This is a genomic window from Streptomyces sp. NPDC001868 (assembly GCF_040297125.1).
GTDB lineage: Bacteria > Actinomycetota > Actinomycetes > Streptomycetales > Streptomycetaceae > Streptomyces.
In genome coordinates, this window is the sequence record NZ_JBEOYO010000003.1 from 230080 (window position 1) to 345422 (window position 115343).

Annotated in this window: 107 protein-coding genes and 2 pseudogenes (2 of these 109 only partly in view); 27 read left to right on the plus strand and 82 right to left on the minus strand. The window is 70.3% G+C overall.

What is annotated here, in order from left to right; genetic code table 11:
- Window positions 1–112, minus strand: partial view of a class II aldolase/adducin family protein gene (locus ABT147_RS05765; RefSeq protein WP_351402900.1) — the 5' end (the start) only. The gene continues 683 nt to the left of window position 1, outside the view; 112 of the gene's 795 nt are visible here — the first part of the coding sequence; it begins with the start codon at window positions 110–112; the stop codon falls past the left edge of the window.
- Window positions 113–344: 232 nt separating this feature from the next.
- Between ABT147_RS05765 and ABT147_RS05770 the strand changes: the two genes are divergently transcribed.
- Window positions 345–812 carry a pyridoxamine 5'-phosphate oxidase family protein gene (locus tag ABT147_RS05770; RefSeq protein ID WP_502983038.1) on the plus strand — a complete coding sequence of 156 codons (468 nt, stop codon included), beginning with the start codon at window positions 345–347 and terminating at the stop codon, window positions 810–812.
- Between the two features lie 21 nt (window positions 813–833).
- On the opposite strand, the gene guaA is transcribed toward ABT147_RS05770, so the two are convergent.
- Complete coding sequence (gene guaA, locus ABT147_RS05775; RefSeq protein ID WP_351402903.1) at window positions 834–2414, minus strand: glutamine-hydrolyzing GMP synthase; 1581 nt, start codon at window positions 2412–2414, stop codon at window positions 834–836.
- A gap of 427 nt (window positions 2415–2841) precedes the next feature.
- Here guaA and ABT147_RS05780 point away from each other — a divergent pair, with 427 nt between their 5' ends.
- Together ABT147_RS05780 and ABT147_RS05785 are read left to right on the plus strand one after the other, a co-directional pair.
- The gene (locus ABT147_RS05780; protein ID WP_351402904.1) at window positions 2842–3129 is read left to right on the plus strand and encodes a chorismate mutase; all 288 of its coding nucleotides are present in this window, start codon (window positions 2842–2844) and stop codon (window positions 3127–3129) included.
- Window positions 3130–3469: 340 nt separating this feature from the next.
- Window positions 3470–3610, plus strand: coding sequence for a hypothetical protein (locus ABT147_RS05785; RefSeq protein ID WP_351402905.1), 141 nt, complete (start codon window positions 3470–3472; stop codon window positions 3608–3610).
- Between the two features lie 68 nt (window positions 3611–3678).
- Here the strand turns inward: ABT147_RS05785 and ABT147_RS05790 are convergent, their stop codons facing one another.
- From ABT147_RS05790 to ABT147_RS05810, 5 genes are all read right to left on the minus strand, one after another.
- The gene (locus ABT147_RS05790; protein ID WP_351402906.1) at window positions 3679–4416 is read right to left on the minus strand and encodes a hypothetical protein; all 738 of its coding nucleotides are present in this window, start codon (window positions 4414–4416) and stop codon (window positions 3679–3681) included.
- A gap of 283 nt (window positions 4417–4699) precedes the next feature.
- Window positions 4700–6490, minus strand: coding sequence for a GMC family oxidoreductase N-terminal domain-containing protein (locus tag ABT147_RS05795; protein WP_351402907.1), 1791 nt, complete (start codon window positions 6488–6490; stop codon window positions 4700–4702).
- Between the two features lie 104 nt (window positions 6491–6594).
- Window positions 6595–8250 (minus strand): succinic semialdehyde dehydrogenase, encoded by a 1656-nt coding sequence (locus ABT147_RS05800; RefSeq protein ID WP_351402908.1) that lies wholly within the window; start codon window positions 8248–8250, stop codon window positions 6595–6597.
- A gap of 222 nt (window positions 8251–8472) precedes the next feature.
- A complete protein-coding gene (locus tag ABT147_RS05805) occupies window positions 8473–10212 on the minus strand; it encodes a serine/threonine-protein kinase (protein ID WP_502983039.1) in 1740 nt (579 codons plus the stop codon).
- Between the two features lie 264 nt (window positions 10213–10476).
- Complete coding sequence (locus ABT147_RS05810) at window positions 10477–11868, minus strand: diacylglycerol/lipid kinase family protein (protein WP_351402910.1); 1392 nt, start codon at window positions 11866–11868, stop codon at window positions 10477–10479.
- 345 nt (window positions 11869–12213) lie between these two features.
- Between ABT147_RS05810 and ABT147_RS05815 the strand changes: the two genes are divergently transcribed.
- Together ABT147_RS05815 and ABT147_RS05820 are read left to right on the plus strand one after the other, a co-directional pair.
- Entirely contained in the window at window positions 12214–13161 is a 948-nt protein-coding gene (locus tag ABT147_RS05815; protein WP_351402912.1) for an alpha/beta fold hydrolase, read from the plus strand.
- A 5-nt stretch (window positions 13162–13166) separates the two neighbouring features.
- A complete protein-coding gene (locus ABT147_RS05820; protein ID WP_351402913.1) occupies window positions 13167–15359 on the plus strand; it encodes a glycosyltransferase family 4 protein in 2193 nt (730 codons plus the stop codon).
- A gap of 59 nt (window positions 15360–15418) precedes the next feature.
- On the opposite strand, the gene ABT147_RS05825 is transcribed toward ABT147_RS05820, so the two are convergent.
- From ABT147_RS05825 to ABT147_RS05850, 6 genes are all read right to left on the minus strand, one after another.
- Window positions 15419–17188 (minus strand): serine/threonine-protein kinase, encoded by a 1770-nt coding sequence (locus ABT147_RS05825; protein WP_351402914.1) that lies wholly within the window; start codon window positions 17186–17188, stop codon window positions 15419–15421.
- A gap of 92 nt (window positions 17189–17280) precedes the next feature.
- A complete protein-coding gene (locus ABT147_RS05830) occupies window positions 17281–19086 on the minus strand; it encodes a serine/threonine-protein kinase (RefSeq protein WP_351402915.1) in 1806 nt (601 codons plus the stop codon).
- Window positions 19087–19221: 135 nt separating this feature from the next.
- Window positions 19222–20883 (minus strand): serine/threonine-protein kinase, encoded by a 1662-nt coding sequence (locus tag ABT147_RS05835; protein WP_351403028.1) that lies wholly within the window; start codon window positions 20881–20883, stop codon window positions 19222–19224.
- A gap of 231 nt (window positions 20884–21114) precedes the next feature.
- A complete protein-coding gene (locus tag ABT147_RS05840; protein WP_351402916.1) occupies window positions 21115–23901 on the minus strand; it encodes a serine/threonine kinase C-terminal domain-containing protein in 2787 nt (928 codons plus the stop codon).
- A 388-nt stretch (window positions 23902–24289) separates the two neighbouring features.
- Entirely contained in the window at window positions 24290–26437 is a 2148-nt protein-coding gene (locus ABT147_RS05845; RefSeq protein ID WP_351402917.1) for a serine/threonine-protein kinase, read from the minus strand.
- Between the two features lie 305 nt (window positions 26438–26742).
- Window positions 26743–28449 carry a glycerol-3-phosphate dehydrogenase/oxidase gene (locus ABT147_RS05850; RefSeq protein ID WP_351402918.1) on the minus strand — a complete coding sequence of 569 codons (1707 nt, stop codon included), beginning with the start codon at window positions 28447–28449 and terminating at the stop codon, window positions 26743–26745.
- A gap of 284 nt (window positions 28450–28733) precedes the next feature.
- Here ABT147_RS05850 and ABT147_RS05855 point away from each other — a divergent pair, with 284 nt between their 5' ends.
- Entirely contained in the window at window positions 28734–29942 is a 1209-nt protein-coding gene (locus ABT147_RS05855) for a nucleotide sugar dehydrogenase (protein WP_351402919.1), read from the plus strand.
- Window positions 29943–30601: 659 nt separating this feature from the next.
- On the opposite strand, the gene ABT147_RS05860 is transcribed toward ABT147_RS05855, so the two are convergent.
- The 4 genes from ABT147_RS05860 to ABT147_RS05875 all read right to left on the minus strand — a co-directional run bounded on the left by ABT147_RS05860 (window position 30602) and on the right by ABT147_RS05875 (window position 34962).
- Window positions 30602–31726 (minus strand): GuaB3 family IMP dehydrogenase-related protein, encoded by a 1125-nt coding sequence (locus tag ABT147_RS05860; protein WP_046704802.1) that lies wholly within the window; start codon window positions 31724–31726, stop codon window positions 30602–30604.
- A gap of 117 nt (window positions 31727–31843) precedes the next feature.
- Window positions 31844–33349: an IMP dehydrogenase gene (guaB, locus tag ABT147_RS05865; RefSeq protein ID WP_351402920.1), complete on the minus strand. Its 1506-nt coding sequence runs from the start codon at window positions 33347–33349 to the stop codon at window positions 31844–31846.
- Window positions 33350–33506: 157 nt separating this feature from the next.
- The gene (locus ABT147_RS05870) at window positions 33507–34082 is read right to left on the minus strand and encodes a sigma-70 family RNA polymerase sigma factor (protein WP_005481141.1); all 576 of its coding nucleotides are present in this window, start codon (window positions 34080–34082) and stop codon (window positions 33507–33509) included.
- 268 nt (window positions 34083–34350) lie between these two features.
- On the minus strand, window positions 34351–34962 hold the full coding sequence (locus tag ABT147_RS05875; protein WP_003948568.1) for a response regulator transcription factor: 612 nt from the start codon (window positions 34960–34962) through the stop codon (window positions 34351–34353).
- 391 nt (window positions 34963–35353) lie between these two features.
- On the opposite strand from ABT147_RS05875, the gene ABT147_RS05880 reads away from it, so the two are divergent.
- Window positions 35354–35689: a WhiB family transcriptional regulator gene (locus tag ABT147_RS05880; protein WP_351402921.1), complete on the plus strand. Its 336-nt coding sequence runs from the start codon at window positions 35354–35356 to the stop codon at window positions 35687–35689.
- A 41-nt stretch (window positions 35690–35730) separates the two neighbouring features.
- Here the strand turns inward: ABT147_RS05880 and ABT147_RS05885 are convergent, their stop codons facing one another.
- Window positions 35731–36633, minus strand: a complete 903-nt coding sequence (locus ABT147_RS05885) for a LysR family transcriptional regulator (RefSeq protein WP_351403029.1) — start codon at window positions 36631–36633, stop codon at window positions 35731–35733.
- Window positions 36634–36714: 81 nt separating this feature from the next.
- Between ABT147_RS05885 and ABT147_RS05890 the strand changes: the two genes are divergently transcribed.
- From ABT147_RS05890 to ABT147_RS05900, 3 genes are all read left to right on the plus strand, one after another.
- On the plus strand, window positions 36715–37380 hold the full coding sequence (locus ABT147_RS05890; RefSeq protein ID WP_351402922.1) for an MOSC domain-containing protein: 666 nt from the start codon (window positions 36715–36717) through the stop codon (window positions 37378–37380).
- A 134-nt stretch (window positions 37381–37514) separates the two neighbouring features.
- Complete coding sequence (locus ABT147_RS05895; RefSeq protein ID WP_351402923.1) at window positions 37515–38288, plus strand: SDR family NAD(P)-dependent oxidoreductase; 774 nt, start codon at window positions 37515–37517, stop codon at window positions 38286–38288.
- Between the two features lie 106 nt (window positions 38289–38394).
- Window positions 38395–39102 carry an ester cyclase gene (locus ABT147_RS05900; RefSeq protein WP_351402924.1) on the plus strand — a complete coding sequence of 236 codons (708 nt, stop codon included), beginning with the start codon at window positions 38395–38397 and terminating at the stop codon, window positions 39100–39102.
- Window positions 39103–39171: 69 nt separating this feature from the next.
- Here the strand turns inward: ABT147_RS05900 and groL are convergent, their stop codons facing one another.
- From groL to ABT147_RS05920, 4 genes are all read right to left on the minus strand, one after another.
- A complete protein-coding gene (gene groL, locus ABT147_RS05905) occupies window positions 39172–40797 on the minus strand; it encodes a chaperonin GroEL (protein WP_351402925.1) in 1626 nt (541 codons plus the stop codon).
- A gap of 118 nt (window positions 40798–40915) precedes the next feature.
- Window positions 40916–41224 (minus strand): co-chaperone GroES, encoded by a 309-nt coding sequence (gene groES, locus ABT147_RS05910; RefSeq protein WP_003998759.1) that lies wholly within the window; start codon window positions 41222–41224, stop codon window positions 40916–40918.
- Between the two features lie 190 nt (window positions 41225–41414).
- Window positions 41415–42209 (minus strand): polysaccharide deacetylase family protein, encoded by a 795-nt coding sequence (locus ABT147_RS05915; RefSeq protein ID WP_351402926.1) that lies wholly within the window; start codon window positions 42207–42209, stop codon window positions 41415–41417.
- 125 nt (window positions 42210–42334) lie between these two features.
- On the minus strand, window positions 42335–43417 hold the full coding sequence (locus ABT147_RS05920; protein ID WP_502983030.1) for a polysaccharide deacetylase family protein: 1083 nt from the start codon (window positions 43415–43417) through the stop codon (window positions 42335–42337).
- A 110-nt stretch (window positions 43418–43527) separates the two neighbouring features.
- On the opposite strand from ABT147_RS05920, the gene ABT147_RS05925 reads away from it, so the two are divergent.
- Complete coding sequence (locus ABT147_RS05925; RefSeq protein WP_351402929.1) at window positions 43528–44724, plus strand: class I SAM-dependent methyltransferase; 1197 nt, start codon at window positions 43528–43530, stop codon at window positions 44722–44724.
- 218 nt (window positions 44725–44942) lie between these two features.
- On the opposite strand, the gene ABT147_RS05930 is transcribed toward ABT147_RS05925, so the two are convergent.
- The 5 genes from ABT147_RS05930 to ABT147_RS05950 form a co-directional block, all read right to left on the minus strand.
- Entirely contained in the window at window positions 44943–46241 is a 1299-nt protein-coding gene (locus ABT147_RS05930) for an RNA polymerase sigma factor (RefSeq protein WP_351402930.1), read from the minus strand.
- A gap of 43 nt (window positions 46242–46284) precedes the next feature.
- A complete protein-coding gene (locus tag ABT147_RS05935) occupies window positions 46285–46641 on the minus strand; it encodes a YciI family protein (protein ID WP_351403030.1) in 357 nt (118 codons plus the stop codon).
- A 138-nt stretch (window positions 46642–46779) separates the two neighbouring features.
- Window positions 46780–47793 carry an LCP family protein gene (locus ABT147_RS05940; RefSeq protein ID WP_351403031.1) on the minus strand — a complete coding sequence of 338 codons (1014 nt, stop codon included), beginning with the start codon at window positions 47791–47793 and terminating at the stop codon, window positions 46780–46782.
- Between the two features lie 148 nt (window positions 47794–47941).
- Window positions 47942–49288, minus strand: a complete 1347-nt coding sequence (locus ABT147_RS05945) for a glycoside hydrolase family 10 protein (protein ID WP_351402931.1) — start codon at window positions 49286–49288, stop codon at window positions 47942–47944.
- Between the two features lie 167 nt (window positions 49289–49455).
- Window positions 49456–50520, minus strand: a complete 1065-nt coding sequence (locus tag ABT147_RS05950; protein ID WP_351402932.1) for a LacI family DNA-binding transcriptional regulator — start codon at window positions 50518–50520, stop codon at window positions 49456–49458.
- 179 nt (window positions 50521–50699) lie between these two features.
- On the opposite strand from ABT147_RS05950, the gene ABT147_RS05955 reads away from it, so the two are divergent.
- From ABT147_RS05955 to ABT147_RS05970, 4 genes are read left to right on the plus strand one after another with little or no spacing between them, the layout of a single operon-like run.
- Window positions 50700–52064 carry an ABC transporter substrate-binding protein gene (locus tag ABT147_RS05955; RefSeq protein ID WP_351402933.1) on the plus strand — a complete coding sequence of 455 codons (1365 nt, stop codon included), beginning with the start codon at window positions 50700–50702 and terminating at the stop codon, window positions 52062–52064.
- A complete protein-coding gene (locus ABT147_RS05960) occupies window positions 52061–52978 on the plus strand; it encodes a carbohydrate ABC transporter permease (RefSeq protein ID WP_502983031.1) in 918 nt (305 codons plus the stop codon). The genes ABT147_RS05955 and ABT147_RS05960 overlap by 4 nt, the downstream gene beginning before the upstream one ends.
- A 9-nt stretch (window positions 52979–52987) precedes the next feature.
- Window positions 52988–53893, plus strand: a complete 906-nt coding sequence (locus ABT147_RS05965) for a carbohydrate ABC transporter permease (protein WP_351402934.1) — start codon at window positions 52988–52990, stop codon at window positions 53891–53893.
- A 58-nt stretch (window positions 53894–53951) separates the two neighbouring features.
- Window positions 53952–56255: a beta-xylosidase/alpha-l-arabinosidase gene (locus ABT147_RS05970; protein WP_351402935.1), complete on the plus strand. Its 2304-nt coding sequence runs from the start codon at window positions 53952–53954 to the stop codon at window positions 56253–56255.
- 11 nt (window positions 56256–56266) lie between these two features.
- Here ABT147_RS05970 and ABT147_RS05975 read toward each other — a convergent pair whose 3' ends face one another.
- A complete protein-coding gene (locus tag ABT147_RS05975) occupies window positions 56267–56458 on the minus strand; it encodes a DUF397 domain-containing protein (RefSeq protein WP_351402936.1) in 192 nt (63 codons plus the stop codon).
- Window positions 56455–57303 carry a Scr1 family TA system antitoxin-like transcriptional regulator gene (locus tag ABT147_RS05980; protein WP_351402937.1) on the minus strand — a complete coding sequence of 283 codons (849 nt, stop codon included), beginning with the start codon at window positions 57301–57303 and terminating at the stop codon, window positions 56455–56457. The genes ABT147_RS05975 and ABT147_RS05980 overlap by 4 nt, the downstream gene beginning before the upstream one ends.
- Window positions 57304–57420: 117 nt before the next feature.
- Here ABT147_RS05980 and ABT147_RS05985 point away from each other — a divergent pair, with 117 nt between their 5' ends.
- Window positions 57421–58167: a PH domain-containing protein gene (locus tag ABT147_RS05985; RefSeq protein ID WP_351402939.1), complete on the plus strand. Its 747-nt coding sequence runs from the start codon at window positions 57421–57423 to the stop codon at window positions 58165–58167.
- Here ABT147_RS05985 and ABT147_RS05990 read toward each other — a convergent pair.
- The 4 genes from ABT147_RS05990 to tsaB are packed head-to-tail and all read right to left on the minus strand — an operon-like array spanning window position 58124 to window position 60648.
- Entirely contained in the window at window positions 58124–58375 is a 252-nt protein-coding gene (locus ABT147_RS05990) for a hypothetical protein (protein ID WP_351402940.1), read from the minus strand. The two genes, ABT147_RS05985 and ABT147_RS05990, sit on opposite strands and share 44 nt — an antisense overlap.
- Window positions 58372–59481: a tRNA (adenosine(37)-N6)-threonylcarbamoyltransferase complex transferase subunit TsaD gene (tsaD, locus tag ABT147_RS05995; RefSeq protein ID WP_351402941.1), complete on the minus strand. Its 1110-nt coding sequence runs from the start codon at window positions 59479–59481 to the stop codon at window positions 58372–58374. The genes ABT147_RS05990 and tsaD overlap by 4 nt, the downstream gene beginning before the upstream one ends.
- Before the next feature lie 4 nt (window positions 59482–59485).
- Window positions 59486–59992 (minus strand): ribosomal protein S18-alanine N-acetyltransferase, encoded by a 507-nt coding sequence (gene rimI / locus ABT147_RS06000; RefSeq protein WP_351402942.1) that lies wholly within the window; start codon window positions 59990–59992, stop codon window positions 59486–59488.
- The gene (gene tsaB / locus ABT147_RS06005) at window positions 59989–60648 is read right to left on the minus strand and encodes a tRNA (adenosine(37)-N6)-threonylcarbamoyltransferase complex dimerization subunit type 1 TsaB (protein WP_351402943.1); all 660 of its coding nucleotides are present in this window, start codon (window positions 60646–60648) and stop codon (window positions 59989–59991) included. Before tsaB ends, rimI begins: the two co-directional genes overlap by 4 nt.
- 124 nt (window positions 60649–60772) lie before the next feature.
- Between tsaB and ABT147_RS06010 the strand changes: the two genes are divergently transcribed.
- Complete coding sequence (locus tag ABT147_RS06010) at window positions 60773–61333, plus strand: L,D-transpeptidase (RefSeq protein WP_351402944.1); 561 nt, start codon at window positions 60773–60775, stop codon at window positions 61331–61333.
- A gap of 543 nt (window positions 61334–61876) precedes the next feature.
- Here the strand turns inward: ABT147_RS06010 and tsaE are convergent.
- From tsaE to alr, 3 genes are all read right to left on the minus strand, one after another.
- On the minus strand, window positions 61877–62401 hold the full coding sequence (tsaE, locus tag ABT147_RS06015; RefSeq protein ID WP_351402946.1) for a tRNA (adenosine(37)-N6)-threonylcarbamoyltransferase complex ATPase subunit type 1 TsaE: 525 nt from the start codon (window positions 62399–62401) through the stop codon (window positions 61877–61879).
- Window positions 62367–63614 carry an alpha/beta fold hydrolase gene (locus ABT147_RS06020; RefSeq protein ID WP_351402947.1) on the minus strand — a complete coding sequence of 416 codons (1248 nt, stop codon included), beginning with the start codon at window positions 63612–63614 and terminating at the stop codon, window positions 62367–62369. Before ABT147_RS06020 ends, tsaE begins: the two co-directional genes overlap by 35 nt.
- A gap of 143 nt (window positions 63615–63757) precedes the next feature.
- The gene (gene alr, locus ABT147_RS06025; RefSeq protein ID WP_351402948.1) at window positions 63758–64936 is read right to left on the minus strand and encodes an alanine racemase; all 1179 of its coding nucleotides are present in this window, start codon (window positions 64934–64936) and stop codon (window positions 63758–63760) included.
- Between the two features lie 299 nt (window positions 64937–65235).
- Between alr and glmS the strand changes: the two genes are divergently transcribed.
- The 3 genes from glmS (at window position 65236) to ABT147_RS06040 (ending at window position 69405) form a co-directional block, all read left to right on the plus strand.
- On the plus strand, window positions 65236–67083 hold the full coding sequence (gene glmS, locus ABT147_RS06030; protein ID WP_351402949.1) for a glutamine--fructose-6-phosphate transaminase (isomerizing): 1848 nt from the start codon (window positions 65236–65238) through the stop codon (window positions 67081–67083).
- Between the two features lie 96 nt (window positions 67084–67179).
- On the plus strand, window positions 67180–67551 hold the full coding sequence (locus ABT147_RS06035) for a holo-ACP synthase (protein WP_351402950.1): 372 nt from the start codon (window positions 67180–67182) through the stop codon (window positions 67549–67551).
- A gap of 405 nt (window positions 67552–67956) precedes the next feature.
- Window positions 67957–69405 carry an NAD(P)H-hydrate dehydratase gene (locus ABT147_RS06040; RefSeq protein ID WP_351402951.1) on the plus strand — a complete coding sequence of 483 codons (1449 nt, stop codon included), beginning with the start codon at window positions 67957–67959 and terminating at the stop codon, window positions 69403–69405.
- Between the two features lie 50 nt (window positions 69406–69455).
- Here ABT147_RS06040 and ABT147_RS06045 read toward each other — a convergent pair whose 3' ends face one another.
- Window positions 69456–69617, minus strand: a complete 162-nt coding sequence (locus tag ABT147_RS06045; RefSeq protein ID WP_351402952.1) for a hypothetical protein — start codon at window positions 69615–69617, stop codon at window positions 69456–69458.
- Window positions 69618–69936: 319 nt separating this feature from the next.
- Here ABT147_RS06045 and coaA point away from each other — a divergent pair, with 319 nt between their 5' ends.
- Together coaA and ABT147_RS06055 are read left to right on the plus strand one after the other, a co-directional pair.
- The gene (gene coaA, locus ABT147_RS06050; protein ID WP_351402954.1) at window positions 69937–70926 is read left to right on the plus strand and encodes a type I pantothenate kinase; all 990 of its coding nucleotides are present in this window, start codon (window positions 69937–69939) and stop codon (window positions 70924–70926) included.
- Between the two features lie 31 nt (window positions 70927–70957).
- A complete protein-coding gene (locus tag ABT147_RS06055) occupies window positions 70958–71878 on the plus strand; it encodes a DUF389 domain-containing protein (RefSeq protein ID WP_351402955.1) in 921 nt (306 codons plus the stop codon).
- Between the two features lie 107 nt (window positions 71879–71985).
- Here the strand turns inward: ABT147_RS06055 and glmM are convergent, their stop codons facing one another.
- The 3 genes from glmM to rplM all read right to left on the minus strand — a co-directional run bounded on the left by glmM (window position 71986) and on the right by rplM (window position 74629).
- The gene (gene glmM / locus ABT147_RS06060; protein ID WP_351402956.1) at window positions 71986–73344 is read right to left on the minus strand and encodes a phosphoglucosamine mutase; all 1359 of its coding nucleotides are present in this window, start codon (window positions 73342–73344) and stop codon (window positions 71986–71988) included.
- 269 nt (window positions 73345–73613) lie between these two features.
- Entirely contained in the window at window positions 73614–74141 is a 528-nt protein-coding gene (gene rpsI / locus ABT147_RS06065) for a 30S ribosomal protein S9 (protein ID WP_351402957.1), read from the minus strand.
- Window positions 74142–74185: 44 nt separating this feature from the next.
- On the minus strand, window positions 74186–74629 hold the full coding sequence (rplM, locus tag ABT147_RS06070) for a 50S ribosomal protein L13 (protein WP_045559465.1): 444 nt from the start codon (window positions 74627–74629) through the stop codon (window positions 74186–74188).
- Between the two features lie 434 nt (window positions 74630–75063).
- Between rplM and ABT147_RS06075 the strand changes: the two genes are divergently transcribed.
- The gene (locus ABT147_RS06075) at window positions 75064–75951 is read left to right on the plus strand and encodes a hypothetical protein (RefSeq protein ID WP_351402959.1); all 888 of its coding nucleotides are present in this window, start codon (window positions 75064–75066) and stop codon (window positions 75949–75951) included.
- Window positions 75952–75978: 27 nt separating this feature from the next.
- Here the strand turns inward: ABT147_RS06075 and truA are convergent, their stop codons facing one another.
- From truA to ABT147_RS06240, 33 genes are all read right to left on the minus strand, one after another.
- The gene (truA, locus tag ABT147_RS06080; protein WP_351402960.1) at window positions 75979–76842 is read right to left on the minus strand and encodes a tRNA pseudouridine(38-40) synthase TruA; all 864 of its coding nucleotides are present in this window, start codon (window positions 76840–76842) and stop codon (window positions 75979–75981) included.
- A 148-nt stretch (window positions 76843–76990) separates the two neighbouring features.
- Window positions 76991–77488, minus strand: coding sequence for a 50S ribosomal protein L17 (gene rplQ / locus ABT147_RS06085; protein ID WP_351402961.1), 498 nt, complete (start codon window positions 77486–77488; stop codon window positions 76991–76993).
- A 196-nt stretch (window positions 77489–77684) separates the two neighbouring features.
- On the minus strand, window positions 77685–78707 hold the full coding sequence (locus ABT147_RS06090) for a DNA-directed RNA polymerase subunit alpha (protein WP_003966937.1): 1023 nt from the start codon (window positions 78705–78707) through the stop codon (window positions 77685–77687).
- A gap of 136 nt (window positions 78708–78843) precedes the next feature.
- Complete coding sequence (gene rpsK / locus ABT147_RS06095) at window positions 78844–79248, minus strand: 30S ribosomal protein S11 (RefSeq protein ID WP_003956432.1); 405 nt, start codon at window positions 79246–79248, stop codon at window positions 78844–78846.
- Window positions 79249–79318: 70 nt separating this feature from the next.
- Complete coding sequence (gene rpsM, locus ABT147_RS06100) at window positions 79319–79699, minus strand: 30S ribosomal protein S13 (protein WP_005481202.1); 381 nt, start codon at window positions 79697–79699, stop codon at window positions 79319–79321.
- Between the two features lie 192 nt (window positions 79700–79891).
- Window positions 79892–80005 carry a 50S ribosomal protein L36 gene (gene rpmJ, locus ABT147_RS06105; protein WP_003998809.1) on the minus strand — a complete coding sequence of 38 codons (114 nt, stop codon included), beginning with the start codon at window positions 80003–80005 and terminating at the stop codon, window positions 79892–79894.
- Window positions 80006–80034: 29 nt separating this feature from the next.
- Window positions 80035–80256 carry a translation initiation factor IF-1 gene (gene infA / locus ABT147_RS06110; RefSeq protein ID WP_003948620.1) on the minus strand — a complete coding sequence of 74 codons (222 nt, stop codon included), beginning with the start codon at window positions 80254–80256 and terminating at the stop codon, window positions 80035–80037.
- 270 nt (window positions 80257–80526) lie between these two features.
- Window positions 80527–81363, minus strand: coding sequence for a type I methionyl aminopeptidase (gene map, locus ABT147_RS06115; protein WP_351402962.1), 837 nt, complete (start codon window positions 81361–81363; stop codon window positions 80527–80529).
- 111 nt (window positions 81364–81474) lie between these two features.
- On the minus strand, window positions 81475–82137 hold the full coding sequence (locus ABT147_RS06120; RefSeq protein ID WP_351402963.1) for an adenylate kinase: 663 nt from the start codon (window positions 82135–82137) through the stop codon (window positions 81475–81477).
- A complete protein-coding gene (gene secY / locus ABT147_RS06125; protein ID WP_351402964.1) occupies window positions 82137–83450 on the minus strand; it encodes a preprotein translocase subunit SecY in 1314 nt (437 codons plus the stop codon). Before secY ends, ABT147_RS06120 begins: the two co-directional genes overlap by 1 nt.
- Before the next feature lie 242 nt (window positions 83451–83692).
- A complete protein-coding gene (rplO, locus tag ABT147_RS06130; protein WP_059079051.1) occupies window positions 83693–84148 on the minus strand; it encodes a 50S ribosomal protein L15 in 456 nt (151 codons plus the stop codon).
- Window positions 84149–84150: 2 nt separating this feature from the next.
- Complete coding sequence (gene rpmD, locus ABT147_RS06135; protein ID WP_006140898.1) at window positions 84151–84333, minus strand: 50S ribosomal protein L30; 183 nt, start codon at window positions 84331–84333, stop codon at window positions 84151–84153.
- 2 nt (window positions 84334–84335) lie between these two features.
- A complete protein-coding gene (gene rpsE / locus ABT147_RS06140; protein ID WP_003992370.1) occupies window positions 84336–84941 on the minus strand; it encodes a 30S ribosomal protein S5 in 606 nt (201 codons plus the stop codon).
- Window positions 84942–84980: 39 nt separating this feature from the next.
- A complete protein-coding gene (gene rplR, locus ABT147_RS06145; protein ID WP_005481210.1) occupies window positions 84981–85364 on the minus strand; it encodes a 50S ribosomal protein L18 in 384 nt (127 codons plus the stop codon).
- 3 nt (window positions 85365–85367) lie between these two features.
- Complete coding sequence (gene rplF / locus ABT147_RS06150) at window positions 85368–85907, minus strand: 50S ribosomal protein L6 (protein ID WP_351402965.1); 540 nt, start codon at window positions 85905–85907, stop codon at window positions 85368–85370.
- Window positions 85908–85931: 24 nt separating this feature from the next.
- Entirely contained in the window at window positions 85932–86330 is a 399-nt protein-coding gene (rpsH, locus tag ABT147_RS06155; RefSeq protein WP_013001411.1) for a 30S ribosomal protein S8, read from the minus strand.
- 213 nt (window positions 86331–86543) lie between these two features.
- A complete protein-coding gene (locus tag ABT147_RS06160; protein ID WP_003948630.1) occupies window positions 86544–86729 on the minus strand; it encodes a type Z 30S ribosomal protein S14 in 186 nt (61 codons plus the stop codon).
- 5 nt (window positions 86730–86734) lie between these two features.
- Window positions 86735–87292, minus strand: a complete 558-nt coding sequence (rplE, locus tag ABT147_RS06165; RefSeq protein ID WP_005481216.1) for a 50S ribosomal protein L5 — start codon at window positions 87290–87292, stop codon at window positions 86735–86737.
- Window positions 87292–87615, minus strand: a complete 324-nt coding sequence (rplX, locus tag ABT147_RS06170) for a 50S ribosomal protein L24 (protein ID WP_013001412.1) — start codon at window positions 87613–87615, stop codon at window positions 87292–87294. Before rplX ends, rplE begins: the two co-directional genes overlap by 1 nt.
- 2 nt (window positions 87616–87617) lie before the next feature.
- Window positions 87618–87986 carry a 50S ribosomal protein L14 gene (rplN, locus tag ABT147_RS06175; protein ID WP_003992364.1) on the minus strand — a complete coding sequence of 123 codons (369 nt, stop codon included), beginning with the start codon at window positions 87984–87986 and terminating at the stop codon, window positions 87618–87620.
- Window positions 87987–88085: 99 nt separating this feature from the next.
- Window positions 88086–88373 (minus strand): 30S ribosomal protein S17, encoded by a 288-nt coding sequence (gene rpsQ / locus ABT147_RS06180; protein ID WP_006130775.1) that lies wholly within the window; start codon window positions 88371–88373, stop codon window positions 88086–88088.
- Window positions 88373–88597 carry a 50S ribosomal protein L29 gene (gene rpmC, locus ABT147_RS06185; RefSeq protein WP_030831683.1) on the minus strand — a complete coding sequence of 75 codons (225 nt, stop codon included), beginning with the start codon at window positions 88595–88597 and terminating at the stop codon, window positions 88373–88375. The genes rpsQ and rpmC overlap by 1 nt, the downstream gene beginning before the upstream one ends.
- On the minus strand, window positions 88597–89016 hold the full coding sequence (gene rplP, locus ABT147_RS06190; protein WP_004927269.1) for a 50S ribosomal protein L16: 420 nt from the start codon (window positions 89014–89016) through the stop codon (window positions 88597–88599). Before rplP ends, rpmC begins: the two co-directional genes overlap by 1 nt.
- Window positions 89017–89021: 5 nt before the next feature.
- Window positions 89022–89855 carry a 30S ribosomal protein S3 gene (rpsC, locus tag ABT147_RS06195; RefSeq protein ID WP_013001414.1) on the minus strand — a complete coding sequence of 278 codons (834 nt, stop codon included), beginning with the start codon at window positions 89853–89855 and terminating at the stop codon, window positions 89022–89024.
- Complete coding sequence (rplV, locus tag ABT147_RS06200) at window positions 89855–90202, minus strand: 50S ribosomal protein L22 (RefSeq protein WP_152171197.1); 348 nt, start codon at window positions 90200–90202, stop codon at window positions 89855–89857. Before rplV ends, rpsC begins: the two co-directional genes overlap by 1 nt.
- Before the next feature lie 41 nt (window positions 90203–90243).
- The gene (rpsS, locus tag ABT147_RS06205) at window positions 90244–90525 is read right to left on the minus strand and encodes a 30S ribosomal protein S19 (RefSeq protein WP_013001415.1); all 282 of its coding nucleotides are present in this window, start codon (window positions 90523–90525) and stop codon (window positions 90244–90246) included.
- A 12-nt stretch (window positions 90526–90537) separates the two neighbouring features.
- Entirely contained in the window at window positions 90538–91374 is an 837-nt protein-coding gene (gene rplB, locus ABT147_RS06210) for a 50S ribosomal protein L2 (protein ID WP_033528344.1), read from the minus strand.
- Window positions 91375–91412: 38 nt separating this feature from the next.
- On the minus strand, window positions 91413–91832 hold the full coding sequence (rplW, locus tag ABT147_RS06215) for a 50S ribosomal protein L23 (protein ID WP_351402967.1): 420 nt from the start codon (window positions 91830–91832) through the stop codon (window positions 91413–91415).
- Complete coding sequence (gene rplD, locus ABT147_RS06220; RefSeq protein WP_152171194.1) at window positions 91832–92491, minus strand: 50S ribosomal protein L4; 660 nt, start codon at window positions 92489–92491, stop codon at window positions 91832–91834. Before rplD ends, rplW begins: the two co-directional genes overlap by 1 nt.
- Window positions 92492–92498: 7 nt before the next feature.
- The gene (gene rplC, locus ABT147_RS06225; protein WP_005481233.1) at window positions 92499–93143 is read right to left on the minus strand and encodes a 50S ribosomal protein L3; all 645 of its coding nucleotides are present in this window, start codon (window positions 93141–93143) and stop codon (window positions 92499–92501) included.
- A gap of 17 nt (window positions 93144–93160) precedes the next feature.
- Window positions 93161–93469 (minus strand): 30S ribosomal protein S10, encoded by a 309-nt coding sequence (rpsJ, locus tag ABT147_RS06230; RefSeq protein ID WP_003948644.1) that lies wholly within the window; start codon window positions 93467–93469, stop codon window positions 93161–93163.
- 409 nt (window positions 93470–93878) lie between these two features.
- Window positions 93879–94214 (minus strand): hypothetical protein, encoded by a 336-nt coding sequence (locus ABT147_RS06235; RefSeq protein WP_351402968.1) that lies wholly within the window; start codon window positions 94212–94214, stop codon window positions 93879–93881.
- A 41-nt stretch (window positions 94215–94255) separates the two neighbouring features.
- Window positions 94256–94972, minus strand: coding sequence for a YoaK family protein (locus ABT147_RS06240; RefSeq protein WP_351402969.1), 717 nt, complete (start codon window positions 94970–94972; stop codon window positions 94256–94258).
- 113 nt (window positions 94973–95085) lie between these two features.
- Between ABT147_RS06240 and ABT147_RS06245 the strand changes: the two genes are divergently transcribed.
- Together ABT147_RS06245 and ABT147_RS06250 are read left to right on the plus strand one after the other, a co-directional pair.
- Complete coding sequence (locus ABT147_RS06245; RefSeq protein WP_351402970.1) at window positions 95086–96780, plus strand: RNA ligase family protein; 1695 nt, start codon at window positions 95086–95088, stop codon at window positions 96778–96780.
- A gap of 28 nt (window positions 96781–96808) precedes the next feature.
- Window positions 96809–99844, plus strand: a complete 3036-nt coding sequence (locus ABT147_RS06250; protein WP_351402971.1) for an RNA repair domain-containing protein — start codon at window positions 96809–96811, stop codon at window positions 99842–99844.
- 21 nt (window positions 99845–99865) lie between these two features.
- Here ABT147_RS06250 and ABT147_RS06255 read toward each other — a convergent pair whose 3' ends face one another.
- Entirely contained in the window at window positions 99866–100693 is an 828-nt protein-coding gene (locus tag ABT147_RS06255; protein WP_351402972.1) for a hypothetical protein, read from the minus strand.
- A 221-nt stretch (window positions 100694–100914) separates the two neighbouring features.
- Here ABT147_RS06255 and ABT147_RS06260 point away from each other — a divergent pair.
- Window positions 100915–101219, plus strand: a pseudogene (locus tag ABT147_RS06260) (ATP-binding protein); the annotation flags it as partial.
- 3 nt (window positions 101220–101222) lie between these two features.
- A pseudogene (locus ABT147_RS06265) lies at window positions 101223–101607 on the plus strand (hypothetical protein); the annotation flags it as partial.
- Here ABT147_RS06265 and ABT147_RS06270 read toward each other — a convergent pair.
- The 8 genes from ABT147_RS06270 to ABT147_RS06305 form a co-directional block, all read right to left on the minus strand.
- Entirely contained in the window at window positions 101600–102652 is a 1053-nt protein-coding gene (locus ABT147_RS06270; RefSeq protein ID WP_351402973.1) for an endo-1,4-beta-xylanase, read from the minus strand. The pseudogene ABT147_RS06265 and the gene ABT147_RS06270 overlap by 8 nt on opposite strands.
- A 20-nt stretch (window positions 102653–102672) precedes the next feature.
- Window positions 102673–105957: a glycosyl hydrolase 115 family protein gene (locus ABT147_RS06275; protein ID WP_502983032.1), complete on the minus strand. Its 3285-nt coding sequence runs from the start codon at window positions 105955–105957 to the stop codon at window positions 102673–102675.
- A gap of 159 nt (window positions 105958–106116) precedes the next feature.
- Window positions 106117–107310: an elongation factor Tu gene (tuf, locus tag ABT147_RS06280; protein ID WP_033528329.1), complete on the minus strand. Its 1194-nt coding sequence runs from the start codon at window positions 107308–107310 to the stop codon at window positions 106117–106119.
- Between the two features lie 145 nt (window positions 107311–107455).
- Window positions 107456–109582, minus strand: a complete 2127-nt coding sequence (gene fusA / locus ABT147_RS06285) for an elongation factor G (protein ID WP_351402974.1) — start codon at window positions 109580–109582, stop codon at window positions 107456–107458.
- 39 nt (window positions 109583–109621) lie between these two features.
- The gene (gene rpsG, locus ABT147_RS06290) at window positions 109622–110092 is read right to left on the minus strand and encodes a 30S ribosomal protein S7 (protein WP_005481264.1); all 471 of its coding nucleotides are present in this window, start codon (window positions 110090–110092) and stop codon (window positions 109622–109624) included.
- A gap of 2 nt (window positions 110093–110094) precedes the next feature.
- A complete protein-coding gene (gene rpsL / locus ABT147_RS06295) occupies window positions 110095–110466 on the minus strand; it encodes a 30S ribosomal protein S12 (RefSeq protein ID WP_003948652.1) in 372 nt (123 codons plus the stop codon).
- Window positions 110467–110794: 328 nt separating this feature from the next.
- The gene (locus ABT147_RS06300; protein WP_351403034.1) at window positions 110795–111274 is read right to left on the minus strand and encodes a DUF1707 and DUF4190 domain-containing protein; all 480 of its coding nucleotides are present in this window, start codon (window positions 111272–111274) and stop codon (window positions 110795–110797) included.
- Between the two features lie 265 nt (window positions 111275–111539).
- On the minus strand, window positions 111540–115343 hold the 3' portion of the coding sequence (locus ABT147_RS06305; protein ID WP_013001437.1) for a DNA-directed RNA polymerase subunit beta'. It continues 96 nt past the right edge of the window; the window shows 3804 of its 3900 coding nt (coding positions 97–3900); its start codon lies off the right edge, out of view; the stop codon is at window positions 111540–111542.

Below are 115343 nucleotides of genomic sequence, written 5' to 3' on the forward strand. Positions count from 1 at the left end.
CCAGCCGTTCCTTGCGGTGCCGCCGCTCGTCCTGCGCCGACTCGTGCATCGGTGGCATGGCGAACCGGAGCTGGTCGGTGGGTAGGGGCAGGGGCGGTGTGGGCCCGTGCATGTGTCCTCCAGAGTGACTTCCTTTACGAAGCGGAAGTTACCGTCGGTCCCCGGCGCAGAACAGGTCCGTCCGGTGAAGAGAGTGCGCAACCGTTACGCAAGTCACGGAAGCGCGTCAGGTGGCACCGCGGTCGCCGGGGCGGAAACGGTGGTCGTACACCGCTCGGGGTAACCGGACAGTGGATGTCGGGTATCCGCGCGAGACTCGACGTATGCCGGAGAAACTTTCGCGGATGAACTGGGGCGCGTTCGTCGCCGCCGAACCCGAGCTCGCACAGACCGTCGAGACGCGCTTCGGCGCCTTCACCCATCACGTCCTGGCCACGCTCCGCCGGGACGGCTCCCCGCGGACGACCGGGCTGGAGGTCCGGTTCGTCGACGGGGAACTGTGGCTGGGGATGATGCCGGACTCGCTCAAGGCGCTCGATCTGCGCCGCGACCCCCGTTTCTCGCTGCAGGCCAACCCCGGCCCCGGTACGGAGATGGGCGGCGGTGACGTACGGGTGAGCGGGCGGGCGGTCGAGGTCGACGACCCCGCGGTCAAGGCGGCGTACGGCGAAGAGGTGGAACCGCCGGAGCCGTTCCACCTCTTCCGCACCGAGCTGACGGAGGTCGTACGGACCCACGTCGAGGACGACAAGTATCTGGTCGTCCAGGTCTGGAAGCCCGGAGAGCCGGTGCGGACCCTCAAGCGGACCTGAGGATCACCAGGGATCCAGGGGCTACTCCCACTCGATGGTGCCCGGGGGCTTCGACGTCACGTCGAGGACGACGCGGTTGACGTCGGCGACCTCGTTGGTGATCCGGGTGGAGATCTTCGCGAGGACGTCGTACGGCAGGCGCGACCAGTCGGCGGTCATGGCGTCCTCGCTGGACACCGGGCGCAGGACGATGGGGTGGCCGTAGGTGCGGCCGTCGCCCTGGACGCCGACGGACCGGACGTCCGCCAGCAGCACCACCGGGCACTGCCAGATGTCGCGGTCGAGGCCGGCGGCCGTCAGCTCCTCGCGGGCGATGGCGTCGGCCTCGCGGAGCAGGTCGAGCCGGTCCTTGGTGACCTCGCCGACGATCCGGATGCCGAGGCCGGGGCCGGGGAACGGCTGGCGCTGGACGATCTCCTCCGGGAGCCCCAGCTCCTGGCCGACCATCCGGACCTCGTCCTTGAAGAGCTTGCGGAGCGGCTCGATCAGCTTGAATTCGAGGTCTTCCGGCAGGCCGCCCACATTGTGGTGCGACTTGATGTTCGCGGTGCCGGTGCCGCCGCCGGACTCGACGACGTCCGGGTAAAGCGTGCCCTGGACCAGGAACGCGGCCTCGGGGCCCTCGTCGGCGATGATCTCCGCCTGGGCCTGCTCGAAGACGCGGATGAACTCGCGGCCGATGATCTTCCGCTTCTGCTCGGGGTCGGAGACCCCGGCGAGCGCCTTGAGGAACCGCTCCTCCGCGTCGACGACCTTGAGCTGTACGCCGGTCGCGGCGACGAAGTCCTTCTCGACCTGCTCGGTCTCGTTCTTGCGCATCAGACCGTGGTCGACGTACACGCAGGTCAGCTGGGAGCCGATGGCCTTCTGGACGAGGGCCGCGGCGACCGCGGAGTCCACGCCGCCGGAGAGGCCGCAGATCGCGCGCTTGTCGCCGACCAGCTCTCGGATGGCCTCGACCTGCTCCTCGATGACATTGCCCGTGGTCCAGCTCGGGGTGATGCCCGCCCCCCGGTAGAGGAAGTGCTCCAGGACCTGCTGGCCGTGCGTGGAGTGCATGACCTCCGGGTGGTACTGGACGCCGTAGAGCTTCTTCTCGTCGTTCTCGAAGGCGGCGACCGGTACGACGTCGGTGGAGGCCGTGACGGTGAAGCCCTCGGGGGCGGCGGAGCAGGCGTCGCCGTGGGACATCCAGACCGACTGCTCGTCGGGGGTGCCCTCGAAGAGGGTGCTGCCGGCCTTGGAGACATGGAGGGGCGTACGGCCGTACTCGCGCGCGCCGGTGTTGTCGACGGTGCCGCCGAGGGTGGTGGCCATCAGCTGGAAGCCGTAGCACATGCCGAAGACGGGGACGCCGGCCTCGAAGAGGGCGCGGTCGAGGCGGGGGGCGCCGTCGGCGTAGACCGAGGAGGGGCCGCCGGAGAGGATGATCGCCGCCGGGTTCTTGGCGAGCATCTCGGCGACCGGCATGGTGCTCGGGACGATCTCGCTGTAGACCCGGGCCTCGCGGACCCGACGGGCGATGAGCTGGGCGTACTGGGCGCCGAAGTCGACGACCAGGACGGTGTCGGGGGCGGCGGCAGCGGGGTTCGCTGATGACACGGGGTGCCTTCCGGCGGTTGGGCGGGGGTCTGTGTGGCCGAGTCTACCGGGGTGCCCTCCTGTGGCGTGGTCCCACTGGGAGCTCCGCCCCCAGACCCCCGAGGACCGTCGCCCACCCACCACCGGACTCGCTCGGAGGAGAAGACACCCGCCCGGAGGGACAGCTCGACCCCGCCGCGGGAAGCGGCCGGAAAGCGTTGCCGCACCCTCATGGCATACTGGCGCCCATGCTCACGCACCCGACCTTCCTGTTTACCTATGGCAACCGGCCCACCGGCTGCCATGGTCGTGCTGCTTGAGCAACTGACAAGCGACTTCCCAGGCGCCCCGGGCCGACAAGGTCCGGGGCGTCTGGCGTTTTCCGGGTCCTTCCGCTTCGGGGAGTCCTTCGGGGGGTCGATTCCGACTTCCGACGAGGAGCCCAGAGATGACCGTCACCTCCACCGAGAAGACCGGCGCCCGTACGTCCGAGGCGGCCGGTGTGATCACCGGTGCCCGGGAGCGCATCGACGCGCTGGACGACCGGATCATCGGCCTGATCCAGGAACGCGTGGCGGTCTCCGCCGTGATCCAGGAGGCACGCATCGAGTCCGGCGGCAGGCGCGTGAACCTCTCCCGCGAGATGGAGATCCTCGCCCACTACAGGGACGCCCTCGGCAAGCCCGGCACCGCGCTCGCCATGACCCTGCTGGAGCTGTGCCGGGGGCGCATCTGACCGGCGCACGCACGTACGCCTGCCTTCTCACCCGTACGGCGCGTGACCGTCGTCCGACACGCTTCGTTGGTGTCGGTGTCCGTGCCAGCCAGGTCCGGGCCCGAAAGAACCACGCGTGGCTCCGCTGGAGCGATGAGGCGTACGGATCGTGCCGTGCGCCGTGGGACCTCGCTCCAGGGTTGTGACCGGACGGCAGGGGACAGCAGCCCGGTCACTCAAGAGAACGGTCGGCTCCGGGGACGCCCGGGGCCGGCCGGCGGAATCTGTTCCAGGGTGGCCGAACCGGTTGCGGAGGCCGTTCGCCCCTCACGACACGGGAACAGACCTCCACCGACCACCCTTGTTCGACATCGACATCGACATCGACATCGACATCGACACCGGCATCGACATCGACTGTTCGACATCGACGCCGACATCGACCTCGACTCGACACCAGGCGCACTCCCCCGGCGCCACTTCGAGGCACCGGCCGCCCTGACGCCGGTGCCGACGCCGAAGGGCCCCGCGACTTCCGTCCCGCGGGGCCCTTCGTCATCTCGTGCGCGCTCAGCCGGCGACCTTCTCCACCTTCTTGACCTGGGCGTCCAGGATCTCGGCCGGCACCTCGGCCTTGTCCGCGTCGAGCATGTTCATCGAGGAGAACGCGATGAGCGTCGAGCCGCTGCGCACCACCGTGAAGGACATCGGGATCTTCGCGCCCTCGATGTCGCCCTTCAGCTTGTACGAGACGGCCTCGTCGCCCTGCTTCGGGGCGGTGAGGACCTCGACACCGGTGTACTTGTTGCCGACCTGCTCGTACCCGTCGCAGCTCTCGGTCGCCTTGCGCAGGTCGGCCATCACCTTCTCCGCGTCGCTCTGCTCGTGCGCGGCGAGGGCGAGGGCCATGACGGTGGCGGAGATGTCGCTCACCGAGGTGACCCTGCGTCCGGCACGGTCCTTCGCCTGCGGGTCGGAGGTGAAGTAGAACATGTTCGCGAGGGGCTGGCAGGCGGCCGGCTCCGCGGGAACGGGTACGGCGGGCATCTCGTCCGCCGGCATCTCGGAGATCTTGTACTTCTTCACGTCCCCCTGCGCGAGGGCCGCCTCCTTCAGCTGCGCCTCGGTCAGCGCGGGCTTGCCGGCCGCGTCCTGCTCGTCCTTCGCGTCCCCGGCGGCCGTGGCGCTGCCGGCCGCCGTCGGCTTCGCGTCCGCGTCCTCGTCGCCGCCCCCACCACACGCCGCGGTGAATCCCAGCGTGGCCACGACCGAGACGGCCACCGCCACCCGCGACATCGTCGACTTCATGTCCCCCACCCTCACAACTGTCACTTCACGTCTCACAGGAGCCCCAGGGGCCCCACCGAACATGTATTTGACAGCGCGGACCGCCCATCCGTTGTGCCACAGCGGCCACATTCGTAAGTGACTCACGTCACACGAAGAAACCGTTATCGCAAGGGCAACCCTTCGGCCCACTCGCCGGTCACACCTGGCACACGAGAGAAGGACCCGCGCTCGGAGGGGGGTGCGGGTCCTTCTCCGCTGTCATATCGCCTGTCACATCACCTGTCACTTCGCCGCCCGGCGGCTACCGCTTCGGCGGCACCGTCGGCACCGGGACCAGCGGCAGCCGCAGCGCGCCGAACGCGTCCGCCGGGACCGCCGGGTGCAGGGGCTCCACAGGGCTGAGGCGTTCGTAGGCCGCGCCCGAGGCCGGGCGGTGGTCGGGCTCGCCGTTGTTGGGCCAGTACGACATCGCGCGCTCGGCCTGGGCGGTGATCGTCAGGGACGGGTTCACGCCCAGGTTCGCGGAGACGGCCGAGCCGTCGACGACGGAGATACCGGGGTGGCCGTAGAGCCGGTGGTACGGGTCGATGACGCCGTCGGCCGCCGTGGCGCCGATGGGGCAGCCGCCGAGGAAGTGCGCGGTGAGCGGGGTGCCCATCAGTTCGCCCACGTTGCTGCCGGCGAAGCCGTTGATCTCGGCGGCGATCGTGGAGGCGGCCTTCGAAGCGACCTCGATCTGCTTGGGGTTGGGCGCGCCGTGGCCCTGACGTGCCGTCAACAGGCCCTTGCCCGGGCCCTTCTGCTTCAGGTGCGTCGACAGGGAGTTGTCCAGGGACTGCATCACCAGGCCGATGATGGTCCGCTCCGACCAGCGGCGGTTGGAGAGCGAACGGGCCACCAGCAAGGGGTGTTTGGCCGCGTGCGCCAGCCAGCCGAGGACGCGGGTGGTGCCCGACGCGGTGCCGCCCGCGTACGGGACCTGGAGGATCGACAGACCGCCCATCGCGTTGGAGCCCCTGCCGTAGCGGACGGGCTCGATGTGGGTGTTCTCGTCGGGGTGGATGGAGGAGGTGATCGCCACGCCCCGGGTGAAGTCGACCTCGGGCACGCCGTGGGCCTTGCGGTAGCGGCGGTTGTCGGTCTGGGCGCCGACCAGGGCCTCGGAGTTGGTACGGGTCAGCATGCCCAGCCGGTCCGAGATGTGCGGGAGTTGGCCGTTCGCCTTCATCCGGTGCAGCAGGGTCTGGGTGCCGTAGGTGCCGGCCGCGAGGACGACCCGGCGGGCCTTCAGCACCCGGGACCTGCCCTTCCTCCGCTCGTCCGTCGGGAGGGTGGTGACGGCGTAGCCGCCCCGCGAGTCCTCGGTGACGGCGACGACCGTGGTCATCGGGTGGACGACCGCGCCCGCCTTCTCGGCGAGGTGGAGGTAGTTCTCGTTGAGGGTGTTCTTCGCGCCGTGGCGGCAGCCGGTCATGCACTCGCCGCACTCGGTGCAGGCGTTGCGGGCGGGGCCCGCGCCGCCGAAGTACGGGTCGGCGACCTGGTCGCCTGGGGCGGCCTTCGCCTTGCCGTCGGCGTCCTCGCCGTCACCGAAGAAGACACCGACCGGGGCGAGGTGGAAGCTGTCGCCGACGCCCATCCGCTCGGCGGCGGCCTTCAGGTGCACGTCCGACGGGGTCATCGTCGGGTTGAGCCGTACGCCGAGCATGCGGCGGGCCTGGTCGTAGTACGGCTTCAGCTCCTCCTGCCAGTCGGTGATGTCCTTCCACTGCGGGTCCTCGAAGAACGGTTTCGGCGGTACGTAGAGGGTGTTGGCGTAGTTGAGGGAGCCGCCGCCCACGCCGGCTCCCGCCAGCACCATGACGTTGCCGAGCAGGTGGATGCGCTGGATGCCGTAGAGACCGAGTCCGGGCGCCCACAGGTAGTTCTTGAGGTCCCAGGAGTTCTTGGGGAGGGTTTCGCGGGTGAAGCGGCGGCCCGCCTCCAGGACGCCGACCCGGTAACCCTTCTCCGTGAGGCGGAGGGCGGTCACCGAGCCGCCGAAGCCCGATCCGACCACGATGACGTCGTAGTCGTATGCGTCTTGAGGCACGTTTGCTCCTCGTTGAGTGTCCGTGCGGGCCGTCTGTGGTTGCTCGCGCTCACGCGGCGGAGCCGCATATCGATACAGCCCCGCGCCCCTGAAAAACGGGGCGCTTACCTGAGCCGGAGTGCCTTCATCGCCCTCAGGCTCCTGCTCATGAACTGCGCGTACTTCTCGTCGTCCATGCCCAGGGACGGGGCCATGGGCAGCAGGCGCTGGTGGGCGACCGTCTGGGCCTCGGTGTACTTGAGGATGCCCTCGGAGCCGTGGCGACGGCCGAGGCCGGAGTCCTTCATGCCGCCCATCGGCGACTGGACTGAGCCGTAGGCGGAGGCGTAGCCCTCGTTGACGTTGACCGTGCCGGCGCGGACGCGGGAGGCGACCTCGCGGCCGCGGCGGCCGTCCTTGGTCCAGACGGAGGCGTTGAGGCCGTACGCGGTGGAGTTGGCCTCCGCTATGGCCTCGTCCTCGTCCTTGAAGCGGTAGATGGAGACGACCGGTCCGAAGGTCTCCTCCGTGCACACGGACATGGGTTCCGTGACGCCGTCGAGGATCGTGGGCTCGTAGAAGTAGGGGCCGATGTCGGGGCGGGCCACGCCGCCCGCGACGACCTTCGCGCCCTTCTCCACGGCCTCGTCGACGTGGCGGGTGACGGTCTCCAGCTGGCGTTCGCCGACGAGGGAGCCCATCTCGGCGCCGTACGCGAGGGACTTGCCGAGGCGCATGGCCTTCGTGCGGGCGGCGAAGCGCTCCAGGAAGGCGTCGGCGACGGACTCGTGGACGTACAGGCGCTCGATGGAGATGCAGAGTTGGCCGGCGGAGCTGAAGCAGGCGCGGACGGCGCCTGCGGCCGCCTTCTCTATGTCGGCGTCCTCCAGGACCAGCATCGCGTTCTTGCCGCCGAGTTCGAGGGAGACGCCGACGAGACGGGCGGCGGCGCCCTGGGCGACCTCGCGGCCGGTGCGGGTGGAGCCGGTGAAGGAGACGTAGTCGGCGTGCTTGACGACCTCGGGGCCGATGACGGGGCCCTCGCCGAGGACGACCTGGAACACCTCGGCGGGCAGCCCGGCCTCGATGAGCAGGTCACGGGCCCACAGGGCGGTCAGGCAGGTCTCCGTGTCGGGCTTCATCACGACCGCGTTGCCCGCGACGAAGGCGGGGATGGCGTCGCCGACGGAGAGTTCGAGCGGGTAGTTCCAGGGTGCGATCTGGCCGATCACCCCGCGCGGGTGGCGGAGTTCGGTGACCCTGGTGAGGGTCGGTACGGCGCCGGTGTGCCGCTTCGGCTTGAGGTAGAAGGGGGCCTTGCGGCCGTAGTGGCGGGCGGCGACCGCGACGGCCTGGACCTCCTCGTGGGCGTGCAGACGGGCCTTGCCGGTCTCCAGCTGGATGAGGTCGAGCACCTCGGCCTGGCGTTCGAGGACCAGGTCGTGGAAGCGGAGGAGGACGGCGGCGCGCTCACGCACGGGCCGCTGGGCCCAGACGGCCTGGGCGGCGCGGGCCCGCTCGTACGCCTTCTCCACGTCCTCGGGGGTGGACTCCGGCAGGTCGGCCAGCTTCTCGCCGGTGAACGGCGTGTGGTTGGCGGTCCGGCCGGAGCCGACGACGCCCTTGGTGAGCTGGGCGACCAGTTCGGGCGTGACCACGTCGGCGGCGGTACGGGCGCCCTGCGGGGCCGCCGCGAGGGGGTTGGTGCCGGTCGTCCGTGCCGTGCCGGTCGTTCCCGTGGTGGTCGTGCCGGTCTTTTCGGGGGCCTGCGAGTCCGTCATGACGCGCAGGGTATTCCGGACCGGACGACTTTGGGTACCCGGCGGTAACAGGGTTTCACCGGGCGCACACACCACGCCAGTGATCGCTGGCAACGAAGTCGCTGATCAGCGGGGCGGGGGGTGCGGTGCGGGCGCGAATGCGGCGTGGATCACGCCGTTCGAATCCGCGGGAGCCGGCTGCCCGCCGGGCTTCGACCGGTCCTCCGCTCCCGGTCTTCGTCTTCAGCCGGTCTTCGGCTCTCCGATCTCCAGCCGGTCCCGTGCGCCCTTGAACACCGCCGTGCCCTTCTTCTCGTCCGCCGTTCCCTTCGGCATGTCCACACGCAGTTCGTACATGCGGTCGTCGTCGGTGCGGATGATCAGTTCCATGACCCGGGTGGGCGTGCCGTCCAGGTAGTGGGTGGTGTCGGCGAGGACGGCCTCCTGGTCGTGGAAGCTCGTGGTGGTGTAGTTGGCCGTCGACTTCACGTCACCCGCCACGATGTCCGTGGAGTCCTTGGCCTGCTCCATGGGCGACGCGGGCGCCTCGTCCCACTGCGTCAGCCGTACCCGGACGACCTCCTCGCCTTCGTAGGTGACCGTGCGCGGCCGGTCGCCCTCGCCGTCCCGGGCGCGACGGCGTTCGTACGGGGCGGGCAGGGAGAGCACGGCGTCCATGGCCTTCTCCTCGTGGGGGATCCAGCGGGCGCCCGACGTGGGGCCGGGGTTGACGGGGTCGGAGACCGTCTCGGTGCTCTCCCCCTCCCGGGCGAGCGAGGTGCCGAGCCAGACTCCGCCGCCGGCGAGCAGGGCGCCGGTGAGGGAGGCGACGAGGAACAGCCGGCCTGTGCCACGGCCCGGGGTGCGGGGGGTGGGGGTGGCCGGGTTGAGGGTGGCCGGGTTCGGGGTGGCGGTGCTTGGGGTGGCTGGGCTGGGGGTGGCTGCGGCGGGTGGGGCTGTTGTGCTTCCGAGCCGTATCGTGCCGTCGTCGTCGTGGGGGGCCGGTAATTCGGCGGGGGCGTGGATCTGCGCCGCCTGGGCCACGGCCTGTCGGTTGGGCTCCGTCTCCTGGGCCTCGGCTCCCTGGGCCACGGCCCCTTGGATCTCGGCTCCCTGGGCCACGGCTCCCTGGACCTCGGCCACCGCCTCCAGCGCCGCCGTCACCTCCTCGGCATCCGGGCGGGCCGCCGGGTCCTTGGCGAGGAGACGGAGGATCAGCGGGCCGAGGGGACCGGCGTGTTCGGGCTTGGGCGGGTCCGCGGCGAGGATCGCGGCGAGGGTGGACTCCAAGGTCGTACGGCGGAAGGGGGACCAGCCCTCGACGGCGGTGTGGAGGAGGACGCCGAGGGACCACAGGTCGGAGGGCGGGCCCGCGGTACGGCCGGACATGCGTTCGGGGGCGATGAACTCGATCGAGCCGACGAACTCCCCGCTCACGGTGAGGGCTTCCTCGCCCTGGACATGGGCGATACCGAAGTCGGTGAGGACGACGCGGCCGTGCGCGCCGAGGAGGACGTTGGCCGGTTTGACGTCGCGGTGGACGATGCCGACGCTGTGCGCGGCGTGCAGCGCGCCGACGACGGCGAGGCCGATCCGGGCGGCCTCGGCGGGGGCGAGGGCGCCCCGCCGGAGCACCTCGTGGAGGGACTCGCCGCGGACCCGCTCCATGACGATCCAGGGGTGGCCGTCCTCGATCACGACGTCGTGGATGGTGACGGCGGACGGGTGGTCGACTCGGGCGGCGGCGCGGGCCTCACGGTAGAGGCGGTGGGCGGCGCGCTGCCGCTCCTCGCTCTCGGGGTCGTCCGCCCCGTCCGACCCGTCCACCCCTTTCAGCCCGTTGGGTCCGTTCAGGCCGTCGGGGTGCGGGGCTGGACCGTCGCCCGGGGTTCCCAGGTACTCCGGGCCGCCCGGCAGCCGGGGCTGTTTGACGGCGACCTCACGCTCGACGAGTTGGTCGACGGCCTTCCACACCGTGCCCATGCCGCCGGAGCCGATCCGCTCGGTGAGGCGGTAGCGACCACCCACCAACCGGCCGCCCACCAACCAGCCGCCCCTCCCGGCACCTGTACGGCCGTCACCTTCGCCACCCCGGTGTCCGTGACCCTCGCCACCCTGCCCACCGTCGCCCCCGGCGTCCCGGCGGCCCCGGCTCGCCGCGGCCCCGTTGTCGTACTGAGGTGCGTCGTGCGGGTGTTCGCCGTCGTCGCTCATGCCTCATCACTACCACCCGGTTGGACCGGACGGCTAACGCCGCCTGTCCCACAACCGCTGGGCCCAGCCGTACCGTTCGCGATGCTTGGGCAGCGCCGTACGGCCGACCGCGGCGGCGAGCTTGCGCAGCCGGCGCCAGTCCAGCGGCGGCTTGGGCTCGGGGACGCCGGGGCGGTCGCGGGGCACACGGACGCGCAGGGCCTTCGGCGAGACCCGGCAGTGGACGGGGGTGGGCAGGAGGAGCGCCTCGCCGTCGACACCGACCTCGATCTCCGGCCGGTCGGCCTCGACGACGATCTCGTCGGCGACGAGGAGGCTGAGGCCGGGGGCGTTCGGGCCGAGGACCATACCGGCGGCCTCGGCGGCACTGTCGACGCGGACGCCGACGACGCCCAGCACCCCGGCGTCCAGCCGTTCGCGGCGGCCGAGGCCGACGAGGTCGTCGCTGCGGTAGACGTTGTTGCTGACGAGCACGGCCTGGGGCGCGTCGATGACGGCGTCCCCGATGCGGGCGGTGAGCCGCGGGCCCCGCTGGTGCGTGAGCAGTTCGGGCAGCAGCTCCAGGGTGGTGCGGACCTTGTCGTCGCGGTAGGCGGGGCTCTGCACGACGGCGGCGTAGGCGCCGAAGGAGGCGTTGTTGACGAAGGGGTGGCCGCTGGCGTACCCGAGGTCGACGTGGAGCTCGACGCCCTTGTCGGTGAGGGCGTCGAGACAGGCGGCGGGGTTGTCGCGGTCGAGGCCGAGGTCCATGGCGAAGTGGTTGCGGGTCCCGGCGGAGATGACGAGGAGAGGGACGTCGTACGCCGCCGCGATGGCGGCGACCTGGGCCTGGGTGCCGTCGCCGCCCGCGACACCGAGCAGGTCGGCGCCGTTCCGGACGGCGTCCCGGGCCAGTACGGCGACGTCCTCGTGGTGCGTGGGGTCGAGCAGATGGACCGTGGCGCCGAGCCGCTCGGCCCGCTCCTTCAGCCGGAAGCGCTCGACCTTTCCGCCCCCGGACTTGGGGTTCATGATGAAGAAGGGGCGGGTGGGTGCGGGGACCCGGTGCTCGGGCACATGCACCTGATGGGACTTGGTGCTGCTGAGGGCGAACTTGCCGGACCACACGGCGACGCCCCACAGCGCGGCGGAGACGATCACGACCCACAGCAGGTTGACGACGGCGAACCACCAGATGACGCCGACCGGCGCGGCCACGGCCAGCACGCCCGCCGCGATCCGGACGGGTCCGCGGTGGATCAGCACCCACCACAGGGCGGCCACGGTGAGGCCGGCGCCCAGGACGACGCCGGCGACGAGCAGGAGGCTCGCCCCGCGCGCGTAGCCGAGCGGCAGCAGTATGGCGAGCGCGGCGCAGCCGAGTGCGGTCCTGGCCGCCCAGCGCTGTCTCGCGTGAGCCCGCACGTCCAGGTGTTCGATGCCCACGCTCGCTCGCCCTTCGCGCCGATCATGCACTTGACACGGCATGTTAGGGCCAAGAGGCCGGACAAAGCGATGGCTGCCGGGCACCGGCCGCGTCGTCCCCGGGCCGTCCATGCCGCCGGACGAAGGACATCGCACGGAGACAAACCTGAGCGAACACCTCCGAGTCGCGCATGTCACCCCAACTCCCCTACCCCGCTTGGCTTTTGTTCGAGCGGGCCGCCTATAGTCCGGTTGCTCACGTAAGCAGGCAGTGTGGGCGCTCCCCCTGCTGTGGACGTTTCGGTCGGATCCCGTGCCCGGGGACAACGGTCGCCTGCCGTCAGGTCATTCGAAGGGCAGGTAGCCGTGCGTCGGCTCTGGGGTTGTCTCGTTCTTTGCGCTGCCGCCGTCACGACCCTCCTCATCTCGGACGCCCGCGACAGCGCGGCGGCCGACCGCAACGAGGCCACCTACTCCTACGGTGCGCACACCCGGCAGACCCTCGACGCCTACTGGAACTCCGCCCGCGAGGAACCGGACGGAACGCAGCCGGGCATCGTGATCCTGCACGGCGGCCACTGGTCCGAGGACACCGGCTGGGCCACCTGGTCGCGCACCTTCGCGGACGCCGGGTACGCCGTCTTCGCCGTCGACTACCGGCTGAACTTCGACGCCCCCTGGCCGGCCCAGCGCACCGACGCCCTGTCCGCGCTGGACTGGATCCGCGACCACGCCGCCGAGTTCGACCTCGACACCAACCGGCTGGCGCTCCTGGGCTCCTCCACCGGCGGCCAGATAGCGACCGGCGTCGCGACCTACCGCTCCGGCACCTACCGCGTCGACGGCGTCGTGGCACTGTCCCCCGTGGTCTCCCCGTACCGCGCCTGGCAGGCCGGCAACGCCGCCGCCGCGACCGACGGGCAGCGCGAGCTCCGCGACAACGCCGTCATCCTGGCGCGCTGCTCACCGGCCACGACGGACACCGACGCCGACACGGACACCGCCCCCGGCACCAACACCGGGACCGTCCCCTCCGCGCAGCCCGATTGCCGGGAGACCTGGGACGACATGTCCGCCAACAGCCGTGCCTCCGGCGCCGACGACGCCCCCATGTACCTGCTCCACTCCAAGAACGACCCCGTCCCCGTCCGGCACTCGCGCGACCTCGAAGCCGCCGAGGAGACCGACCACAACATGCCCGCCAACGGGGTGACGGTGGACACGGTGCCCGGTTCCGCGCACGGCGGAGCACTGCTGGACGAGCCGGGGGTGGCCGACCAGGTCCTGGGCTGGATCGCTGAGAGGACTCGCTGAGCACCATGAAGATCACCTTCCTGCTCCACAACGCGTACGCCATCGGCGGGACCGTCCGCTCGACCCTGAACCTGGCCGGGGCCCTGGCCACCCGTCACGAGGTCGAGATCGTCTCCGTGTTACGCACCGCCGAGAGTCCTCTGCTCGGTGTGAGCGGCAAGGTCCGTCTTGTCCCGCTCGTCGACGAACGCCCCGACGCGGACACGTACGACGGCGGCCACGAGCTGATGTCCCGGCCCTCCGCCGTCGTCCCGCCCACCGAGGTCCTGGCCCACCGCTACACCGCGCTCACCGACGAACGCCTGCGCGCCTTCCTCGACACCACCGACGCCGACGTCGTCATCGCGACCCGCCCGGCACTGGTCGTCTTCCTCGCCGAGCACGGACCGCGCCACGCCGTACGCATCGGGCAGGAGCATCTGTCGTACGACAACCACGTGCCCGGCGTGCGCGAGGCGCAGAACGCGGCGATCGGGCGCCTGGACGCGTTCGTCACCGTCTCCGAGCCGGACGCCGCCGACCACCGCCGCCGGTTACCCGGACGGCGCACCCGGATCACGGACATCGCCAACGCCGCGCCCCGCCCGAAGGCCGAACGTTCCGATCTGCGCGCCCCGTTGGTGGTCGCCGCCGGACGCCTGTTCCCGGTCAAGCGCTACGACCTGCTCATCGAGGCCTTCGCCAAGGTCGTCGCGTTACACCCCGAGTGGCGACTGCGGATCTACGGCAAGGGCCCGGAGCGCGCGAACCTGCGCACCGCGATCGACACGCACGGCCTCAACGACCACGTCTTCCTCATGGGCCCGTACGCCACGCTGGAGACCGAGTGGGCGAAGGCCTCCGTCGCCGTGGTCAGCTCCGAGTGGGAGTCGTTCGGCATGACCATCCTGGAGGCCATGCACGCCGGCGTCCCCGTGGTCGCCACCGACTGCCCGCACGGCCCCGGCGAGATCATCACCGACGGCACCGACGGCCTCCTCGTCGCCCCGTCCGACCCGAACGCCCTCGCCACGGGTCTGCTCCGCCTCATCGACGACCCGGAGTTACGGCAGAGCCTCGGCACCGCCGGCCGCACCACCGTCCAGCGGTACGCGCCGCGCGCCATCGCCGCCGAGTACGAGCGGTTGATCGCCGAACTCCAGGAGGCGCGCACACCGGCGACGGTGAGGCTGCGGCGCCGATTACGGAGGGCGACGGGGGCGCTGCTGCCTCGCGCCACGCGGACCCCCACCCCGAAGCCGCCCGCCGGGACCACGGAATCCGCGCCTGCGAAGCCCTCGCCCGAGAACGCCAAGCCACGCCCCCTGCGCCCGAAGGCCGGCTGCCGGGTCGACGCGCACGGCGGCGTACGGATCTCGGTCGCCGCGTCAGGTGTGTCCGGCGTGTCCGGCCCATCAGAAGCGTCCGACACGTCCGGCGGGTCCGGCGGGGGCCTCTCGCTCGTCCTGCGCCGGCGCCACGGTGACGACGAGGTCCGCGTCCCGCTGGAGCGGGAGGCGCCGGGCGAGGCGAAGAGCCCGTGGACGGCCACGCTGGACCGTGGCGCCCTGGCCCTCGCGGAGGGCCGCTGGGATCTGCACGTCGAGCGGGCCGAGGACGGGTTACGGCGTCGACTGCGGGCCGGACTGGTCGAGCAGCGGGGCCTGTTGACCGCCGAGGTCCCGGACGGGACACCGGTCGCCTGGTGGATCCCGTACGCCACCAAGGACGGCTACCTCGCCCTGCGCACCTTCCGCCGCGCGGCCCACGCCGAGGTCACCGCGCTGCCCGTGGGCGACGGCTCGATCTCCGTGGAGGGCGTCCTGCACGGGGCCGAACTCGGGGAGGGCGCGACGCTGGTGGGCGTGGCCCGGGGCGAGGAGGTGGCGGACTTCGAGGCACCGGCGACGAGCACCGAGGGCGGGCGCGGCGAAGGGGGAGGCGGCGAAGGGGGACGCGGCGGCGAGGGCCACCGCTTCCACGCGCGACTGACGTCCCTGCCCGACCCCGCTGGGCCGGACAAGGTGATCTGGGACCTGTTCCTGCGCCCCGCTCCCGACGCCGAACCCGTCCGTCTAGGACGGCTGTTCGACGACATCGTGGACCGCAAGGACACCGACAAGTACCCGGCGGTCACCCTGGCCACGCCGAGCGGCGCCGCCCCGCAGGCCCGCTTCTTCTTCACGGTCACCAACGACCTGGCGGTCGCCCTCTCCTGAGACGACCGCCCCTGCCGATGTGGCTGCTCCTGCCAAGGCGGCCACCCTGCCGAGTTCGGCTACATGTGGTCGATCTTCAGGTTCGCGATGGCCGTACGGGCGATCTCGCGGCCCTGCTCGGTGAAGTGCCCCTTGCCCGGATAGTCGATCCAGATCCGGTACATGTCGCCGTTGCCCGCCCTGTAGTACAGGACCCGTGCCTCACGCAGGCGTGGGGCCTGGCTGTCCGTGGTCGTGTACACGATGGTGTTCTCGGCGGCCTCGCGATCCTTGAACTTCGCCTCCTGCGGCCGCCCCTTCGGCCCCGGGTCGTCGGCGATGTCGAGGCTGTACTCGCCGTCCTTGACCAGCTCCCAGTCGGCGTAAGCCTTGTCGAGCGCGACGCCCGGGATCTCGTTCTCCTTGTCGTCCTTCTCGATGTCCCGGTCGACGTTGATCCGGATCAGCCCGCTCGGATCGCTGTACTGCGCGAACGTCCCGTCGGTGTCGTCCGGCTCGAACCTGTCCTTCACGAAGTCCCCGGGCACACCCACACTCGCGGCGACCTTCGTGCCGAGATCCCGCTGCTTCCAGCCGTCCGGCAGGGGCCCGGCGAAGGGGTCGGCGATCACCACGTAGGCCGTCACCGCCGCCGCCACGCCCAGCACGCCGAGCCCGGCGACCGCCGTCGCGACGACGGCCGCGCCGACCCCGGCGAGGGTCTTGGCGCCGATCCTGATGCCCTTGCCCTCCGCCGCCGGGGGCGCGGCGATCTGCTGGACCACCTGGGTGGGCGCGGGCGGGTTCGCGGCCGTCTCCAGCAGTTCGCGGACGCGGGCGGCGGTCGGGCGGCGCGCCGGGTCCTTCTGCAGCAGGCCGTTGATGGCCTCGGCGAGCGGGCCGGTGGCCGACGCGGGCGCCGCGGGCGTCGCGTTGAGCACGGACTGCAGGGTCGCCGGCGTGTTGCTGCGCCGGAAGGGCGACACGCCCTCCGTGGCGGCGTAGAGGACGACGCCGAGCGACCAGAGGTCGGAGGCGGGGCCGGGGCGCTGGCCCAGCACCCGTTCGGGGGCGATGTACTCGGGCGAGCCGACGAAGCCGCCGGTGTCCGTCAGATTGGTCTCGCCCTCGATCTGGGCGATGCCGAAGTCGGTGAGGACGACCCGGTCGTGGCGGCCGAGGAGGACGTTGTCCGGCTTGACGTCACGGTGCAGGATGCCCGCCGCGTGCGCGGCCTCCAGCGCGCCGAGCACATCGAGGCCGATTCTCGCCGCGTCGCGCACCCCGAGGGTGCCCTCCTGGAGCGCGTCGCCCATCGAACGCCCCCGCACCAGCTCCATCACGATCCACGGCTGACCGTCCACGACCGCCACATCGTGCACGTTCACGACCGACGGATGATCGAGCCGGGCCGCCGCACGGGCCTCGCGACGCATCCGCTCGAAGGCGTTGGCCCGTTCACGCTCGGGAAGATGGTCCGGTACGCGGGGCTCCTTGACGGCGACCTCACGGTCCACCGTCTCGTCCTTCGCCCGCCACACCGTGCCCATGCCACCGTGGCCGAGCTTGGCGAGCAGCCGGTAACGCCCCGCGATCAGGCGCCCGGTGCCGGGGTCCTGCGGGGGCTGCGGGTCCTGCGGAGGCTGCGGATGCGGTGCGGAGGACGGTGCCGGTGACGTCTGCGCCGAGGGCGGCGCGGGCTGCGCCACCACCCGGGTCGGCTGCGCGTACGGGTTCCCCGGGTACGGCGCACTCGGCTGCGGCGGTTGCAGTCCGAAACTCGTCGGCTCGTCGGGTCCGTAGCCGGGCCCATGCCCGGATCCGTAAGGGGCGCCCCCGTTGCTGCTCATACGGTCATCTGTATCGCGGCAAGCGCTTCGGCATCCACCCCCGTCGCTTTCCGGTCACAGACCCGTGACGCGGAACACCACTTATCTCCGCTTTAGTTACGAACGAACGTGTCCACCGCCACGTCGAAGTACTCCTTCGCCTCGCTGACCCGCCCGACCGGCGCCGACACCCATACGTCGTACAGCCGCCCGTCCTGCTCCCAGCACAGGTCGTAGGTGTGCCGGGGCCCCTCCGTCGCGCTGAAGCCGTCCCAGGTGAACTCCCAGAGCGCGGCGGTCCGCCCGTCGTGCGTGGTCTCGGCGACCCGGCCGTCGCGGTAGCCGGGGTTGGTGGAGGGGCCCTTCGCATGGGCGCGCCGCATCACCCCGGCCGGCCCGCCCTCCTCCGGGTCGTCGACCTTGACGCCGATCCGGATCACCTGCCCCGGCGACATGTAGAAGACCCGCTCCCCCTGCGGCTCCCGGGTGAAGTCGTCCGGCACGGCGAAGCTGAAGCCCCGGTCGTCCTCGGCGAGCCGGTACCCCGACGGCACGGTCGGCGCGGTGGCCGCCCGCGAGCGCGTGACGGTGGGCGTGGCGTCGGCCGACGTACCGGAGGTGCCGGTGGTGGTACCGGAGGTGCCCGACACACCCGAAGCACCGGGCGTGCTCGGCGTACTCGGCGTACCGGACCCGCTCGACGTGTTCGTCGTGCTCGACGCGCCCGGCGTCAGCGGTGCCGGGCTGCTCGGCGTGTCGCCCCCGCCGCTGCCCTCCCGCATCAGCAGGGCCGCCGCCGACACGCCCGCCCCGGCCATCGCCGCCACCAGCGCGGCGGCGACCAGCACGCTCCGGGTGGAGGCCTGCGGCCGCTGCCGCGCGGGCTGCTCCCGCAGGGCGGCCACCGGACCCGGTGCGGGCTGCTCCGCCTGCCCGGCCGCCGGTACGTCCTGGTCGGCGGGGGGAGCGGGCGGTCGCGGCGCGCCCCGGTGCAGGTGCGGCAACTCCCGGTGCGGGTGCGGCACGTCCCGCCGGGTCGGGGTGTAACCGGGCGACGTCCTCGGGGTCTTCGTCGTCCTCGGGGTCCGGCCGGTCTCCCGGAAGGTCCGCAGCAGCCGCTCGGCCTCCGCCGCGTCGAGCCGCCGGTCCGGATCGCGCTCCAGCAGCCCCCGTACGACGGGGAGCAGCGGCGCGGCCTGCGCGGGCGGCCGGATCTCGTCGAAGACGACGGCGTGCAGGATGCCGCCCAACGAGTCCCGCCGGAACGGCGATTCCCCGCTGAGCACGGCGCACAGCAGCGCGCCCAGCGACCACAGGTCGGACTCCGGCCCGGTGCGGACCCCGGACATCCGCTCCGGCGCGGTGTACTCGGGCGAGCCGACGAAGGACCCGCTCTCGGTGAGCGTGGTCGCGCCGGCGACCTGGGCGATGCCGAAGTCGGTGAGGACGACCCGGTCGGTGCCGGACTCCATCAGGACGTTCGCGGGCTTGAGGTCGCGGTGCAGCACCCCGGCGTCGTGCGCCCGCCGCAGCGCGCCCAGCAGAGCGATCCCGATCCGCGCGGCCTCCCGCGCGTCGACGGGCCCCTGGTCCTCGATCCGCTCCGCGAGCGAGCCGCCGTCGATCAACTCCATGACGATGTACGGGCGTTCGTCCTGCTCGACGACGTCGTGCACGACGATGATGTGCGGGTGTCCGAGCCGGGCGACGGCCCGCGCCTCCCGCAGGGTGCGCTCGCGCCGCTGCCGGGACCGCTCCTCCGGGAGCGAGTCGTCGAGGGCCAGCTCCTTGACCGCCACCTGCCGACCGAGGAGCTGGTCGGTGGCCCGCCACACGATCCCCATACCGCCGCGGCCGATCCTGGCCTCCAGCCGGTAACGCCCCGCTATGACGCGGACGTTCTCCCCCTCGGTCCCCATACGCCCCATCATGCCGCACCGGACCCGAACCCTCCGGTGCCATGTGACGGCCTGGCCGACAAGCGACGTACGCACGACGCACGAGCGCCTTGCGAGCGCCGTGCGAGAGCCCTCGCCGGGTCCGTCACCCCCGCGTCACCGCTGGACGGGCCGCCAGCTGCGCAGCACCGCGTAGAACTGCTCCTCCGCCGTGACCCAGTCCTCGGCGGGTGCGGACATGTAGATCGTGTACTCGACGCCGTCCCGGGAGAGATACATCTGCTCGATCGCCCGGCGCGGGCCGGGGAAGTCGGAGTCCTCGGCCGATGCCGTCCAGGTGAAGTCCCACAGCGCGCCCGGCCGGTCGCGGTAGATGTTCTCCTTCAGGGTCACGCGTGCGTAGTCGGTCCGCACCTTCACCTGTTCCTCCAGGTCGACCTGGTGGTGGTACGGGCTGTCGAAGTCCGGCGAGTCGTCCACGGCGACCCGGAGGAAGTGGTCACCGCCGTCGGGCGTGTAGTCGATCTGCGACCCCCGCACCTTCCGCTTCCACCCCTCGGGCAGGGCGAGGCTGAACCCCTCCGGGTCCTCGACCCGCTCCCACCCCTCGGGCACCCCGTCGGCCGCCTGGTCCCCGTCCGCCCCGCCCGTGGCGGACTCGCTCCCCGCACGCCACCCGTCCGCGTAGTGCATGGCGACGGCGCCGCCACCGCCGACCAACACGGCCAGCAGAAGGACGACGGCGACCGTACGACGCCGGCCGCGCCGCTTGGCGGGGACGGCGGCGGCGGGCTGATGAACGGTGGGCATCGGCCCGACCGGAGTACCGGCACCCCCGAACGCGGCCTGTCCCCCGCGGGAGGCCTCATCGAGGGTGGGGCTCCCCGGCGCCTGCCCGCCGCCCTCGTGCGCGCCACGCGCGCCCCCAAGAACCGCGCCACCTGGGTCACTCGCACCCGCGGGCCGCTGCTGCGTCGGCACGAACGCCTGGGCCACCCGAGGCCGCCGCCCCTCCGCCGCCTCGGCGAGCATCTGCTCGGCCTCGTCCGGGCCGGGCCGTACGGCCGGGTCCTTGCGGAGCAGCGCGGTGATGACGGGCCCCAACGGCCCCGCGTCCACGGGCTCGGCGGCCTCCTCGCCCACCACGGCCTGCATGGTGGTGAGCGGTGTGGTGCGCCGGAACGGCGACTTGCCCTCCACCGCCGTGTACAGCGTGGCGCCCAGCGACCACAGATCGGAGGCGGGCCCGGGCTCCTGCCCGCGCACCCGCTCGGGGGCGATGTAGTCGACGGAACCGACGATCTCGCCGGTCCGTGTGATCGTCGTATCGCCCTCGACCTGAGCGATACCGAAGTCGGTCAGCATGACCCGGCCGTCCTCGCCGAGCAGCACATTGCCCGGCTTCACATCGCGGTGCAGTACGCCGGCCCGGTGGGCGGCCCGCAGCGCGCGCAGCACCCACATCCCGATCCGTGCCGCCTCGCGCGCCTCGACGCGCCCCCGCTCCCTGACCGCGTCGGCCAGTGAGACGCCCTCGACCAACTCCATGACGATCCACGGCCGGTTGTCGTGTTCCAGCACGTCGTGCACGGTGACGACGGCCGAGTGGTTGATCCGTGCCGCCGCGCGCGCCTCCGCCCGGGTGCGCCGCAGCAGGATGGCCCGCTCGTTCTCCGAGACATAGAGCGCGGCCGTCAACTCCTTGACCGCGACGGCCCGGTGCAGCACCTCGTCGTGCGCACGCCAGACCCGTCCCATGCCACCGCTGCCGATCGTGTCGACGAGCCGGTAGCGCTCCGAGAGGAGCAGCCCCTGCATCTGATTCACGTTGCCCCGCAATGTTCTTGACAGGGTCAGACTAGGGAGCGGCCCACGACCCGGGGAACCGGCCCGGCCGCACGGAGACAGCACTGTGACGGTTCTCGCTTCCGCGCCCGGAGCACAACCTTCCACCGCCGGGCCGAACAGCCGCCGCCCTTGCCCTGTTTCCGGTCCCGCTCCGGTCCTGTTCCGGTCCCGTCCGGCCCTGTCCGGCCCTGTCCGGTCGCCCTATCCGGTCGCCTTGTACGTGGCCGCCGCCTGCTCGTACAGCCGTGTGACCTCGTCCCGCTCCGCCTCCGGCCCGCGCAACTGCACCACGTGGTACCGCCCGTCGAGGAGGATCACGAGATTCCGTACGAAGACACCGCGCCCCTCGGAGTCCTGCCAGGTGAACTGCCCCTCGGCCGAGGTCACCCCGCCCACCTCGATCAGCCGCATCCCGGTGGACGTGGCCCACGACGAGTCACGGAACGGCTGCAGTTCGCGCTCGTCCTCCCGCTGGTACTTCAGCGGATCACTGCCGTACGTGCCCGTGCCGTCCCGCCCGGGGACGAGTATCAGCTCGAAGTCGCCCTGGGAGTAGACGATCTGACCGCGCCCGTTCTTCGCGGTGCGGTCCCATCCGGTGGCGACGGCGACCTGGAACCCCTCGGGGTCCTTGCGCAGGGTGAACCCCTGGGCGACCTCGGGGTCGCCGGTCTGGGTCTGTGTCGAACCGGACGACTCCGACGGCGAGGGGCTCGCCCCGCTCTGGCCCTCCTCACCGCCGTCGGGCGAGTTCGCGTTCTGGTCGGGCCCGGACTCGCTGCTCGCCTCCGGCGCCGGACTCTGCTGCCCGGCACTGTCCGTACGGCTGCCGGTGTCGCTGCCCTCGCTGCTGGGCGTGGCCTTCGGCAGGAACACCATGGCGTACGTGATCGCCGCCACCAGCGCGAGCAGGATCAGCAGGAGCAGGTTCCGGCCCAGTTTGCGGGGCTGCGGGGGCTTGCCCCGGGTGCGCTTGTGGCGGGCGTGCGCGCTGGTCGCGGGCAGCCCGGCCCGGCGCCTGCGGACGAGCTCGCCCCGCCGCCGTACGATCGGCAGCCGGCTCGCGTCCACGGGCGGCGCGGGCACGACATGCGTACCGGCCTCGGGCTCGGGCGCCGACCGCACCAGGGAGCGCAGCCAGCCGCGCAGCTCCTCGAAGTCCAGCCGCTCGGTGGGGTCCTGACGCAGCAGTGACTCCACGACCGGCCGCAGCGGGCCGCACTCCTCGGCGAACGCCGGCGGCTCCGCGCACACCATCTGCACCAGCTCGGCGGTGTTCTCCTCCGGGTACGGCGCGTGGCCCTGCACGGCGCGGAACAGCAGCGCCCCGAGCGCCCACAGATCCGTCGCGGGGCCGATCGGCGCCGCCAGCTGCCAGTTCTCGTGCACCGGTCCGGCCTGCTCCGGCGCCCACCGCTCCGTGACCGGCCCGACCACGGCCATCCGCGCCTGCCGCGCCCGCTCGGCGGCGAGCGCGGTCGCGGGCCCCCGCCGGGGAGCGGCCCCGGCGCCGACGCCGTCCCAGGGCACGGCGTCCGTGACACCGGCGGGGTGCGGGCCTGCGGTGCCCCGCACGGAGTCGCCGTACCCGGCGTTGTCACGAGCGCCGGTGTCGTACGCGGGGTTGTCGTGCGTGCCGGTGTCGTACGCGCCGCTGCCGTGCACGCCGGTGTCGTACGCGGGGTCGCCGTACCCGCCGTCGAGACGTGAGCTGGGCCCCGGTGCCGGATGTGTGCCGGTGTCGGCGCCGCCCGAGGAGTTGCCCGGCGTCGCGTTCCCCCGCCCGTTGCCCCCGGGGGTGGCCGTCCCGCCTCGGGGCAGGGCGCCGTGCCAGGCGCTGGTGGCGCCGCCGTTCGCGAGGACGCCGTAGGGGTCGGCGATCTGGCCGAGCGGCACCGGGCGCGTCGCCGCGCCGGAAGCCGGGTCTCCGTCCCGCCCCGCTGTCGTACCGTCCCGCGGTGCCGGCCGCTGCGCGGGCAACCCCGCGCCCGGCCCGCCGCGTTGGTCGTCCTGCACCCGGGCCGCCGCCCGCGCGCCCGCCCGGTACGCGGCGATCGCACCCGCCCGCGCCGCCCGGGCGTCCCCGCCGGCCTCCAGCGCGCGCTGTCCCCCGGAGGGGTCCGCGCCCGGCGCCGCCGCGCGTCCCGCCCGCGCCTCTATCGCGGCCCGCCGGGCGGCTTCGGGGTCCTCCACCGCGCCACGGGGCCCACCGCCACGGGAACCGCCGAACGTGCCACCGCCGGTTCCCCCGGGCAGGGCACCCCCGGGCGCCGACGCTCCACGCGCCCCCGGCACACCACCGGGCGGCACCGGGTCATGCCCCGCGACCTGCCCTCCGCCGGGCGCCCCGGGCGTCCGGTCCTCGAACTCCCGTGCGGGCACCGGGTCGTACCCGCACAACGCCTCTTCCGCCGCCCCCACCGCCAGCCCGGTCAGCATCACCCGGCCGTCGTCGCAGACCAGCACCGTACGGGCGGTGATGTTCCGGTGGACCCAGCCGTGGGCGTGCAGCGCGCGCAGCGCGGTGAGCACGTCGGAGGCGACCTCGGCCGCGCGGTACGGGGTCAGCGGCTGCTCCGCGAGCATCGCCTGAAGGGTCCGGGCGGACACCAGTTCGCTCACTATCCACAACGAGCCGCCCTCGGCGAACACGTCGAAGACCTGGTCGAGCCGGGGATGGTCGGGGATCTGCGCGGCGGCCTGCGCGGCCTCGACGGCCCGCCGTACGGCCGGGTCGGTGGACCGGCGCGTGGTCCGCGCCCCGCCCGGGCGCCCCGCGCCGTCACGCGGCACATATCCGTCGGGCAGCCCGTCCGCGTCGAGCACCTCCGCCTCGACGACCTCCGGCAACGGCACCTGCCGGACCAGGACTTCCTGTCCGCTGTAGGTGTCGAAGGCCCGCATTTCGGAGGCGAGTTCGTACTCGTCGGAGGGCGGCAGAGGCAGGCGATAGCGGTCGGCGAGTACTCGCCCCGCGTATTCCTCCACAATGCCCTCCCCCGGCCGCCCGGTTGGTCAATTCCGCTCGCCCCGCGACCCGTTCCGTTCTGGATGCGTACGGACCGCAGCCCTTCACGATACGTGCCGGAGGCAACTCACATTGACTCGATGCGATATCTCGTTCGTCTCGAATGCGCTCGAACGCATCCGATCTTCCCCGGAAGACCCGTCCCCGAACTCACCCGGCGGGCACAACTCCCGAAGCCGAGCTCACATCGAGGGAGCTCACCCCGACCCGCACCCCCGCACGCCCCCGTACGGCACCCCGACCTGAAGCACGAAACCGTATACAGCCGCTGTCTCGAACGCACCGGCGCACAACACCCCACCCACGCGCGCCCCTGCGCACACCGTCACGGGCGGGGCGCCCGGCGCCTCATGGCTTCGGCTTGAAGGTCTTCGTGAACGTCCGCCACGTGTCCTTGCGCAGCTCGCCGCTCCACTCCGACGCCTTCGCGGTGTACATCAGCGCGTACCCCTGCCGGGAGTCGACGACGAACCCGCGGTCGATCGACCGGTTCTTCGTGCCGCTCTCCACATAGGTGAACTCCCAGTCGGCCGCGTTCCAGCCCCGGTAGTCCACCGCCTCTATTCGAATACGGTCGTACTGCGCGCGCGTCATGTACCGCTCTTGGTTCTTCCAGTCCGCGACCGGGTCGCTCTTCGGTGTGGTCGTCCACCCGACGAGCAGCCGCTGGCCGTCGGGACCGGAGAACCGGGCCCCGGCGGCGTCCGTGGACTGGTAATTCCACCCGTCGGGCAGCCCGATCGAGAACCCCTGACCGCTCTTGTACGTCTCGGTCGCGATGTCCTTCGAGCCGCTGGAGCCGTTGCCGCTCACCGACCCGTTCGACCCGCCCGAAGGGTTCGGCGAACTGCCCCCGGACCCGCTCGATCCGTCGGTCTTCGCCGACGTGTCTCCGTCCGGACTGGGGTTGGACCCCGTGCCCTTGTCCTTGTCCTTCTCCGTGTCCTCGCCGTCGGCGTCGCTCCCCGACGCCGGCCCGCTGGACGCGGTCGCCTTGGTGTCGGCGCCCTTGCTGTCGTTCGAACTGCCGCCGTCACCGCCGAGGGTGAGCGCCAGGACGGTGCCGATGACGGCCAGCACCACGGCCACCGCGATGACGGCCAGCGTCCGCCGCGACACCACGTCCGTGATCGGCGCCCTGGGCACCGGCCGCGGCGGCAGATCCGGCGGCGTCATCTCCGGCCACCCCGAAGTCCGCCCCGCGGATACGGAGTTCCCCGCGCCGACGCCCGCACCGGTCCCGGCGCGACGCGCCCCGGGCACCCCGGCCGCCGGCTTGCCCACGCCCTGCCCCGAACCACCGCCGGCCTTCGCGACATCGGCCCCCGACGCCACCCCGACGGAAGCGGACCGCGTCGTCACAGCCGCCGGAGAAGCGGACGCGGACGCGGACTTCGCACCGGCCGCCGCCCCGCCGGACGCACCCCGCGAGACATCCGCACCGGCACCGGCGGCAGCTCCGCTCCCGCTTCCGGCCCCGACCGGCCCCTTTCGCATGGACCACCGAGGCGCACGCGGCCGCTCGCCGCCACCCTCCTTGGCCCCGACGCCCCCGGAACCGCCCTTCTTCGGGCGCTGCTCCGGCACCGGCGGCAACGGCACGACCCGCGTGGCGTCCACCGGGTCGACGTCCTTCGGGTCGGGCGCGTGGATCACCGTGTTGAGCATCGCCCGCGCGCCGGCGTCGTCGAGCCGCCGCTCGGGGTCCTTGGTGAGCAGCCCGAAGATGACGTCCTTCAACGCCCCGGCGCGCTTCGGCTCCGGCACCGGCTCGGTCATCACCGCGGTCAGCGTCGCTATGGCCGACCCCTTGTCGTAGGGCGGCACCCCCTCGACCGCCGCGTAGAGCAGACCGCCGAGCGACCACAGGTCGGCGGCGGGGCCGGGCTTGTGGCCGCGCGCCCGCTCCGGCGAGATGTACGAGGGCGCGCCCACGAGCATGCCGGTCGAGGTGATGGAGGGGTCGCCCTCGACCTGGGCGATACCGAAGTCGGTGAGGACGACCCGACCGTCGTGCTTGTCGATGAGTACGTTCGACGGCTTCACGTCCCGGTGCAGGATGCCCTCGCGGTGCGCGGCCCGCAGTACGTCAAGGATGGCGAGCCCCACCTCTGCGGCCCGCCGAGGTTCGAGCACCCCGTCCTCGCGGATGACCTCGGCGAGCGACTTGCCCTCGACGAGTTCCATCACGATCCACGGCCGGTCGTCCTCGTGCACGACGTCGAACACCGTCACCGCGGCGTTGTTACGGATCCGCGCGATCGCCTTGGCCTCGCGCAGCGTGCGCGTGATCAGCCGCCGCTTCTCGTCCGCGTCGATGCTCGACGGGAACCTCAACTCCTTGACGGCGACCGTACGGCCCAACGTCTCGTCCTCGGCACGCCACACCGTGCCCATGCCGCCGCGACCGAGGACCCCTCCCAGCCGGTACCGCCCGGCGAGGAGACGTGCGTCCTTGTCCTGACGGGAATCCCCAGCCCGCTCCGCCTCCGACATGCGTCCCCTCATACAACCCGCCCTGACAGAGCCTCCATTGTCACCCACCCGCCAACCGCCCCACGCCCAGGGCCCCCTTCAACCAGCCACACCGGGCTCAATCCAGCCGGACCCAGCCCGATCCAGCCCGTCCGGCGCATGAGAACAGACCCAACCCCAGCGCAATCCAGCCCGTCCGGCGCTTGAGGACGAGCCCGCAGGGCGACAAGCGGGGGTCTGGGGGCGCAGCCCCCAGGGACGGGAAGGGTAGGGGCGGCGGGGGCGAAACCAACCACCCACCACCCCGCCGGCCCCAACCACTCCCCCTACAACGGCACGATGTCCGGCGCCCCCAACCGAGCCGCATCCGCCGTCAGGTCATCCGGCTGCCGCTGCGACTCCCGCTCCGCCTCCACCCTCTTCTCGTAATGCTGAACCTCCCGCTCGATCTGATCCGCGTCCCACCCGAGCACCGGAGCCATCAACTCCGCCGCCTCCCGCGCACTCCGCGTCCCCCGGTCGAACGTCTCGATCGAGATCCGCGTCCGCCGAGTCAGCACATCGTCGAGATGCCGCGCCCCCTCGTGCGAGGCCGCGTACACCACCTCGGCCCGCAGATAGTCGTCGGCGGCCTGCAACGGCTCCCCCATCGACGCGTCGGAGGCGATCAGTTCGAGCACCTCCTCGGCCGCCGACCCGTACCGGTTCAGCAGATGCTCGACCCGCACCACATGCAGCCCCGTACTCGCCGCGATCCGCGCCCGCGCGTTCCACAGCGCCCGGTACCCCTCCGCCCCCAGCAGCGGCACATCCTCGGTGACACACTCGGCGACCCGCTGATCGAGCCCGTGCACGGCGGCGTCGACCGCGTCCTTGGCCATGACCCGGTACGTCGTGTACTTCCCGCCGGCCACGACCACCAGCCCCGGCACCGGATGCGCCACGATGTGCTCCCGCGAGAGCTTGCTCGTGGCGTCCGACTCCCCGGCGAGCAACGGCCGCAGCCCGGCATAGACGCCCTGCACGTCATCCCTGGTCAGCGGCACGGCCAGTACCGAATTCACATGCTCGAGGAGATAGTCGATGTCCGCGCTGGACGCCGCCGGATGCGCCTTGTCGAGGTCCCAGCCGGTGTCGGTCGTCCCCACGATCCAGTGGCGCCCCCAGGGGATCACGAACAGCACGGACTTCTCGGTCCGCAGGATCAGCCCGGTCGTGGAGTGGATCCGGTCCTTGGGTACGACCAGATGGATGCCCTTGGAGGCGCGGACGTGGAACTGTCCCCGCTCCCCCACCATCGCCTGGGTGTCGTCGGTCCACACCCCGGTGGCGTTCACGACCTGCCGGGCGCGGATCTCGTACTCCCCGCCGCCCTCGACGTCCCGCACCCTGGCCCCGACGACCCGCTCGCCCTCGCGCAGGAACCCGGTCACCCGCGCCCGGTTGGCGACCTGCGCCCCGTACGACGCGGCCGTGCGCACCATCGTCGCCACATAGCGCGCGTCGTCCATCTGGGCGTCGTAGTACTGAAGGGCCCCGACCAGCGCGTCCTTCTTCAGACAGGGCGCGATCCGCAGGGCCTGGTGGCGGGTCAGATGACGATGGACCGGCAGCCCCCGCCCATGCCCGCGCGCCATCGACATCCCGTCGTACAACGCGACGCCCGAGCCCGCGTACCACCGCTCCCAGCCCTTGTGCTGCAAGGGATAGAGGAACGGCACGGGCTTCACCAGATGGGGTGCCAGGCGCTCCAGCAGCAGTCCGCGCTCCTTCAACGCCTCCCGGACGAGGGCGAAGTCGAGCATCTCCAGATAGCGCAGACCGCCGTGGATCAGTTTGCTGGACCGGCTGGAGGTGCCGGACGCCCAGTCACGCGCCTCGACCAGGCCCGTGGACAGACCGCGTGTCACCGCGTCCAGGGCCGTGCCCGCACCGACCACGCCACCACCCACGACCAGCACATCCAGCTCGCGCTCGGCCATACCCGCCAGTGACTCGACGCGCTGCGCCGGTCCCAGTGCCGCTGTCCTCACCGCTGCCTCCCGATGTCGGTCGCGCTCCGGCCTCACCTGTCCATGCCTGTCAGGCAAGACCCGGTTCACATCCCCCTGCCCAAAAGTCTGACCTCGTTGCCCGACTTCGGCCACCACCGGCCCCCAGCCTGTGGATAACTCCGCAGGACGCGCACAGAAAAACAATTCCCCAATCCCGCATATCGGTCATATTTACTCCTAGTGTGACATTGCGCTCGCTCATCCAGTCCACCGGGCTTGCGCGCCTGTCCCGCTTCGGTTATTGGGAAGGACGGCCACACGCCATGCCCGCAGATCTCGCCGTCATCGGACTCGGCCAATTGGGGCTGCCGCTGGCCCAGGCCGCCGTCGCCGCCGGCATCCCCACGCTCGGTTACCGCACCGGCCCCGACTCCGGTTCCCTCACCCCCGGCGAACTGCGCCGCATGCTCGCCCGCGGCTTCAAGCCCACCACCAGCCCCGCCGAACTCGGCCGTGTCCGTACGGCGGTCATCTGCGCCCCGACCTCTCCGGGCGCCGACGGCTCCCTCGACCTCACCCAGGTCGAGGAGGCCGCCCGCACCCTGGCCGCCCGGCTGCGCCCGCACACCACGGTCATCCTGGAGTCCGCGGTACCCCCGGGAACGACCGAGGAACTCCTGCGCCCCCTCCTCGAAGAGGGCTCAGGGCTGCGCGCGGGCCGCGACTTCCACCTCGCCTACTCCCCCGCGCGCGTGGACCCCGGCAGCCGCGACTTCGGCCCCGCCAACACCCCCAAGGTGATCGGCGGCCTCACCTCCGCCTGTACGGAATCAGCGGCGGCCTTCTACGGCCGCCTCACCGACAAGGTGGTACGCGCGCGTGGCCTGCGCGAGGCGGAGACCGTCCACCTCCTGGAGACCAACTACCGCCACGTCAACATCGCCCTGGTCAACGAGATGGCCGCCCTCTGCCACGACCTGAACGTCGACCTCTGGGACGTCATCCGCTGCGCCGAGACCAAACCCTTCGGCTTCCAGGCCTTCCGCCCCGGCCCCGGCGTCGGCGGCCACGCCCTCCCCCAGGACCTCTCAGGCCACGCGCCCCGCTCGCTCCGCATGGTCGAACTGGCCCAGCGCGTCAACAACCGCATGCCCCAGTACGTCGTCCAGCGCGCCGCCACCCTCCTCAACGAGCACGGCAAGTCGGCCCGGGGCGCCCGCGTCCTCCTCCTCGGCGTCACCTACAAGCCCGACGTCCCCGACCAACAGGGCACCCCCGCCGACGAGATCGCCCGCCGCCTCATCGAACTCGGCGCCCACGTCAGCTACCACGACCCCCACATCCCCACCTGGAGCGTCCTGGACCGCCCCATCCCCCGCGCCGACTCCCTCTACGAGGCCACCGCCGACGCCGACCTGACGATCCTCCTCCAGCAACACCGCACCTACGACCTCCAGGGCCTGTCGGTGAAGGCGCAACTGCTGCTGGACACCCGGGGGGCCACACCCACGGGGGCGGCGCACAGGTTGTGAGAGGGGGCGCACGACGCGGCCCCGGCCTCCGGAGCTGGTGGCAGACACGGCCCCACCCCGGTACCGTACGAAACAGGTGAAGCCCACCGCAGTAGGCCCTGCGGCAGGCTCCTGGATGGTTCACGGAGTGTCCGCCCCTATTGGGCTTGGGGGCGGCCGCTCACCATCTCACCAACAAGGTGGAGCCCACCGCAGTGGCTGCTGCGGCAGGCTCCTGGATGGTTCACGGAGTGTCCGCCCCTAGTTCGCGTGGGGGCGGCCGCTCACCATCCGAAAAGCCGCAAAATCCACCTCCTCCGGCACTTCACCATCCGAAGACGGACTCGGTCCCAGCGGGTGGGCTTGCGGTGACGTCCCATGGGCGCCCCCTTCCACGACACCGCCCAGTAGCCCGGTGGACGGTCCGTCGGAATCGGGCCGGGCCCCGAGGGCGGGGTCCGGACCATGTCCTTGGAAGGGGGCTCCCAGCCAAACTGGGGCGCCGGACACGAACGCTATCGCCCGGCTACGCCCATTCGGCCCACATTCGTCCCCAACACAACCACGCGCCCCCACCCCACAACTCACGCCCCCACCACCCCACTTGGGCACGCAAAAGGGCCCGGTCGCCCTCAGACAACCGAGCCCCAAACCCCGCTCAAGCCAAGCGCGGCGTCACGTCACCGCATGTGCTGCGAGTCCGCCACCGTGACCTCGACCCGCTGGAACTCCTTCAGCTCGCTGTACCCGGTCGTGGCCATCGCCCGCCGCAGCGCGCCGAAGAGGTTCATGGAACCGTCGGGCGTGTGCGAGGGCCCGGCGAGAACCTCCTCGATCGTGCCGACGGTGCCGAGGTCGACCTTCTTGCCGCGCGGCAGTTCCTCGTTCACCGCCTCCATGCCCCAGTGGTTGCCCTTGCCGGGCGCGTCCGTGGCGCGGGCCAGCGGGGAGCCCATCATGACCGCGTCGGCGCCGCAGGCGATCGCCTTGGGGATGTCGCCGGACCAGCCGACACCGCCGTCCGCGATGACGTGTACGTACCGGCCGCCGGACTCGTCCATGTAGTCGCGGCGGGCGGCGGCGACATCGGCGACCGCCGTGGCCATCGGGACCCGGATGCCGAGCACGTTGCGCGTGGTGTGCGCCGCGCCGCCGCCGAAGCCGACGAGGACGCCGGCCGCGCCGGTGCGCATCAGGTGCAGGGCGGCCGTGTAGGTGGCGCAGCCGCCGACGATCACGGGGACGTCCAGCTCGTAGATGAACTGCTTCAGGTTCAGCGGCTCGTGCGAACCGGAGACGTGCTCCGCCGACACGGTCGTACCCCGGATGACGAAGATGTCGACGCCCGCGTCCACGACGGCCTTGGAGAACTGGGCCGTGCGCTGCGGCGAGAGCGCGGCGGCGGTCACGACGCCCGAGTCGCGCACCTCCTTGATGCGCTGCCCGATCAGCTCCTCCTTGATGGGAGCGGCGTAGATCTCCTGGAGGCGGCGCGTCGCGGCCTCGTCGGGCAGGCCGGTGATCTCGTCGAGCAGGGGCTGCGGGTCCTCGTACCGCGTCCAGAGGCCTTCGAGGTTGAGGACGCCGAGGCCGCCCAGCTCGCCGATGCGGATCGCGGTGGCCGGGGAGACGACCGAGTCCATGGGGGCGGCCAGGAACGGCAGCTCGAAGCGGTAGGCGTCGATCTGCCAGGCGATCGAGACCTCCTTCGGGTCGCGCGTACGGCGGCTGGGGACGACGGCGATGTCGTCGAAGGCGTACGCCCGGCGGCCGCGCTTGCCGCGCCCGATCTCGATCTCAGTCACGTGTGTGGCCTTTCCCTGATGCGTTCAGCGTCTTCCAGTATCGCCGACGGGCACGCGGAGGGCGGCCCCGGATGCACCGGGGCCGCCCTCACCAGGTCCGCTGTCGGTGCCGACCGACTACTTACGGCTGTAGTTCGGCGCCTCGACGGTCATCTGGATGTCGTGCGGGTGGCTCTCCTTGAGGCCCGCGGAGGTGATGCGGACGAAGCGGCCGTTCGCCTGGAGGTCCGGGACGGTCCGGCCGCCGACGTAGAACATCGACTGGCGCAGTCCGCCGACGAGCTGGTGGACGACCGAGGAGAGCGGGCCGCGGTAGGGCACCTGGCCCTCGATGCCCTCGGGGACGAGCTGCTCGTCGGAGGCGACGCCCTCCTGGAAGTAGCGGTCCTTGGAGAACGACTTGCGGTCGCCGCGCGACTGCATGGCGCCCAGCGAGCCCATGCCGCGGTACGACTTGAACTGCTTGCCGTTGATGAACATCAGCTCACCCGGCGACTCGGCGCAGCCCGCGAGCAGCGAGCCCAGCATCACGGTGTCGGCGCCCGCGACCAGGGCCTTGGCGATGTCGCCGGAGTACTGCAGGCCACCGTCGCCGATGACCGGGATACCGGCCTCCTTGGCGGCGAGGGAGGCCTCGTAGATGGCGGTGACCTGCGGGACGCCGATACCGGCGACGACACGGGTCGTACAGATGGAGCCGGGGCCGACACCGACCTTGATGCCGTCCACCCCGGCGTCGATCAGGGCCTGCGCGCCGTCACGGGTGGCGATGTTGCCGCCGATGACGTCGACGCCCGAGGAGTTCGACTTGATCTTGGCGACCATGTCGCCGACCAGACGGGAGTGGCCGTGGGCGGTGTCGACGACGATGAAGTCGACGCCGTTCTCGATGAGGGCCTGGGCGCGCTCGAAGGCGTCACCTGCGACACCGACGGCCGCGCCGACGAGGAGCCGGCCCTCGCCGTCCTTCGCCGCGTTCGGGTACTTCTCGGCCTTGACGAAGTCCTTGACCGTGATCAGGCCCTTGAGGATGCCCGCGTCGTCGACCAGCGGAAGCTTCTCGATCTTGTGCTTGCGCAGCAGCTCCATGGCCTCGACGCCGGAGATGCCGACCTTGCCGGTGACCAGCGGCATCGGCGTCATGACCTCGCGGACCTGGCGGGAGCGGTCGCTCTCGAAGGCCATGTCGCGGTTGGTGACGATGCCGAGCAGCTTCTTGTTGCCGTCGGTCACGGGCACACCGCTGATGCGGAACTTGGCGCACAGCGCGTCGGCCTCGGCGAGCGTGGCGTCCGGGTGCACGGTGATCGGGTCGGCCACCATGCCGGACTCGGAGCGCTTCACCAGGTCGACCTGGTTGGCCTGGTCCTCGATGGAGAGGTTGCGGTGCAGCACACCGACGCCGCCCTGGCGGGCCATGGCGATGGCCATCCGGGACTCGGTGACCTTGTCCATCGCGGCCGAGAGGAGCGGGATGTTCACCCGCACGTTCTTGGAGACGTACGAGGCGGTGTCGATCTCGTCGGGCGCCATGTCCGACGAGCCCGGCAGCAGCAGCACGTCGTCGTAGGTCAGCCCGAGCGTCGCGAATTTATCGGGCACTCCGTCGACGTTGGCAGTCATGACACCTTCCCCAAATGGCCTTGATCGGTGCGGATGTCCATGCTAACGGGAAGCGCGGGGCACACATTCCACGGTACGAAGTAGGGCCGGGCTTCGTATGTTCGTACGGAAAAGGCACCCCGCGTGTTCATGCGGGGCGCCCTGAGAGCCCGTGCGGCTACTGCTCCGCCAGTGCCCGGAGCCTGCTCAGCGCCCGGTGCTGTGCCACCCGGACCGCGCCCGGTGACATGCCGAGCATCTGTCCGGTCTCCTCGGCCGTGAGCCCCACCGCGATCCGCAGCAGCAGCAGCTCCCGCTGGTTCTCGGGGAGGTTGGCGAGGAGCTTCTTCGCCCACTCGGCGTCACTGCTGAGCAGGGCGCGCTCCTCGGGACCCAGGGAGTCGTCCGGGCGCTCCGGCATCTCGTCCGAGGGGACGGCCGTCGACCCGGGGTGACGCATCGCGGCCCGCTGGAGGTCGGCGACCTTGTGGCCGGCGATGGCGAAGACGAACGCCTCGAACGGCCGGCCGGTGTCCTTGTAGCGCGGCAGCGCGAGGAGGACGGCGACACAGACCTCCTGTGCCAGGTCCTCCACGAAGTGCCGCGCGTCGCCCGGCAGCCGGGACAGACGGGTGCGGCAGTAGCGCAACGCCAAGGGGTGGACATGGGCGAGCAGATCGTGTGTCGCCTGCTCGTCCCCGTCGACCGCGCGATGCACGAGCGCACCGATCACTGTCGTCTCGTCGTCGCGCATCGGTCCATGGTGCCTTGCGGCCGTCCGGTCCGTGGCGCCACGTCCATGGTTGTGCACCGAAGCGTTATGAGCAGGCGCGCCGGAACTCATCTCCTGCGCCCTCCCCTCCCGCTCGTTCGACTGCTCCCCGAGGAACTCCACCCCTCAAGGATGCGGCATCCGCGGCGAAACGAGCAGCGGGCCTTCGCCCGGCCCCGCTCACCTGGCGGTAAGCGCCCCCGCCCGCCTCGCGGCAGGCGGGGATTCCCGAACCCCCGGCGCGGCTCACCTAGCGAACCAGACCCCAGCGGAAGCCGAGCGCCACCGCGTGCGCGCGGTCCGAGGCGCCGAGCTTCTTGAACAGGCGCCGGGCGTGGGTCTTGACGGTGTCCTCGGAGAGGAACAGCTCGCGACCGATCTCGGCGTTGGAGCGACCGTGGCTCATGCCCTCCAGCACCTGGATCTCCCGCGCGGTGAGCGTCGGCGCGGCGCCCATCTCGGCCGAGCGAAGCCGACGCGGGGCGAGCCGCCAGGTCGGGTCGGCGAGGGCCTGTGTCACCGTGGCTCGCAGCTCCGCGCGGGAGGCGTCCTTGTGCAGATAGCCCCGGGCTCCGGCGGCGACCGCGAGGGCCACGCCGTCCAGGTCCTCGGCGACGGTGAGCATGATGATGCGCGCCCCGGGGTCGGCGGACAGCAGCCGCCGTACGGTCTCGACGCCGCCCAGTCCGGGCATGCGTACGTCCATCAGAATCAGGTCCGAGCGGTCGGCCCCCCAGCGGCGGAGGACTTCCTCGCCGTTGGCCGCCGTGGTCACGCGCTCGACGCCGGGCACGGTCGCCACCGCGCGGCGCAGCGCCTCTCGGGCAAGCGGGGAGTCGTCGCAGACGAGGACGGATGTCATGGCCGCCCTCCGCAGCTGATGCGCGTCACCTTGAGCCTCCAGGCTGGTACGAAATCGTCACCTGTGCGGTCGACGCTCACGAGCTGACACGAACGTCTGCCCGAGCGCTTGTTCTTCAACCGCCTCCGCCCGTCTCAACGACGGTCACTCGAAAGAGTTACGGGATGGCTGGCTACCTTCGGCACTCTACGTGAGGGCGCGCACACGGTGCAGACATGCACAACGGACCCTCAATCTTTCAACACAACCTATGCCCCATTCAGCCGTTTTTCTTCCCATTTGTTGGTGTCTGCGGCTAGATTCGCAATGAGTCATATTTTCATCTCCTTAGATAGTCGATGTACGGTCATGGGCAACATCTCCTCCCAGAACGGCAACAAGGGGACACGAAATGGCAGATTTCTCCCGCCTTCCCGGACCGAACGCTGATCTGTGGGACTGGCAGCTCCTCGCGGCCTGCCGTGGGGTCGACAGCTCACTCTTCTTCCACCCCGAAGGAGAACGCGGTGCGGCACGGAGCGCTCGTGAGAACTCGGCCAAAGAGGTCTGCATGAGATGCCCCGTGCGCGCCCAGTGCGCGGCCCACGCCCTCGCGGTGCGCGAGCCGTACGGCGTGTGGGGCGGGCTGACCGAGGACGAGCGCGAGGAGCTCATGGGCAGGGCGCGCCACCGGCTGGTGACGGCGTCCGCGTCCACCTCCGGGGGCGACCCGGGTTCGAACACCTGAAGGAACGTTTTTTCTGAAGTCCGGCCCGTGCCCGTGCGGCGCTACCGCGCGGCAGCCGTGGCCAGCCGGTCCAGCGTCGCCGCGACCGTGGGCACCTGGGCCAGGTCCGGCAGGGTGAGTGCCACGATCTCCCTGCGCACCACCGGCTCGACCGACACCGCCCGTACCCCCTTGGCGCGTACGGACTCGATGGCCAGCTCCGGCAGCACGGCGACGCCGAGTCCCGCGGCCACCAGGCCGACCACCGCCGGATAGTCGTCGGTCGCGAAGTCGATGCGGGGCGTGAAGCCCGCACTCTCACAGACCCGCACCAACTGCCCCCGGCAGCGCGGGCACCCGGCGATCCAGGGCTCCCCGGCGAGTTCTCCGATGCCGATGGACCGCGTACGGGCCAGTCGGTGCCCCTGCGGGACGAGCCCGACGAGCCGGTCCATGAGCAGGGGGCGTACGACCAGGTCGTCCCACTCCCCTTCCTCCGCGCCCGCCGCGCCCTCGTAGCGGAAGGCGAGCGCGATGTCGCAGTCGCCCTCGCGGAGCATCTCGACCGAGCGCGGCGGTTCGGCCTCCTCCAGGGAGACCCGGGTGCCGGGGTGGTCGGCGCGCAGGGCGGCCAGGGCGGTGGGGACCAGCGTGGAACTGCCGCTGGGGAACGAGACCAGACGGACCCGGCCGGCGCGCAGCCCGGCGATGGCGGCGACCTCCTCCTCGGCCGCGGTGAGCCCGGCGAGGATGCCGGCCGCGTGCCGCACCAGCGCCTCGCCCGCCTGGGTCAGCCGCATCTCGCGGCCGGTGCGGACCAGCAGCGGGGTGCCGACGGAGGATTCGAGTGCCTTCATCTGCTGGCTCACGGCGGGCTGGGTGCAGCCGAGTTCGCGTCCGGCCGCCGAGAAGGAACCGGTGGCGGCGACGGCGCGCAGGACACGGAGATGGCGGGCCTCGATCACGGAGTCGAGCATAAGCGGAACTTGGGAAGGGTTCCGAATATCGCGTCGACGCTTTGATCCCGGTCCGCCTACCGTTTCCGTATGAAGCTTCTGTCACTGAATGTGGGACGTCCCAAGGCCGTCGACGTCGTGGAGGAGTCGAAGAGCGTCACGGGCATCGACAAACGGCCGGTGGACGGGCCGGTGCGGGTGTTCGCGCCCGGGCCCAAGGGTGTCGGCGCCAGTGGGGTGGCCGGGGACTCGGTGTGCAATCTGGAGCACCACGGCGGCGACGACCAGGCGGTGTACGCGTTCGCCCGCGAGGACCTGGACGAGTGGGAGCGCGAGCTGGGGCGCACCCTGCCCAGCGGATCCTTCGGCGAGAACCTCACCACCGAGGGTCTCGACGTCTCCGGCGCCCTCATCGGCGAGCGCTGGCGGATCGGCTCCGAGGTGATCCTGGAGATCACGTCCGGCCGCGTCCCCTGTCTCACCTTCCAGCGGCATCTGGGTGAGCCGGGCTGGGTCAAGCGCTTCACGCGCCGGGGCGCGCCCGGCGCGTATCTGCGGGTGATCCGGCCGGGCGAGATCCGCGCGGGCGACCCCGTCGAGATCGTCCACCGGCCCGGCCACGACATCACCGTGGCCCTCTCCTTCCGCGCCACGATGAACGAACGCGAGCTGCTGCCAAGGCTGTTGGAGGCGGGTGAGGCGCTGCATCCGCATCTGCGGGAGGTCGCGCGGAAGTACGTGGCGGCACAGGGGTGACGGGCCGGGCCGGGACGAGGGGCTGGTGAAGCCGCCACGCCGGTGCGGGTGTTCGGTGAGAGGTCCCCGAAGCCGCTGGTGAACGTGCGGTGGAGCACATGGGTGCGCACAGTCCCGGTCACTACGCTTGCGCCATGACAACGGCTCTGATTACGGGATCGACCGCGGGGATCGGTGCCGCCTTCGCGCGGCGGCTGGCGGCGGACGGGCACAACCTGGTGCTGGTGGCGCGTGACACCAAGCGGCTGCGGGAGCAGGCGACCGAGTTGCACGACCGGCACGGCATCGAGGCGGAGGTGCTGACGGCGGACCTCGCGACGGACGACGGCATCGAGGCGGTCGCGAAGCGGCTGGCCGACCGCAGGAACCCGGTCGACCTGCTGGTCAACAACGCCGGCTTCGGCAACAAGGGCCGCTATCTCGACGTCTCCATGGCCGACGAGCTGCGGATGCTCAAGGTCCACTGCGAGGCGGTGCTGCGTCTGACGTCGGCGGCGACCGAGGCCATGCGCGAGCGGGGCCGGGGCGGTGTCGTGAACGTGGCGTCGGTCGCGGCCTTCGTGCCGCGCGGCACGTACGGGGCGTCGAAGGCCTGGGTCGTGCAGTTCACCCAGGGTGCCGCGCGCGACCTGGCCGGTACCGGTGTGCGCCTCATGGCGCTCTGCCCCGGCTTCGTCCGTACCGAGTTCCACGACCGGGCCGGTATGGGCACCGACAACATCCCGTCCTGGATGTGGCTGGACGCCGACAAGCTGGTCACCGCCGCCCTCGCCGACCTCTCCCGGGGCCGGACCGTCTCCATCCCCGACCCGCGTTACAAGGCCCTGATGGGTGTGGTGAAGGTGGTGCCGCGCGGGCTGCTGGGCGGGATCAGCTCGAAGACGGGGCGGAAGTACGGGCCGCAGTAGGAGGAATCCGGGCGGCCGGGACGGCGCCTGCGGGTGAGAGGGAGATGGCGCCGGGAGACAATGGAGCTGTTCGACCGGACCCAGGGGGGCCGGAAGGTGGCGCGCCATGACATTCGTGCAGCTCATCGACTGCAGGACCAGTCGGTTCGACGAGATGAACCGACTGATGGACACATGGGTCGAACAGACCAGGGGCAAGCGGACGGCGACACACAGCGTGATCGGGAAGGACCGGTCGGACGGGTCGCACTTCGTGGAGATCGTGGAGTTCCCGTCGTACGAGGAGGCGATGCGGAATTCCGGGCTGCCGGAGACGGACCGGATCTTCCAGGAGATGGTGGCGCTGTGCGACGAGATGCCGACGTTCACGGATCTGGACGTGGTGCGGGACGAGCAGTTGTACGCGGCCACCGCGCGGCGGTTCCTCGCGACCATCGCCGCGAAGGGCGAGCTGCCGCCGCTCGACGATCTGCTGGTGGAGGACTACCACGACCACGTTCCCTCCGAGGAGCCGGACGCCATCGGGATGGACGCGTTCCGGCGGACCGTCGAGGAGTGGCGGGGCGGGTTCGACTTCGAGTTCACCGTGGAGGACCAGATCGCCGAGGGTGACCGGGTGTGCACGCGGTGGAGCTGGGACGCGACCCACAAGGGGGACTTCCTCGGGATTCCGGCCAGCGGGAGGACGGTCCGGATGACCGGGACGCTCATTCACCGGTGCGGTTCCGACGGGAAGATCGCCGAGGGATGGTGGGAGTACGACCGGCTGGGGCTGATGGGGCAGTTGGGCGCGCTCGACGATCTGGAGAAGTAGCCGCCGTGGCAGGGAGAAGCCCCCGCTCCGCCGATGCGGAACAGGGGCTTCTCTCGGTGGGGCGGTGCCTCAGTGGGAGTGGCCGTGGCCGCCGTGGCCCGCGTCGGCCGGCTCCTCTTCCTTCTTCTCGACGACCAGGGTCTCGGTCGTCAGGAGGAGGGAGGCGATGGAGGCGGCGTTCTCCAGGGCGGAGCGGGTGACCTTGACCGGGTCGATGACGCCCTGCTTGACCAGGTCGCCGTACTCGCCGGTGGCGGCGTTGAAGCCCTGGCCCTTGTCGAGCTCGGCGACCTTGGAGGTGATGACGTAGCCCTCCAGGCCGGCGTTCTCCGCGATCCAGCGCAGCGGCTCGACGGCGGCCTTGCGGACGACCGCGACACCCGTGGCCTCGTCGCCGGTCTTGCCGAGGTTGCCCTCCAGGACCTTCACGGCGTGGACGAGCGCGGAGCCACCACCGGAGACGATGCCCTCCTCGACCGCGGCGCGGGTCGCGGAGATGGCGTCCTCCAGACGGTGCTTCTTCTCCTTCAGCTCCACCTCGGTGGCGGCGCCGACCTTGATCACGCACACGCCGCCGGCCAGCTTCGCGAGGCGCTCCTGGAGCTTCTCGCGGTCCCAGTCGGAGTCCGTGTTCTCGATCTCGGCCTTGATCTGGGCGACGCGGCCCTGCACGGCACCGGAGTCACCGGCGCCGTCGACGAGCGTGGTGTCGTCCTTGGTGACGGTGACGCGGCGGGCGGAGCCGAGCACGTCCAGGCCGACCTGGTCGAGCTTGAGGCCGACCTCCTCGGAGATGACCTCGGCGCCGGTCAGCGTCGCCATGTCCTGGAGCATCGCCTTGCGACGGTCGCCGAAGCCGGGGGCCTTGACGGCGACCGCGTTGAAGGTGCCGCGGATCTTGTTCACGACCAGGGTCGACAGGGCCTCGCCCTCGACGTCCTCGGCGATGATCAGCAGCGGCCGCGAGGCGTTGGACTGGATGACCTTCTCCAGCAGCGGCAGCAGGTCGGCGATGGCACCGATCTTGCCCTGGTGGATGAGGATGTACGGGTCGTCGAGGACGGCCTCCATACGCTCCTGGTCCGTCACGAAGTACGGCGACAGGTAGCCCTTGTCGAAGGCCATGCCCTCGGTGAAGTCCAGCTCCAGACCGAAGGTGTTGGACTCCTCGACGGTGATGACACCGTCCTTGCCGACCTTGTCCATCGCCTCGGCGATGAGCTCGCCGACCTGGGTGTCCTGGGCGGACAGACCGGCGACGGCGGCGATGTCGGACTTCTCGTCGATCGGGCGGGCGGTCGCGAGGAGCTCCTCGGACACGGCCTTGACCGCGGCGTCGATGCCCTTCTTCAGGGCGGCCGGGGAGGCGCCCGCGGCGACGTTGCGCAGGCCCTCGCGGACGAGCGCCTGGGCCAGCACGGTGGCGGTGGTCGTACCGTCACCCGCCACGTCGTTGGTCTTGGTCGCCACCTCCTTCACCAGCTGGACGCCGAGGTTCTCGTACGGGTCCTCGACCTCGACCTCGCGGGCGATGGTCACACCGTCGTTGGTGATGGTGGGGGCGCCGAACTTCTTGTCGATGACGACGTTGCGGCCGCGGGGGCCGATCGTCACCTTGACCGTGTCGGCAAGCTTGTTGACGCCGCGCTCGAGGGCGCGACGGGCGTCCTCGTCGAACTTCAGGATCTTCGCCATGGGAGCGGTTCAGCCCTCTCGGAAAACGTGGGTGAAACGAACTGCGCCCCTAACGCCCGGCTTCATAAGGTCGCGGGGGCCAGGGGCGCAGCTCACAAGCAGAATGTGCTTGAGGTGATTACTTCTCGATGATCGCGAGCACGTCGCGGGCCGAGAGGACGAGGTACTCCTCGCCGTTGTACTTCACCTCGGTGCCGCCGTACTTGCTGTACAGCACGATGTCGCCGGTCTTCACGTCGAGCGGAAGCCGCTCGCCGTTCTCGAAGCGGCCCGGGCCCACGGCCAGGACGACGCCCTCCTGGGGCTTCTCCTTGGCGGTGTCCGGGATGACCAGGCCAGAGGCCGTGGTCTGCTCGGCGTCGAGCGGCTGGACCACGATGCGGTCCTCGAGCGGCTTGATGGCAACCTTGGAGCTGGTGGTCGTCACGATCCGACCTCCCCCTTCGGAGATCTCACGGGGTTAACTGTCTGAGGTGGCGACCAGGTGGATCCGTCGTCGCGGGTGCCGGACCTGCCCGTCGCTAGTTGGCACTCTCCAGGGGGGAGTGCCAGACCTGAGACTATGACCGCGATTAGCACTCGGTCAAGCGGACTGCTAATTCCGCGGGGGGTGGACGTCAGAGATAGTCCTCCAGACGGCCCACTGTCAGGCCCTGTTCCTGGACCCTGCGCAGCAGCCGTGCCGTCGTCTCCGTGAGGGTCGCGCCCTTCAGCTGGTCCGGGCCCTGGAAGTAGGCCAGGACGATGTCGCCGGGGCGGAGGCGGTCGCCGACGGTGTGGTGGAGGTCGTCGATCCGCATGGACGCGCGCCACAGGACGACGGCCGAGATGCCGCAGTCGGCGGCGGCGCGGAGCGTGGTGGTGTCGTAGACGCCGTAGGGCGGCCGGAAGAGGGTCGGCCGGATGCCGAAGCGCTGTTTCAGCTTGTCCTGCTGGCCGCAGATCTCGGCGCGCTGTCCTGCGTACGGCAGTCCGCGCAGGGCGGTGTGGTCGAGCGTGTGGTTCTGTACGGTCGCGCCGACCGCCCGCAGCCGCGCGAAGTGGCCGTACCCCGGCCCCACCACACTGTCCGTCAGGAACATGCTCACCGGCAGCCGCAGTTCACGCACCATGTCGACGAACCGGGGGTCCTTCTCGGCCCCGTCGTCGTAGGTCAGGAAGACGACCTTGTCGCGGGTGGGGACGCGGTCGACGACGGGCGGCAGTCCGGGCCCGGCTCCCCGGGGCGCGGGCGGCCGGTCGGGGGCCCTGGGCGCGGGGGCGAGGGGGGCGGCCAGGCCCCAGCGGCGGTGCGGGGCCGGGGGCAGGGCGCGGTCGGTGCCGCCGGCGGGGCGGGCCCGCTCCGCGCGCTCGGTGGCGCATCCGGCGACGGGCAGCACGGCGAGGGCCGCGAGCGCGGCGAGGGCGGCCAAGGCGCGGGCCGCCGGTGTACGGGCCGCCGGCCCACGCGCCCTGCGGCGTGCGCCGCGCCGCGCCCCGCGCCCCGACCGCGCTCCCCCCTCTCCGTCTCCGCGCGCCCGGCGGCCCCCGGGGGCCCTCACAGGTAGTCCTCCAGCCTCGCCACCGCGTAGCCCTCGGCGGTGACCAGGTTCAGGAAGCGGCGGATCATGTCGGGCATGGTGCCGTTCCAGTCGGACTCGCCCCGGAAGTGGCTGAGGACGATGTCGCCGGGGCGCAGTGCGCGGTCCGCTTCGCGGTGGTCCCAGCGATCGACGAAGACCTCCTCGTTCCACAGGGGGACGGCCTCGATGCCGCAGGCCTTGGCGGCGCGGAGGGTGTCCCGGTCGTAGTTCCCGTACGGCGGCCGGAAGAGGGCGGGCCGCTTGCCGTACCGCTTCTCGATCACGTCCTGCATGCCGCAGATCTCGCGCTTCTGGGCCTCGTACGAGAGGGAGGGCAGATGGCGGTGGTTGAGGGTGTGGTTGTTGAGGACGACGCCACGGTCCCGCATCCGCGCGAAGTAGCCGTAGTCCTCCTTGACCAGGTAGTCGCTGAGGAAGGCGGTGTACGGGACCCTCAGCTCGCTCATCATCCGCAGGAACGCGGGGTCCTTCTCGGCGCCGTCGTCGATGGTGAGGAAGACAACCTTGTGGCGGGTGGGGACGGTGGTGAAGACCGGGGGGAGCCCGTCCTCCTCGTGGCCGTCGACCTCGAATCCGGCACGCGTCCTGAGCGCCGGCTTCTTCGCCGGAGGCGCGGGCGCGAGCAGGGGCACCTCGGCCAGCCCCCAGCGCTTCGCGGCGGCGACCCGCGCGGCGTGCGCCGGGCGCGAGTTGGCGGCGGACCGGTCGAGGGCACGGGCGCCGGACGCGTCGGCGGGCCGCCCGCCGCGCTCCTGGCCGCGCTCCTGGCCGCGCTCCTGGCCGTGGGCCGGCCCCGCGGTCCCCCGCCCCTCGGCGGAGCCCCTCTCCGACGTCCCCTCGGCACCGCCGCCGGCACCCCCGGCGCACCCGGACACGATGACCGCGGCGGCGAGCACTGCGACCCCGCCCCGGACACCACCGCTCCCCCGGCCCCACCCTCTCCCTCGCCCCCTCCCCCTCGATCTCCCACTCCCTCCTCCACTCCAGAAACCCGCCCGCTTCGCGCTCTTTACATCATTTTGTCGTACAAGTCGCATGGCGCCGCATCCTCGCAGGACGACCCCGTCACACCGCCCCGACACCGCCACCGGCCCCCGACCATCCACCGAGTGGCCCACACCCCCGCCCCCTGACCGACAATGGCCCGGTGAACGACCTGGACCCCGCCGCCTTCCTCACCCCCCTCCTCACCCCCGAGGGGCGTGCCCTCCTCGACGAGGTGCGCGACACCGAACCGGCGCGGGAGCTGGCCGTGGCGACCCGGCTGCGCCGCGACCACCCGGCGGAACTGGTCACGGCGGCGCTGGCACAGGCCCGGCTGCGGCAGCGGGCGGCGGCGAAGTTCGGGGCGGCGGACGCGGGGCGGATGTTCTTCACGCCCAACGGGGTCGAGCAGTCGACGCGGACGACCGTGGCGACGTACCGCGCCGAGTGCTTCCACGCGCTGGGCGTACGGTCGGTCGCCGACCTGTGCTGCGGGATCGGCGGGGACGCGATCGCGTTCGCGCGAGCCGGCATCCGCGTCCTGGCCGTCGACCACGACCCGCTGACGGTGGCGGTGGCCCGCGCCAACGCCGACGCGCTCGGCCTCGCCGGGCTGATCGAGGTGCGCGAGGCGGATGTGACGGAGGTGGACACGGCCGGGTACGACGCGGTGTTCGTCGACCCGGCCCGGCGTTCCTCCAAACGCGGCCGGATCTTCGACCCGGAGGCCTACTCCCCGCCCCTGTCCTGGGCCGTTTCGGCCGCGCTCAAGGCCCAGCTCGGCGCCCTGAAGATCGCGCCCGGAATCCCGCACGAGGCGATCCCGCCGGAGGCCGAGGCCGAGTGGATCTCGGACGGCGGGGACGTGAAGGAGGCCGTGCTCTGGTTCCGCCCGAACGGCACTCCGGGGTCACGGCGGGCGATGCTGCTGCCCTCGGGGGCCGGCCTCGGGGCCTCCCCCGCCACCATGCTGCCCGACCCCCCGGTCCGCCCGGTCGGCCGGTATCTGTACGAGCCCGACGGCGCCGTCATCCGCGCCCATCTCGTCGCCGAGGTCGCCGAGGACCTGGCGGGCGGGCTGATCGACCCCACGATCGCCTACGTCACCGCCGACGAGCACCACGTCACCCCGTACGCCACCGCCTACGAGATCACCGACCAACTCCCGTTCAACGTCAAGAAGTTGAAGGCGCTGCTGCGGGAGCGGGGGGTCGGCATCCTGACCGTGAAGAAGCGGGGGTCGGCCGTCGAGCCGGAGGAGTTGCGCAAGAAGGTCAAGCCGCAGGGGCGTGGCTCGGCGACGGTTTTTCTGACGCGGGTCGCGGGGGCGCCGACGATGTTGATCGGGCGCCCTGTCTGAGAGGGCGGCGGGGGTTCTTGCCGGCGTGTCGTTCGGGTGCGGCGCCGTCGTGGCCGGCCGCGCAGTTCCCCGCGCCCCTGAAAGGCGGCGGCTCCGCCGCCCCTTCAGGGGTGCGGTCGGAGCACGGTCGGAGGACAGCGCCCCGTCAGGGGCGCGGGGAACTGCGCGATCGGCCACGACGGCGCCACAGCCGACCGACGGCAGTGTCCTCACGGCCCTCAGTCGCCTTCGTTCCCCCCGCTTCCCCCGCTTCCCTCGCCGGCCTCCTCCGCCCGTGCGCGCAGCATCGCCCGCTCCCGCTCGTTTCGCGCAAGGCCCGCCGCCCGTTCGAACTCGGCGCGGGCCTCGGCCGTACGGCCCAGTCGGCGCAGCAGGTCGCCGCGGACGCTCGGCAGCAAGTGGTAGTCGCGCAGGGCGGGTTCGGTGGCGAGGGTGTCCACGATCTCCAGGGCGGGGCCCGGGCCCTCGGCCATGGAGACGGCGACCGCGCGGTTCAGTTCGACCACGGGGGACGGGGTGCGGGCGGCCAGCAGGGCGTAGAGGGTGGCGATCCGGCTCCAGTCGGTCTCCTCGTACGCGTATGCCTGGGCGTGGCACGCGGCGATGGCGGCCTGGAGGGCGTACGGGCCCGGGGCGCCCGTCGCGCAGGCGGTGGCGCGGCCGAGGGCGGTGAAGCCACGGGCGATGAGGAGGCGGTTCCAGCGGCGGCGGTCCTGGTCCTTCAGCAGGACGGGTTCGCCGGTCGGGCCGGTGCGGGTGGCGGCCCGTGACTCCTGGAGCTCCAGCAGGGCCACCAGGCCGTGCACCTCGGGTTCCTTGGGCATCAACTGGGCCAGCACACGGGCGAGCCGGAGGGCGTCCTCGCACAGGGCGGGACGCAGCAGGTCGTCGCCGGCGGTGGCCGCGTACCCCTCGTTGAAGATCAGGTAGATGACTTCGAGCACGGAGTCGAGGCGGGCCTCGCGGTCGGGGCCGTACGGCACTTCGAAGGCGACGTTCTTCGTCGCGAGCGTGCGCTTGGCGCGGACGATGCGCTGGGCGAGCGTCGCCTCGGGGGTCAGGAAGGCGCGGGCGATCTCGGGCGTGGTCAGACCACCGAGGAGGCGGAGGGTGAGGGCGATGCGGGCCTCGGCGGAGAGCACGGGGTGGCAGGCCGTGAAGACGAGGCGGAGCAGGTCGTCGTCGATGTCGTCCGGGTCGGACGGCCGGTCGAGATACGGCCCCGCCGCCTTCAGATCCCGCCCCACCTCCGCGAGCTTGCGCGCGTACCGCTCCCGGCGGCGTACGAGGTCGATGGCCCGGTGCTTGGCCGTGGCCATGAGCCAGGCGCCCGGATTGTCGGGCACTCCGTCCCGGGGCCACTGCTCCAGCGCCGCGACCAGCGCGTCCTGAGCCAGTTCCTCCGCGATCCCGACGTCCCGCACGATCCGCGCGACCCCGGCGATGAGCCGGGGCGACTCCAGGCGGAAGACGGTCTCGACGGCCGCGTTCGGGTGTGCGGTGGGCTGTGGGGTCACAGCCCACCATCAGACACCCGGCGGACGGCCCCGCCAAGCGGGCTCAGCCCTCCATGATCTCCCGCACCTCACAGGTGACGGTCCACTCCTCCCCGTGCACCTTCACGAACCGCTTGGTCCACTCGATCGCCTCGGCCATGTCCTTGCACTGCATCAGCGCGTAGCCGCCGACGACCTCCTTGGACTCGGTGAACGGCCCGTCCGTGACGGAGACCTTCCCGCCGTCCCAGTGCACCCGCGCCCCCTGCGCGGACGGCGTCAGTCCGGCGGTGTCGAGCATGACCCCCGCCTTGGTGATCTCCTCCAGCAGTTCCCCCATCCGCTGCATCAGCTCGGGGCTGGGGCCCTCGGCGGGGGCGGTCTTCTCGTCGATCTGGACCAGTGACAGATAGCGCGGCATGGTGACTCCCAATGCGTCGGCGAGCGGGGCCTGTCCCCGACTCTCACCCATGCGTCGAACGACCGCACCCCGGATCGACACGGCCGCCGGATTTCTCGAAGATCTCTTTCGCCGCTCTCCCCAAGGACTGTTTCGCCGCTACTTCAGCGACTCCCACAGCTCCTTCGCCTCCGGCTCGTCCGCGACGACCCGGTTGCGGTCGTAGGGGGCCGTGACCACCGGCATCATCACCGTCCTCGTGTCGGCCGACGACAGGTTCCGCAGGCTCTCGCCGAGGGTCACCAGCTCGCTCAGCGAGTCGAGGCCGGTGTCGGTGGTGAGGCTGCCGGTGACGGCGTCGGCGGCGCGGTAGAGCTGGGCGGGGTGGGTGAGCAGGTCGGTCGAGGAGATCTGGTCCAGCAGGGACTTGACCAGCTTCTGCTGGAGGCCGATGCGGCCGAGGTCGCTGCCGTCACCGATGCCGTGACGGGTGCGGGCGAGGGCGAGGGCCTTCTCGCCGTCCAGGTGATGGGTTCCGGCCTCCAGGGTCAGATGGCTGTCCTCGTCGTCGATGTCCTCGTCCGTCGTGACCGTGACACCGCCGAGCGCGTCGACGAGCTTCGCGAAACCGGAGAAGTCGATCTCGATGTAGTGGTCCATGCGGACGTCCGTCATCGACTCGACGGTCTTGACCGCGCAGACCGGGCCGCCGACCGCGTACGCGCTGTTGAACATCACGTTGTACGCCACCGCCGTCGAACCGCCCGACTCCAGCGGGCAGGACGGGCGGGTGACCAGGGTGTCCCGGGGGATGCTGACGACCGTCGCCTCCGTGCGGCCCTCGTCGAGGTGGACGACCATCGCCGTGTCCGAACGGGCGCCCGAGCCCTCGCCTCCGCCGCCGAGTTCGGCGTTCTCCTTGCCGCTGCGGGAGTCGGAGCCGAGGACGAGGATGTTCAGCGCGCCGCTCGGCGGCGGCGAGGCGGCGGCCGACGCGGCGCCGCCGGACGCGTAGGGGTCCGCCGAGGACTGGACTTTCGCGGGGCGGTTGTCGCCCAGGGCGCTGTTGATGTCGACGCTCGTGATGTTGTCGTTCAGCCGCCAGAACGCCCAGCCCGCACCGCCGGCGCCGAGGACGAGAGCGCCGGCGAGGGAGCATCCGGCGATCCTCATCCAGCGCCGCCGTCTGCCCGCGTCCTCGTCCTCACCCTCGCCGCCATCCCGGTACGCGCTTTCTCCACCATTCACGCACAGGAACTTACGTCCGAATTGTTACGGACAGAACCTCCTGTCGGAATTCCTTCGGAAATTCTCAGACTTCTCAGCCCAGCGTCACCACGGGCACCGGATTGCCGCCGCTCCAGGTGCCGTTGAAACCGAAGCTCACCGAACCGCCGCTCGGCACACCGCCGTTCCAGGAGGCGTTGGCACAGCTGACGGCCGCACCGGTCTGGGCGCAGGTCGCGTTCCAGGCCTGCCCGAGCTGCTGCCCGGCCCCGAACGTCCAGGTGACCCGCCAGGAGGAGAGCGAGGACCCGGCGGCGCAGCTGATCGTGACGTTGCCGGTGAAGCCGGTGTTCCACTGGTTGGCGACGCTGTACGCAGCCGAGCAGCCGGTCGGGACCGGTGGCTCGGTCACCGTGCCGCCGAGCGCCGTCACGATGCCGTGGTACGCGGGTTTCGGCGCGTAGTTCTCGTCGTACGGGGTGGCCGCGCCCTGCCCCGGGAAGGTGTCCGGGATCCAGGAGTCGGAGTCGGTGAAGCCCCAGACGGTGACGCCGGTGCAGCGGGTCACGGCCACACAGGCTTTCACCACGGCGTCGTACTCGGTGCGCTGCTGAGCCAACTTGGCCGCCGTGGCGGGGAGTTGTATCCGGATGTCGAGTTCCGTGATGGCGACGTCAACGCCCAGGTCGGCGAAGCGCTGGATGTTCTGCTGGAGGGTGGCGGGGACCTGGCCGAGGATCAGATGGGCCTGGAGGCCGACCCCGTCGATCGGGACGCCGCGTGCCTTGAGGTCCCGGACCAGGTTGTAGAGGGCGGTGCTCTTCGCGTTGACGCCCTCGACGTTGTAGTCGTTGATGTAGAGCTTGGCGGCCGGGTCGGCGGCGCGGGCGGCGGTGAGGGCCTGGGCGATGTAGTCGGTGCCGAGGCCGTTGTACCAGAGGGTCTGGCGGTAGGTGCCGTCCTCGTTGAAGGGTTCGTTCACCACGTCCCAGGCGGCCAGGCGGCCCTTGTAGCGGCCGACCTCCAGCGCGATGTGGTCGTTCATCAGCTGGCTGAGCTGGGCCGGTGTCCAGGTGCCGTTCGTCAGCCAGCTCGGGTTCTGGCTGTGCCAGACCAGGGTGTGGCCGCGTACGTCCTGGTCGTGGGCCTCGGCGAAGTCGACGATCCGGTCGGCCTCGGCCCAGTCGAAGTTGCCCCGGGTGGGCTCGACGGAGCCCCACTTCATGGCGTTGCCGGGGGTGAGCCAGTTGAACTCGCGGGCCGCGATGTCGCCGTAGGTGCCGGTGAGTTTCGAGCCGGTGACCGCGGTGCCGATCGCCTTGCCCTTGGTGGCGGCGAGGTCGCGGAGGGGTGGGTCGGCGGCGTGGGCGGTGGGGGCCGCGAGGAGGAGGGCGGTGAGGGCCACCGCGCCGGTGAGCAGGGTACTCAGGGAGGGTCTCATTGCGGGTGCCTCCGAAAGTTTCGGTGGTGCAACCGATTGACTTCGGAGGAGTGTGGAGGGGGTTGCGTCAGCCGTCAATACATCAACTTCCGGACACGCGTCTGCCGGGATCGGTTCGTGGCCGACCGACCCGTTCGTCGTGGCTGATCGCGCGGTTCCCCGCGCCCCTAAAGGGGCGCCGGCCCCGTGCTGCTCCGCACCACCAGACTCGTCGCCAGCTCCACCCGCGTCGCCGCCGAAGGGCCCCCGTCCTGGCGGCGGCCGAGGTCCAGGACCAGCCGGGCCGCCGCCTCGGCCATCTCCATCAGGGGCTGGCGTACCGTCGACAGCGGGGGCCCCACCCAGCGGGCCACCGGCAGGTCGTCGAAGCCGACCACGCTGAGGTCCTCCGGGATGCGCAGGCCCAGTTCGCGGGCGGCCTCGTACAGGCCGAGCGCCTGGAGGTCGTTGCCGGCGAAGACGGCGGTGGGGCGGTCGGGGCGGCGCAGCAGATCGAGGCCCAGCCGGTAGCCGGTCTCGTGGTGGAAGTCCCCGGCCTTGATCAGATCGGCGGCGACCGGCAGCCCGGCGGTCTCCAGCGCGGCCCGGTAGCCGTCGACCCGGGCGCGGCTGCACATCATCCGTGAGGGTCCGCTGATGGCGCCGATCCGCCGGTGGCCCAGCTCGACCAGGTGCCGGGTGGCGGCGAGGCCGCCCTGCCAGTTGGTGGCGCCGATCGAGGGCACGTCGTCGCCGGGGTCGCCCGCCGGGTCCATCACCACGAAGGGGATGGAGCGGCTGGTCAGCAGGGCGCGCTGGGACTCGTCGAGCCCGGACAGGACGAGGACGACGCCGTGCGGGCGGCGGGCCGCGACCTGGTCGGCCCAGGTACGGCCGGGGGTGAGCCGCCCCGCGCTCTCGGACAGGACGACGCTCAGCCCCTCCTCCCGCGCGATGTTCTCCACCCCCCGGATGACCTCCATCGCCCAGGCGCTCTCCAACTCGTGGAAGACCAGGTCGATGAGGGGGGACCTGGTCGCCTCGGCGCGCCGGCGGCGGTAGCCGTACTCGCGCAGCAGGTCCTCGACGCGGGTGCGGGTCGCGGGGGCGACGTCCGCGCGGCCGTTGAGCACCTTCGAAACAGTCGGAGCCGAGACGCCGGCCTGGCGGGCGATCTCGGCGAGCGTCGCGGTCTGCGTGGACTGGGACGCACGCGCTCTTGTCTGGGTTTCCTCTGGCTTCGCGGGCTTCATGAGCGGGATCGTATCCCTGCGCGACCTCTTGACGAACCCTTTCGACGGCCATACGTTCCCGGAACATTCGAAGCGCCACCCGAAACATTCGCACGCCCGCACATCCAGTCGTAGACATTCGCACGCCCGCACATCAGTCGAGACATTCGCACGTCCGAACATTCGCGAAGGGTGCTGTCATGGAGTCGAGTAGAGGCCAGGTCACCGGCAAGAGCGCGGGCGGCAGGCCGTTCAGCAGGCGCTGGTTCCTCGGTGCCGGTTCCGCCTCGTTGGTCACCGCGGGCCTCGGCACCGGGCTCACCGCCTGCGGCTCCGGCGGTGGGGCGGGCGGCGGGGACGGGAAGACGATCACCGCGTTCGTGTACGGCGACGACGCGGTGAAGGTCCAGCAGGCGGGCGTCGACCGGTACAACAAGTCGGCCGCCGCGAAGAAGGCCGGCGGCACCGTCAAGCTGCAGAAGGTCCCCGGCTCCGACTACTCCCCCAAGCTCCGCACGGCCATGGGCTCCCCCAGCGCCCCGGACGTCTTCTTCAACTGGGGCGGCGGCTCCATCAAGCCGTACGAGGAGGCGGGCAAGCTCGTCGACCTCACCGATGTCATCGAGGGCGACCCGGTCCTCAAGAGCGGCTTCCTGCCCTCGGTCCTCGCCTCCGGTGATCTCAAGGGCCGCCACTACGGCATCCCGATGCGCGGTATGCAGCCGGTGATCCTCTTCTACAACAAGGCCGTCTTCGCCGAGCACAAGCTCCAGCCGCCCACCACCTGGGACCAGCTCCTCGACAACAACGCCAAGCTGAAGAAGGCGAAGATCACCCCCTTCGCCCTCGGCGGCTCCGACGTCTGGCCCGAGCTGATGTGGCTGGAGTACCTGGTCGACCGGATCGGCGGCCCCGAGGTCTTCAAGCGCATCCAGGACGGCGACGCCGAGGGCTGGGGCGACCCCACCGTCCTCAAGGCCGCCGAGCTGGTCAAGGAGCTCATCGACGACGGTGCCTTCGGCTCCAAGTTCACCTCGGTGTCGTACGTCAACGGCGGCGCCCCCGCGGTCTTCGCGCGCGGCAAGGCGGCCATGCACCTGATGGGCTCCTGGGAGTACTCCACCCAGCTCGGCAAGTTCCCCGACTTCGCCAAGAGCAACCTGGGCTGGGCCCCCTTCCCGACGGTCGAGGGCGGCACGGGCGACGTCCGCAATGTCGTCGGCAACCCCACCAACTACTGGTCCGTCAACGCCCGTACGAAGAACAAGGACCTGGCGATCGGCTTCCTCAAGGACTGCGCGTCGCAGGCGTACGCGCAGGCCCTCATCGACAACGGCGACGTCCCGACCACCTCGAACGCGGCCGATCTCCTCTCCTCCTCGCCCAACCCCGAGTACGCGAAGTTCCAGTACGACATGGTGCAGAAGGCCCCCGCCTTCACCCTCTCCTGGGACCAGGCGCTCGGCGACGGCCTCGGCACCAAGATGCACACGGAGATAGGCAAGCTGTTCGCGGGCCAGTCCTCACCGAGCGAGTTCGTGACGGCCTGCAAGGGGCTGAAGTGACCGTCACGGTCGAGAAGGCCCCGACGGCGGGGAAGCGGCTGGAGAAACGGTCGGCGCACCACGCGAACAGGGTCGGCCGTCCGCACGCCGCCTGGGCCCTCCCCGGCGTCCTCTTCTTCACCTTCTTCGCGGTCGTCCCGATGGCCCTGGCCCTCTATCTCTCCTTCACCAGCTGGGACGGCCTCGGCGACCCGCGCCCGGTGGGCCTCGACAACTGGCAGAAGCTCCTCGACGACCCCCGGATGACCCAGTCCCTGTGGCTGACCGTCGTCCTCACGGTCGCCAGCTGGGTCTTCCAGACGGTCATCGCTCTGCTCCTCGGCGTCTGGGCGGCGGGCCGGCAGCGCAACCGCGCGATCCTCTCCGCGGTCTTCTTCGTCCCGTTCCTGCTCTCCTCCACCGCCATCGCGATCCTCTTCTACGCCCTCCTGGACCCGAACTTCGGCATCATCCAGCGGGACACCCTGGGCTCGCAGAGCGGCGCGTTCCTGGCGATCGTCTTCGTCGGCGGCTGGCAGTTCATCCCCTTCCACACCCTGATCTACCAGGGCGGGGCCCGTCAGATCCCCGACGTCCTCTACCAGGCCGCCGCCATCGACGGCGCCGGCCGCTACCGCCAGTTCTTCTCGATCACGCTCCCGCAGCTGCGCCACACCATCACCACGTCCACGGTCCTGATGGTCGTCGGCTCACTGACGTACTTCGAGACGGTCCTGATCCTCACCAAGGGCGGCCCGGGCACGGACACCGCGATCCTGCCGTACCTGATGTACGAGGCGGGCTTCAAGACGTACGACTTCGGCTACGCCAGCGCCATCGCGTCCTTCCTGGTCATCGCCGCGACGGGCCTCTCGCTCGTCCTGGTCCGGCTGACCGGCTTCAACACGATGCGCAGCACCCGCGAAGGGATGTGACGGCACGAGATGTCACACGACACGTTGGCGCGCCCCACGAAGACCCGCCGGCCGGACGGGAGCCCGCCCGTGGAGAACGGCCGCCGCCGACGCCACTGGACGAGGCGCGCCAACCCGATCGCGGGCCTCGGCGCGTTCCTCTGGCTGGTCATCGTCCTGGTCCCGATCTACGCGATGCTGTCGGCGTCCCTCACGGGCGCGGACAAGGCCCTGACGGGGAACCCCCTCAAGCCCCCCACGGACCCGACCCTCGACAACTACAACACCGTCCTGACCAGCGGCTTCGGCCATCTACTGAGCAACACGGCGATCGTCGCGGTCTCGGTCGTCGGGATCGTCCTGGCCCTCTCCATCCCCCTCGCCTACGTGGCCGTCCGCACCCGCGACCGCTGGTCGAACGCCGCCTTCCGTCTGTTCCTCCTGGGCGTGGCGATCCCGGCGCAGGCAGTGGTGGTCCCCCTCTACCTCCTGATCGCGAAACTCGACCTCTACGACACCCTCCTGGCCGTCATCCTCCCGACGGCGGCCTTCGCGATGCCGGTCTCGGTCCTGGTCCTGGTGGGCACCCTGCGGGACGTGTCGGAGGACCTGTACGAGGCGATGGCCCTGGACGGCGCCTCGCCCCTGCGGATGCTCTTCCAGCTGACGATCCCGCTGGCCAAGGGCGGCATCAGCACGGTCGTCATCTACTCGGCGCTCCAGGCCTGGAACGGCTTCCTCTTCCCGCTGATCTTCACCCAGTCCGACGAACCCCGGGTTCTCACCCTCGGGCTCTTCAACTACGTCAGTCAGTTCGGCGTCAACATCCCCGCCCTGCTCGCCTCGGTCGTCCTCTCCGGTATCCCGATCTTCGCCGTGTATCTGGTGGCGCGGCGGGCGCTGGTGGGCGGGTTGATGGGCGTGGGCGGAAAGTGACATCGATGTCCCCAGCCCGCACGGCTTCTGAAACTCACCGACCCCTGACAGGAGTTTCATGACCACCCCTTGGCGTGACCGCGCCCTGCCCGCCGCCGACCGGGTCGACGACCTGCTCTCCCGGATGACCCTGGAGGAGAAGGCCGCCCAGCTGTACGGCGTGTGGGTGAAGGCCGACTCGAACGGCGAGGACATCGCCCCGGACGAGGAGGAGATGACGGAGGCGTTCGACTTCGACGAGCTGATCACCCGGGGCCTCGGCCAGCTCACCCGCGCCTTCGGCACGGCCCCCGTGGACCCGGCGCTGGGCGCGGTGGCACTGGCCCGCGCCCAGCGCCGCATCATGGCCGCGAACCGTTTCGGCATCCCGGCCGTCGCCCACGAGGAGTGCCTGGCCGGTTTCACCGCCTGGCGCGCGACCGCGTACCCCGTCCCCCTGGCCTGGGGCGCGACCTTCGACCCCGCGCTCGTGGAGGAGATGGCCCGGCACATCGGCCGGGACATGCGCTCGGTCGGCATCCACCAGGGCCTGTCCCCCGTCCTGGACGTGGTCCGCGACCCGCGCTGGGGACGGGTCGAGGAGACGATCGGCGAGGACCCGTATCTGGTGGGCACGGTCGGCGCGGCCTACGTCCGTGGCCTGGAGTCGGCCGGGATCGTCGCCACGCTCAAGCACTTCGCCGGGTACGCCGCGTCCGTGGGCGCCCGCAACCACGCGCCCGTACGCGCGGGTGTACGGGAGTTCGCGGACGTGACACTCCCCCCGTTCGAGATGGCGTTGCGCGAGGGCGGCGCCCGCTCGGTCATGGCGGCGTACACGGAGACGGACGGCGTCCCGGTCTCGGCGGACCCCCGCCTCCTCACCGAACTCCTCCGCGACGACTGGGGCTTCACCGGCACGGTCGTCTCCGACTACTTCGGCGTCGGCTTCCTGGAGACGAACCACCGCGTGGCGGGCAGCCGCGCGGAGGCGGCGCACGCGGCGCTGGCGGCGGGTGTGGACGTGGAACTCCCCGCCCTGCGCTGCTACGGCGAGCCCCTGGTGGCGGCCGTCCGCGCGGGCGAGATCCCCGAGTCCCTGGTGGACCGGGCCGCCCGCCGGGTCCTGCTCCAGAAGTGCGAGCTGGGCATGCTGGACGAGGACTGGGCCCCGGAGACCGAGGCCGGCGAGGTCGACCTCGACCCCCGGGCGAACCGCGCCCTGGCCCGCCGCCTCGCCGAGGAGTCGGTGGTCCTGCTGGACAACCCGGACGACGTGCTCCCGCTCGCCCCCGACATCCGTATCGCCGTCGTGGGCCCCCGCGCCGACGACCCCCTCGCCATGCTCGGCTGCTACTCCTTCCCCTCCCACGTCCTCCCGGCCCACCCCGGCACCCCCCTGGGCCTCGACATCCCGACCGTCCTCCAGTCCCTCCGCACCGAACTCCCCGACGCGAAGATCACCCACGCGGCCGGCAGCGACGTGGACGGCGAGGACACCGGCGGCTTCCCCGAGGCGGTCGCACGGGCGTCCGAGGCCGACGTCTGTGTGGCGGTCCTGGGCGACCGCGCGGGCCTCTTCGGCAGGGGTACGTCCGGCGAGGGCTGCGACGCGGAGGACCTCCGGTTGCCGGGGGTCCAGGCGAAGCTGCTGGACGCGCTGGTCGCCACGGGTACGCCGGTGGTGGCGCTCCTGCTCACCGGGCGCCCGTACGCGCTGGGCCGCTGGCACGGGCAACTGGCGGGCGTGGTCCAGGCGTTCTTTCCCGGGGAGGAGGGCGGCCCGGCGGTGGCGGGAGTGCTGTCGGGCCGCGTCTCCCCCTCGGGCCGCCTCCCGGTGAGCGTCCCGCACCGGCCCGGGGGCCAGCCGTGGACGTACCTCCAGCCCCCGCTGGGCCTGGCAGGCGGCGCGAGCAACCTCGACCCGACCCCGCTGTATCCCTTCGGGTACGGCCGCTCGTACACGACGTTCGAGTGGACGGACTTCGCGAACGAGGGTGACGAAGGTGACGGAGGCGGGGATGTGTCGGTGACCGTCCGCAACACGGGGGAGCGGGCGGGGGCGGAGGTCGTCCAGCTGTACCTGCACGACCCGGTGGCCTCGGTGACCCGCCCCGACGTACGCCTGATCGCCTACCAGCGGCTGGAGTTGGGGCCGGGGGAAGCCTCCCGCGTCACGTTCCGCTTCCACCCCGACGTCTCGTCCTTCACGGACCGCTCGGGACGGCGCGTGGTCGAACCGGGCGCCCTGGAACTGCGGTTGGGCGCGTCGAGTGTCGACGTACGCCACCGGGTTCGGCTGACGCTGACGGGGCCGGTACGCGAGGTGGGCCCGGACCGCCGGTTGCATTGCGGGACGGAGGTCCGGGCCGTGGAGGTCTGACGGCCTGAGGGTCAGTCCGCCTGGGCCGCCGCGAACGAGACGAACGCGGCCCAAGCGGAGGGGCCGAGGTCGAAGTGGGGGCGCGTGGTGTCTTTGGAGTCGCGGATGTGGATGGTGGCGGGGGTGGTGGCGACTTCGACGCAGCTGTCACCTTGATCCGTGCTGTGGCTGGACTTGAACCAAGCGAGTTGGGCGGTACTCATAAGGCTCCTCGCAGTCGCTCCAGCAAGCTCACGGAGTCCTCCGGGGTAAGAGCCTGCGATCGCAGTTTCGCATAACGCTGGTTGAGCAGGGCCACGTCTTTCGGGTCAGCGATCAGCCAACCGTTCATGTGCCCTTCAGCGTAGGCAAGCCGCCGCCCGTCCGGTGTCTCCACAAGCTGGAGCGGCCCCGACAAGCTGGCATGCTGCGCGCGCTTCAGTGGCATGACCTGAAGGCTCGCGTTGCGCAACTCCGCGCACTCCAGCAGGTAGTCCAACAGGCAGCGTGTCACCTCCGGGCCGCCCAGCTCCCGGAGAAGCACGCTCTCCTCGATGATGAAGCTGAACGACGTGTTGGGACGCTCCCGCAACAGCTGCTGTCGCTCCATTCGGACCGCCACCTGCATGTCCAACTCGCCGTCGGTGACCGGTGGAACCGCGTTCTCGAAGACGGCCCGGACGTACGACTCCGGCTGCAACAGTCCCGGCACCAGCCTGCACTCGTACGTATCCAGAACGGCCGCTTCCCTCTCCAAGCGCGCCCACATCCTGAACCAAGCCGCCAACCCCGGCTGCCGAGCCATATGCCGAAACGCGCCCCGCACCGCCCCCGTGTTCCCCGTAGCCTCCTCCGCCAGCTCGACGAACCGCTGATCCGCGAGCCGTCGCCCCAACTCGATGGAAGCCACGGAGTGCTTGGACAAATGAACCCGCGCCCCGAACTCCTCCCGGCTCACCCCCACATGCTCCCGCAGCGCCTGCACCACCGCCCCGAACGCCTTCATGCTGTCCGACGACTCGGGCTCACCACCGGGCCCCTGCACCGCCCACTCCACACCGTGCACCATCAACCCAGAGTGACCGCCCGATCACCGTACTGTCCACCGAACAGCCGCGTACTCCCCCCTCAGTACGCGCAGCGGCCCCCTTACCCAACGCTCACGAAGGCGGGCTATAACGGCCCGATGAGCAAGGGAATAGAGCGCCAGTACCGAAGACGGCGAGGAATCGCACCCGCCTTCCTCGTCATGCTGGCCGCGGCAACGCTGATCATCGCCATGGCGGTGAACGCGATGGCCACGCTCGGCCCGTCGGCCGGGGACGCGCTGGCCGTGGCGGCGTGGCTGGCCATCGCCGGCCGAGTGGTGCTGGAGCAGTTCCGGGCGCGGACGTCCGTCACGGCCGAAGGGGTCACCGTACGCGGAGCGATACGCACCCGTACCTGGGCCTGGTCGGAGATCTACGGCATCCGGGTCGAGGACATCAAGTGGGGCACCCCGCGCTGGTCGGGATATCTCTACGCCACCGACGGAAGCCGGGCCCGCCTCCCGCACGTCGACGAGTACCAACTCACCGACCCGATCGCCGAGATCGCGGACCTGTGCGCCGCCGCCGTGCGACTCGGGCTGACCTCACTGGACACGCGACCGGACGTGGAGGAGCGCATCGCGCGCAGGACGCGACGGCGCAAGGCGTCGCAGCGGACGGCGATCGCGGGCGTGGCGGTCATGGCCGCGATGCTCGTCGTCGACTTCTGGCTGCTGTTCACGGACCGGCCGACGCATACGTACGTACTGGTCTTGGGCGTCCCGCTGGTCTGCCTGCCCGTCCTCTTCCTCGCCCTGGACCGGATCGGCGAACGTCAGCACCGACGCGGCCTGACGACCGCTACCCCACCGACTCGAACCGCCACCGGTGCACCGCCCGACTGACCAACTCCCCGTCCGGCTCCGGCAGTTCGGGCAGCTCGGCGTCGTACGCCGCGTCCCACCAAGTGATGACCAGCACCCGGTCCCCCGGCGCCCGCAACGTCTCGCGGCGCAGCGGCCGTACGGGAAGTTCCTGGGCCCGTGCCCAGGCGAGGAGTGCGTCCCCGCCCCCGTCGACCGCCCGCGCCTCCCACATCAGCGCGACCGTCACGAGTACAGGTTCTCCTTGCTGACCTCGTGCACGTGATCGTGGTCGTGCCCATGCCCGGCGCCGCTCCCCGGCACATGCGGATCCGTCACCGGCAGCGACGAGTCGGCCGACAGATCCCAGTCGGACGCGGCCCGCCCCCGTGCCACCATCTCGGCGCCCAGCGCGGCCACCATCGCCCCGTTGTCCGTGCACAACTTGGGCCGGGGCACCCGGAGCCGGATCCCCGCCGCCTCGCACCGCTCCTGGGCCAGCACCCGCAGCCGGGAGTTGGCGGCGACCCCGCCACCGATCATCAGGTGGTCGACGCCCTGGTCACGACAGGCCCGTACGGCTTTCCTCGTCAGCACGTCCACCACGGCCTCCTGGAAGGAAGCCGCCACGTCCCGTACCGGAACGTCCTCCCCCGCCGCCCGCTTGGCCTCGATCCAGCGGGCCACGGCGGTCTTCAGGCCGGAGAAGGAGAAGTCGTAGGCGGGGTCGCGGGGCCCGGTGAGGCCGCGCGGGAAGGTGATCGCGTTCGGGTCGCCCTCCTTCGCGTACCGGTCGATGACCGGCCCGCCCGGGAACCCGAGGTTGAGCACGCGCGCGATCTTGTCGAAGGCCTCACCCGCCGCGTCGTCGATCGTCGCGCCCATGGGCCGTACGTCGGACGTGATGTCCGTCGACAGGAGCAGGGACGAGTGGCCGCCGCTCACCAGCAGCGCCATCGTCGGCTCGGGCAGCGCCCCGTGCTCCAGCTGGTCGACGCAGATGTGGGAGGCGAGGTGGTTGACGCCGTAGAGCGGCTTGCCGAGCGCGTACGCGTACGCCTTGGCCGCCGAGACACCCACCAGCAGCGCGCCCGCGAGGCCCGGACCGGCGGTGACGGCGATGCCGTCGAGGTCCTTCGCGCTGACCCCCGCCTCCTTCAGCGCGCGGTCGATCGTCGGGACCATCGCCTCCAGATGCGCGCGGGACGCCACCTCGGGCACCACTCCGCCGAAGCGGGCGTGCTCGTCGACGCTGGACGCGATCGCGTCGGCCAGCAGGGTGGTCCCCCGCACGATGCCGACGCCGGTCTCGTCGCAGGAGGTCTCGATCCCCAGGACCAGGGGTTCGTCTGCCATGGGCCTAGCCATTGATCTCGGTTCCTTGTACGGAAGTGGAAGGGTCGTTGAGGCGCATGACGAGGGCGTCCACGTTCCCCGGCTGGTAGTAGCCGCGGCGGAAGCCGATCGCCTCGAAGCCGAAGCGTTCGTAGAGCTTCTGGGCGCGGACGTTGTCGACCCGGCATTCGAGCATCACCTGGGCGCACTCGAACGCGGTGGCGGCCCGCAGCAGCTCGGTGAGGATCAGCGCGCCGAGGCCGGTGCCCCAGTGTTCACGGGCGACGGCGATGGTCTGGACGTCGGCGGTGTCCCCGGCGGAGGCCAGGCCCCCGTAGCCGACGATCCGCCCGTCCTCCTCGGGGGACACCGCCACGACGTACCGACGGGTGGCGTTCGGCCCCCGCGCGTGGGCGAGGTCCGACCAGAACATGCCCCGGGACCAGGCGTCCTCGGGGAAGAGGTCCTTCTCCAGCTCCAGGACGGGCTCGATGTCCCACCAGCGCATCTCGCGCAGCACCGGGGTCGTCACTTGGGGGTGACCACCTTGTAGTTCTTGGGCACCTGGGCGTCGGGCCGGCGCAGATACAGCGGCCGGGGCGCCTCCAGCTCCTCGCCCGCCGCGAGCCGTTCGGCGGCCAGCGCGGCGAGGGCGGCCGCGGAGACGTGCTCGGGCCCGCGGGCGTCCGGGAAGGCGTCGGGGTAGAGGACCGCCCCGGCTCCCACCGCGGGCAGTCCGGCCACCATGTCGGCGATGTCGGCGGGCCGGTCGACGGCCGGCTCGGTGACCCGCCTGCGAGGCCCGTCGTATCTCGCCCAGTACACCTCTTTGCGCCGGGCGTCGGTGGCCACGACGAACGGCCCCTGGACCGCCCCCTCGGCCGCGTACGCGAGCCCGTCGAGGGTGCACAGGCCGTGGACGGGGACCCCGAGGGCGAGGCCGAAGGTGTCGGCGGTCATGAGGCCGACGCGCAGCCCGGTGTACGGGCCGGGACCGATGCCCACGACGATGCCGGTGACGGCGTCGAGGCGGGTGCCCGCCTCGGCGAGGACCCGGTCGACGGCGGGCAGCAGCAGTTCCCCGTGGCGACGCGCGTCCACCTGGCTCGACGCGGCGACGACGTCCGTCCCGTCGTGCAGCGCGACGGTGACGGCGGGGGTGGCGGTATCCAGAGCGAGCAAGAGCACGCAAACAGCCTACGGCGCTTCGGGCCGGGCCACGGCCGACCCGGTGCACACCGCGTCTGCTGCTACCGTCACAGCACAGACGTACTTCAAAGGCGTACGTGGGTACGAGAGGTGGGCTCAGAAGGTGGCGAGTAGCAGCTCGGTAGTCGTGGCCGGGCTCACCGCGGCGGCCATCGCCGCAGTAGGTTTCCTCACCTATCAGGCGTCGGCGACCGTCCCCGACGACCTGGGGAAACCGTCCCCCTCCAAGTCCTCGGCACTCCCGAAGTCCAAGGCCCCCGCCGAGCGGGAGAAGGACACCGACGAGGTCCTCCCCGACGACTCGGGCGCCGGCGAACGCGTCGTCTACTCTCTCGACGACGACCGCGTCTGGCTGGTCGGCGCCAACGAGAAGGTCACCCGCACGTTCGAGGTCACCCCCAGCACGGTCGACCCCACCCCCGCCACCTATACGGTCACGTCCCGCTCCGCCGCCGTCACCGGCTCCGACGGCACCCCCATCGAGAACGTCGTCCGCTTCGCCACGGTCGACGGCGTCTCCATCGGCTTCAGCGCGGCGGTCGACGGCTCCACCCCCGAACCGGACCCCGCCACCAAGACGGGCGGCATCCGCGAGTCCCGCAAGGACGGCAAGGCGATGTGGCAGTTCGCGGGCATCGGCACGAAGGTGGTCGTGGTCGAGTAGGGGGTTCGTTGTCGGGTGCGGCTCCGGTGGGGGCTGGTCGCGCAGTTCCCCGCGCCCCTAAAGATTCAGGCCCCTGCGGGCCTGAAAAGTTTGGGGCGCGGCCCCGGCTTTTTTCACGGCCCGCAGGGGCCGTGTCTTTCAGGGGCGCGGGGAACTGCGCGAGAAGCCCCACCGAACCCGCAGCCGCGACACAACCGCGAACACCCCTCCCGGAGCGCTACGCGGCCTTGGGACGCCGCACTTCCACCTTCACCGGAGGTGCAGGCGGCGGCGTGGAAATCACCTTCGCCGCCGCACACGAAGCCAAGAGGTCCCGCATCGACACCCCGCCCGCCCCGGACGGCTTACGTTCCGCTGTCGACATGGACGCCTCCTGGTGCCACCGGCGAACCAAGTTAGGTAGACCTAACCAAGGACTGTTTCCCATGTGACCACGCCAAGGACACCCAACGCAACATCTTGCCGACACCCTGCCGGAAAGACAGCCCGGAAAACGGCTCGGCAAGACGGCTCGGCAAGGCACCCCGCAACGACAGCGGGGCGCTACGCGGACAGCACCCCGAGCTCCACGGCCCCCCACCGTTCCCCCACCCCGGTGACAGTCACCTGGCGCACCTCGTCGGTCGTGTCCCCGACCGCCCGGTGGATGACGACCTGCAACCGGTCGTCCGTGAGCTCCTCGACCTTCCCCTCGCCCCACTCCACCACGATCACCGATTCCGGCAGCGAGACATCGAGATCGAGGTCCTCCATCTCGTCCAGCCCGCCGCCCAGGCGATACGCGTCGACATGGACGAGCGGCGGCCCCTGGACCAGCGACGGATGCACCCGGGCGATGACGAAGGTCGGCGAGGTGACCGCACCCCGCACCCCCAGCCCCTCCCCGAGCCCCCGGGTCAGGGTCGTCTTCCCGGCGCCCAACTCCCCGTTGAGCATGACGAGATCACCCGCCCGCAACAGCTTGGCCAGGCGACGGCCCAGCTCCAGCATCCGGTCGGGAGAGTTCACGGTGATCCGCTCGACCGCCCCGGACTCACCCGGGACGCGCGGTGCTGCTGGCGCTTCCATAACCACTTACGGTAGCCCCCGCCGGGACGGCCCCCGCACGGGTGAGCAGGTCGGCGAGCCGGTCCGTCACCACTTCGGGGTGCTCCAGCATCACCAGATGCCCCGCGTCGGGCACGAGCACCAGCTCCGCGTCCGGCAGCAGATCGGCGATGGCCTCGCTGTGCTCGCTCGGCGTGACGAGGTCCTTGACCCCGGCCAGCACGAGCACCGGCAGCTCGGTGAAGCCCGCGAGCGCCTCGGTCTTGTCGTGCTCGGTGAACGCCGGATAGAACTCGGCGACGACGTCGATCGGCGTGCCCTCGATCATCCGTTCGGCGAACCGCGCGACCGCCGGGTCGACGTCCCGCGACGCGAACGAGTACCGCTTGATGATCCCGGCGAACAGATCGGCGGTCGCCCGCCGCCCCCGCTCCACCAGCGCGGCCTGCTGCCCCAGCGCCTTCAGCACCCCGGGCAGCACCCGCCGTACGGCGTTGACGCCCGCGACCGGCAGCCCGAAGTTGACCTCGCCGAGCCGCCCCGACGACGTACCGACCAGGGCGACGCCGACGACCCGCTCGCGGATCAGCTCCGGGTAGTGCGCGGCCAGCGCCATGACGGTCATCCCGCCCATGGAGTGCCCGACGAGCACGATGGGCCCCTCGGGCACCGCCGCGTCGATGACGGCCTTGAGGTCGCGCCCGAGCTGGTCGATGGTGACCGGCCGCTCGTCCTGCACCTGGGACACCCCGCGCGCGGAGCGGCCGTGGCTGCGCTGGTCCCAGTGCACGGTCCTCACGACACCGCGCAGCGCGGCCCGCTGGAAGTGCCAGGAGTCCTGGTTGAGGCAGTAGCCGTGGCTGAAGACGACGGTGACGGGGGCGGGTGCCTTGCGGCCGAAGAGCCGGCGCCTGCGCGGCGAGAGGCCGGCCTCGGGCTCGACGTCGTCGACCTCGTAGTACAGCTCGGTGCCGTCGTCGGCGTACGCCTTGCCGGGGCTGCCGCGCAGCGCGCCGTACGGGCCGGTGGAGTCGAGCGCGAGGCGGGCCTTCCTGCGCATGCCGCGCCCGACGGTGAGCCGCTCTATGGCGACACCGGCCGCCGCGCCCGCCGCGACCACGCCTATCGCCGCCCCGGCGACCCCGGCTCTGCGCCAGATCCCGTCGCCGGACGCGGCCGAGGCGGCGGCCGCGCTCGCGACGGCCTCCACGGCCTCCGCGCTGCTCTCGCTCACGTCCCGCTCCTCTTCACCGACATGTCCGGTCTCGCTCTCGCTCCGCACACCCGTACGGAGTTACCCGTCTCGTTCGTCTTTCACTTACTCGTGTTCAGGTGCCCGGGATCACATCCTCACGGGCCCCGGTCGGATGTGCCCGCTCACTCACCCGTGTCGTCCGCGTCGTCCGTGTCGACATAGACGCGCGGCACGCGGGTTCCGATGCGCGTCACGATCTCGTACGCGATGGTCCCGGCCGCCTGCGCCCAGTCCTCGGCGGTCGGCTCGCCGCCGTCACCGGCTCCGAACAGCACGACCTCGTCCCCGGCGGCGGGTTCGTCCCCGCCGAGGTCGACGACGAACTGGTCCATGGCGACCCGGCCCGCGACCGTCCGCCACTTGCCGCCGACGAGGACGGGCCCGGTGCCGGAGGCGTGCCGGGGGATGCCGTCCGCGTAGCCGACGGGGACGAGGCCGAGGGTCGTGTCGCCGGGCGTGACGTAGTGGTGCCCGTAGCTGACGCCGTGGCCCCCGGGGACGTGCTTGACCAGCGCGAGCGAGGCGCTGAGCCGCATCACCGGGCGCAGCCCGAGATCGGCCGAGCTGCCCAGCTCCGGGCTGGGCGAGACGCCGTAGAGGGCGATGCCCGTCCGTACGAGGTCGAAGTGCGCGTCCGGGCGGGTGAGTGTGGCCGGCGAGTTGGCGATGTGCCGCACCTCCGGGCGGACTCCCCGCCCCTCGGCGTACGCGACCATCTCGCGGAAGCGGGTGAGCTGGGCCTCGATGGACGGGTGCCCCGGCTCGTCGGCGCACGCGAAGTGCGACCAGAGTCCGGTGACCGTCACCAGCCCCTCGGCCTGCGCGCGCAGCGCCTCGGCGACGAGCTCCGGCCAGTCCTCGGGCTGGCAGCCGTTGCGCCCGAGCCCGGTGTCGGCCTTGAGCTGCACACGCGCGCGTACGCCCACCTCGCGGGCGGCATCGGCGACCTCGCGCAGCGCCCACAGCCCGCTGATCCCGACGTCCAGGCCCGCCTCGACGGCCTCGCGCCAGGGCCCGCCCGGCACCCACAGCCAGCACATCAGCCGCCCCGAAAGCCCCGCCGCGCGCAGCGCCAGCGCCTCCTCGGGCGTGGCCGTCCCGAGCCAGGTCGCCCCCGCCTCGACGGCCGCCCGGGCACACCGCACCGCGCCATGGCCGTACGCGTCCGACTTGACCACGGCCATCAGCTCGGCACCCGACGCCGACGCACGCAACGTCCGCACATTGGCCCGCAGGGCATCCAGATCGATCTCGGCACGGGCCCGCAGGGGCGCGCTCCGCAGAGGTGCTGTCTCACTCATGTCAGCCCCAGTGTCTCAGAGCGAACGACGGCTCGATCGAACGGGCGCAGCCCGGTTCGGACAGGGGCGCGGGGCCCTACGCTCCGTAAGGGGCGGGGGGCCTGGGCCCCGTAAGGGGCGCGGGGAACTGCGCGACAAGCCACGACGCACCAGCAGCCCGCCACGCACAGAACCTCCCGCCCCGAACCCGATTCACCACCCCCACAGCACAATGTCACGTACAGTCACACACGGCGCACGACAGGTCGCGAACGGCACGAAACAACGACACGAAACAACGGCACGACACAGGGGTTGATATGTGCGGAATCGTGGGATACGTCGGCTCGCAGTCCGCCCTCGACGTGGTCCTCGCCGGCCTGAAACGCCTGGAGTACCGGGGCTACGACTCCGCGGGCGTGGCGGTCCTGGCCGACGGCGGCCTGGCCGCCGCGCGAAAGGCCGGGAAGCTGGTCAACCTGGAGAAAGAGCTGGTCGGCCGCCCGCTGCCGACCGGCACCACCGGTATCGGCCACACCCGCTGGGCCACCCACGGCGGCCCCACGGACGCCAACGCCCACCCGCACCTCGACAACGCGGGCCGCGTCGCCGTCGTCCACAACGGCATCATCGAGAACTTCGCCGCGCTGCGCGCCGAACTGGCCGAGCGGGGCCACGTCCTGACCTCCGAGACGGACACCGAGGTCGTCGCCCATCTGCTCGCCGAGGAGTTCTCCTCGTGCGACGACCTCGCGGAGGCGATGCGGCTGGTGTGCCGCCGGCTGGAGGGCGCGTTCACGCTGGTCGCGGTGCACGCGGACGCGCCGGACGTGGTCGTGGGCGCGCGTCGTAACTCCCCCTTGGTCGTCGGTGTCGGAGAGGGCGAGGCCTTCCTCGCCTCCGACGTCGCCGCGTTCATCGCGCACACCCGCTCGGCGATCGAGCTCGGCCAGGACCAGGTGGTCGAACTGCGCCGCGACGGCGTCACGGTGACGACCTTCGACGGCCGCCCCGCCGAGGTCCGCTCGTACCACGTCGACTGGGACGCGTCGGCGGCGGAGAAGGGCGGCTACGACTACTTCATGCTCAAGGAGATCGCCGAGCAGCCCAAGGCGGTCGCGGACACGCTCCTCGGCCGTATCGACGCGGCGGGCTCACTGTCCCTGGACGAGGTCCGGATCTCCGCGTCGGAGCTGCGCGAGCTGAACAAGGTGGTCATCGTCGCGTGCGGTACGGCGTTCCACGCGGGCCTCATCGCCAAGTACGCCATCGAACACTGGACCCGCATCCCCTGCGAGGTGGAGCTGGCCAGCGAGTTCCGCTACCGGGACCCGATCCTGGACTCCCACACCCTGGTCATCGCCATCTCCCAGTCCGGCGAGACCATGGACACGCTGATGGCCCTGCGCCACGCCCGCGAACAGGGCGCCCGCGTCCTGGCCATCTGCAACACCAACGGCTCGACGATCCCCCGCGAGTCCGACGCGGTCCTCTACACCCACGCGGGCCCGGAGGTGGCGGTCGCCTCCACGAAGGCGTTCCTGACACAGCTGGTGGCGTGCTACCTGGTGGCGCTGTACCTCGGGCAGGTACGGGGCACCAAGTGGGGCGACGAGATCCGCGCCGTGATCCGCGACCTCTCCCGTATCTCCCGCGAGGTGGAGCGGGTCCTCGAAACGATGGAGCCGGTACGGGAGTTGGCGCGCACCCTGGCCGACAAGAACACGGTGCTGTTCCTGGGCCGCCACGTGGGCTATCCGGTGGCCCTGGAAGGCGCCCTGAAGCTCAAGGAACTGGCCTACATGCACGCGGAGGGCTTCGCGGCGGGCGAGCTGAAGCACGGCCCGATCGCCCTGATCGAGGAGGACCTCCCGGTGGTGGTCGTGGTCCCCTCCCCGGCGGGCCGCTCCCTCCTCCACGACAAGATCGTCTCCAACATCCAGGAGATCCGCGCGCGGGGTGCCCGCACGATCGTCATCGCGGAGGAGGGCGACGAGGCGGTCGTCCCGTACGCCGACCACCTGATCCGCATCCCCGCCACCCCCACCCTCCTCCAACCCTTGGTCGCCACGGTCCCCCTCCAGGTCTTCGCCTGCGAACTGGCCACGGCCCGGGGCAACGAGGTGGACCAGCCGCGGAACCTGGCGAAGTCGGTGACGGTGGAGTGAGGGGAGAAGTGTGGAGAGGAGTGAGGACGGGAGAGCGGGGCGGGACGGCCTCGGGCTGCGGCCGCGGCCGCGGCCGCCGAGGCTAGGGTGCGGATCATGCCCATCATCGGAGTCGGCATCGACGTCGCCGAGATCGACCGTTTCCGCGCCTCGCTGGAGCGCACGCCCAGCATGGCCGAACGCCTCTTCCTGCCCAGCGAACTCCTGCTCCCCAGCGGGGAACGCCGGGGCATCGCCTCCCTCGCGGCCCGCTTCGCCGCGAAGGAGGCCCTCGCGAAGGCCCTCGGCGCCCCCAGCGGCCTCCGCTGGACCGACGCCGAGGTCTACGTCGAAGCCTCCGGCCAGCCCCGCCTCCGAGTAACCGGCACGGTCGCCTCCCGCGCCTCCGAACTCGGCGTCCAGTCCTGGCACATCTCCCTGAGCCACGACGCGGGGGTGGCCTCGGCGGTGGTGATCGCGGAGGGGTGAGGGGGCGCCTTGTAGCTCGGGGGTACGCATAGGAGGACCGGGGCGCGTCACAGCTCGGGGGTACGCGTAACAGGGCGACCGCGGGCCGTACGTGGCTGATCGCGCAGTTCCCCGCGCCCCTAACGGTGGCACGCGTGCCACCGCTCCCCCATCCCCAACCCCATCCCTAACTGCGGGCACACACCGCCCCGCACCGCTTCCCTCCCCACCCCCAACCTCAACCCATCTGCGGGCAATCGTGCCGCTGGGGCGGCACGGGTGGGCGCAGGCGGCGCCTCGTGACCGCCGAGCAGCGGACCCCACCCTCGCCCAGCCACAGCAGCGGACACCCAACACCCCCGCCCAGCCACAGCCAATCGCCCCACCCCGCCGCACACACCCCCCACCACAAGGCAGACTCACCCCATGCGCTCAGCCCACCGCGTTGAAACCGTCCGCTCAGCCGAACGCACCCTCATGGCCCGCCTCCCCGACGGCGCCCTGATGCAACGCGCCGCCGCAGGCCTCGCCGCGGCCTGCGCCGACACCCTCCCCCGCCGCGTCTACGGCAGCCGCGTCGTCCTCCTCACCGGCAGCGGGGACAACGGCGGCGACACCCTCTACGCCGGCGCCCGCCTGGCAAGGCGCGGCGCGGGCGTGACCGCGGTCCTCCTCACCCCCGACCGCACCCACCCCGAGGCCCTGAAGGCCCTCCTCCGAGCAGGCGGCACCACCACCACAGCCACCGCCCCCACCACCGCCGCCCTCCTCCACCGCGCCGACCTCGTCCTGGACGGCATCGTCGGCATCGGCGGCAGCGGCGGCCTCCGCCCCGAAGCCGCCCACCTCGCCGACCTCCTCGCCACCTCCCCCGCCACGGTCATCGCCGTGGACCTCCCGAGCGGCATCGAACCGGACACCGGCGAGGTGCACGGCGCAGCCGTCCGCGCCGACCTCACCGTCACCTTCGGCACCCACAAACCGGGCCTCCTCGTCGACCCGGCCCGCGAGTACGCCGGCTCGGTCCGCCTGATCGACATCGGCCTGGCGGACACCCTCCCGCCCACCCCGGCCCTGGAAGCCCTCCAGCACGCCGACGTGGCCGCCCGCCTCCCCCACCCCTCCCCCGAGAGCGACAAGTACCGCCGGGGAGTCGTCGGGATCGCGGCGGGCTCCACCCGCTACCCGGGCGCGGCCGTCCTCGCGGTCGCGGGCGCCCTGCGCGGCGGAGCGGGCGCCGTCCGCTACGTGGGCGCGGCCACCGACGCGGTCCTGGCCCGCTTCCCGGAGACCCTGGTCTCGAACACGGGCCCGAAGAAGGCTGGAAGGGTCCAGGCCTGGGTCGCGGGCCCCGGAGCGGGCGACGACCCGGCCCCCGTCGCCGAGGCCCTCGCCACCGACGTCCCCGTCCTCCTGGACGCCGACGGCCTCCGCCTCGCCGACCGCGAGACGGTACGCACCCGCACGGCCCCGACCCTGCTGACCCCGCACGCGGGCGAGGCGGCGGCCCTCCTCGGTATCTCCCGCGAGGAGGTGGAAGCGGCCCGCCTCACCGCCGTACGCGACCTGGCCCGCGCCTACGACGCGACGGTCCTCCTCAAGGGCTCCACCACCCTGATCGCCACCCCGGACCCCGACGCCCCGGTCCGTGTCAACGCCACCGGCACCCCCTGGCTGGCGACGGCCGGCAGCGGCGACGTCCTCTCGGGCCTGGCGGGCTCACTCCTGGCGGCCGGCCTCTCCCCCCTGGACGCGGCGAGCGTGGCGGCGTACGTCCACGGCCTGGCGGGCCGCTACGCCGCCGACGGTGCCCCGGCGGGCGCCCACGACGTGGCGGAGGCGATCCCGTCGGCCTGGCGGGACATCACCACCTGACGCCCACCCCGCACAGGTCCCCCTCCCGCCCCACGAGACTCACCCCCTCCTCAATCCCCCTCCTCGATCCGGTCGATCGCCTCCCGCACCATCCCCAGATACTCGACCTCCTCGCACCGGGGCTTACTCCCCATCCGGTACATGTCAATCGCATCGTGGAGATGCTCACCGAGATCCTCGTCCGGCAGATCCGCCGAGAGTTCGCTGCACACCCGCGCGGCCAGCTCCCCGTCACCGCGCGTAGATCCACCCCGTACGACATCGCGTAAGCGCGCACGCATCGTGAAACCCATCAGAAGTCCCCCAATTCCCCCTGGTCCGCCGGGAGGCGGCTCCCTCCCGACCGCCCGGACGCTAGTCCTCCCCTCACCCGAGGTCCATACCTTCGTCACAGTTCACGCACAGTGAAGGACGAACCGTCTACTCTGCCCACGGCGTTCCCCCCGGCGTTCCCCCCGGCACGCCCCCGGCGTGACGGAGCCCACCGGCCCCCGCCCCACCACCCCGTTCAAACTCCGTTAACAATGGACTGTGATCTCACCGGTCTCCTCGTTGCCGCGGAGCGCCCACCGGCCCAGGCCGGAGGCGACTCCCTACGTCGACCTCACCCGTGCCGAGTGGAGCGCGCTGCGCGAAAAGACGCCGCTCCCGCTGAACGCCGAGGAGGTCGAGAAGCTGCGCGGTCTGGGCGATGTCATCGACCTCGACGAGGTACGGGACATCTACCTCCCGCTGTCCAGACTCCTCAACCTGTACGTCGGCGCCACCGACGGCCTGCGCGGCGCCCTGAACACCTTCCTGGGCGAACAGGGCTCCCAGTCCGGCACCCCGTTCGTCATAGGTGTCGCCGGCTCCGTGGCCGTCGGCAAGTCGACCGTCGCCCGCCTCCTCCAGGCGCTCCTGGCCCGCTGGCCCGAGCACCCGCGCGTGGAACTGGTCACCACCGACGGCTTCCTGCTCCCCATGAAGGACCTCCAGGAACGCGGCCTGGTCTCCCGCAAGGGCTTCCCCGAGTCGTACGACCGCCGGGCCCTGACCCGTTTCGTCGCCGACATCAAGGCAGGCAAGGACGAGGTGACGGCCCCGGTCTACTCCCACCTCATCTACGACATCGTCCCCGACCAGCGGCTGACGGTCCGCCGCCCCGACATCCTCATCGTCGAGGGCCTCAACGTCCTGCAGCCCGCCCTCCCCGGCAGCGACGGCCGCACCCGCGTCGGTCTCGCCGACTACTTCGACTTCAGCGTGTACGTCGACGCCGGCGCCGACGACATCGAGCGCTGGTACCTCAACCGCTTCAAGAAGCTCCGTCAGACCGCCTTCCAGAAGCCCGACTCGTACTTCCGCAAGTACACCCAGGTCTCCGAGGACGAGGCCGTCGACTACGCCCGCACCCTCTGGCGCACCATCAACAAGCCCAACCTGGTCGAGAACATCGCCCCCACCCGGGGCCGCGCCACCCTCATCATCCGCAAGGGCCCCGACCACAAGGTGCGCCGCCTCAGCCTGCGCAAGCTGTAGCCCCTTCACCGGGCCCGGCTACCCTGCGGGCATGCTGCATCTGCGCCTGATCACCCCGGCCGACCGGACCGACGAAGTGGTGCGCCTGATCGAGGGCACGGTCGGGTGCGTCCACCTCGTCGTCCTCCCGGGTGCCGCCCGCAACCCCGCCGGAGACGTCGTCATGTGCGACGTGGCACGCGAGGCGGGCGACGAACTGATCGGCGCCCTCCGGGCGTTGGACCTCGACCGAACCGGCTCCATCGCCGTCGAGAACATCGACCTGTCGCTCTCCGAGCGCGCCGACAAGGCCGAGAAGGACGCGCCGGGCGAGGCCGCCGACGCGGTCCTCTGGGAGCATCTGACGGACGCGACCCACGAGGAGTCGACGCTCTCCGTCACCTACGTCGCCTTCATCACCCTCGCCACGATGATCGCGGCCTGCGGCGTGGTCCTCGACAACGCGGTCCTGATCGTCGGCGCGATGGCCGTCGGCCCCGAGTTCGGCCCCCTGGCCGGCATCAGCACGTCCATCGTCCAACGCCACCCGCGCCTCGCCCTGCGCTCCCTGATCGCCCTCCTCGTGGGCTTCGCGGCGGCCATGGCGGCGACGGTCGCCTTCAGCCTCTTCATGGACGCGCTCGGCTACTTCACCGAGGCCAAGCTGGAGGCCGACCGCCCCAACACCGCCTTCGTCTACGCCCCCGACGCCTTCTCCTTCATCGTGGCGGTCCTCGCGGGCGTCGCGGGCACCCTCTCCCTGACCTCGGCCAAGTCAGGAGCCCTCGTGGGCGTGGCCATCTCCGTCACCACGGTCCCGGCCGCCGCGAACGCGGCGGTGGCCCTGGCCTACGGCGACACGAAACAGACGGTGGGCTCCACGGAGCAACTGCTCCTGAACCTCCTGGGCATCATCCTGGCGGGCACCCTCACCCTGCTCCTCCAGAAGTGGCTGTGGGCGAAGACCCGTTGACCGCGCCCCTGAAGGCAGGGGCGCTGGGAACCGCGCGACAAGCCACGACGATCCCGCGGCCCGCACCACACAGAACCCCACGCCCCTACCCGGAACGCACCCCAGACCTACCCGAGCGCGGACTTCACCGCATCAGCAAGCCGCCCGGCCACCGACCGCGCCTGCTCGATGTCCGCCGCCTCCACCATCACCCGAACCAACGGCTCGGTCCCGGACGGCCGCAACAACACCCGCCCCGTAGACCCCAACTCCCCCTCGGCCTCAGCCACCGCCGCAGCCAACTCCACAGACGTCCCCACCCGCGACCGATCCACATCCGGCACATTGATGAGCACCTGAGGCAACCGCTCCATCACCCCGGCGAGATCCCGCAACGTACGCCCGCTCTGCGCGACCCGGGCCGCCAGCAGCAACCCCGTCAGCGTGCCGTCACCCGTCGTCGCGTGGTCGGAGATGATCACATGCCCGGACTGCTCGCCCCCGAGGGCGTACCCGTGCTCCTTCATCTCCTCCAGCACATACCGGTCCCCCACCGCGGTCTGCACCAGCCGCAGCCCCTCCCGCTCCAGCGCCAGCTTGAAGCCGAGGTTGGACATCACGGTCGCGACCACGGTCTCCGAGCGAAGCTCCCCCCGCTCCCGCATGGCCAGCGCGAGCACCGCGAGGATCTGGTCCCCGTCGATCTCGTCGCCCTCGTGGTCCACGGCGAGGCACCGGTCCGCGTCCCCGTCGTGCGCGATACCGAGGTGCGCCCCGTGCTCGACGACGGCGGCCCGCAGCTTCCCGAGGTGCGTCGACCCGCACCCGTCGTTGATGTTGAGCCCGTCCGGCTCGGCCCCGATGGTGACGATCTCGGCACCGGCCCGGGTGAACACCTCCGGCGAGACCCCGGCGGCGGCGCCGTGCGCCTCGTCGAGGACGACCTTGAGGCCGTCGAGCCGGTTGGGCAGGACGGCGAGGAGATGGGCGATGTACCGCTCGAAGCCCTCGTCGTACGACCGGATACGCCCGACCCCCGCGCCCGTCGGCCGGTCCCAGGGCGCGCCGGTGCGGTGCTCCTCGTACACGCCCTCGATCCGGTCCTCCAGGTCGTCGGCGAGCTTGTGGCCGCCGCGGGCGAAGAACTTGATGCCGTTGTCGGGCATGGCATTGTGGCTGGCGGAGAGCATCACGCCGAGGTCGGCGCCCAGCTCGCCGGTGAGGAACGCCACCGCGGGGGTGGGCAGCACACCGACGCGCAGCACGTCGACGCCCGCGCTGGCGAGGCCGGCCACGACGGCCGCCTCCAGGAACTCTCCGGACGCCCGCGGATCCCGTCCGACCACCGCCACCGGCTTGTGGCCCTCGAACGTGCCCGCCTCGGCGAGTACATGTGCCGCCGCGACGGAGAGTCCGAGCGCGAGCTCGGCCGTCAGATCCGCGTTGGCGACACCGCGCACGCCGTCCGTGCCGAAGAGTCGTCCCACTGTGGTGTCCTCCGATGTTGCTGAGAATGTGCGGCTCGCACCTGATGGTCCCGATGGTCCCCTACCGGGCGGTCCCGCACGGGGTGTCACCGAGTGTCCCGGCTGTCCCCGGACCAAGTACATCCCCTGAGACTGTCCTCCCCCTTTCGGGGTTGTATCGACAGTCCCTGGATAAGCCTGCGATAAACAACTGACCCTGCTACGCAAACCGCCCCGGCGGCACGGTACGTGCCACCGGGGCGAAGCGCGCGATACGGCGCGAGCGCGATTTAGCGCTTGCTGTACTGCGGAGCCTTGCGGGCCTTCTTCAGACCGGCCTTCTTGCGCTCGACCGCACGGTCGTCGCGGCGGAGGAAGCCGGCCTTCTTGAGGGCGCCACGGTTGTTGTCGACGTCGGCCTCGTTCAGCGCGCGGGCGACACCGAGACGGAGCGCACCGGCCTGACCGGAGACACCGCCACCGGAGATACGGGCGATGACGTCGTAGCGACCTTCGAGCTCAAGAACCTTGAACGGCTCGTTGACCTCCTGCTGGTGCACCTTGTTCGGGAAGTAGTCCTCGAGCGTACGCCCGTTGATCTTCCACTTGCCGGAGCCCGGGACGATCCGGACGCGGGCGATGGCGTTCTTGCGACGGCCCAGGCCGGCGGCCGGCTGCGGGTCGCCGAAGCGGCCGGCGAGGGACTCCGAGGTGTACTCGCCCTCGACGGGCACCTCGGACTCGGTGGTGTAGCTGTCGATGTCGACAAGCTCAGTCTCGGTCTCTTCGACCGGCTGCTCAACGGTGGTCTCGGCCACGATTCTCCTCAGATTCTTTTCTGTCTTAGGGGGTGTGGCCGGAACTACTGCGCGACCTGGGTGATCTCGAACGGCACCGGCTGCTGCGCAGCGTGCGGGTGCTGGTCGCCCGAGTAGACCTTCAGCTTCGAGAGCATCTGACGGCCCAGGGTGTTCTTGGGGATCATGCCCTTGATGGCCTTCTCGACGGCCTTCTCGGGGTTCTTCGCCAGCAGCTCGTCGTAACGGACGGAGCGCAGACCACCCGGGTAGCCGGAGTGGCGGTACGCCAGCTTCTGAGTCTTCTTGTTGCCGGACAGGTGAACCTTGTCGGCGTTGATGATGATGACGAAGTCGCCCATGTCCATGTGCGGGGCATAGGTCGGCTTGTGCTTGCCACGGAGGAGGTTCGCGGCAGTGGTAGCCAGACGGCCCAGGACGATGTCCTGAGCGTCAATGACATGCCACTGGCGAGTCACATCGCCGGGCTTGGGGCTGTACGTACGCACTTCGCAGCCTTCTTCTTCAGTGGATGGGTCTGACACATGGCATCACTGAAGCGATCGTGCAGCTGGGGACGACAGTGCCGGGGACGCTGCCCGTATGCCGCCCACTGGTAACTGCTCCAGGGAACCTACGCAGGGGCCTCTCGCGTGAGAACGACCAAGCCCATACGCATAACAAACTGCAAGGCTACCCGCGCCGCCCCGGACGGGTCAAAACGGGTCCGCGACCGCAGGTGGTTCGTGGTCGCTCACGCGGGGAACCGCGCGACGAGCCCCACCCACCCGCAGCCGCCCGCCGGACCCCCCGCCCCCCGATCTCGATCGTCCCGACCACCCACAGTTGGCCGTATTTGCGCCCACCCCTCAGGTCACGCTAGGGGCTCAAGTCCCCGCGGAGACCAACCAGCACGCCCCCGCACCCGTCTAAACTTCGGCCCATGAGCTTTGGGCAGGGGGGGTCCCAGTGGAGCCCCGGGGGGTCTCGCAACCCGTGGGACGATCAGTGGGGTTCCACCAACAACAACCAGACCCCGGACTGGGGAGCACTCGCCGACCAGTCCGCATCACGCATCAAACGCCGCAGACTTCTGATGATCGTCGGCGGCGCCCTCGCGACGGTCGGGATAGGCGTGGCCGTCGCCGTGGCAGTCGTCAACGCCGATGGCGGCAGCACCACGGCGAACGGCCCGAACAACCCGCCGGTCACCGCGGACATCCCGAGCGCCAGCGCCAAGACGGACCCGTCGTTCGCGCCGACCTCGGCCCCGCCGCCGCTGGACCCGAAGGAGTTCATCTCCAGCTCGGGCAAGGACAAGGCGCCGATCAGCCCGGACATCCTGTTCCCGGGCTCCCAGTTGACCAAGCGCGAGAACGTGGTCTACCGCAAGGGCGCCACGGCCTCGACCAAGGACTGCGCCTCGGCCGTCCAGGGCGCCCTCGGCAAGCTGCTGACCAGCAACGGCTGCACCCGCTTCATGCGCGTGACCTACTTCCGGGACAAGGTCGCGGTCACGGTCGGCGTCGCCCTGTTCGACACCGAGGCCAAGGCGACCAAGGTCAAGAAGGACTGGGACAAGCAGAGCACCATCGTCTCCCTCTCCGGCAAGGGCGTCCCCGTCTTCTGCCGGACGACGGTGTGCCGTACGACCGCCAACTCCTACGGCCGCTACGCCCACTTCACCCTGTCCGGCTTCACCGACGGCAAGGACGTCACGGAGAAGGACACCGCCGTCTTCACGGCCGGTGACGACCTCAGCGGGTCCACGTACGAGCAGATCCGCCGACGGGGCGAGACCCAGGCCGCCGCCGCGGCCAACGGACAGTAGCCCGCACCCCCCTCTGCCCGCCCGGGGTCAGCAGCAGCCGGCCCCGGGTGCCCCCGGCAGCGTCCGCCGGTTCCGCGCCTCCCTGTTCCGCGCGGCCAGCAGCTCGTCCGCCGGGTACCCGACCTCCTCCAGGGTCAGCCCGTGCGGCCGTACGACATGTACGGCGGAGTCCCGCACCCCGGCGGCCAGCACCTTCCCGGGCCACTCGGCCCCCCGGTGCCCGTCCCCCACGAACAGCAGCGCCCCGATCAGCGACCGCACCATGTTGTGGCAGAACGCGTCGGCCCGCACGGTCGCGGTGATGATCCCGTCGTCCCCCCGCACCAGGCTCAGCTCCTGCAGCGTACGGATGGTGGTCGCCCCCTCCCGCCGCTTGCAGTAGGCCGCGAAGTCGTGCTCCCCCAGCAACCGCCGCGCCGCCTCGTTCATGGCTTCCACGTCGAGCGGCCAGTCGTGCCACAGCACGTGGTTGCGCAGCAACGGATCGACACCGCCGGGGTTGTCGGTGACGCGATACGCGTAACGCCGCCAGACGGCCGAGAACCGGGCGTTGAAGCCATCGGGCGCCTCTCGCAGGGCCCAGACCCGTACGTCCCTGGAGAGCCGCCCCGCGAGCCGTTTGAGCAGCTTCCCGTGGTGCTCGTCCCAGAGCTCCCGCGGCAGATCGACATGCGCCACCTGCCCCCGCGCGTGCACCCCCGCGTCGGTCCGCCCCGCCACGGTCAGCTCGTACGTCTCCTTCGACCGCGTCACGGTCCGCAGAGCGTCCTCGATCTCCCCCTGCACCGTCCGCCGCCCCCCGGCCTGCTTGGCCCACCCGGAGAACGCACTCCCGTCGTACGACAGATCCAACCGCACACGAACACGGCCGACCTGCACTTCGTCACTCACCCCTGGATCCTCTCAGGTACAGAAAAAGCGGGCCCGCTCCTCCAGGGAGCAGGCCCGCTCAAACACGCCCGTCTTAAGGGGCGCGGGGAACTGCGCGACCAGCCACGACGAACCCGCGGCCGCCAACGCACCGTCCCCCGCAGAACGCTTACGCGTCCTTGGACTCCTCGGCAGCCTCGTCGTCAGCCTTGGTGGTGTCCACCTTGGCCTCAGCGGCAGGCGCCTCCACGTCCTTGGCGGCACGCTTGGTGGCGGCCTCGGCCTCACCCGTGGCCTGCTGCGCGACCGTCAGCGCCTCGACCAGCTCGATGACAGCCATGGGCGCGTTGTCGCCACGACGGTTACCGATCTTGGTGATACGGGTGTAGCCACCCGGACGGTTCTCGTACCGCGGGCCGATCTCGGTGAAGAGCGTGTGCACGACGCTCTTGTCCGTGATGACCTGGAGCACCTGACGGCGGTTGTGAAGGTCGCCCTTCTTCGCCTTGGTGACCAGACGCTCGGCGTACGGCCGCAGACGGCGGGCCTTCGCCTCGGTGGTGGTGATGCGACCGTGCTCGAAGAGGCTCTTCGCGAGGTTCGCGAGCAGCAGCTTCTCGTGCGCGGCACTGCCGCCCAGACGGGCACCCTTGGTGGGCTTCGGCATGGTGTCTCTCCTAGGTGTCTGCCCCGGCCGTATCAGGTACCGGGGTCAGTATCCGAGCAGGCGGTCGCCTGTCGGAGATCCGGGGCGCCCTTTTCAAAGCGCCCCGGAGGGTCCGCGCCCCGTCAGGGGCGCGGGGAACTGCGCGACCAGCCACAGACCGGCCCGCAGCCAAGAACCCGCAGTCGAACCCGAGCTCTTAGTACTGCTCGGTCTCGACGAAGCCCGCATCCGCGTCGTCGTCGGCACCAAACGCGTCGGCCGCAGCGGTCGGGTCGAATCCGGGCGGGCTGTCCTTCAGGGCCAGGCCCATGCCGGCCAGCTTCGCCTTGACCTCGTCGATCGACTTCGCACCGAAGTTACGGATGTCGAGCAGGTCCGCCTCGGAGCGAGCGACGAGCTCACCCACGGAGTGGATGCCCTCACGCTTGAGGCAGTTGTACGACCGAACGGTGAGCTCCAGCTCCTCGATCGGCAGCGCCAGATCGGCGGCGAGGGCGGCGTCCGTGGGGGACGGGCCCATGTCGATGCCCTCGGCGTCGATGTTCAGCTCACGCGCGAGACCGAACAGCTCGACCAGGGTCTTACCGGCCGACGCCATCGCGTCACGCGGACGCATGGCCTGCTTGGTCTCGACGTCGACGATCAGCTTGTCGAAGTCGGTGCGCTGCTCGACACGGGTCGCCTCGACCTTGTACGTGACCTTGAGAACCGGCGAGTAGATCGAGTCGACCGGGATACGGCCGATCTCCTGGCCCACCTGCTTGTTCTGCACGGCGGAGACATAACCGCGGCCACGCTCGACCGTCAGCTCCATCTCCAGCTTGCCCTTGCCGTTCAGCGTGGCCAGGACCAGGTCGGGGTTGTGGACCTCGACACCGGCCGGGGGCGCGATGTCGGCGGCGGTGACCAGACCCGGACCCTGCTTGCGCAGGTACATCACGACCGGCTCGTCGTGCTCCGAGGAGACGACCAACTGCTTGATGTTGAGGATCAGGTCGGTGACGTCCTCCTTGACGCCCGGCACGGTGGTGAACTCGTGCAGGACACCGTCGATCCGGATGCTGGTGACAGCCGCACCGGGGATCGACGACAGGAGCGTACGACGCAGGGAGTTGCCGAGGGTGTAACCGAAGCCCGGCTCCAGCGGCTCGATCACGAACCGGGAGCGGAACTCGTCGACGACCTCTTCGGTCAACGAGGGACGCTGAGCGATCAGCATGTGGTGATCCTTCTGTCAGGGGCGCCCGCTATTTGACGCCCTGAGGTGTAACAAGGGTACGGGCGATATGGCCCCGAAGAGCCATACCGCCCGAAAACCTCAGACCAAGCGGCCTGCGTCGACGATCTGTGGAAGATCAGACGCGGCGGCGCTTGGGCGGACGGCAGCCGTTGTGCGGGGTGGGCGTGACGTCCTGGATGGAGCCGACCTCGAGACCGGTCGCCTGAAGCGAACGGATGGCCGTCTCACGACCCGAGCCCGGGCCCTTGACGAACACGTCGACCTTGCGCATGCCGTGCTCCTGCGCACGACGGGCAGCCGACTCGGCGGCCATCTGCGCGGCGAACGGCGTGGACTTGCGGGAGCCCTTGAAGCCGACGTGGCCGGCGGAGGCCCAGGAGATCACGTTGCCCGAGGGGTCCGTGATCGAGACGATCGTGTTGTTGAACGTGCTCTTGATGTGCGCGTGACCGTGAGCGACGTTCTTCTTTTCCTTGCGGCGCACCTTCTTGGCAGCGCCCTGACGACCCTTGGGGGGCATCTACAAACTCCTACGGGGAGGTGGTCGGTCCTACAGCGAAGACCGCTGATGAAGCGTTGTCCGCTGAGGACTACTTCTTGCCCGGCTTCTTCTTACCGGCGATGGCGCGACGCGGGCCCTTGCGGGTGCGGGCGTTCGTGCTGGTGCGCTGACCGCGGACGGGCAGACCACGACGGTGACGGAGACCCTGGTAGCAGCCGATCTCCACCTTGCGGCGGATGTCGGCCTGGACCTCACGACGGAGGTCACCCTCGGTCTTGATGTTGTTGTCCACGTACTCGCGGATCGCGACGAGCTGCTCCTCGGAGAGGTCGCGGACGCGGGTGTCAGGGTTGACGCCGGTCGCTGCCAGCGTCTCCTGGGAGAGGGTCCGGCCGATGCCGAACACATAGGTGAGGGCGACCTCCACGCGCTTGTCGCGCGGGATGTCAACACCGGAAACGCGTGCCATTCAATGGCTCCTGGTGATTGTCGGAGGTCTTCCGCAGAACCGGCTCCCGGCCGCCGTACCAGGTACGAACCAGGTCCCCGGCCTCCGAGCCGGGGGTATCAGGCGCCTTCAGGCACCTGGATCCTGCGTATGAACATATTCAGCTTGCGTCGCGCGAATCTCTGCGAAAAGGGCAGAGGGATCGGTCGTGCGTCAGCCCTGGCGCTGCTTGTGGCGCGGGTTCTCGCAGATGACCATGACCCGACCGTGACGGCGGATCACCCTGCACTTGTCGCAGATCTTCTTGACGCTCGGCTTGACCTTCATGGGATCGAGGTTCTCCGAGTCAGAGGGATCTACTTGTAGCGGTAGACGATCCGGCCACGGGTCAGGTCGTACGGAGACAACTCCACCACGACCCGGTCGTCAGGGAGGATACGGATGTAGTGCATACGCATCTTGCCGCTGATGTGTGCCAGGACCTGGTGGCCGTTCTGGAGCTCGACCTTGAACATGGCGTTCGGAAGAGACTCGACGACAGTGCCCTCGATCTCGATGGCACCTTGCTTCTTGGCCACGCTTCGCCCTTCGAATCGACTACCTTGATCGACTCGGCGTAACCGAATGAAGACATACGGAAACACGAGAGCCGACGAGTCAGTCTACGTCAGGCCCCCGAGAAACACGAATTCGGGTAAGACTGCCCACCGCAGAAGATCATTACTCCGGGCTGCCGCGGCGCACCTCGATGGGCCGCAGGCCCGGAAGGGGCGCGGGGCCGTATCGACGGGCGGCTCCGCCGCGTGGGCGCGAGAAGCCCCACCGGCCCCGCACCCGGCGACGAGAACTCAGCCCACCGGGTCAGGAGCCGCGGTAATCCCGAACTCCGCGAGCTTCGCCCGACCCCCGTCCGGCGAGGTCAGCACCAGCGGCCCCGCCTCGGTCAACGCCACCGAATGCTCCCAGTGCGAGGACCACGTCCCGTCCGTGCTCACCACGGTCCAGTCGTCGGCCAGCACCTTCGTCTTCGGCGTACCCAGCGCCACCATCGGCTCGATCGCGAGGCAGAACCCGGGGACCAGCTTCGGCCCCTTGCCCCGGCGCCGCTCGACGTAGTTCAGCAGATGCGGGTCCATGTGCATCTCGGTCCCGATGCCGTGGCCGCCGTAGTCCTCGACGATCCCGTACTTACCGCCGCCCGGCTTCGGCTGCCGGCGGATGTACGTCTCGATGGCCCGGGAGACGTCCACGAGCCGGTTGCCCACCTTCATCGCGGCGATCCCGGCCCACATGGACTCCTCGGTCACCCGCGACAGCTCGATCAGCTCCGGGGCGTGACCGGACCCCACGAACGCGGTGTAGGCCGCGTCACCGTGCCAGCCGTCGACGATCGCGCCGCAGTCGATGGAGATGATGTCGCCGTCCTTCAGGACGACCTCGTCACTCGGGATCCCATGCACCACGACCTCGTTCACCGACGTGCAGATCGTCGCCGGGAACCCGCCGTACCCGAGGAAGTTCGACTTGGCCCCGTGCTCCGCGAGCACCTTGCGGGCCACCTCGTCGAGATCCTTCGTGGAGGCGCCCGGCACGGCGGCCTCCCGAGTGGCCGCGTGGATGGCGGCGACGACCAGCCCCGCCTCGCGCATCTTGGCGATCTGCTCGGGGCTCTTGATCTGCACCATGGGGGCCTGCGCTCTCCGTCTTCCGTGACTGTGAACTCTGGGATCTGCCTACACAACAGTACGGCCGCGGCGCCCCTCACGGGCACCGCGGCCTACGTACTGGCTGACGGCCTACTTGCCGTCGTCCTCGCGCTTGAGCGCCTCCATGGCGCGCTGGGTGACTTCCTCCACCGGGCCGAGGGCCGAGATCGTCACCACGAGGCCCTGGGCCTTGTAGTAGTCGATGATCGGCTCGGTCTGGGTGTGGTAGACCTCCAGGCGCTTGCGGACGGTCTCCTCGGAGTCGTCGTCGCGCTGGTACAGCTCGCCGCCGCAGGCGTCGCAGACACCTTCCTGCTTCGGCTTCTTGTACGTGACGTGGAAGACGTGGGCGGAGTCGTTCCGGCAGATGCGCCGGCCGGCGATCCGCTTGACGACCTCCTCCTCGGGGACCTCCAGGTCCAGCACCGCGTCCAGGTTCATGGACTCGTCCTGGAGCGTCACGTCCAGCGCCTCGGCCTGCGAGACGTTGCGCGGGAAGCCGTCGAGCAGGAAGCCGTGCTCGGCGTCCGGCTGCTCCATGCGGTCCTTGGCCATCGCGATGGTGACCTCGTCCGGCACCAGCTCGCCCTTGTCCATGTAGGACTTCGCGAGTTTGCCGAGCTCCGTCTGCTTGCTGATGTTGGCCCGGAACAGGTCGCCCGTGGAGATGTGCGGGATCGACAGGTTCTGGGCGAGGAACGCGGCCTGCGTTCCCTTACCGGCACCCGGCGGCCCGACGAGGACGATACGCATCAGCGGAGGAACCCTTCGTAATTGCGCTGCTGGAGCTGGCTCTCGATCTGCTTCACCGTCTCCAGTCCCACACCCACGATGATCAGGATGCTGGTACCGCCGAACGGGAAGTTCTGGTTCGCCCCGAGGGGCGCCAACGCCATTGTCGGTACGAGAGCGATCAGGCCCAGATACAGCGAACCCGGCCAGGTGATCCGGTTGAGTACGTAGCTCAGGTACTCAGCGGTCGGTCGGCCAGCCCGGATGCCCGGGATGAAGCCACCATACTTCTTCATGTTGTCCGCGACTTCCTCGGGGTTGAACGAGATGGCCACGTAGAAGAAGGCGAAGAAGATGATGAGGAAGAAGTAGATCGTGATATGCGCCGGCGCGGCGGTGTCCGCGAGATTCTTCGTTACCCAAGTCGCCCAACCGGCTGTCGAGTTGGAGAACTGGACGATCAGCGCCGGGATGTAGAGCAGCGACGAGGCGAAGATCACAGGGATGATGCCCGCCTGGTTGACCTTCAGCGGAATGTACGTGGAGGTTCCGCCGTAGGACCGGCGGCCGATCATGCGCTTCGCGTACTGGACCGGAATGCGTCGCTGCGCCTGCTCGACGAAGACCACCAGCGCGACCATGACCAGACCGACGGCGATGACGATGGCGAACTCGATCCAGCCGCCCGCCAGGTCGCCCTGCTCCTTGATGGCCCACAGCGCGGACGGGAAGGTCGCGGCGATCGAGATGAACATCAGGATCGACATGCCGTTGCCGATACCGCGGTCGGTGACGAGCTCACCGAGCCACATGACGACGGCCGTACCGGCGGTCATGGTGATGACCATGACCATGGTGGTGAAGATGGACTTGTCAGGGACGATCTGGCCGCCCTGTGCGCAGGTGCTGAACAGCGAGCCGCTGCGGGCGGTGGCCACGAGGCCGGTGCCCTGGAGGACGGCCAAGGCGACCGTCAGGTAACGCGTGTACTGAGTGATTTTCGCCGTACCGGCCTGCCCCTCCTTCTTCAGGGCTTCCAGACGCGGGATCACCACGGTCAGCAGCTGCAGAATGATGCTCGCCGTGATGTACGGCATGATGCCGAGCGCGAAGATCGTGATCTGCAGCAGCGCGCCACCGCTGAACATGTTGACCAGACCGAAGAGACCCGAGTTGGTCTGGGCCTGGTCGATGCAGAACTGGACGGCGGAGTAGTCGACACCCGGGATCGGAATGTGCGTGCCGATCCGATAGATCACGATGATGCCGAGCGTGAAGAGCAGCTTCTTGCGCAGGTCGGGCGTCTTGAACGCCCGGGCGAACGCGGTGAGCACGGTGCCTCCTGCGACCCCCGCGCTACTGCGTCAAGGGTGACGGTTTTGAGATTCTGATGAGGACGACTTACGTAACGTTTAACTGCCGCGTCGAGTGCCCCGTGTGGGGTCCCCTGTGAAAACGGACAGTGCAGGCCACCTTACCGGCGGGACTGCCTCCCTAGGAACGACCAACCGGGGATACCCCATTTGTGGGGTATCCCCGGTCGGGATCGCTCAAGTCATCGAGACACCTGATGTGTTCAGACGAGCTCGGTGACAGTACCGCCGGCGGCGGTGATCTTCTCCTTGGCGGAGCCGGAGACGGCGTCGACCGTCACCTGCAGCGCCACGGAGATCTCGCCCTGGCCGAGGACCTTGACGAGGCTGTTCTTGCGGACGGCACCCTTGGCGACCAGGTCGGCAACGGTGACCTCCCCACCCTCGGGGTAGAGGGCGGCGAGCTTGTCCAGGTTCACGACCTGGAACTCCGTCTTGAACGGGTTCTTGAAGCCCTTCAGCTTCGGGAGACGCATGTGGAGGGGCATCTGGCCACCCTCGAAGCGCTCCGGAACCTGGTAGCGGGCCTTCGTGCCCTTGGTACCACGACCAGCCGTCTTACCCTTCGACGCCTCACCACGACCCACACGGGTCTTTGCGGTCTTGGCGCCCGGGGCGGGACGGAGGTTGTGGATCTTGAGCGGGTTGTTCTCCGCCATGATCAGTCGACCTCCTCGACCGACACGAGGTGGCGGACGGTGTGCACCATGCCGCGGAACTCGGGGCGGTCCTCCTTGACGACCTGCGTGTTGATGCCCTTGAGACCAAGGGAACGCAGGGTGTCACGGTGGTTCTGCTTGCTGCCGATGTAGGACTTGACCTGCGTAATCTTGAGCTGCGCCATGATTACGCACCCGCCCCGGCACGTGCACGGAGAAGAGCCGCAGGAGCGACGTCCTCAAGGGGCAGACCGCGGCGGGCCGCGATCTCCTCGGGACGCTGCAGGCCCTTGAGGGCCGCCACGGTCGCGTGCACGATGTTGATCGCGTTGTCGGAGCCGAGCGACTTCGACAGCACGTCGTGGATACCGGCGCACTCGAGCACGGCACGCACCGGGCCACCGGCGATAACACCGGTACCGGGGGACGCGGGCTTGAGCAGAACGACGCCGGCAGCCTTCTCACCCTGAATGGGGTGCGGGATGGTGCCCTGGATACGGGGGACCTTGAAGAAGTGCTTCTTGGCCTCCTCAACACCCTTGGCGATGGCGGCCGGCACCTCCTTGGCCTTGCCGTAACCGACACCCACGGTGCCGTCACCATCGCCCACTACGACGAGCGCAGTGAAGCTGAAGCGACGACCACCCTTCACAACCTTGGCGACGCGGTTGATCGCGACAACGCGCTCAACGTACGCGGTCTTCTCGGCGGCAGCTGCGCCGCCGTCACGGCCCTTCCGGTCCCGCCGCTCGCCGCCACCGGCACCGCCACCGCGGCGCTGGGGTCCAGCCATTGGATTTACCTCTCTCTTTCCGCTAGCTACGCAGCGAGCTCAGAACTTGAGCCCGGCCTCGCGGGCGGCGTCGGCCAGGGCCGCGATGCGACCCGCATACCGGTTACCACCACGGTCGAACACGACGGCCTCGACACCGGCGGCCTTGGCACGCTCGGCGACCAGGGCGCCGACCTTGCCGGCCTGCGCCGACTTGTCTTCCGAAGCACCACGGATCGACGAGTCCAGGGTGGACGCCGACGCAAGGGTGTGCCCCTTGAGGTCGTCGATCACCTGGGCCACGATGTGGCGGTTCGAGCGGGTCACGACCAGGCGGGGACGCTCAGCCGTTCCGTTGACCTTCTTACGGATCCGGATGTGGCGCCGCTTGATGGCAGCACGCTTGTAAGCGTCGCCCTTAGCGATCTTCGTACCGTATGCCATGGCTTACTTACCCGCCTTTCCGACCTTGCGGCGGATGACTTCGCCCTCGTACTTGACGCCCTTGGCCTTGTACGGGTCGGGCTTGCGCAGCTTGCGGATGTTGGCCGCAACCTCGCCGACCTTCTGCTTGTCGATGCCCTCGACCGAGAACCGGGTCGGGTTCTCGACCTTGAAGGTGATGCCCTCGGGCGCCTCGACGGTGATCGGGTGGCTGTAGCCGAGCGCGAACTCGAGGTTCGAACCCTTGGCCTGCACTCGGTAACCGACACCGCTGATTTCGAGCTTCTTCACGTAACCCGTGGTCACGCCGGTGATCATGTTCGCCACCAGCGTGCGGGACAGGCCGTGCAGGGCCTTGTTCTGACGCTCGTCGTTGGGGCGGGTGACGTTGAGAACGCCGTCCTCACCCTTGGCGATGTCGATCGGCGAAGCGACGGTGTGGGTCAGCGTGCCCTTGGGGCCCTTGACCGAGACCGTACGGCCGTCGATGGTGACGTCCACGCCGGCGGGAACCGTGATGGGGAGCTTGCCAATGCGCGACATAGCTGTTTCCTCCGTTCCCTTCCGCTACCAGACGTAGGCGAGAACTTCTCCGCCTACGCCCTTCTTGCCGGCCTGCTTGTCGGTGAGGAGCCCGTGGGACGTGGAGATGATCGCCACGCCGAGGCCGCCCAGCACCTTGGGCAGGGAGGTGGACTTCGCGTAAACCCGGAGACCGGGCTTGGAGATCCGCTTGATGCCCGCGATGGAGCGCTCACGGTTCGGGCCGAACTTCAGCTCGAGGACGAGGTTCTTGCCGACCTCGGCGTCCTCGACCTTCCAGCCCGTGATGAAGCCCTCCTGCTGGAGGATCTCCGCGATGTGAGACTTGATCTTCGATGCCGGCATCGTCACGGAGTCGTGGTATGCCGAGTTCGCGTTCCGCAGACGCGTAAGCATGTCTGCGATCGGATCAGTCATGGTCATGAATTGGCCTTCGGCCTCTCTCGCCGGGGTTTCCTGTATGCGCCATCCCTCTCCCCACTCGGTGGCGGGACGGGTGCGGTGCGGGGACCTACGGCGTAGTAAGTCGTACGGGCTACCGTCAGGCGCCCAACCCTCCAAGCCTAAGCCATGGATGGGTGGGCGCCTGACACGCCCAGTGCTTACCGAGAGCTTCGGGAGTCCCTGAAGGGGGGACTACCAGGAGCTCTTGGTCACGCCCGGCAGCTCGCCACGGTGAGCCATCTCACGAAGGCACACGCGGCACAGGCCGAACTTGCGGTACACGGAGTGGGGACGGCCGCAGCGCTGGCAGCGCGTGTAGCCACGCACACCGAACTTGGGCTTGCGAGCAGCCTTCGCGATCAGAGCCTTCTTCGCCATCTCGCTCACGCCTCCTTGAAGGGGAAGCCGAGGTGACGGAGGAGCGCGCGGCCCTCAGCGTCGTTGGTCGCCGTGGTCACCACGGTGATGTCCATGCCCCGGGTACGGTCGATCTTGTCCTGGTCGATCTCGTGGAACATGACCTGCTCGGTGAGACCGAAGGTGTAGTTGCCACGGCCGTCGAACTGCTTGGGGGACAGACCACGGAAGTCGCGGATGCGCGGAAGCGCGAGCGACAGGGTGCGGTCCAGGAACTCCCACATGCGGTCGCCACGAAGCGTGACGTGGGCACCGATCGGCTGGCCCTCACGCAGCTTGAACTGCGCGATGGACTTACGGGCCTTGGTGACGGCCGGCTTCTGACCGGTGATCGTGGTGAGGTCGCGGATGGCGCCCTCGATCAGCTTGGAGTCGCGGGCGGCGTCGCCCACACCCATGTTGACCACGATCTTGACGAGGCCCGGGGTCTGCATGACGTTCTCGTAGGAGAACTCTTCCTGCAGCTTGCCCGCGATCTCCTCGCGGTACTTCGTCTTGAGACGCGGAGTCGTGGTGGTAGCCATCAGATGTCCTCACCCGTCCGCTTGGCAACGCGAACCTTGTTGCCCTCGTCGTCGAAGCGGTAGCCGACACGCGTGACGACCTTCTTGCCGTCCTTCTCCACGACCAGCTGGACGTTGGAGACGTGGATCGGCGCCTCGACGGTGACGATGCCACCGGCCTGCGAACCCTTGGCGGTCGGGCCGGCCTTGGTGTGCTTCTTGACCCGGTTGACACCCTCGACCAGGACACGGTCCTCACGGGGGAAGGCCGCGATGACCTTGCCCTGCTTGCCCTTGTCCTTACCGGTGATGACCTGGACCAGGTCGCCCTTCTTGATCTTCATGCTTACAGCACCTCCGGCGCGAGCGAGATGATCTTCATGAACTTCTTCTCGCGCAGCTCCCGGCCCACCGGGCCGAAGATACGGGTGCCACGAGGGTCGCCGTCGTTCTTGAGAATGACGGCGGCGTTCTCGTCGAAGCGGATGTACGAGCCGTCCGGACGGCGGCGCTCCTTGACGGTGCGAACGATGACCGCCTTGATGACGTCACCCTTCTTCACGTTGCCGCCGGGGATCGCGTCCTTGACGGTGGCGACGATGACGTCACCGATGCCCGCGTAGCGGCGACCGGAGCCACCGAGCACACGGATGCAAAGGATTTCCTTCGCACCAGTGTTGTCGGCGACACGCAGTCGCGACTCCTGCTGGATCACGTCTATCTCCTGATTGTCTGCCGGTTCCCGGCAGGGGCCTCATGTACGAGGCCCCTGCCGAGCCTGGCGGAACTGACCTGCGGATGTACCCCGCAGGAATTACTTGGCCTTCTCGAGGATCTCGACGACGCGCCAGTGCTTCGTGGCGGACAGCGGCCGGGTCTCCATGAGGAGGACACGGTCGCCGACGCCGGCGGCGTTCTGCTCGTCGTGCGCCTTGAGCTTGCTCGTGCTACGGATGACCTTGCCGTACAGGGCGTGCTTCTTGCGGTCCTCGACGGCGACGACGACGGTCTTGTCCATCTTGTCGCTGACGACGATGCCCTCACGAGTCTTGCGGAAGCCGCGCGCCTCGGTGTTCGTCTCAGTCACGTTGTTCTCGCTCATCAGGCGTTCTCCACCGTTTCGATGCCCAGCTCACGCTCGCGCATCAGGGTGTAGATCCGCGCGATGTCCTTGCGGACCGCCTTGAGACGGCCATGGTTCTCAAGCTGTCCGGTCGCCGCCTGGAAGCGGAGGTTGAACAGCTCTTCCTTGGCTTCGCGAAGCTTCGCCAGAAGCTCCTCGTCACCCAGCTCGCGCAGCTCGGACGCCTTGGTACCGGCCGACATCACGCTTCACCTGCCTCGCGCTTGACGATCCGGCACTTCATCGGCAGCTTGTGAGCGGCGCGAGTCAGGGCCTCACGGGCGATCTTCTCGTTGGGGTAGGACAGCTCGAACATGACCCGGCCCGGGTGCACGTTCGCGATCCACCACTCCGGCGAACCCTTACCGGAACCCATGCGGGTCTCGGCAGGCTTCTTCGTGAGCGGGCGGTCCGGGTAGATGTTGATCCAGACCTTGCCGCCACGCTTGATGTGGCGGGTCATGGCGATACGGGCCGCCTCGATCTGGCGGTTGGTCACGTACGCCGGCGTGAGGGCCTGAATGCCGTACTCGCCGAACGCGACCGTCGTACCACCCTTGGCCTGACCGCGGCGCTTCGGGTGGTGCTGCTTGCGGTGCTTGACCCTACGGGGGATCAGCATGTCCCTCAGGCCTCCGTTCCGGTGCTCTCAGCCGGAGCGGCGGCGGCGGGAGCCTCGGCCTTGGGGGCCTCGGCGCCGGCTGCCTGCTGCGGCTTACGACCGCGACCGCCACGCTCGCCACCGCGGCCACCACGGCCGGCGGGGCGGTCGGCACCGCCACGAGCCGGGCGGTTGCCGGCGCGGGCGGCGGCGTTCTCGGCGCGGACCTCGGCGATGTTCTTGACGTCGCCCTTGTAGATCCAGACCTTCACACCGATGCGGCCGAAGGTCGTCTTGGCCTCGAAGAAGCCGTAGTCCACGTTCGCGCGGAGCGTGTGCAGGGGCACACGGCCCTCGCGGTAGAACTCCGAGCGGGACATCTCGGCGCCGCCGAGACGGCCACCGCACTGGATCTTGATGCCCTTGGCGCCGGCCTTCATGGCGGACTGCATGCTCTTGCGCATGGCCCGACGGAAGGAGACGCGGGAGGACAGCTGCTCGGCGACGGCCTGGGCCACCAGCTGAGCGTCCGTCTCCGGGTTCTTGACCTCGAGGATGTTGAGCTGGACCTGCTTGCCGGTCAGCTTCTCCAGGTCGCCGCGGATACGGTCGGCCTCGGCGCCACGGCGGCCGATGACGATGCCCGGACGCGCGGTGTGGATGTCGACGCGGACGCGGTCACGGGTGCGCTCGATCTCCACCTTGGAGATGCCGGCGCGCTCCATACCGGACGTCATCATCCGACGGATGGCGACGTCTTCCTTGACGTAGTCCTTGTACAGCTTGTCGGCGTACCAACGCGACTTGAAGTCGGTCGTGACACCGAGCCGGAACCCATGCGGGTTTACCTTCTGGCCCATTACCGGGTTCCTTCCTTGCTGCTGACGACCACGGTGATGTGGCTGGTCCGCTTGCGGATCCGGTAGGCACGGCCCTGGGCACGCGGACGGAACCGCTTCAGGGTCGGGCCCTCGTCGACGTACGCCTCGCTGATGAACAGCGAAGTGGCGTCCGTGTGGTCGTAGTTGTGCGCGGCGTTGGCAATGGCGCTGTCCAGCACCTTGCCGACCGGCACGCTCGCGGCCTGCGGGGCGAAACGCAGGACCGCCTGAGCCTCCGTGGCGTCGAGGCCACGGATGAGGTCCACCACGCGGCGGGCCTTCATGGGCGTGACGCGGATGTACCGCGCCTGGGCCCTGGCTTCCATGGTTGTCCTTCCAGTGTCTGTCATGGTCATTCCACCCCGCGTTAGCGGCGCTTCGACTTCCGGTCGTCCTTGACGTGACCCCGGAAGGTGCGCGTCGGCGAGAACTCGCCGAGCTTGTGGCCGACCATCGACTCGGTGACGAACACCGGAATGTGGGTCTTGCCGTTGTGCACCGCGATCGTGTGGCCGAGCATGGCCGGGATGATCATCGAGCGACGGGACCAGGTCTTGATGACGTTCTTGGTGCCGGCTTCGTTCTGTACGTCCACCTTCTTGATGAGGTGTCCGTCGACGAAGGGCCCCTTCTTGAGACTGCGCGGCATCTAAACCCGCTCCTAGCGCTTCTTGTTCGTCTTGCGGCGGCGGACGATGTACTTGCTCGAAGCCTTCTTCGGCGAGCGAGTACGACCCTCCTTCTGACCCCAGGGGCTGACCGGGTGGCGACCACCGGAGGTCTTGCCCTCACCACCACCGTGGGGGTGGTCAACCGGGTTCATCGCCACACCGCGAACGGTCGGGCGGACGCCCAGCCAGCGCTTGCGGCCGGCCTTGCCCCAGTTGATGTTGCTCTGCTCGGCGTTGCCGACCTCGCCGACGGTGGCGCGGCAGCGCACGTCGACCAGGCGGATCTCACCGGACGGCATGCGGAGGTGGGCGTAGGCGCCCTCCTTCGCGAGCAGCTGCACGGAGGCACCGGCGGAGCGGGCGAACTTGGCGCCGCCACCGGGACGGAGCTCGATCGCGTGGATCGTGGTACCGACCGGGATGTTGCGGAGCGCCAGGTTGTTGCCCGGCTTGATGTCGGCCCCGGGACCGTTCTCCACGCGGTCGCCCTGCTGCAGGTTGCGCGGGGCGAGGATGTAGCGCTTCTCGCCGTCCGCGTAGTGCAGCAGCGCGATGCGCGCGGTGCGGTTGGGGTCGTACTCGATGTGCGCGACCTTCGCCGGCACGCCGTCCTTGTCGTGACGACGGAAGTCGATGACACGGTAGGCGCGCTTGTGTCCGCCACCCTGGTGGCGAACGGTCACACGACCGGCGTTGTTACGGCCGCCCTTGCTGTGCAGCGGGCGGACCAGCGACTTCTCCGGCGTGGACCGCGTGATCTCGACGAAGTCGGCGACGCTGGAGCCACGACGGCCCGGCGTAGTCGGCTTGTACTTGCGGATTCCCATTTCTCAGTCCTCGTCCGATATCGGACGATCCGACCCGCTTACGCGGTCGGACCGCCGAAGATGTCGATACGGTCGCCCTCGGCAAGGGTCACGATGGCGCGCTTGGAGCCGGCACGCTGACCGAAACCGGTCTTGGTGCGCTTGCGCTTGCCGATGCGGTTGATCGTGTTGACCCCGGTGACCTTGACCGAGAAGACCGCCTGGACGGCCTGCTTGATCTGGGTCTTGTTGGCGCCGGGGGCGACGATGAAGGTGTACTTGCCCTCGTCGAGGAGCGCGTAGCTCTTCTCCGACACGACCGGCTTCAGCAGCACGTCACGGGGGTCCGTGAACGCCTTGCTGGGCGCGGTGATGACGGTGTTCTTGCCCTCGGTGGCGTGGCGCTTCGCCTTGGCGACGCGCGCGGCCTTGGCGGCCTTGGCCGCCTTGGAGGCGATGCTCGGGTGACGCGTAGCCATCAGGCCTCGCTCCCTTCGGTGTCGTTGGCCTTGTTCGGGCCGGACACGAAGGACTCCAGGGCACCCTGGGTGAAGACCACATCGTCGGAGACGATCACGTCGTACGTGTTCAGCTGGCCCGGCTCCAGGATGTGCACCTGGGGCAGGTTGCGGGCGGAGAGCCACGCGGCCTCGTCGGCGCGCTCGACGACCAGGAGCAGGTTCTTGCGCTCCGAGATCTTGCCGAACAGCGACTTGGCGGCCTTGGTGGAGGGGTTCTCGCCCTCGATCACGCCGGAGACGACGTGGATGCGGTTGTGACGGGCCCGGTCGGTGAGGGCGTGGCGCAGGGCCGCGGCCTTCATCTTCTTCGGGGTCCGCTGCGAGTAGTCACGCGGCTGCGGGCCGTGGACGACGCCACCACCGGCGAACTGGGGCGCGCGGGTCGAGCCCTGACGGGCGCGGCCGGTGCCCTTCTGCCGGTAAGGCTTCTTACCGCCACCACGGACTTCGCCGCGGGTCTTGGTCTTGTGCGTGCCCTGACGGGCAGCCGCGTTCTGCGCGACGACGACCTGGTGGATCAGCGGGATGCTGACCTTCTCCACGCCGAAGATCTCCGCGGGGAGCTCGACGCTTCCGGTCTTCTCGCCTGCAGGCGAAAGGATGTCAACAGTGCTCATCGGTACCTCAGGCCCCCTTGGCCGCGGTGCGGACCAGGACGAGGCCGCCGTTCGGACCGGGGACGGCGCCCTTGATGAGCAGCAGACCCTTCTCCGCGTCAACGGCGTGGACGGTCAGGTTCTGGGTGGTGACCCGCTCGTTGCCCATGCGGCCCGCCATGCGGAGGCCCTTGAACACACGGCCCGGGGTGGCGCAGCCACCGATGGAGCCGGGAGAGCGGTGCTTGCGCTGGGTGCCGTGACCGGCGCCGAGGCCCTTGAAGTTGTGACGCTTCATGACACCGGCGAAGCCCTTGCCCTTGCTCTTGCCGGTCACGTCCACCTTGACGCCGGCCTCGAAGACCTCCGCGGAGATCTCCTGGCCCAGCGTGTACTCGGAGGCGTCCGCGGTGCGGATCTCGACGAGGTGACGGCGGGGGGTGACGTCGGCCTTGGCGAAGTGACCCTTGAGGGGCTTGTTCACCTTGCGCGGGTCGATCTCGCCGAAGGCGATCTGGACCGACTCGTAGCCGTCGACATCGTTCGTGCGGACCTGGGTCACGACGTTGGGGCCGGCCTTGACGACGGTGACCGGAACAACGCGGTTGTTCTCGTCCCACACCTGCGTCATGCCGAGCTTCTCGCCCAGGATGCCCTTGATCTGCTTAGCCATTCTCAGATCACCGGCCTTCAGAGCTTGATCTCGATGTCGACACCGGCCGGGAGGTCGAGTCGCATCAGAGAGTCAACGGTCTTGGGGGTCGGGTCGAGGATGTCGATCAGGCGCTTGTGCGTGCGCATCTCGAAGTGCTCGCGCGAGTCCTTGTACTTGTGCGGCGACTTGATGACGCAGTACACGTTCTTCTCAGTGGGCAGCGGCACCGGGCCCGCGACCGACGCACCAGTGCGGGTCACCGTCTCGACGATCTTCTTCGCCGAGCTGTCGATGACCTCGTGGTCGTAGGCCTTGAGCCGGATGCGGATCTTCTGTCCCGCCATGGCTACTCAGTAGTCCTTTGTCTCGTTTAACGCTCTGGAACCCGGTGTTCCCTCACCCGTCCCTCCGACCCACGCGGTCGGGTGTGTCGCGCTTCCGCTGACACGGATGCCCCTTGTTCGAGCATCCCTTGTCCGGGAAACACGGCCCTTCCTGCAGCCGTGGGCCGGGGACAGAAGCCCACCGGGTGCCTGGCCGGCGCCGCACTGACACTTCCCGAAAGATTCCCGTACGTCCGCCTCAGCGCTGCCGTAAGGCAGTTGGGGCGACGAGTACTGTGGGACTCGCTTCCGGTCCTCCCGGCGGGAGGCGCGCAGCATCAACACTCGACCGAGCAACCCCGCTAGTCTGCCATACGGCCCACCGGCTCCGCCAATCGAGCCGGAGAGATTACCCCGGGAGTGACGCAGGTCAAACCCGGCGGCCACCACCGTCCCCCGTGGCGTCGCTCGGGATGCCGTCCAGGGCACCGTTCGGGGCCTCGCCGGGGGTGCCGCCCGGGGCGTCGCTCGGGGTGCCGTCCAGCGCGTCGCTCGGGGTGCCGTCCGCGGAGCCGTCCGAGGTGTCGGGGAAGACGAAACGGGCCGCGAGGCCGAACGCCCCGAAGGCCGCCAGCGCCAGCGCGGTGCGCAACCACCTCATCCCACCGGTCCACTCCTGGGGGACGCCGAAGACCGCCCAGAGGACGGCGGCGGTTCCGGCGAGCATGAGGACCGCACCCACGAGACGGCTTGCTGAGAGACTCATGCGTTCCATGATCCACTGCGGCTTCGGGGCGGCGATTCGATTCAGCCGGGCTCGCTGGTCCGCTCCGGTGCCGTCAGCCAGAACGCCGCGCCCAGGGTCAGCACCAGCGCGGCGGGGATCAGCAGGACCACCGCCGGGTGGATCCGCTCATGGAGGAGCCACGCGCCCAGCAGGCCGCCGATGAACATCGCGCCGACCGAGGCGAGGCGGCGGCCCTCGTCGCGGGGGCCGGCGCCGATGCGGGTGTCGGGGATCGGGGGCAGGCCGCCGAGGAGGGCGGTCAGGGCGCGGGTGGAGACCGTGGTGGGCAGGTCCGCGACCCGGGCCCGCAGGGTGGTGATGTTGCGGATGCCCATGGCCGCGGCGACCAGGGCGACCACGGCGAAGTGCGGGCCGTCCGCCGGGCCGCCGGGTGCGCCGACCCCGGTGCGCCAGGCGGCCAGTCCGCCGAGCCCCAGCAGCAGGGCCTCGACGATCAGCGCGGGCACGAACCAGCGGCGGCCGTGGGCGTCCACGCTCGACTCGAACCGGGAGCCGAGCACCGCCCCGACGACGAAGCCGCCGAACGAGACGCCCGCCGCGGCCGGGGACAGACCGGCGGCGCCGGTGAGCGCGAAGGAGAGGAAGAGGAGGTTCCCGGTCTGCACCGCGGTGAACACCGGCCCGAGCACGAGGAAGCTGACGGCCTCGATCATGCCGGTCGTCAGCGTGAGCGCCACCATGACCGAGGTGAGCCCGACGCCCGCTCTGGGCTTCATACCCCGGACCCTAGGCGCCGGGTAATCCGCTCGCCCGCCACCGTGCCACGCTCCTACGCTGATCAGGTACGTCGGCTGTTCAGGTACGCCGGCCGGCACGGGGAACGGTCACGATGGGCACGACGCGTACGCACTATCCGCGGACCAGGCATCTGCCGTGGTCCCCCGGCGCCACCGCCGACGATCTGCGGGTCACCGACCTGTCCGGGCTGCGCGGCCGCGAGGTCGTCGTGACGGAGAAGCTGGACGGCGAGAACACCACGCTGTACGCCGACGGCGTGCACGCCCGCTCACTCGACTCCGCGCACCACCCCTCCCGTACCTGGGTCAAGGCGCTCCAGGCCCGCATCGGCCACGCCATACCCGAGGGATGGCGGGTGTGCGGCGAGAACATGTTCGCCCGGCATTCGATCGCGTACGACGACCTGGACAGCTGGTTCTACGGCTTCTCGGTGTGGGACGGGGACGGGCGCTGCCTGGACTGGGACCGGACGGTGGCCTTTCTGCGCGGGCTCGGGGTTCCCGTGCCGCGTGTGCTGTGGCGGGGCGTGTTCGACGAGCGGGCGCTGCGCGCGCTGCGGCTGGACCCCGGGCGGCAGGAGGGGTACGTCGTCCGGGTCGTGGACGGCTTCGGCGCGGAGGAGTTCGGCGCGTGTGTCGCGAAGTGGGTGCGGGCCGGGCACGTACGGACGGACACGCACTGGATGCACGCGGCCGTCGTCGAGAACGGACTGGGCGCGCGGGCGGCGCTGTGGGCGGTGCGCTCCGGCGCGCCCGCCGACGCCGACGCGCTGGCGGAGGCCGTCGGACTGCCCGGTGAGGGCGACCGGGAGGCCGTCGCCCGCTTCGATCCGGCGGGGCGGACCGGGGACGACCGGCTCGTCGGCGTACTGGCCGCGCTGCTGCACGACCACGACCACGGCCATGGCCGAGGCGGAGGGCGGGCCCGGCTCGCGGCGCGGCTGGCCGGGGGCGTGGGCATGCCGCTCGCGCGCCGGGTCGCCGACCTCGTGGGGCTGCACCCCGCGCTGCACCGGCCGTATCCGGACGAGGACCGCCGGAGCGGTCTGACCCGGCTGTCCCTCGCCGCCGACCTCGGTCTGCTCCACGCGGTCGCCCGGGCCACGGCGGTGACGGACGAGGCGCGCGAGCAGGTGGAGTGGTCCGCGCTGCACGCCGAGGAGGTGCCGGGCCCCGACGAGGCCGCCCTGCGGGAGGCCTTCGCCGGGCTGTCGCCCGACGCGGCCCTGCGCTGCCGGGCCGAGGCACGGGAGGCGTACGCGCGGGGGCGCGTGGAGGATGTGCCGGGGGCCGTCGCCGCGACGTGGCGGTGGCGGTCGGGGGCCTTTCCGAGGCTGATCCAGCTGGTCGGTCCGGCGGGCAGCGGCAAGAGCACCTTCGCGCGGGGGCTCACGGGCGTGGACGCGTATGTCTCGCTGGACGATCTGCGCGAGGCGCGCGGCGCACGCGCCGATCAGCGGGCCAATCCGGAGATCCTGCGCGCCGGGCTCGACCGGCTGGACGGCGCGCTGGCCGCCGGCGGGACGACGGTGTGGGACGCCACCTCGCTCACCCATCAGCAGCGCTCGCTGGTGCACGGGGTCGCGCACCGCCGCAACGCCCTGATCACCCACGCCGTGGTCCTGGTCGACGAGGACGAGCTGATACGGCGCAACACCCGCCGCGAGCACCCGGTACCCCCCGAGGTGCTCACCGCCCAGCTGCGCCGCTTCGCCCCGCCGTATCCGGGCGACGCGCACCGCACCTGGTACGTCGGGGCGAGCGGGACCATAGAGGACGAGATCTAGGAAGATCCAGGAAGAGGGCTGGGGAACCGTGCGGACGAGCGAGGAGATATACCACCGGGTGCGCTGGGACGCGCGCTTCGACCCGGCGCGCTTCGTGCTCGGCGTCCTCCAGCGCAACGCCGCGCCCAAGCGCGTCCCGCTGCCCGCGTTCGTGCCCGGCGGCGAGATCCCGTGGCACCGGGTGCTGTTCTTCGAGGCGGACGGCGAGAAGGTCTGGGACCGGGCCACGGGGGTGGACCGGATCGACGCGACGGAGGCGGGGCGCGTACGGGAGGCCCGGCTGCTCCGGGCACCCTTCTTCACGGCGCGCACGCCGCACACGTGGGACGGGGAGGACTGGGCGCCCGCGCCCAGCTCACGGCAAGGGGCAGTCTCCACCGACGTCCGGGTGCTGACCTGGAACACCCTCTGGGACCGCTACGACGCCGATCTCATCGACACCGCCCGCCGCAGACCGTTGCTGCTGCGGGCCCTGCGGGACGCCGACGTGGACGTGATCGCGTTGCAGGAGGTCGAGGCGGAGCTGCTGGCCATGCTGCTGCGTGAACCCTGGGTGCGGGCGGGCTGGACGGTGGGGACGGACCCGCGCGGGCGGGACGTGGACGAGTGCGGTCTGCTGCTCCTGAGCCGGTTGCCGGTGCGCGAGGCCGCGTTCCACGCGCTGGGCCCGCACAAGGCGGTGACCGCCGTGGTGCTGGACACCGGGGCGGGGGCGAGGGGCACAGACGGGCGCCCTCTCGTCGTCGCGGCGACGCATCTGAGCAGCGACCACTCCGTCGACGGCGCAGGTCGCCGTACCGTCGAACTGGCCCGTGTCGCCGAGGGGTTGGCGGCCCTGGACGCCGATCTGATCCTCCTCGGCGACTTCAACGACGGCGGCGACACGCCCCAGCTGACGCTCGGCATGCGGGACGCGTGGACCGAGGCGCACGGCGCGGCCGACGCGACCCCGACCTTCGACCCGGGCGCCAACCCGCTGGCCGCGATCTCCTCCCTGTCGAGGCGGGCGTCCCGGCTGGACCGGGTACTGCTGCGCGGCGACGGCCTGGGGGTGCGGTCGGCCGAGCTGTACGGGGACAGGCCCACGGCGGAGGGGCTGTACATCTCGGATCACTACGGCGTGCGGGCGCAAGTGACACCGGACGGCCCGGGCACCGGCCCCGGCGCGGGCCCCGGTGCTGACACTTCGGCGAGCCTGGACATCCGGCCGACGGCCCGTACGGCGCTGGCGTGGCTGCCGCCCGAGGAACTGTGGCCGCCGCTGCAGGACATCCGCCGGGAGCACGACCCGCAGATCCACCGCTGGCCCCCACATGTCAACGTCCTCTTCGGCTTCGTACCGGAGCACGCGTTCGAGGAGGCGGCGTCCGTACTCGCGACGGCCAGGACGGCTCCCTTCGACGCCCGGCTGGAGGGCGTGCACTGGTTCGGCCACCGGGACGACGCGACCGTATGGCTCGACCCGGCGGCGGACGGCGAGGGGCCCTGGGCCGAGCTGCACGACACCCTCGTACGCCACTTCCCGCGCTGCCGAGGCCGCCACGAGGGCTTCACCCCGCATCTGAGCCTGGGCCGCGCCACCGACCCGAACCCCCTGGCCACCGCCTGCGCGGCCCGGCTCGCGCCCATGACGGCGACGGTCGGCGAGCTGGCGCTGCTGTCGCGACGCGGGGACGAGCCGATGCGGGTACGGGGGACCGTGACGCTGGGGACGGGTGAGGTGCGCTGGAGGGAGGAGTCCACGCACGCGCACTCCTGGCGCGAGGCCGCCGACACGGACCTGGCCGGGCGCGAGGCCGCCGACATGGAACCGGCCGGGCGCGAGGCCTCTGACACCGACCTGGCCGAGCCCGAGGGATCCGCTGATACGGCGGACCTGGCCGACCGGATCACCCGCCGCATCGCGGACGCGTTCCCCGACGGTGTCGTCCACGTCGTCGGCTCCCGGCGCATGGGCTGCGCCCTGCCCGGCGCGGATCTGGACCTGGTGGCGGCGTTGCCCGGCACGGTCGAACTGGCCGCCGTGAAAGGGAAGTTGAGCGAGCTGACGCGGACGCCCGCCGATGTGCGCGAGGTGGTCGGGGCGCGCGTACCCGGTCTGCGGCTGCGGCTCGACGGGCTGGACGTGGACCTGGTGGTCGTGGCCACCGGATCGCTGGACCCGGCGGAGGCGGTGGACCGACGGGCCGAGCTGGGCGAGGCGGCGGCGATCGCGCTCAGCGCGGTGAGCGACGCGGAGGCGGTGCTCGCCTCGGCGGGCACCCGGGAGCTGACGGGCACCCGCGAGCCGACAGGCGCGCATGAGCTGACGGGCGCCGACGGATCGACCTTCGCCCGGCTGGCCGTGCAGGTCAAGGCATGGGCGAAGGCCCGGGGCCTGGACTCGGCACCGTTCGGCGGGCTGCCGGGGCTCGCCTGGTCGGTCCTGGCGGCCCGCACGGCAGGCGAGGCCGGTGAGGTCGGCGACCTGCCACCGTCCGACCTCCTACGGCACTTCTTCGCGACGTGGGCGGCATGGGACTGGCGTACGCCGGTGGGCGGGGCGGACGAGTCCCCGCTCCCCCTCACCATCACGACGCCCTCGGCCCCGGTCCGCCCCTGCACGGACCAGGTCACGGAGGGCATGCGCGACCTGATCACCCAAGAGCTGTTCCGGGCTTGGGAGTTGCTGGAGGCGGAGACCCCCTGGCCCGAGCTCCTCACCCCGCCCCCGCTCCACCGCCGCCACGCCGCGTGGGCGATCGTGACGGTGGGCGGGAGTACGGGCAGGAGTGCGGCCGGGAGTGCGGACGAGGGCGCGGACAGGCGTACGGCCCGGATCGCGGACGAGGGCCGGGTCCGGGGCAGGATGCGGGCCCTGATCACCGACCTCGCCGAACTGTCCCCCGACTGCCACGCCTGGCCCCGCCCCTTCACGCACACCCCCGCCCGCTACGCCATCGGCCTGGGCCGGACCCCACCGACCACGGCCGACCTGACCGCCGTGGCGGAACGCAGGCTGCGCGGTCTGCCGGGCGTCACCCTGACGCGGGCCGAAGGGGGCGAGATACCGACGCTCCACTGAACGCGGGAGGAATGCGGGCGGTCAGCGCACATCGACGTACGCCGCCGGGCTGGTGGCGGTGTCGGTCGTGGTGTTGCCGTAGTAGACCCAGCGGTAGAAGCCGTCGGCCGAGGCCGTGACCGTGGTCGTCAGGGCACCGGTGCTGCTGGTGGTGACCTTCTTGACCGTCTTGAAGGAGGTGGCGTCCGAGGCGCGGTACTGGAGGCTGACCGTACGGCCGCTGTAGCCGCCGTACTTCTTGGTGCTCCAGTTCGCCCGGGTCAGCTTGCCCGTGACGGTGACCTTCTTGCCCTTGGTGACCGTCTCCGGCGTGGCACCGACGGTCGCCCTGGCCGCGCGCTTGAGCTGCACGGTCTTGGACCGGGTCTCGTACTCCTCGGTCTTGAGACCACCGTTGGCCTTCCACAGGCGCAACGCGACGGCGGTCTTCCAGGTCGTGGCGTCGTTGTTCGAGTTGACCTGCTTCCGGCTCGGATGCGGGTCGATGTGGAAGCTGCCCTCGCACCGGGCGTGCTTGGCGTCGGTCTCGAAGCAGGTGTAGATGCCCGGCCCGATGTAGTTGTCAGCGCTCTCGGCGGCCGACTTCGGGGTGCCCCGGTAGACGAAGGGGTACGCGGTGTAGCGGAACGGGTCCGCGGTGCTGTACCCGGGCGGCAGCGAGATATTGAACGTGACGGGCGGCTCCACCTCCTTCGTCGTACCGACCACGATCGGCTTGCCCTTGTTGATGACGATGTCCGACACGATGATCCCCGTGTCCGCCGCGTGGGCCGCCGGCGCGCTCAACACCGAGAGAGCCAACACCCCCGCGAACGTGGCCACCGCGACGGTCCGTCTGCCTGACTTCATCCACACCTCTTCGAACAGATGCCCCTATAAAGAAGCGGCAGAGTACCAAGGGTGATCACGCGGCAATGTCCTTGAGCCGAACCGCGCCGCCGTCCACCTGCATCGCGCACCTCTCCGCCGTCCCGATGTGACTCAACACCCCCTACCCGTACGCCCGTTCCGGACAAGCTCGACAGCGCCGGACAAGCCCTGGACAGTAACCGTACGTACCGGCGTAGTCACTTTTCGCGTGGGGATTGCCGTCGCACCCGGCGGACCAGATCGTCGCCGAGCTGACGGCCAACGCGGCGACGCGCGGACGGGTTCGGGGCCGCGGCTTCGATCTGACGATGTACGTCGTCGGCGTCACCCTCCGTATCGAGGTGACGGACACGCGCCGCGAACGGCTGCCCCAAGCCCAACACCCCACCCCCGAAGCCGAGTCCGGCCGAGGACTCCTCCTCATCGAGCCCTCGCCGACCGCTGGGGCACCGCGCCGGGAAGGCCGCCACGCAAGACCGTCTGGGCCGAGATCACCCTGCGACCGCCGCACATCCAGTCGCTTCCCAAAGGCGCCCACGTCGACATCAAGAGCCTCACCACCCGTTTCAGGGAGGGCGCGACCCGGATCGCCTCCGCGCTGCGCGAGCTGGAGGAGCACGGCTATCTGCGCCGGGAGCGCGTACGCATCCCCGGCGGCCGGATCATCACCCGTACGACCTCCAGCAACCAGCCCGGCCTCCCTCCTGGCCCACCGGCTCGCGGCCCGGCTACCGCCCGTGCCGCCGTTCCGGGCACCCGCGTCAGCACATGCCGTACCGGCCGCACCAGCCGTCCGGTACGACATGCCGAACTGCGACGGCTGCGACCGCGGCTTCCGGGGCCCGCGGGGAAGCCGCTGCCGCGACCGCACCCCCGACAGCCGGCTCACCGCCCCGCCGCCAACCCCTCCCGCAACGCCCCGTACGCCGCCTTCCGCCCGTACCCCTCGTCCATCGGCGTCGCCGCCCCCTGGCCCTCGAACACCCCCGGCACCCATGAGTACCGGTCGGTGTACCCCCACACCGTGAACGACGTGCAACTCCGCGCGCCCAGGCACGCGTCCAGCAGCCGCCGGAAGTACGACGCCTGAGTCGCCGCCTTCGTCTCGTCCACCGGCAGGATCATCCGCACGTCGACCTCGGTGAACGCCGTCCGCATCCCCAGCGCCTCGAAGCGGGCGAGGTTCTCCGCGACCTGCCCCGGGAAGCCGTACTGGATCGCGAGGTGCCCCTGGGCACCGAAGCCCTGCACGGGCACGCCCTCCGCACGCAACCGCTTCGCCAGTTCGTAGTACGCCGTGGACTTCGCGTTGACGCCCTCCACGTTGTAGTCGTTGAGGAAGAGCCTCGCCTTCGGGTCGGCGGCGTGGGCCCAGCGGAAGGCGTCCGCGATGTACGACGGACCCAGCTCACGCAGCCAGACCGAGTTCCGCAGGCTGCCGTCCTCCTCGAACACCTCGTTCACGACGTCCCACTGCTGGATCTTCCCCTTGTACCGCTTCACCTCGGTGGTGATGTGCTTCCGGAGGATCCCGCGCAGCTCGGCCGGGCCGATCGAGCCGTCCGCCACCCCGGACGTCAGCCAGCCCGGCAGCTGGCTGTGCCAGACGAGGGTGTGCCCGCGCACGACCTGGCCGTGGGCGCGGGCGTAACGGACCAGGTCGTCGGCCGGCTTCCAGTCGTAGACACCGCGCCGCGGCTCCACCGACTCCCACTTCATGACGTTCTCGGCGGTCACCGAGTCGAAGTCACGGCCCACGGTTCTGCGATACGTCCGGTCCTCGGCCAGCGCGCTCATGTCCACGGCCGTGCCGATACGCACACCGGCCCGATCGGCGAGTTTCCGCAACGGCGGGCCGGACGACCCGTGCGCCGAGGCCGGCTGCCCGATCACCCCCGTGGACAGCACCGCCCCGGCGACCAGCGCAAGCAGGGGCATGCGAAAGCGGTTCATGTACGTCATCCCTGTTCCCCTCTCCCCTCTCGGATCCGGCGGCTCTCCAGCGGCCCCAGATATGTCGGCGTCAACCCACCTGTGTCGATCACCAGCCGTTGCAGCACCACCGTCGGGTCGACCATCCAGAACTTCAGCCGGTGCGTCCCGGGCCCGGCGATCACATGCCGGGTCGCCGTCACGTTCACGTTGTCCGAGGTGTTGCGCGCCCACTGCTTGTTCATGAGCCCGTCGTCGGCCCCGGTGGCGGCATGGATGTCGACGACCTGCGGGGCCCCGGAGCCGAAGGACACGGCGTACCGCAGCCCGCCCGTGGCGAACGTGGGGTTCCGGGGCGAGACATACGCCCAGACCGTCACCTCACCCGCCGCCAGCAGACCGACCTCGTACTCCAGCCGCGGCCCGCCCCCGCCCGGCGTCTGCCGGGCAGCCGTCACCGGCCACGGCATCACCCCCGCCCCCGTACGCCCGATCCGCTCGATCCGGCGCCAGCCGACCCCCTTCGCAGTCACCGCCCGCGCGTAGTGCTCCGCGTCGACCGCCACATACCCGCCCGCCTCGACGAACCCGCGCAGCCCCCGCACCACCCGCGCCGACGGCTTCTCCGCGACGGCTTTCACGGTCACCGAGGCCCCGGCCCCGGACACCGTCAACGAGGCCTCCGCACCCCCGGCCGGCACCCGACCCCAGTCCACCCGTACCCCCACCCGCACCTGCTCCTCGACCCGCCCCCGCGACCGCTCCACCACCAGCCACGGCACCGACGACTCGATCCGGTACGAGAAGGGCGTACGCCCCCGGTTGAAGATCTCCACATACTGCTGGGGCCGCGTCTGATACGGACTGAAGACCGGAAGCACCGCCTCCACCCGGGCCTCGGCCACCCCGTCCCCCTCCGTCGCCGATCCGGGCCACCACTCCCCCGAGTCGTCCGCCCCGTCGACCGCCACCCCCAGCTCCGCCGCCTGCGGCACCTCGATCCGGCGCACCTTGGGGAAGATCTCGTCCGGCAGTGCCACGTTGTCCTTCTCCGGCTGCTGCCACCCGGCGTTCGGGCCGTAGCGCTCCACATCCCCGTACCCGATGTGCGGCTGGGTCTGGAAGCCCCGCCATTTGCCGCCCGCCACCTGGGAGTTGAAGCGATCGGCCAGCGCGAAGTCCCGCTCGAGGCCGGCCTCGGCAGCCGACGCCCGGCCGTTCGTCGCGGCCCGCCCCTGCCCGGCGTAGAGCAGGTTCTCGAACTCCGCCTTCCGCAACCCGTACAGATTCGCCGTGGCCAGCACCGCGTACCCGACCAGCTCGAACCACGCGTCCTGCACGGCGGCCGGAAGCCGCCGCCCCACCCGCTCGGCCCGCTTCGCCAGCGCCCGCCACTCCTCCGTGACCCGCTCCAGCTCCCGGTGGCCGAAGTAGAAGGGCGTCTCCTGATCGTCGTAGACGACCTCCGGGACGGCCCCTCCCGCGCCCTCGAAGACGACCCCTCCCGCCCCCTCGGCCACGGTGATCCGCCGGTTCAGCAGCTCGGGCTTCCGCCGCGCCTGCAACTGCCCGTACGCGCTCAACACCTCGGCGATCTCCCCGGCGACGGCCTCCCCGAAGTTCTGCCGGGCGAACCCCCGCTCCCACTCCCCCAGGTCTTCCAGTCCCCACCGCCCGGGATTCCAGGCGTAGTTCAGGAAGAACTCCGTCGGCAGCTCGTTCCCCTTGAGATCGCCGACGTTCACCACCCACAGCCCGTGGTTCCCGTACGCGTCCGCCTCGTGCAGCTGTTCCCACAGATTCGCGAGGTTGGCCGTGTCGACCCACTTGTAGTTGCGCCCGACACCGACGTAGTCGAAGTGGTAGTACAACCCGTAACCCCCAGGTCGTACGGGCTCCCCCGGGTCCGGATGCTTACGGATGTTCCCCCAGTTGTCGTCCGTGAGGACGACGGTCACATCGTCGGGCGCCCGCAGCCCCCGGTCCCAGTACCGCTGGACCTCCTTGTAGAGGGTCCACACCTGAGGGGTCTCCGACGCCGGCCGCCCCGTCTCCTCCTCGATGATCCGCCGTTGCGCCGCGATGATCTCCTGCATCAGCTCGATGCCGTCACCGTCCGGCAGGCTCGTGTCGCCGTTCCCCCGCATCCCGAGCGTGACGACGCCCTCGAAGTCCTGCTCCACCATCCGCCGGACGCCGTCCCGCCAGTACGCCCTGATGGCCGGCGCGTTCCGGCGGTACGACCACTCCCCGGTGCCCCCGTAGGGGTCCCGCCCGGGGGTCACGACGTTCCCGGACGCGTCCCTGACCGCCGGCACCGCATGGCGGTTCCACTCCTCGATCCCCCGCATCATGGGCGCCTCATGAGACGTGCCCATGACAACCCCGTACTCCTTCGCCCGCGCGTGGTTCTCGGGATCGTCCTCGGCGAAGGCCCGGCCCCACACCGCCGGCCAGACGTAGTTCCCCTTGAGCCGCAGCAGCACCTCGAAGACCTTCGCCCAGAAGTCCGCGGTGAAGCCCCCGGGGTGCCCCGGCGCCTTCCCGGGCCCGAAGTACGCCGGCGCCCACGTCCCGAGCGCCGGGTTCTCGTCGTTGATGAAGATCCCCCGGTACTTCACGGCCGGCGTCCCCTGGCTGAAGCGCCCCGGCCGCACGTACACCGCCTTCCGCCGGACCGGCGGCACATCGTCCCACCAGTACCAGGGCGAGACACCGAGGCCGTACGAGACGTCGTACGCCCCGAAGATCGTGCCGCGCGGATCGCTGCCCGCGACGACGAAGGCCCGCTCCACCCCGGGCATCGGCCGCTCGACGACCGTCTGCAGCGAGGTCTCCCACTTCCCCCGCACCCCGCCGACGTCCAGCTTCCCGGCGGCGATCAGCCCGTCGATCAGCGGACTCCGCCCGATGGTCCCCACCAGCACGACCTCGGACGCCATCGCACTCCCCGGCCGCACCCCCGTCACCCGCTCGATGTCGTCCCGCAGATCCCCCGCGACCCGTACGACCCCGGGGTGATCCTCCGGGCTGACCACGACCGGGGCCCCGACCAGCGGAAACCCACCGGCCACGGGCGAGAAGGAGAGACAGGCCCCCGGGTCCGTAGCCCTCAGGTCCGCAGTCCTCAGGTCCGCAGTCCTCAGGTCAGTCACCCGCGCAGCCCCGGCGCCCTCCTCCGCCCGCGCGTCCCCGACGCTCATCGACATCGACAACACCGGCACGGCACCGATCCCCGCTCCGAGCACACCCCTACGGCTGACGTACCCAGACATGCCCCACCCCTCGATCCCGTATTTGGTCAGCGGCATGACAAATAGTGAAGGGAGTGACCGGCGGGGGGAACGGGTCGTCAGCGTCGAATACTTTCGGAACGCCGGGCGCGGGAACGACAAGAGGGCCCGTACGACCGAAGTCGTACGGGCCCTCTCAGGTCAAGCGACCTTCAAGCAGCACTCAAGCGAGTGGACTTACTTGTTGATCTTGGTGACCTGGCCGGCGCCCACCGTGCGGCCACCCTCACGGATGGCGAACTTCAGGCCCTCTTCCATGGCGATGGGCTGAATGAGCTCAACCTTCATCTCCGTGTTGTCGCCGGGCATGACCATCTCGGTGCCCTCGGGGAGGGTCACCACGCCGGTCACGTCCGTCGTACGGAAGTAGAACTGCGGGCGGTAGTTGTTGAAGAACGGCGTGTGGCGGCCACCCTCGTCCTTGGACAGGATGTAGGCCTGGGCCTCGAACTCGGTGTGCGGCGTGACCGAACCGGGCTTGATGATGACCTGGCCGCGCTCGACGTCCTCGCGCTTGATGCCACGGAGGAGCAGACCGACGTTCTCACCGGCCTGGCCCTCGTCGAGCAGCTTGCGGAACATCTCGATGCCGGTGACCGTGGTGGTGGTCTTGTCCTGCTTGATACCGACGATGTCGACGGTCTCGTTGACCTTGAGGACACCACGCTCGATACGACCGGTGACGACGGTGCCACGACCGGTGATCGTGAAGACGTCCTCGATCGGCATCAGGAACGGCTTGTCGACGTCACGCTCGGGCTGCGGGATGTTCTCGTCGACGGCCTTCATCAGGTCGAGGACGGACTGGCCCCACTCCTTGTCGCCCTCAAGGGCCTTGAGCGCCGAGACCTTGACGACCGGCAGGTCGTCGCCCGGGAACTCGTACTCGGAGAGCAGCTCACGGACCTCGAGCTCGACGAGCTCCAGGATCTCCTCGTCGTCCACCATGTCGGCCTTGTTCAGGGCGACGACGATGTACGGAACGCCGACCTGGCGGGCCAGGAGCACGTGCTCCTTGGTCTGCGGCATCGGGCCGTCCGTGGCGGCGACAACGAGGATGGCGCCGTCCATCTGCGCCGCACCCGTGATCATGTTCTTGATGTAGTCCGCGTGACCGGGGCAGTCGACGTGGGCGTAGTGACGCGTCTCGGTCTGGTACTCGACGTGCGCGATCGAGATCGTGATACCGCGCTGACGCTCCTCAGGAGCCTTGTCGATCTGGTCGAAGGCCGAGGCCTCGTTCAGGTCCGGGAACGCGTCGTGCAGCACCTTGGTAATGGCGGCCGTGAGGGTCGTCTTACCGTGGTCGATGTGACCGATGGTGCCGATGTTGACGTGGGGCTTAGTCCGCTCGAACTTCGCCTTCGCCACTGGGTCCTCCTGTGGAGTGGTTCTGGTACGCCTTACTCATCGGCGCCAGGTGATCTTTGCTGGGATGCCGCCCGCCGGGGTGTCCCCTTGCCGGGTGAGCCCCCCGGCGGTCGGTGTCAAGCCTAAAGCGTGTAAACGGGGTGTGTTACTCGCCCTTGGCCTTCGCGATGATCTCCTCGGCGACGTTCCGCGGAACCTCGGCGTAGGAGTCGAACTGCATCGAGTAGCTTGCGCGACCCGAGGTCTTGCTGCGGAGGTCTCCGACGTAGCCGAACATCTCCGAGAGGGGCACGAGGCCCTTCACGACGCGGGCACCGGCCCGCTCCTCCATGGCCTGGATCTGACCACGACGGGAGTTGATGTCGCCGATGACCTCACCCATGTAGTCCTCGGGCGTGGTGACCTCGACGGCCATCATCGGCTCGAGAAGCACGGGGGACGCCTTGCGCGCGGCCTCCTTGAAGGCCTGCGAACCGGCGATCTTGAAGGCGAGCTCCGAGGAGTCGACCTCGTGGTAGCCACCGTCGATGAGCGTCACGCGGACGCCCGTCATCTCGTAGCCCGCGAGGATGCCGAACTGCATGGCCTCCTGCGCACCGGCGTCCACCGAAGGGATGTACTCCTTCGGGATACGGCCACCGGTGACCTTGTTCACGAACTCGTACGAGGCGTCGCCGCCCTCGATCGGCTCGATCGCGATCTGCACCTTGGCGAACTGGCCGGTACCACCGGTCTGCTTCTTGTGCGTGTAGTCGACGCGCTCGACGGCCTTGCGGATCGTCTCGCGGTAGGCCACCTGCGGCTTGCCGACGTTGGCCTCGACCTTGAACTCACGGCGCATACGGTCGACCAGCACCTCGAGGTGCAGCTCGCCCATACCACCGATGATGGTCTGGCCCGTCTCCTCGTCCGAGTGGACCTGGAAGGAGGGGTCCTCCTCCGCGAGACGCTGGATGGCGACACCCAGCTTCTCCTGGTCACCCTTGGACTTGGGCTCGATGGCGACCTGGATGACCGGCGCCGGGAAGTCCATGGACTCCAGGATCACCGGGGCCTTGTCGTCACACAGCGTCTCACCGGTCGTGGTCTGCTTCAGACCCATGACGGCGATGATGTCGCCGGCGCCCACCGACTCGATCTCCTCACGCTTGTTCGCGTGCATACGGTAGATCTTGCCGATGCGCTCCTTCTTGCCCTTGACGGAGTTCAGCACGGCGGTGCCGGACTCCAGGCGGCCCGAGTACACCCGGACGAAGGTGAGCTTGCCCAGGTGCGGGTCGCTCATGATCTTGAACGCCAGCGCGGACAGCGGCTCGTCGTCGGACGGCTTGCGCTTGACGACCAGCTCCGGGTCCTTCACGTCGTGGCCCTCGATGGCCTCGACGTCGAGCGGAGTGGGCAGGTAGCGCACGACCGCGTCGAGCAGGGGCTGGACGCCCTTGTTCTTGAACGCGGTGCCACAGAACACCGGGGTGACCGTGACGCCGTCGGACTTGCCGGTCGCGATGGTGATGCGACGGATCGCGGCGTACAGCTGCTCCTCGGTGGGCTCCTGGCCCTCCAGGAACAGCTCCATGATCTCGTCGTCGTTCTCCGCGACGGCCTCGACCAGCTTGCCGCGGTACTCCTCGGCAGCCTCGGTGTGCGTGGCCGGGATGTCGACGACGTCGTACATCTCGCCCTTGGCGGCCTCGGCGGACCACACGAGCGCCTTCATGCGGACCAGGTCCACAACGCCCTTGAAGTCCATCTCGGCGCCGATCGGCAGCTGCATGACGAGCGGGACGGCACCCAGGCGGTTCGAGATCATGTCCACACAGCGGTGGAACTCGGCGCCGGTACGGTCCAGCTTGTTCACGAAGCAGATGCGCGGCACGCCGTAGCGGTCGGCCTGACGCCACACCGTCTCGGACTGCGGCTCGACACCGGCGACACCGTCGAACACCGTGACGGCACCGTCGAGGACGCGGAGCGAACGCTCCACCTCGACCGTGAAGTCGACGTGCCCGGGGGTGTCGATGATGTTGATCGTGTAGTCGTCGTCCTCGAGCGGCCAGTGACAGGTGGTGGCAGCAGAGGTGATCGTGATGCCACGCTCCTGCTCCTGCTCCATCCAGTCCATGGTGGCAGCGCCGTCGTGGACCTCACCGATCTTGTAGCTGACGCCGGTGTAGAAGAGGATCCGCTCGGTGGTGGTCGTCTTGCCCGCGTCGATGTGGGCCATGATCCCGATGTTGCGGACCTTGGCCAGGTCAAGTGAAGTGGTAGCCATAAGGCTTCGGTCTTCTCTCGGTCTCGATGGGGGTAGCGACTACCAGCGGTAGTGCGCGAAGGCCTTGTTGGACTCGGCCATCTTGTGGGTGTCCTCGCGCTTCTTCACAGCGGCACCGAGGCCGTTGGACGCGTCGAGAAGCTCGTTGAGCAGACGCTCGGTCATGGTCTTCTCGCGACGGGCGCGGGAGTAACCGACCAGCCAGCGCAGCGCGAGCGTGTTGGCGCGACCGGGCTTGACCTCGATCGGAACCTGGTACGTCGCACCACCGACACGGCGGGACTTGACCTCGAGGGTCGGCTTGATGTTCTCCAGCGCGCGCTTCAGCGTGATGACCGGGTCGTTGCTGGTCTTCTCGCGCAGGCCCTCCATGGCGCCGTACACGATGCGCTCGGCGGTGGAGCGCTTGCCGTTCAGCAGCACCTTGTTGATCAGCGACGTGACAAGAGGAGAACCGTAGACCGGGTCGATGATGACCGGGCGCTTCGGGGCGGGGCCCTTACGAGGCATTCTTACTTCTCCTTCTTGGCGCCGTAGCGGCTGCGGGCCTGCTTGCGGTTCTTGACACCCTGGGTGTCAAGCGAACCGCGGATGATCTTGTAGCGAACACCGGGCAGGTCCTTCACACGGCCGCCGCGCACGAGCACGATGGAGTGCTCCTGCAGGTTGTGTCCCTCACCCGGAATGTAAGCAGTGACCTCGATCCCGCTGGTCAGACGCACACGCGCGACCTTACGCAGGGCCGAGTTCGGCTTCTTCGGGGTGGTCGTGAACACACGCGTGCAGACGCCGCGACGCTGGGGCGAACCCTCGAGTGCGGGCGTCTTGTTCTTCTCGACCTTGTCCTGCCGGCCCTTACGGACCAGCTGCTGGATCGTAGGCACTACTTCTCCGGTTTCTGTGTGCCGAATGGTGAAGCTAACCTGGAACATTCGCCGACCCACGCGGTCGGGTGTGTCGAAACTGCTGAACTCCCGCCGCGAGGCAGAAAGGGCGCAGAGTACGGCGGCCGCTTACGGCTCCCCCTGTGCGGTTGAAGGCACGCACGAGAGCCAGGGCACACCCCAGGCACAAGGTCTGAGCGTACCTACCTCATTCGCTACGGTCAAAACAAATGGGCGGGCGGGGGTTTGGGGACGGGGCGCCCGCACGGCGGAACCGCCCGCCGAAACGGTCCCGCGCCCCCGTGAACTCCCGGGCGGGGCCCCGCCGTCAGACCCCGGACGACATCTCCAGCAGCACCATCAGGGCGAGAAAAGCAGCCCAGCCGGCCACGGAGAGCCAGCCGAGGATGAGACCGGCCAGGGCGAACCCCTCGCCGCCCTCGCCCGTGCGCCGCATCTCGGCGCGGGCGGTGTGGCCGAGAACGACCGCGGGAATGCCCGTCAGCCCCATCGTCATGGTCGTGAGCACCCCGCAGACCATGGAGCCCACGGCCTTGCCGTTGGTCGCCGGGGGCGGCGGGGGGACCGGCATGAACGTTCTCGGGATCGGGGCGCCCATAGCGGTCGGCTGCATCCCTGAGGGCCCCTGCGGCAGGTCGGCGACCAGAAGGGACAGCTCCCCCACTGTGCGCGCCTTGTAGGCCCTCTCCACGCGCCTCTCGTACTCGTCCTGCGGAAGGCGGCCCTCACTGAAGCCCGCCTTGAGGACATCGACGGCACGCTCACGGTCGGCATGGGCGGCCAGCATCGAAGGACTACTGCCCTGCGCCTGCTGCCACGGGACGGGCTGCCACGACGGGTTAGACACGAGAAACACTCCCCCGGACTGGTTGTCCCTCCATGATGCTCCAACGCCCGGCCCCCGGCATGGGTTCCCCGCCCCACTTTCGTCTCGGTTCTGCCACACCGCACACCCGCACCCACGCCGAACGCCCGTACCAACGCCGAAGGGCGGCCACCCGAAGGTGACCGCCCCTCAACTCAAGCAGCTACAGCCGCTCGCCCACCGGTGCCTACTGGTTGTACGGACCGTAGTCGTAGTCCTCCAGCGGGACGGCCTGGCCGGAGCCCGTGCCGAACGGCGAGTAGTCGATGTCGTCGTAGCCGACGGCCGAGTACATCGCGGCCTTGGCCTCCTCGGTCGGCTCCACCCGGATGTTGCGGTAGCGGGACAGACCCGTACCGGCCGGGATGAGCTTACCGATGATGACGTTCTCCTTGAGGCCGATGAGGCTGTCGGACTTGGCGTTGATCGCCGCGTCCGTCAGAACTCGGGTCGTCTCCTGGAAGGAGGCGGCCGACAGCCAGGATTCCGTCGCCAGCGAGGCCTTGGTGATACCCATCAGCTGCGGGCGACCGGAGGCCGGGTGACCGCCCTCCTGGACCACACGACGGTTCTCGGTCTCGAACTTCGACCGCTCGACCAGCTCACCGGGCAGCAGCTCGGCGTCGCCGGACTCGATGATCGTCACACGGCGGAGCATCTGCCGGATGATGATCTCGATGTGCTTGTCGTGGATCGACACACCCTGCGAGTTGTAGACCTTCTGGACCTCGCCGACCAGGTGGACCTGGACGGCACGCTGACCCAGGATGCGCAGCACGTCGTGCGGGTTGGTGGCACCCACGGTGAGCTTCTGGCCCACCTCGACGTGCTCGCCCTCGCTCACCAGCAGACGGGCGCGCTTCGAGATCGGGAACGCCGTCTCGTCGCTGCCGTCGTCCGGCGTGATGACGATCTTCTTGGTCTTCTCGGTCTCCTCGATACGGACGCGACCGGCCGCCTCGGAGATCGGGGCGACACCCTTCGGCGTACGGGCCTCGAAGAGCTCGACGACACGCGGCAGACCCTGCGTGATGTCGTCACCGGCCACACCACCGGTGTGGAAGGTACGCATCGTCAGCTGGGTACCGGGCTCACCGATGGACTGGGCGGCGATGATGCCGACCGCCTCACCGATGTCGACCAGCTTGCCGGTGGCCAGGGAGCGGCCGTAGCACATGGCACACGTGCCGACCTTGGACTCACAGGTCAGGATCGAGCGGGTCTTGACCTCCTCGACACCGTGGTGCACGAGCTGGTCGATGAGCACGTCGCCCAGGTCCACGTTGGCCGGCGCGATCACCTTGCCGTCGATGACGACGTCCTCGGCGAGCATGCGGGCGTAGACGCTGGTCTCGACGTCCTCGGCCTTGCGCAGGATGCCGGCCTCGTCCTTCGAGGCGATCCGCAGCTTCAGACCGCGCTCGGTGCCGCAGTCCTCCTCGCGGATGATGACGTCCTGCGAGACGTCCACCAGACGACGGGTCAGGTAACCCGAGTCGGCGGTACGCAGGGCGGTGTCCGCCAGACCCTTACGGGCACCGTGCGTGGAGATGAAGTACTCCAGCACGGACAGGCCCTCACGGAAGGACGCCTTGATGGGACGCGGGATGGTCTCGTTCTTGGCGTTCGACACCAGACCACGCATACCGGCGATCTGCCGCATCTGCATCATGTTTCCTCGGGCACCCGAGTCAACCATCATGAAGATGGGGTTGGTCTTGGGGAAGTTCGCGTTCATCGCCTCGGCGACCTCGTTGGTCGCCTTGGTCCAGATCGCGATGAGCTCCTGCGTGCGCTCTTCCTTGGTGATCAGACCGCGCTCGTACTGCTTCTGGACCTTCTCGTCCTGCGCCTCGTAGCCCTTGACGATCTCCTTCTTCGCCTCGGGAACGACGACGTCGGAGATGGCCACGGTGACACCGGAACGGGTCGCCCAGAAGAAGCCGGCCGCCTTCAGGTTGTCGAGCGTCGCCGCCACGATGACCTTGGGGTAGCGCTCGGCCAGGTCGTTGACGATCTCGGAGAGCTGCTTCTTGCCCACCGAGTAGTCGACGAACGGGTAGTCCTCGGGCAGCAGCTCGTTGAAGAGCGCACGGCCGAGCGTGGTCTTCAGACGGAAGCTGTCACCCTGCTGCCACTCCGGCTCGCCCTCCTCGCGCGCCGGCGGCATCCAGCCGCGCGGCGGGATGGTGCCCACCGGGAAGCGGATGTCCACCTGGGACTGCAGCGCCAGCTCGCCGGCGTCGAACGCCATGATCGCCTCGGCCGTGGAGGCGAACGAACGCCCCTCGCCCTTGGTGTCACGCAGTTCGCCGTCGGTGGTGAGGAAGAACAGACCGAGGACCATGTCCTGGGTCGGCATCGTCACCGGGCGGCCGTCGGCGGGCTTGAGGATGTTGTTCGAGGACAGCATCAGGATGCGGGCCTCGGCCTGCGCCTCCGCGGAGAGCGGCAGGTGGACGGCCATCTGGTCACCGTCGAAGTCCGCGTTGAACGCGGTGCAGACGAGCGGGTGGATCTGGATGGCCTTGCCCTCGACCAGCTGCGGCTCGAAGGCCTGGATGCCGAGGCGGTGCAGGGTGGGAGCACGGTTCAGCAGCACCGGGTGCTCGGCGATGACCTCTTCGAGGACGTCGTACACGACGGTGCGGCCGCGCTCCACCATGCGCTTGGCGGACTTGATGTTCTGCGCGTGGTTGAGGTCCACGAGCCGCTTCATCACGAACGGCTTGAAGAGCTCCAGCGCCATCGCCTTCGGCAGACCGCACTGGTGCAGCTTCAGCTGCGGACCGACGACGATCACGGAACGCGCGGAGTAGTCCACACGCTTGCCGAGCAGGTTCTGACGGAATCGACCCTGCTTGCCCTTGAGCATGTCGCTCAGGGACTTCAGCGGGCGGTTACCGGGACCGGTGACCGGACGGCCACGACGACCGTTGTCGAACAGCGCGTCGACGGCCTCCTGGAGCATGCGCTTCTCGTTGTTCACGATGATCTCGGGCGCGCCGAGGTCGAGAAGCCGCTTCAGACGGTTGTTCCGGTTGATCACACGGCGGTACAGGTCGTTCAGGTCGGAGGTCGCGAAGCGGCCACCGTCCAGCTGCACCATCGGGCGAAGGTCCGGCGGGATGACCGGCACGCAGTCGAGCACCATGCCCTTGGGGCTGTTGCTGGTCTGCAGGAACGCGGAGACGACCTTGAGGCGCTTGAGCGCACGGGTCTTCTTCTGGCCCTTGCCGGTACGGATGATCTCGCGGAGGCGCTCGGCCTCCTCGTCCAGGTCGAAGGACTCCAGGCGCTTCTGCAGCGCCGCGGCACCCATCGAACCGTCGAAGTACGTGCCGAAGCGGTCACGCAGCTCGCGGTAGAGGAGCTCGTCGCCCTCCAGGTCCTGGACCTTGAGGTTCTTGAACCGGGTCCACACCTCGTCGAGACGGTCGATCTCGCGCTGCGTACGGTCGCGCAGCTGCTTCATCTCACGCTCGGCGCCCTCGCGCACCTTGCGGCGCACATCGGCCTTGGCACCCTCGGCCTCGAGCTCGGCCAGGTCGGTCTCGAGCTTCTTGGCGCGGGCTTCGAGGTCGGCGTCGCGACGGTTCTCGACCTGCTGACGCTCGACGGAGACATGCGCCTCCAGCGAGGGCAGGTCGCGGGTGCGGCGCTCCTCGTCGACGTACGTGATCATGTACGCCGCGAAGTAGATGACCTTCTCCAGGTCCTTCGGGGCGAGGTCGAGCAGGTAGCCCAGCCGCGACGGAACGCCCTTGAAGTACCAGATGTGGGTGACGGGAGCGGCCAGCTCGATGTGGCCCATCCGCTCACGGCGCACCTTGGCGCGCGTGACCTCGACGCCACAGCGCTCACAGATGATGCCCTTGAAGCGGACACGCTTGTACTTGCCGCAGTAGCACTCCCAGTCCCGGGTCGGACCGAAGATCTTCTCGCAGAAGAGTCCGTCCTTTTCGGGCTTGAGCGTGCGGTAGTTGATCGT

Coding starts and splice junctions, on each gene's coding strand:
- rpsH (WP_013001411.1), bottom strand. CDS start 86,330: ATGACCATGACTGATCCGATCGCAGACATGCTTACGCGTCTGCGGAAC.
- ABT147_RS05820 (WP_351402913.1), top strand. CDS start 13,167: ATGAAGATCACCTTCCTGCTCCACAACGCGTACGCCATCGGCGGGACC.
- ABT147_RS05780 (WP_351402904.1), top strand. CDS start 2,842: ATGACCGTCACCTCCACCGAGAAGACCGGCGCCCGTACGTCCGAGGCG.
- rplQ (WP_351402961.1), bottom strand. CDS start 77,488: ATGCCGAAGCCCACCAAGGGTGCCCGTCTGGGCGGCAGTGCCGCGCAC.
- ABT147_RS05830 (WP_351402915.1), bottom strand. CDS start 19,086: ATGGGGACCGAGGGGGAGAACGTCCGCGTCATAGCGGGGCGTTACCGG.
- ABT147_RS06040 (WP_351402951.1), top strand. CDS start 67,957: ATGCGCTCAGCCCACCGCGTTGAAACCGTCCGCTCAGCCGAACGCACC.
- rpsQ (WP_006130775.1), bottom strand. CDS start 88,373: ATGAGCGAGAACAACGTGACTGAGACGAACACCGAGGCGCGCGGCTTC.
- ABT147_RS06300 (WP_351403034.1), bottom strand. CDS start 111,274: ATGCTGGCCGCCCATGCCGACCGTGAGCGTGCCGTCGATGTCCTCAAG.
- ABT147_RS05880 (WP_351402921.1), top strand. CDS start 35,354: ATGGCAGATTTCTCCCGCCTTCCCGGACCGAACGCTGATCTGTGGGAC.
- ABT147_RS05955 (WP_351402933.1), top strand. CDS start 50,700: ATGGAGTCGAGTAGAGGCCAGGTCACCGGCAAGAGCGCGGGCGGCAGG.
- ABT147_RS06075 (WP_351402959.1), top strand. CDS start 75,064: ATGAGCTTTGGGCAGGGGGGGTCCCAGTGGAGCCCCGGGGGGTCTCGC.
- ABT147_RS05980 (WP_351402937.1), bottom strand. CDS start 57,303: ATGGTGCACGGTGTGGAGTGGGCGGTGCAGGGGCCCGGTGGTGAGCCC.
- rpsE (WP_003992370.1), bottom strand. CDS start 84,941: ATGGCTGGACCCCAGCGCCGCGGTGGCGGTGCCGGTGGCGGCGAGCGG.
- ABT147_RS06275 (WP_502983032.1), bottom strand. CDS start 105,957: ATGCCGCTGACCAAATACGGGATCGAGGGGTGGGGCATGTCTGGGTAC.
- rplB (WP_033528344.1), bottom strand. CDS start 91,374: ATGGGAATCCGCAAGTACAAGCCGACTACGCCGGGCCGTCGTGGCTCC.
- ABT147_RS05825 (WP_351402914.1), bottom strand. CDS start 17,188: ATGAGCAGCAACGGGGGCGCCCCTTACGGATCCGGGCATGGGCCCGGC.
- ABT147_RS05790 (WP_351402906.1), bottom strand. CDS start 4,416: ATGAAGTCGACGATGTCGCGGGTGGCGGTGGCCGTCTCGGTCGTGGCC.
- rpmD (WP_006140898.1), bottom strand. CDS start 84,333: ATGGCGCAGCTCAAGATTACGCAGGTCAAGTCCTACATCGGCAGCAAG.
- rplF (WP_351402965.1), bottom strand. CDS start 85,907: ATGTCGCGCATTGGCAAGCTCCCCATCACGGTTCCCGCCGGCGTGGAC.
- rplC (WP_005481233.1), bottom strand. CDS start 93,143: ATGGCTAAGCAGATCAAGGGCATCCTGGGCGAGAAGCTCGGCATGACG.
- rpsS (WP_013001415.1), bottom strand. CDS start 90,525: ATGCCGCGCAGTCTCAAGAAGGGGCCCTTCGTCGACGGACACCTCATC.
- alr (WP_351402948.1), bottom strand. CDS start 64,936: ATGAGTGAGACAGCACCTCTGCGGAGCGCGCCCCTGCGGGCCCGTGCC.
- rpmJ (WP_003998809.1), bottom strand. CDS start 80,005: ATGAAGGTCAAGCCGAGCGTCAAGAAGATCTGCGACAAGTGCAGGGTG.
- rplR (WP_005481210.1), bottom strand. CDS start 85,364: ATGGCATACGGTACGAAGATCGCTAAGGGCGACGCTTACAAGCGTGCT.
- ABT147_RS05970 (WP_351402935.1), top strand. CDS start 53,952: ATGACCACCCCTTGGCGTGACCGCGCCCTGCCCGCCGCCGACCGGGTC.
- ABT147_RS05875 (WP_003948568.1), bottom strand. CDS start 34,962: ATGACATCCGTCCTCGTCTGCGACGACTCCCCGCTTGCCCGAGAGGCG.
- rpsG (WP_005481264.1), bottom strand. CDS start 110,092: ATGCCTCGTAAGGGCCCCGCCCCGAAGCGCCCGGTCATCATCGACCCG.
- rplV (WP_152171197.1), bottom strand. CDS start 90,202: ATGGAAGCCAGGGCCCAGGCGCGGTACATCCGCGTCACGCCCATGAAG.
- rplW (WP_351402967.1), bottom strand. CDS start 91,832: ATGGCTACGCGTCACCCGAGCATCGCCTCCAAGGCGGCCAAGGCCGCC.
- groL (WP_351402925.1), bottom strand. CDS start 40,797: ATGGCGAAGATCCTGAAGTTCGACGAGGACGCCCGTCGCGCCCTCGAG.
- ABT147_RS06245 (WP_351402970.1), top strand. CDS start 95,086: ATGGGCACGACGCGTACGCACTATCCGCGGACCAGGCATCTGCCGTGG.
- ABT147_RS05890 (WP_351402922.1), top strand. CDS start 36,715: ATGAAGCTTCTGTCACTGAATGTGGGACGTCCCAAGGCCGTCGACGTC.
- ABT147_RS06160 (WP_003948630.1), bottom strand. CDS start 86,729: ATGGCGAAGAAGGCTCTGATCGCGAAGGCTGCTCGCAAGCCCAAGTTC.
- ABT147_RS05935 (WP_351403030.1), bottom strand. CDS start 46,641: ATGCCGCGCTATCTGTCACTGGTCCAGATCGACGAGAAGACCGCCCCC.
- rplE (WP_005481216.1), bottom strand. CDS start 87,292: ATGGCTACCACCACGACTCCGCGTCTCAAGACGAAGTACCGCGAGGAG.
- ABT147_RS05975 (WP_351402936.1), bottom strand. CDS start 56,458: ATGAGTACCGCCCAACTCGCTTGGTTCAAGTCCAGCCACAGCACGGAT.
- ABT147_RS05940 (WP_351403031.1), bottom strand. CDS start 47,793: ATGAGGATCGCCGGATGCTCCCTCGCCGGCGCTCTCGTCCTCGGCGCC.
- ABT147_RS05870 (WP_005481141.1), bottom strand. CDS start 34,082: ATGCGCGACGACGAGACGACAGTGATCGGTGCGCTCGTGCATCGCGCG.
- rpsC (WP_013001414.1), bottom strand. CDS start 89,855: ATGGGCCAGAAGGTAAACCCGCATGGGTTCCGGCTCGGTGTCACGACC.
- rpsM (WP_005481202.1), bottom strand. CDS start 79,699: ATGGCACGCGTTTCCGGTGTTGACATCCCGCGCGACAAGCGCGTGGAG.
- ABT147_RS06255 (WP_351402972.1), bottom strand. CDS start 100,693: ATGAAGTCAGGCAGACGGACCGTCGCGGTGGCCACGTTCGCGGGGGTG.
- ABT147_RS05835 (WP_351403028.1), bottom strand. CDS start 20,883: ATGCAGGGGCTGCTCCTCTCGGAGCGCTACCGGCTCGTCGACACGATC.
- ABT147_RS06235 (WP_351402968.1), bottom strand. CDS start 94,214: ATGAGTCTCTCAGCAAGCCGTCTCGTGGGTGCGGTCCTCATGCTCGCC.
- guaB (WP_351402920.1), bottom strand. CDS start 33,349: ATGACTGCCAACGTCGACGGAGTGCCCGATAAATTCGCGACGCTCGGG.
- map (WP_351402962.1), bottom strand. CDS start 81,363: ATGGTGCAGATCAAGAGCCCCGAGCAGATCGCCAAGATGCGCGAGGCG.
- rplP (WP_004927269.1), bottom strand. CDS start 89,016: ATGCTGATCCCCCGTAGGGTCAAGCACCGCAAGCAGCACCACCCGAAG.
- rplO (WP_059079051.1), bottom strand. CDS start 84,148: ATGGCGGAGAACAACCCGCTCAAGATCCACAACCTCCGTCCCGCCCCG.
- ABT147_RS06055 (WP_351402955.1), top strand. CDS start 70,958: ATGCTGCATCTGCGCCTGATCACCCCGGCCGACCGGACCGACGAAGTG.
- ABT147_RS05805 (WP_502983039.1), bottom strand. CDS start 10,212: ATGGGCACGGTGTGGAAGGCCGTCGACCAACTCGTCGAGCGTGAGGTC.
- ABT147_RS06090 (WP_003966937.1), bottom strand. CDS start 78,707: ATGCTGATCGCTCAGCGTCCCTCGTTGACCGAAGAGGTCGTCGACGAG.
- ABT147_RS05800 (WP_351402908.1), bottom strand. CDS start 8,250: ATGACGGACTCGCAGGCCCCCGAAAAGACCGGCACGACCACCACGGGA.
- rplD (WP_152171194.1), bottom strand. CDS start 92,491: ATGAGCACTGTTGACATCCTTTCGCCTGCAGGCGAGAAGACCGGAAGC.
- ABT147_RS05965 (WP_351402934.1), top strand. CDS start 52,988: ATGTCACACGACACGTTGGCGCGCCCCACGAAGACCCGCCGGCCGGAC.
- ABT147_RS05855 (WP_351402919.1), top strand. CDS start 28,734: ATGCCCGCAGATCTCGCCGTCATCGGACTCGGCCAATTGGGGCTGCCG.
- tsaD (WP_351402941.1), bottom strand. CDS start 59,481: ATGGCAGACGAACCCCTGGTCCTGGGGATCGAGACCTCCTGCGACGAG.
- ABT147_RS06240 (WP_351402969.1), bottom strand. CDS start 94,972: ATGAAGCCCAGAGCGGGCGTCGGGCTCACCTCGGTCATGGTGGCGCTC.
- ABT147_RS06270 (WP_351402973.1), bottom strand. CDS start 102,652: ATGCCCCTGCTTGCGCTGGTCGCCGGGGCGGTGCTGTCCACGGGGGTG.
- rpsJ (WP_003948644.1), bottom strand. CDS start 93,469: ATGGCGGGACAGAAGATCCGCATCCGGCTCAAGGCCTACGACCACGAG.
- ABT147_RS05945 (WP_351402931.1), bottom strand. CDS start 49,288: ATGAGACCCTCCCTGAGTACCCTGCTCACCGGCGCGGTGGCCCTCACC.
- ABT147_RS05770 (WP_502983038.1), top strand. CDS start 345: ATGAACTGGGGCGCGTTCGTCGCCGCCGAACCCGAGCTCGCACAGACC.
- tsaE (WP_351402946.1), bottom strand. CDS start 62,401: ATGGAAGCGCCAGCAGCACCGCGCGTCCCGGGTGAGTCCGGGGCGGTC.
- ABT147_RS06035 (WP_351402950.1), top strand. CDS start 67,180: ATGCCCATCATCGGAGTCGGCATCGACGTCGCCGAGATCGACCGTTTC.
- ABT147_RS06120 (WP_351402963.1), bottom strand. CDS start 82,137: ATGCGTATCGTCCTCGTCGGGCCGCCGGGTGCCGGTAAGGGAACGCAG.
- glmS (WP_351402949.1), top strand. CDS start 65,236: ATGTGCGGAATCGTGGGATACGTCGGCTCGCAGTCCGCCCTCGACGTG.
- rpmC (WP_030831683.1), bottom strand. CDS start 88,597: ATGTCGGCCGGTACCAAGGCGTCCGAGCTGCGCGAGCTGGGTGACGAG.
- ABT147_RS05985 (WP_351402939.1), top strand. CDS start 57,421: ATGAGCAAGGGAATAGAGCGCCAGTACCGAAGACGGCGAGGAATCGCA.
- ABT147_RS05950 (WP_351402932.1), bottom strand. CDS start 50,520: ATGAAGCCCGCGAAGCCAGAGGAAACCCAGACAAGAGCGCGTGCGTCC.
- ABT147_RS05845 (WP_351402917.1), bottom strand. CDS start 26,437: ATGTCGGAGGCGGAGCGGGCTGGGGATTCCCGTCAGGACAAGGACGCA.
- ABT147_RS05895 (WP_351402923.1), top strand. CDS start 37,515: ATGACAACGGCTCTGATTACGGGATCGACCGCGGGGATCGGTGCCGCC.
- ABT147_RS05900 (WP_351402924.1), top strand. CDS start 38,395: ATGACATTCGTGCAGCTCATCGACTGCAGGACCAGTCGGTTCGACGAG.
- fusA (WP_351402974.1), bottom strand. CDS start 109,582: ATGGCTACCACTTCACTTGACCTGGCCAAGGTCCGCAACATCGGGATC.
- rpsK (WP_003956432.1), bottom strand. CDS start 79,248: ATGCCCCCCAAGGGTCGTCAGGGCGCTGCCAAGAAGGTGCGCCGCAAG.
- ABT147_RS05920 (WP_502983030.1), bottom strand. CDS start 43,417: ATGCGACTTGTACGACAAAATGATGTAAAGAGCGCGAAGCGGGCGGGT.
- rplX (WP_013001412.1), bottom strand. CDS start 87,615: ATGAAGATCAAGAAGGGCGACCTGGTCCAGGTCATCACCGGTAAGGAC.